The organism is Planomonospora sp. ID67723, from assembly GCF_015711605.1.
Lineage (GTDB): Bacteria > Actinomycetota > Actinomycetes > Streptosporangiales > Streptosporangiaceae > Planomonospora_A.
Genome location: NZ_JABTEZ010000001.1, coordinates 679,186 through 793,267, shown reverse-complemented (window position 1 = coordinate 793,267; position 114,082 = coordinate 679,186). Strand labels below are relative to the sequence as shown.

Below are 114,082 nucleotides of genomic sequence, written 5' to 3'. Positions count from 1 at the left end.
ACCGGGCTCCGGCGGGTGGCGGTCGCGGGCTTGGCGGCGGGCCTGCCCGCCAGGGCCGCGGTGACCTTCTCCTTGATCAGGTCGTAGTCGGGGTCATTGGTGTCGATCATCGGCGGGACGAACTGGAGGCTCTCGATCTCCGCGCCCCTCACCTTGCCCGCCAGGCCGACCAGCGCGGGCAGCAGCTCCTGCGGGATGTCGGTGGAGACCGCGTTCGCCGTCGCGGTGGCCAGCCGCTCGAAGCTCCTGATCACCCTCACCGGATCGGCCTGCTTGGCGAGTGCGTTCATCAGGCACTTCTGACGGCTCATCCGGACGTAGTCGCTGCTGTAGGTGCGGGACCTGCCGTACCAGAGCGCCTCCTCGCCGGAGAGCGTGCGCGTGCCGGCCTGGATCAGGCCCTCGTTGCGCCTGCCGTACACGATGGGCTCCCGGACGGTGATCCGCACGCCGCCCAGCGCGTCCACGATCCTGGCGAAGCCCCGCATGTCGACCATCGCGTAGTGGGCGACGTCGAGTCCGAGGATGCCGCCGACCGTCTTCTTCAGCAGCGCGGGACCGCGCTCGCCCGTGACGACACCCGGGACGATCTCGGGGTGGTCCTCGGCGTACTGCCAGACCTCGTTGAGGATCGCCGGGGTGAGCGGAGGCTCGCCCCCGAATCCGTAGGGGAAGCGGTCGCGCGCCGGGCCGATCGGCATCGGGACGCGCTGCAGGTTCCGGGGCAGGCCGAACAGGAGGGTCTTCCCGGTGCGGGTGTCCACGCTCGCCACGGTGATGCTGTCGGTGCGCACCCCGGCGCGGCTGGGGGCCGCGTCGCCGCCGATCAGCAGGATGTTGATCCGCTCCCGTCCCCGCCACGGGTCCGCGGGGACGGGGGTGGAGCTGGTGCCGAAGACCGAGGCCATCACGTTCTGGGAGACGTAGGCGAGCCGGGCGGCGTAGGCCATCGGGGTGACCACCAGCACGCACAGCAGGCCGACCGCGGCGGTGGAGAGGTAGTGGGCGGCCCCGGTCAGCGGCCTGGGCCGGACGAGCTGGTAGGAGCGGATGACCACGGCCACGGTGGCGAGCGCGAACAGCAGCGCGACGGCGCTGAAGACCGTGAGCCAGCCGGGTTGCACGGCCAGGCCGAGCAGGAAGGGCCTGGCCGTGAGGAGCGCGGTCACGCCCGCGGTGACCAGCGTCAGGTCGGCCGCCATCAGCAGGGCGCCCGTCCGGCGGCGGCCGGTGCACAGATGGGCCAGGCCCCACAGCACCGCCGAACCGAACGTGAGCGCCAGACCCGATCCGACTCCAGGACGACCTCCGCTACCTGCCATCTCTCCTACATTCCCCGGCCGCCGAATCGACCGTCACAGGCTAGTAACGGTTTCTGCCTGGTCGTGCCATATGGCTCGTCCGGCGCGCTGCGCGGTCAGGCCGGACGTCGGCGGGTACGGCGGCCGGAGCCCCCTCCCGGTGCGGCGGCCGGGGCTCCGGCGACCGAGGCGGAGGCGGTCACCAGCCCGCCGCGCCCGCGAACGAGGTCGCCCCGGGCCGGTAGCCGAGCCTCTCCCGGGCGGCGGTGATGTCCAACGTGCGCTCGACCGCCAGGTGACCGGCGGCGTACCGGGTGAGCCGGGGCGGGTCCGTCCGCCGGAGCAGTCCGAAGACCGCCTCCGCGGCGGCGGCGGCGGGTTCCACCAGCCTCAGCGGCAGGTAGTACGGCTCCGCGTCGATCCTTCTCTCCTTGAGGATCGCGCGCAGGGCGTCGTCCAGGAGGACCGGCTCGGCGTCGGTCACGTTGAAGACGCGGTGACTCACATCGAGGACGCCGCGACCCTCGCCGAAGACACCGGAACCCCCGCCGCGTCCCTCACCGGGACCCGCGCCGTCTTCGCCGGGGACCACGTCGAGGAGGCCGTCGAGAGACGCCGTGGCGGCGAGCAGGCATGCCCCGGCCAGGTTGCCGACCGAGGTCAGGCTGATCCGCTGCCTGCCGTCGCCCACCGCGAGGAGCCTCCGTCCCCTGACCGCCCCGAGGACCCGGGGGAGCAGGGTCGTGTCCCCGGGGCCGTAGATCGCGTGCGGCCGGAGGACGACCGCCCGCCCCCGCGCCGCGTGCGCCGCGGCCCGCTCCGCCGCGGCCTTGGACGCGCCGTAGGCGTTGACGTACCGCGCCACCGGGGCCTGGTCCTCGCGGGCCAGCACGGTCGGCCGCAGCGGGTCGTAGACGCTGGCCGTGCTCACGTGCACGAACCGGGCGCCGGGGAACGCCTCCGCCGCGTTCCGGGTGCCGGTCACGTTGGCCGCCCAGATCTCCTGCGGCGGCCCCCAGTCGGTGACGCTCCCCGCGCAGTGGACGACGGCGTCCACCTCGGGCAGCGCGGGCCGTTCGGAGAGCAGGTCCCACGAGGTGTACGGCGCGCCGCCGACGTGGTCGGGCTCCACCCGCCCGCGCCGCCCGAACGCGTGCACCCGCCAGCCCCTGGCCCGGGCCGCCCGGCAGACGGCCCCGCCCACGAACCCCGAGGCGCCCGTCACCGCGAGCCTCATCGCGCCACCCGGGAGCGGAGGGCGGCGCGGTCGAGCTTGTCGGCGCGGCCCGAACGGGGGAAGGCGTCGAGGGCGACGATCCGGTCGGGAAGGGCGGCGGCGTCCACGAGGTCCGGCAGCACCTTGCGCAGGAGGGTCTCGTCGTAGTCGCCGGTGGGAACGATCGCGAGCACGACCTCCTCGTCCCCGGTCGCCGGGTCGGCCAGGCCGACGATCGCGGCCTCGGCGACGCCGGGCAGCGCGGTGATCGCCGGCTCGTAGAGGCCGGGATAGATGTTGAACCCGTCGCGGAGGATCATGTCCTTCTTCCGGCCGAGCAGCACCAGGCGGCCGTCCTCGATCCGGACCAGGTCACCGGTGGCGACCTCGCGCAGCGGGTCCTCGCCGAGGTAGCGCGGGGCGACGTGCGGCCCGGAGACGAACAGCTCGCCGTCGCCGGCGACCCGGACGCCCACTCCGGGCAGGGGCGCGCCGAGCAGGTCCCCCGAGGCGTGGGCGAGCTTCTCCTCCGCCGAGGCGATCGCGATGGGCAGCGCCTCGGTCATCGCGTAGACCGAGAGCACCTCGGGCCCGGCCTCGACCGCCCGGCGCAGCACCCCGGCCGGCGCGGGAGCCGAGCCGAGCAGCAGGTGACGCAGCGTCCCGGGCAATCTGGGCGTACGGCGGAGCAGCCGGTCGAGCTGCACCGGGACGGCGAACGTGTGGGTGGCCCGCCGTGCCGCCAGCTCCTCCACCACAGGCCCGCGACCCGGGAGCGACCAGGCGGCCCCGGCCATCAGCGCGGGCAGGCCGAGCATCAGCTGGTCGGTGTGGACGACGTCGCCCGGCTCCAGCGGGAACGCACCTCTGAACAGCTCCAGCCCCGCGGCCAGTGATCCCCTGGTGTGCACCACTCCGCGCGGGCTGGCCGTGGTCCCCGACGTGAAGATCACTGCCGCGGGCCGGTCCTCCTGCGGGGGCGCGGAGGCGTGGCCGGCCGGAGCACCGGGGAGGCGGTCCAGCCGCAGCGCGCCGCGCGGGACCCCCGGCAGCCACGGGCCGGTGCGGAGGTGGCGGACGGGGTGGCCGGGCAGGGGGTCGCGGAGGTGGGGCAGGAGCAGGCCGCGCCGGCGGGCCAGGCCCTTCAGCGGGCCGCTCAGGGTGTACAGCAGGGACTCCGCCACCACCCACCCCGGCCGGGTGGCGGCCATCCGGGCGGCCAGCACGCCGGGGGCCAGCCCCGGATCGGCGAGCACGAGCATCCCGCCCGCCGCCACCGCCCCCAGCGCCGCCACGACCGCCTCCACGCCGGGCCGTACCGCGAACAGCACCCCGTCCCCCGGTCGCAGACCGTCCATGGCGGCGCGGACGGCGTCCACCCGGCGGGCCAGCTCGCGGTAGGCGAGCTCGTGGCCCCGGCCGTCGACGATCGCGGTCCGGCCTGGCTCCCGGCCGGCGGTCGCCATGATCCCGGTGATGATGTCGTTCATGCGAGGAAGTCCAGTCCGCAGGGGTCGGGGGTCAGGAGGCGGTGATCCAGAGGTGCTCGTAGGTGGGGATGAGGACCCCCCTGGCCGCGCGGCGCCGTACGACCCGGACGCGGTGGGAGAGCAGTACGGACGCCACCGCGCGGATCTCGGCCAGGGCGAGGGGGTAACCGATGCAGAAGTGCGGGCCGGCGCCGAACCAGAGCCGGCGCAGCTCGGGCGGGTGCGGCCGGGACGGGTCGAAGGGGCCGTGGGCGCGGGCGCAGTTGTGGGTGACGATCAGCACCCGGTCACCGGGCCGTACCGCCACCTCACGGATCTTCGCGGCGCCGCTCCCCTCATCGGCCGCGCGGACCTCCCCGTCTGCCCGGATCTCGCCGTTCCCGCGGATCAGCGCGGGGGCCGCCACCGAGCGCAGCATCACCGGCGTCGGGGTGGTGACCCGCATGGCCTCGTCGATCACCCGGTCCAGGTCGTCCACGGCCGTGCCGTGGTCGTGGATCAGCGCGACCAGACGGGGGACGAAGGTGGCGACCGTCTCGGTGCCGGTCAGGAAGAACGCGCCCGCCGCGCCCCTCGCCTCGGCCGCGGACAGGCCCAGCCCCCGCATCCGGCCCATGATCGTGGACTCGTCCCCGGCCTCGTAGGCGGCCTGGGCGATGTCCCCGATCCGGTCGAGCACCCGCCGGGCGACCGCCACCTGCCGGTCCGAGAGCCGCCGGGACCGCAGCGAGACCATCGAGACGACCCGTTCCCCCTCGGCGAACAGCTCCCTGGCCCGCTCCTCGGAGACGCCGCCCGATCCGGGACCCGATCCGCCGCCCAGCCCGATCGTCCGGCAGATCACCGCCCCGGCCATCACCCGCATGACGTCCACCAGGTCGACGGTCTCGCCGCGCGCCAGCCGCGCGTCCAGCGCCGCCAGCGGCTCTCGCAGCACTTCCGCCACCAGGTCCGCGACGTGGCCGGGGGTGAACAGCGGCATCAGCTTCCTGCGCAGCGCCAGGTGCCCGGGGCCCTCCATGTTGAGCAGCACCGACGGTCCCAGCACCGGTGTCCACAGGTCGCCGGGCGAGCCCGGGCCGTCCTTGCGGAACCGCTCGTCGGTCAGTACGGCGCGCGCCACGGCGGCGTCGTTGACCACCACGCCCATGCCGGGCACCCGTACCACCGGGCCGAGCCGGGCCAGCAGCCGCATCAGCGGGTAGGCGAACGGATGCGCGGCCAGGTAGAGCCGGGCCTCGTGGTCCAGCGCGGGGAAGGTCATCGGACGTCGATCACGTCGGGGCGGTAGCGGTGGTCGGCGTACCAGGCCAGGGTGCCCGCCAGGCCGTACGCCCGCAGCCGTCGCACGGAGCCGAAGACGACCACGTCGCGGCGGGAGCCGTACGAGGAGGTGATCTTACGGACCCGGTTGACGAGCGCGCGGTCCTCGTGGACCTCCTCGATCGCGGTCCTCGGGAAGCCTCCGGCGCGCTCGTAGAGGTCCGCGGTGATCGCCAGCGTGCAGCCGGGCATCATCACGTAAGGGCCCTTGTAGAGCGGGTCGCGGTTCCCCGGCCGGAAGCGGCCGAAGGTCGCGGCCACCTGGACCACGGCCGGGATGAACCTGCGCTCCCAGAACTTCAGCGGGAACTCGTCGGTCCGGGGCCGCAGCCGTCCGCCCACCATCTCTAGGCCGTCGCCGAAGGCGCGGCGGATGTTGCGCACCCAGTCGGGGCGGGGCAGGCAGTCGGCGTCGGTCCTGGCGATGTGGGTCGCGCCGTTCGCGATGGCGTACCGCACGCCGGTGTCGGCGGCGGCGCCGGTGCCCTTGCGGGGCTCCGAGATCACCGTGACGCCGTGCTCCCGGACGACCTCGGCGGTGCCGTCGGTGCTCGCGTTGTCCACCACGACCAGCGTGAAGTCGCGGTCGTCCTGCGCCGCCAGGGCCCGCAGCGTCGCGGCGACGCTCGCGGCCTCGTTGTAGGCGGGAATGATCACCCAGAGGTCCATCACATCTCCGCCAGCATCACGCCCATGCTGATCCCGCCGCCCAGACCGAGCAGGGCCACCCGGTCGCCGGGCCGCCAGGCGCCCAGCGCGAGCTGGAGCGGGAGCGTGGCCGAGGCGCAGTTGCCGTGCTCGGGGAGGCTGACCACCAGCTTCTCCTCCGGGATGTCCAGCACCTCGGCCAGGAAGCGCAGGTACGGCAGGGCCACCTGGTGTACCGCCACCACCGCGAAGTCGTCCCAGCTCAGCCCGGTGTGCTTGAGGGCGTTGAGGAAGATGTCGGGGCCGATCCGCTCGAAGGCCTCCTTCAGCCGCCGCCCGTCCCCCTGGAAGTAGGAGTACTCGGGGTCGCGCGGGTGCGCGGAACCGCCGCCCGGCAGGGTGCCGATCGCCCAGGCGGTGGAGTCGGCGGAGAAGTCCCGGTAGAAGATCCCACGCTCGTCGTCCGCGGTGACCAGGACGGCCGCCCCGCTGTCGGAGAGCGTGTATCCGGCGAAGGAGTCGACGAACTGCGCCCGGTCCCTGACCTGCCACCGGATCGCCCGCGACGGGGTCTCGCCGGAGCAGACCAGCACCTTGCGGTGCGCGCCGGAGAGGATCAGCGCCTCTGCGACCTGGATGCCGTTGAGCATGCTGTTGCAGGCGTTCTTGACGTCGAACACCGGGCACGACAGACCGAGCTTGGCCGCCACGATGTGCGCGGTGGCGGGTTCGACCATGTCCTGCGAGGCCGAGGCGAAGATCAGCAGGTCGGCGTCGGCGTAGCCCCCGGCTTCGCCGCCGCGACCGCCCGAGCCCATGCCGTCCCGGCCCGCACCGTCCCGGTCGTCGCGGTCCAGCCGGCGCACCGCCGCCACCGCCAAGTCCGACGCCTGCTGGCCGTCACGCGCCACGTGCCGCCGGCGGATCCCCGTCATCCGCTCGACGATTCCCCGGTGGGGGACGTATCCCTCGATCCGGTGCTCCACCTCTGCGCTGGTCAGCGTCCGCTCGGGCAGATACGTCGCGACGCCCGTGATACGGGCCTTCATCGCGCCCCCTAGATGTGTCCGGCTAAAGCCGGAGAAGTCTCTTCATGCTCGCGCAATGTACCCAAAGGTAGGGCATTTGTCCTAGTCAGCGCGGAGAAGATCTCAAGGGCCGGCAGCGACACGAGGGGGACCGCCACGCCGGCGGTCCTGCGGAGCCGGCTGCGGGACGGACGGCGCACGCCGGGAGCGTCCCGGATCGGATGGGAGGGGAGGAGGCGGTGAGACGCGTGGAAGACGGCCGAGCGGTCACATCCGGGACGGTCAGGCGCTCGCGCAGGAGTCGTTGGTGGCGTCGAAGCTCTCCAGGCCGCCGTTCCCGCCGGCCCGCACCTCCTTGAGCCCCTGCCAGTCGTCGCCGATCGTCAGCACCAGCCGCCCGGTCGTCGCCCCGGGCAGCAGGCGGCCCCTGGAGACCAGCAGGTCGCGGGAGAGGGTCGGCGCCTTGGTCGCGCCCTTCGGCGAGTAGGCGATCGTGGTCTTCGGGTACGGCTTGCGCGCGGTGTCGCCGATCTTGGCGATGTGGTAGCCCTGCTCCTCAAGCTTGGCCGCGACCAGGGTGGCCAGGCCGGAGCGCCAGGTGCCGTTGCGCACCTCGATGTGGATCTTCGAGCGCGCGATCCGGGTCTGCCCGCCCTTGATTCCGGCGTCGGAGATCGGCTTGTCGCCGGCGACGACGGCGAACAGCTTCTTGCTCTGCGGCTCGACCCACTCCACCTTCCCCGGGTGGGTGAGCGAGTAGCGCCACGGGGTCGTGATGAAGTGGATCTGGCCGGCGGCCAGGCCCTCGGCGCTGACCGCGAGGTCCTTGATGACCCCGGGGGTCAGGCCGGGGTCGGTGGTGACCGATTTGGTGGCCGCGTCGAGGAACCCGAAGAGCCTGGTCGGGTCGGTCAGCGTCTCGCCGCTCATCACCTTCTTGACCATCGAGGCGATGAACATCTGCTGTCGCTGGATGCGCCCGATGTCGGAGCCGTCGCCGAGGCTGTAGCGGGCGCGGACGTAGCCCAGGGCCTGCTCGCCCTTGAGGGTCTGCCGTCCGGCGGGCAGGTGGAGCAGCGCCTTGGTGTCGTTGATCGGCTCGGGTATGCAGACCTCGACCCCGCCGACCGCGTCGACCATGCCCTTGAAGCCGGTGAAGTCGACCTTCACGAAGTGGTCGATGTGGATGCCGGTGAGCGTTTCGAGGGTCTTCCAGGTGCAGGCGATGCCGCCGGAGTTGAACGACTCGTTGATCATGCCGGTGTGCGGCTGCTGGCCGGGGAAGCCCTGCCGGGCGCGGCAGGCGGGGAGCTCGACCATCGAGTCGCGCGGGAAGCTGATGACCATCGCGTTGTCCCGCTTCGGCGAGATGTGCGCGAGCATGATCGTGTCGGTCCGCTCCCCGGCGAACCGGCCGTATCTCGCGTTCTTGCCGTCACGCTGGTCGGAGCCGACGACCAGGACGTTCATCGCCTTGGTCGCCACCTTGGCCGGTCGGGCCCCCAGGTCCTCCGCGCCGACCTCGATGTGTTTGACGTTCCCGGCCAGCTTGACGTAGGCGCCGACCGCCGTCGCGGTCAGCGCGACCACCAAGAGCATGGCCGCCGCCACCAGCCACCACATCCATCGGCGTTGCCGGCGCGGCCTCGCTCGGTGGGCGGGCTTGGCGGATCTGACGGTCAGGCGGCTGCTCACGTGACTCCAGACAAGGACGGGCCAGGACGTGCTCCCGTGTCAGGTGAGCTGTATAACGGCCGTGACTGAGTGTACTAATCCCTGATAAGGGTCGGATAAGAACTCCAGCAGAGTTTTATCGGTGTCGCGTGAGAGGAATGTGGTCCTGTTACGATCCGCCGGTGATTATCCGTAATGGTGGAATCGGCGATGTTCAGGCCGTTCTGAGGATGTTCGACAGCGCGGTGGAGTGGCTGACGGCGCAGGGCCGTACCGGCCAGTGGGGCAGCGAGCCGTTCTCCGCCGATCCCACCCGCGTCGAGCGGATCACCGGGTGGGCGGCCTCCGGGGGCATGCGGATCGCCGAGTCGGACGGCGAGCCCGCCGGGTGCATCGTCCTCGGTCCTCCGATGCCCTACGTCCCGCCCGCTCCCGAGCCCGAGCTCTACGTCCAGGCCCTCGTCATCGACCGGCGCTTCCACGGCCGCGGCGTCGGATCGGCCCTGCTGGCGCTCGCCCCCGCCGAGGCGGCCGAGCGGGGGGTCGCGCTGGTGAGGGTCGACTGCTACGCCGGTGACGACGGCCGGCTGGTGAGGTACTACGAGAGCCAGGGCTTCACCAGGACCGAGCCGTTCACGGTCGGGGAGTGGCCGGGCCAGATCCTGGAGATGCGCCTCGGGCGGGCCGCTCAGGAGGACCCCATCGGGTAGATGCGCAGCCAGTCCACCTCCATCCACGCCTCTCCCGCGCTGCCCCTGCCTGGGAACCAGTCCAGTTGCAGGCAGGCCGACATCGGGCTGTGCGCGGCGTTGGCCGAGCGGAACCACTCCCGTCCGTCGATGTAGCCGACGACCCCGTCCCGGCTGTTCTCCACGGCGTAGGTGTGCCAGGTGGTCATGTCCACCTCGGCATGGGCCTGCTCCTGCCCCTGCGGGGTGTGCAGGAAGAACGCCGGCCGCTGCCGCTCGGGGTCGTCGATGACCTCCAGGAAGTCGATCTCCTCGCCGGTGGAGCTGCGCACGTTCCCCCCGCCCTGCTGGGGCCAGAGCAGGGCGACCGGGTGGTAGGAGCCCGCGCCCGGGTAGAGCCGGATGCGGGTTTCCCACCGGCCGTACGTCTGGACGTGCTGGCTGGCCAGCCCGGCGGTGGTCCCGTCCGCGCGGCCGTACAGGTAGAGCGTGCCGTCGCCCAGGTAGAGCTGGCCGGACGAGCGGCGGCCGTTGCCCGCGTGCCCGGGCGAGTCGTAGAACACCCAGTCGGACGGCTGCAGGTAGTCGTCGAACTCGGCGCACCAGGCCGGCGCACCCCAGCCGTGGGCCTCGGCGGCGCTGGAGCCGTCCGGTACGGCGGGGCAGGCCGGGGCGGTCTCTCCCCGGGCGGCGGTGAGCGTGCTCAGGGCCAGCGCCGCCACCATGCTGAGCACGCCTGTCCGCAGGTGGGAACGGGAGACCACGGCTACCGCCCCCCGGATCTGGCGCAGAGCGAGGGCGGGCTGAAGGCCCAGCACCCCGATGGCCCCTGGAGCGCGCGTCCGGCAGGGCGCGCAGCCGCCACCGGTGTGGGTGCCAGGACGGAGGGCGGGGCGAAGACCCACCGGGGCGTGGCCGGCCGCTGCCGCTTCGGGCTCTCCCGCTCCTGCGGCCCGGCCGGAACCGAGTCGCTCGGGGAGGCGGCGGGAGAGGCGCCGGTGGTACGGCCGTGCCAGGGCGCCAGGCCCCAGCACGTGGAGGCGTCGGAGGACGCGCAGCTCACGGTGGAGGGCATCGCGAGCGGCGGAAGCGGCACGACCCGCGGAGCCATCGCGAGCAGTGACGCCCTCGTGGGCGGAGCGGGCGCCGGTTCGGCGGCGGTGACGGAGGAGGCCGGACCCGGTACGGCCGGTCGGCTCGGCGGAACCGGTTGCGGCGTGGGCTTCGGCGTGGGCCGCTGAGCCGTGACGGAGGGAGCGGGCTTGGCGGTGGACGTCGGTTTGGCGGTGGGTTTGACGGTGGGTTTGGCGGTGGCGGACGGTTTCGGCGCGGGCGTCTTCGTCTTCTTCGGCGTCTCCTTCTTCGGGCTCCCGGTCGGGCTCGGCTTGGCGCCGGGATCCGGGGTGGCCGGTTTCCCGGTCGTGGGAGCCGGGGTGGCCGACGGCGTGGAGGCGGTCGCGGAGGGGCTCGGCGTCGGCTTCACCGTCGGGCTGGAGGTCGCCGTGGCCGAGGACGACTGCGACGGTGCGGAGGGGCTCGGCGTCGGGCTGGAGGTCGCCGTGGCCGAGGACGACTGCGACGGTGCGGGCGCGGGGGTGCGCCGGGGCCTGCGGGTGGGGACCGGGTCCGCGGTGGTCTCGGAAGGGGACGGGGTGACGCCGTCCTGGTCCTCCGACGGGACCGGGACCGGAGCCGGGGACCTCGCGGGGTCGTCCGGGTCATCCTCGGGGTCGGGCACGGGCAGGGCGTGCAGAGGGGGAGGGGCGTCGGGGGAGGAGAGATCGGGCATGGGCATGGGCACGGGGTCGGCGGCGGCGGCCCAGGGCTGGGCGATGACCGCGCCGGCCGTCGCGGAGATGCCCGCCATGAGCAGGCCGGAGACGAGGGTGACGCGCCGGGAAGGGGTGCGTGGGGGCATGAGATCTTCCGCTGTCTATGAGGAGAGGGCTATGAGGAGGGACGGGCGACGGGTCTCCACCCGGCCGCCGTGAACTCGGGAGTGCCGGGAGCCGCGACCTCGGGTACGACGGCGGGCAGGGGGTCGGGTGCGTTGACCCAGTCCCCGGTCCCCTCCCGGACGGCGGGGCTCCAGACCATGAGCACGCTCATGGCGAACGGGCTGGAGTAGGCGGGGCCGGTCTCCTCGGTGCCCTTGACGGCGTTCACCCGGACCAGGAGGGAGACCTGCACCTGGTCCTCGGCCCGTCTGTGCCACTGCACGCCGACCGTCTCGGTCCGCAGGGCGGCTCCCTCGGGCAGCTCGCCGTCCTCCGGCAGCCCGAGGGTCTTCCGCCATCCGCGGACGGTGGCGTCCGCGCCGTCGCGCGCGGCCTCACGCTGCTCCGGCAGGGCGTACAGCACCGCGGCCTGCTCGGCCTGGCCGGAGTCCAGCGTCCAGGCGGCCTCCAGCGCCGCGGCCGCCGCGGAGACCGCTCCCAGCTCGGTCCGGGGAAACCCGACGGGGTACCCGGCGTCACCGTGGTGGGCGGAGGGAGCGGCGAGGACGACCTCGGAGGAGGGGGTCGGCGCAGGCGGGGACGCCGCCGGACCGGCCGCGGCACGCGGGAGCAGCCATGCCGTCAGCGCCGCCGCGGCCACCCCGGCGACCGCGAGAACCGCCAGCGCCCGCCGCCGGGACGCGCGCCCGGGAGGGCCGAGGTCGACGTCGAGCACGGACTCCTCCACGGTCGGCGGCATCAGCGGCTCCGGGCGGGGTGCAGGCCGAACGACTGGCCGGCGGCCGCGGCCAGCCGCAGGTAGGCGCCTCGCGTGGTGGGCCGCAGGCGGGTCAGGTCCACCTCCGCGCCCTCTTTGAGATGGGGGTCGTACGGCACGCGGATCACCGCGCGGCAGCGGGAGGTGAAGTGGTGTTCCAGCAGCTCCAGGTCCACGTCGCCCTTGGGTTCCACCGCGTTCAGCACGACGATCGCGTTCTTCGCCAGCGCGGCGTGCCCGTGGGCGTTGAGCCAGTCCAGGGTGGCCGCGGCCGAGTTCGCCCCGTCCACGGCGACCAGGCTGACCAGCACGATCTGGTCGGCCAGCTCCAGGGTCGCGCCCATGGCGCCGTGCAGCAGACCGGTTCCGCAGTCGGTGATGCAGATCGAGTAGTAGCGCTCGATCAACCCGGCGACCGTGCGGTAGTCCTCCGCGTCGAAGGCCTCACTGACGGCGGGGTCGGTGTCGGAGGCCAGGATCTCCAGCCGTGCGGGGGACTGCGAGGTGAAGGCGCGGGCGTCGGCGTAGCGGAGGATGTGGGGAGCTTCGGCGAGCATGGTGCGGATGGTCGCGGCCGTCTCGGACTTGACCTTCAGCCCGAGGGTCCCCCGGTCGGGGTTGGCGTCGATCGCGATCACCCGGTCCCCCCGGAGGGAGGCCAGCGTGTTGCCCAGTGCGGCGGTCGTGGTGGTCTTGCCGACCCCGCCCTTGAGGCTCATGACCGCGATCCGGTGGTGCCCGCTCGCCACGGGGGTCTGGGCGTGGGCGATCAGGGTGCGCCGCTCGATCTCCGCCGCCGACTCGGAGGGGATGTACCTCCTGCCGGAGAGCTGCCAGACGAGCCGCCGCCAGCCTCCCGAGGGCTCGGGCCGCCGATTGGTGAGCAGGTGTTCCGCGGTGAGGGGGACCGTCTCCGGCCGGGGATCGGACCCGTTCTCCGGGGCGGTCCCGGGCGGCTCCTCGGAGGCCGTGTCCGGCCGGGTTCCGGACGCCGGCTCGGCGTGTGCCGCGGGGTGCGCCGTGGTGTGCGTCGCGGGTGAGGACATCGGCTGGGACTCGGGAGGGGCGGGTGGGACGGGATGGGTCCGGGAAGGGGTCTCTGCCATGGCCGGGGTCCTTTCGCGGGACGGTGTGAGACGGGAGGCGGTCAGCAGGTGCGCCAGCGCACCGTCGCGGAGATCGAGTCGTCGGGTCCGTGGAGGGTCAGCGGGGCGGTGACGGGAGCGGGGGCGCCGCACCAGTAGCGGACGCGCAGGGCACGCAGGGTTATCACGACCGTGTCTCCCCGCTTCAGCGTGCCGCTGGAGGGGTTCACGGCCAGGCCGGGAGCGGACACGCGCCATTGCAGCACGTCCTCCGACAGGGAGGTGAGGGTCGCGCCGCCCCTGCCGTACTCGTCCAGGGCGATCTCGGACGGCATGCGCAGCCGCGCCGAGAGCTCGCCTCTGTCCGCGGTGGGGGGTGCGGCGGTCGCGGCGGTCGTGGCGGCCTGGGGCAGTGAGGAGGGCAGGGACCGCGCCGGGGTCCCGTCGCCGAGGGCGGGACCGAGGAGGTTCATCCCGGTCAGGGTTCCCGCGGCGCCCGCGACGACGATGATGACGATCTTGACCGTCGTGGCGCGGACCCGGGCCCCGGCCCACAGGAGCGCCTCGGCCAGCCGGCGCCGCTCCGGCCCGCGGTCCCTGCCCGCGGGCGCGGCGCGGGATCCGGCGGAGGGCCGGGTCGCAGACCGTAGGGCGGGTGCCGGGATGGACGCGGAGACGTCGAGCCGGGCTCGTCCCGCGAGAGGCGCGCCGCCGGTGCGGGCCAGGATCTCGCGAGCCCAGACCTGGGAGAGCAGCGCGTCGTAGAGCGGGGTGTCCCGCCCCGGTTCCGGCAGGGCCGGGGAGGGCCGCGAGCGCGGGACCGCCGGGAGGGACGGCAGCGTCTCCTCTCCGGGAGGGAGCCGGTGCGGGACCGCGGGGAGGGAGGGGAGCGTCTCCTCCTCCCGCCGTCCGGGGGTCGCCGGGGGCGGCGGGAGAGGTTTCGGACGCGCCGGTTTCGCCGGGCCCCGGCCCGCCGCGTACGGAGCGGTGCCGCGCCGGACGGGCAGGTTCGGCACCGTCGGCGGGGCCGCGGCACCGGGAGGGTCGGCGGGGGAGCCCGTGGGCCGGACCGGGGCCGCGGGGAGGGACGGGGGCGCGGAGAGCGGGACCGCCGGCGGCAGGGCGTCCAGGAAGCGCCTGCCGGCCTCGGCGGTGAGGGGCGGGATCGGCGGATGGGAGATCATCTGCGGGACCGTGTAGCGGATGCTGATCGGCCGTGTGCACACCGGGCACCGGACCATGTGGGACAGCAGCTCCGCGCGCGCGTCCCCGGAGCCGCCGGCCTGCCGCCACGGCTCGCCGGGGAACGCGGAGTCCACCAGCGGGCGCAGCGCCGCACAGGGGGCACGTCCGTGGGCGAGGCCGTCCAGCGCGCTGACGAGGGTTTCGATGATGTCCTGGGTCCTGGTCGCGAGCCTGCCGATCTCGTCCGCGGGCAGGGCCAGCACGTGGCAGAGGTCCTCGAGGGTCAGCTCGTGGCGGAACATCAGCCGGAGGCTCTCCGCGCCCAGCGGGTCGACCAGTCCCCATGCCCGCTCCATCAGCAGGGCGCCGGGCATGCCCGGTCCCGTGCCCGGGACGTATCCCGGGCGGTGGCCGGGCGCGCGGGAGCAGTCACGGCGGAGCGCGGCCAGCAGCCGCGCCCGCACCGAGACGCCCTCCGGACCCGCCGCCGCGCCGCACGAGGCGACGGCGGCGGCCGCGGCGGCCGTCGCCCCCTCCGCTCCCAGGTGGTATCCGGCGTAGTCCAGCAGGTGGGCGCCGTGCTCGTTCACCCACGCCGCCCACTGGCCGGGGCCGAGCACGGTGTTCCCGGTGCCGGTGGACGCGTTCACGGGCCCGTGTACTCGCCGGAGTACGGCGGCATCTCGCCGGAGTCCGGCCGGTCGGTGTCGTGGCCGCCGGGACTGGAGCGGCCGGTGTCGTGACCGTCGGTACCGGCGTGGTCCGGGCGGTAGACGCCGGGCCTGTCGGGGCCCGGCCGGTGGAGGCCGGGCTGGTCGGCTTCCGGCTGGTGGAGGCCGGGCTGGTCGGTTTCCGGCTGGTCCTGCTCCTGGTCGGGCCGGGCGTCGGGACCGGAAGGCTCGGGGCTCGGCCGCGCGGCGGGGAAGTCCGTCACCACGAGTTCCAGGTCGCGCTCGGGGAGGCCGGTGAACTTGGTCCAGTTGCTGACCTCACCGGGGGCCGGATCCGCGAACAGCCAGCGGATGAAGGCGGGCCACTGGCACGAGTCGCGGGGGATGACCCCTTCGGGCAGGGCCGTGCCGTCCTGGGCCGAGCGCAGCGAGCGGAGCTCGGCGGCGGTGTAGTTCCTGCACGGCGGGGTGCCGGGCGGGGCGATGTTGAGGTCCCACACGCCGTTGGCGTCCGTGTACCGCATGTTCCTGTCCAGCCCCAGAGCCTCGTAGGCACGCCGCAGGAGCTCCGGATCCTGGAAGACCGGCAGGGAGGGGTCACCGTGGACGGAGTCGCCGGTGGAGGAAGACGGGCTGGTCTGCGGCTCGGCGTCCGTGCCGCCGGTCTCCGGCTGCTGCGGCCCGGAGGACCGGGCGGACGGCGGGCTCTGGGCGCTGTCGTCCGGACCGGGGGTACGCGGGCCGGGGGAGGTCGCCGGGGCGTTCCGGGGCGGCAACGCCGGTCGGAGCGTCTCCACGGAGGGTGGCGCGATGCGGGCACCGGCGGACGGCGTGCGGACGGGAGTCGCCGGAGCGGCGGACCCGCCGGGGCTCGACTGCGGGCCGGGCCCGCCGGCCGTCGGCGGGGCGGAACCCCTGGCGCTCGTCCGCGGGGATGGGTTCGCGGTGGTCCTGGGAGGCTCGGCGCTCCGGGAGGGCTGCTCGATGACGGCGATCTTGGGCGCGTGGACGGAGACCTCGCTTCCCTCCAGATTGCCGGTGACCTTCTGCGTGAGCTTCGGGTCGGGGGTGGGGGCGGACTTCTTGGTCGCCGGGGGACGCACCGGAGCGGGCTGCGCCGGCGGCTTCCTGGGCGGGTTCGAGGGGGGCGGCTTCGGCGGGTCGGACGTTTTCCTGGGCGGGTTCGAGGCGGAGGGTTTCGGCGGGTCGGACGGCTTCTTGGTGGGCTTGACCGGATCGGCGCTGGGGTTGCCTGGGCTGAGGGCGGTGAGGCCGCCGCCGATCGAGGGAAGGGCGAGGCAGCCGGCGCCTCCGGCGTCCACCGCCTGGCCGCCGGTGGTGAGGGAGAGGCAGACCCGCGGGTCCCCGCTCGCGGCCCTGACCGCGCTGCCCTCGCCGGCGCCCGAGAGCAGCGTGTCGTTCCCTCCCTGCGCCGCGGTCCACGTCCTGGTCTCGGCGTTCAGCAGGTAGGTGCCCGCGGCGAGCCGTACGGTCTCCACCTGGGCGGGCCCGGAATTCGCGGATATGACGGTCCCCAGCCCCGCACCCGCCCCGAACACCCCGATCGCGACCCCCGCGGTGATGACCGTCGCGCGCGAGGGCTTACGTGATGGTGCCGTCATGAACGTTCCTCTCCTTCCGGTGGGGACGTCAGGTGCCGTGGCTCTCCAGGACTTCGGACCACTCGCCGAGCACGCGGACCCGTTCGCTGGAACCCGCTGGGGGGATGTAGGCCGCGTACATGCGGCCGTATGTCACGCTCGCCGACCGGGCGAACGACTTGCCTGCGGTGCGGACCGCGGCCGCACCCTTCAACGTGACCGTCGCGCCTGCCCGCCGGGCCTCGCGGAGGTCGGTGGAGCGGGCGCCGTACCAGACCAGCGCGCCCCCGTCGCGGGTCATCAGTGAGCGCACCGGACCCTCCCGCAGGTAGGAGAGCGAGAGCCTCCACCCCGCCCGCTCCAACTGGGCGCGTTCCTGCTGCCAGAACCGCACGGCCTCGCTGGTCCAGGGACCGTCGGCGAAGATCGGGTCCGGCGTGGTGCTCTCCATGCTCGCCAGGTGGGCCTCGGCGATCCGGCGCGGGGTCGCCAGCAGCCCGGAGGCGTTCTCCGGCAGGCTGGTGGCGTATCCCTCGGCGTCGGCCGCGATGCCGGGCAGCGGTTCCGGAGGGTTTCGCGCGTCGGCGGTGAACGCCGTCAGCCGCCATCCGGCCGAGGTGCGGGTCAGCACTTTGCTCACCCTGGCGACCCCCGGCTGGTGGGAGACGGCCAGGAACCAGTCGGTGGTGCCGTTGGTGTCGCGGGGAACCCATACCTTCGGTTCGGGCCATGGCCCTGCCGGCACTTTCGCGTCCTGCATGCGTGCGGTCTCGAAGCTCGCTCGTGACATCTCCAGCGCGAGTCCCTGCTCCAGCTTCCCCATCGCCCGGCTGTCCATCGAGAACTGGGTCATGGAGAGGTCCCGCGCGTAGCGTTCGTGCACGCGCCGCGCCTCCCTGACGCTGAGCCGTGACGGCCGCGAATCCACCGGGGACGTCACCGAGGACTCCGGCGAGGGTTTCACCGGGGAGTCCTCCGGCGGTTTCGCGGAGGCCGCCGGAGGATCCGTCTTCTCGGTCTCTCCGGCGGCGGTGGCCGGGGGCCTGCGGGACGGTTGCCGCGTGTCGTCGGGTGCCGGCGGCGGCACGGCGGCCTCCCAGCCGCTCCGGTCGGGCGCCGGCGTGGAGTTGACGAGCACGGCCCCGGACTCGGGGGAACGGGAGGCGACGGCCCAGGCTCCCGCACCGCCCAGGGCGGCCAGGGCCACCCCCGCCAGGGCGAGCCTGCGCCACCCGGATGTCCCCAGCCGCTCGGGCTCCCAGTCCTCGCCGTCCTCGAAGCCGCTTCCGGCGGCGGTGTCGGCGTGCCCAGATGGCCAGACGCGTTTGTCTGGGGGATCTGATGCATGCCGCGACATAGATCCCGATATTAGACTGACAATGATCCTCGGGGAAGGTAAAGGAGGGAGGTTATTCATAATTAAGACTTATGTCACTTGAATAGCATAAGATTTCGGATAGGGGCTATCCGAAATCCCGGTTTAAGTGGTTCTGATAAGAGTCGCACCGTGCTAACCTGGCCTTCTCTAGAGATTTCGCCCGGTGGTCGCCCGACGGCGAATCCGCTTCGGGGGTGACCGCAGGACTCCTCGCGTCGCGCGCCTGCCAATGATCATGCAATCTTTCCCGGTTTGACATGAATAGTTCTCATATGCGCGAGCCGGTCGATTCCGTTCGGACAGCGGCGAGCCTTGACCCGGCTCCGGAAGAAGAGTCTTCTCGTGGTGGAACCGGTGGGCCGCCGGGGAAAGGGGTGTGGTGACAGATGCCTTCGGAACCGCTGTCCTCGGGGCCGCGTACCGGACGCCGATTCTCGGCACGGCAGGCCGTCTCCGTGGTGACGGCGACACTCCTCGTCGCCTACCTGGTCCTGGTGCCGCTCGGCCTGATCGGCCAGGACCGGCGCCTTTCGACCCCGGAGATCCTGGTCGCGGTGGCGGTCCTCGTGCTCTCGCAGTACTCGGTCGAGGACCTCACTTTCGACGCGGGCGGGGCGAGCCGGATCCGGCTGCGCCGGGTCGAGGATCGCCAGCGGGTCATCGAGTCCGACATCCACGTCCTGCAGGTGGCGCTCTCGGGCATCGTGACCAAGCACGAGCTCAGGCATCTGAGGGGTCTGGCCTCCGACGGGCCGTTCGACGTGCAGTACTCCAACCACATGGTCCGCGAGCTGGAACGGCTGGACGCCATGCGCTTCGTGGTCCCGATCAGGGAGGCGGGGATCAACGCCATCCGCATCGACCACCAGGGACCCGACGACAGGTTCGACCTCCAGTCCTACGTCGCGATCACCAACCGCGGCCGCGAGTACCTCAAGCTCCTCGACAGCCTCGCGGCCCAGGAGCACGGGACCCTGCTGGACGACGCGGCGCCGCCGGCGGGCGGCTGACCGGGGACGGGCGGCGCGGGATGTGAGACGGCTGTGACTTCCACCGGAGAATCCCGATAATCCATGCGTGACCGGATATTCCAGGCGATCCCTTCTCCGGCTCGGCGGTGCCGTCGCGGTCGGAGCGCTGGTCCCGCCGCATGCCGTGCACATGAAGGAGGGCCCGCGCGCGGCCGACCCGGGAGACGCGGCTTTCGCCCTGCTGCGCCGCCGGTGGCGGGAGGTGACGGCGGGGCCGGGGTTCGACGCGACGGCTGAGCCGTACCGGACCCGGCTGGCCGAGCTGGGCGTGAGAGCGGCCGGATACCGGGACGCCATGGCACCGGCCGGCACGAGGCTCTGGCCCGGCCTGCCGTTCCCCTCGCTCGTCGCCACCCCCGCCCGGCTGCAGGCCATGGCCCGCGCGTACGCCCTGCCCGGGACCGGCCTGGCCGGTGACGCGGACCTGGCCGCCGCCGTGGCCGCCGGCATCGACCACTATCGGCGGCTGGTGTACGCCGCGGGCGCGGATCCGGCCGGAAACTGGTGGCACTGGGAGATCGGCGCGCCCAGGAAGCTCCTCGACGCGGCCCTGCTGATCGGCCCCCCCCTGACGGACCGGCAGAGCGCGGCGCTGCGGGACGCGGTGGACCACTTCGTCCCGGAGTGCCGCCTGGACGACTACAGCGGCACCAGCACCGGGGCCAACCGGGTGGACCTGTGCACGGTGACGCTGCTGCGCGCCGTCCTCGGCTGCGACCCGGACAGGGCGGCCCTGGCGGTCTCGGCGCTCTCCCCGGTCTTCCGCCACGTCTCCGAGGGCGACGGGTTCTACCGGGACGGCTCGTTCGTCCAGCACACCTTCGTCCCCTACCAGGGCACGTACGGAGCGTCGCTGCTGTCCGGCCTGGCGACCCTGTTCGCGGTCGTGAGCGGCTCGCCGTGGGAGGTCGCCGACCCGGCCCGGCAGATCGTCTTCGACATGGTCGAGAGGTCGTTCGCGCCGGTCGTCCACGACGGCTTCTGCATGGACCTCTTCAGCGGTCGCGCGGTCGGCAGGGAGCCGTACGGCGACCACCGCAGGGGGCACGCGATCGCCGCGGCGATCCTGCTGCTGGGGGAGGCGGCCTCCACCGCCGAGCGGGCCCGCTGGCAGGGCATGGTCAAAGGGTGGGCGCTGCGGGAGACCTCCGTGCCCATGCTGGAGGCGGCCGAGCGCAACGACCTGGGGTTCCACGCCCGCCTCGCCGCGATCCTGGACGACGACGCGATCCCGGCGGCCGCCGAGCCCGACGGGCACCGGTTGCTGGCGATGAGCGCCCGCGCCGTCCACCGCAGGCCGTCCTGGTGCGCGGGGCTCAGCATGGCCTCCCACCGGATCGGCCACTACGAGCACGGCAACGGTGAGAACCTGCGCGGCTGGCACACCGGGTCGGGAATGCTCTACTGGTGGGCCGACGGCCACGGCGACCAGTACTCCGACTCCTTCTGGCCCACCGTCGACCCCTACCGCCTGCCGGGCACGACCGTCTCCACCCGGCGGCTGGCGGACGGCGCCGGCACCGCGTGGGGCGACACCTGCCCGCCGTGGCGCTGGGTGGGCGGTGCCACCGACGGCGTGTACGCGGCGGTCGGCCAGCACCTGAGCGGCTTGGAGAGCACGCTGGAGGCCTTCAAGTCGTGGTTCTTCCTCGACGACGCGGTGGTCTGCCTGGGTGCCGGGATCACCGCCGAGGACGGCGTGCCGGTCGAGACCGTCGTGGACAACCGCAGGACCGGCGCGACGCTCACCGTGGACGGTGATACGGACGGTGACACGCGCGGCGGCCCGGACGGGCCGGTGGGCTGGGCGCACATCGAGGGGCACGGCGGCTACGTCCTGCCCGGCGGCGCCCGCCTGCGCACGCTGCGTGAGCGGCGCACCGGCGGTTCGGAACCGGTGACCCGGAGCTACGTGACCCTCTGGCTCGACCACGGCGTCGACCCCGTCGCGGCCGGGTACGTCTACCTGCTCCTGCCGGGGGCGAGCCTGGCCGAGACCCGGGCCCGCGCCGCCGCCCCCGGATGGGTGTGCGTGCTCGCCAACAGCGACCGCCGGCAGGGCGTCCGGATCCCGTCGCTCGGGATCACCGCGGTCAACTTCTGGAACGGCGGAGCCGCCGGCGACGTGGCCGCCTCCGCCCCGTGCTCCGTCCTCGTCAGGGAGCGAGGCGACGGTACGGCGACGCTGACCGTCTCGGATCCCCGGCGCGACCTGGACGAGCTGACCGTGGTCTGGGACCGGCCGGTGGCCCGCCTGATCCGCGGGCACCCGCTGCTGGCGGGTGCCGCGACCGGTGCGAGGCTCATCCTCAGGTTCGGGCGGCTGTCGGACCGCGGCGGCGCCTCGAAGACGGTCACCGTACGGCTCGGCTGAGATCCCGGCCGGCAGCCGGCGACCAGATCGGGCCCGCGCCGCCCGCCGCCCGGGCGGCTATCGCGCCGAAGCCGTTCACCCGCCCAGCGCCTCCCGCTGGATCCGCTCGGACTGGGCGCCCATCGCCTCGGCGAGCGCGTTGGCCCCCGACAGGGGCCGGACCATGACCGTGAGGTCGTCGATCAGGCCGTTCTCGTCGAAGTGCAGGAAGTCGCAGCCGTTGACCTCCTTGCCGTTCACCTTCGCCTCGAAGACCAGCACGTGGTCCCGGCCGTCGGCACTGGCGATCTCCCGGACGTAGCGGAAGTCCTCGAAGACGCGCAGGGCGCCCCGCAGGACCGCCGCCGTGATCGCCTTGCCCGGGTACGGCTTGAACGCGATCGGGCTGTTGAAAACGACGTCCTCAGCCAGCAGCGCCTCGACGGCCTCCAGGTCTCCGGCTTCCACGGCCTTGCGGAACGGGTTCATCCCCTGAACTCCTACTGAATTAATTGAGTAAGTGCTTGGGACGATAACCGCGTGGGTGATCGCTGTCCATGATTAGTTGCAAAATTGACTATTCAACTTCGTGATAGCGTGGCCGCATGGCACTGCGTAACGCGGTCATGGCCGCCCTGCTGGAAGGCGAGGCGTCCGGATACGACCTGGCCAAGGGCTTCGACGCCTCGGTGGCCAACTTCTGGATGGCCACGCCCCAGCAGCTCTACCGGGAGCTGGAGAAGATGGAGGCCGACGGCCTCGTCGAGGCCCGTGTCGTCCAGCAGGAGCGCAGGCCCAACAAGCGCCTGTTCTCGCTGACGGAGGCCGGGCGCCGGGCGCTGAGCGAGTTCACCTCCGAGCCGTCCAGGCCGGGCGCGATCCGCGACGAGCTCCTGGTGAAGGTCCAGGCCGTCGACGCCGGCGACGTCACCGCCGTCCGGGCGGCGATCGGCGAGCGCATGGAGTGGGCCAGGGCGAAGGTCGCCCGCTACGAGCGGCTGCGCGCCCGGCTCCTCGGCGGCCGCACCGAGGAGGAGTACCTCGCCCACGCCGAGCGCGTCGGCCCCTACCTGACCCTCATGCGCGGGCTGAGCTTCGAGCAGGAGAACATCCGCTGGGCCGAACGGGCCACGGCCGTCCTGGAGCGGCGGCTCCTCGCGCGGGACCGGTGACGCCGTCCCCCGTGCCGGGTCCCGGCGCCCGGTCCCGTCTCTCCGGGGCCGGGCCCGAGGAGCCGCCGGCGGCTCGCGCTAGGGGGTGAGAACGCGATCGACGAAGCCGGCCACCTCTGCGAGCACCTCGTCCTTGTTGGTCTCGTTGAAGACCTCGTGCCGGGCTCCGGGGTAGACGCGCTCGGTGAGGTTCGTGCCGCGGATGCCGTCGATGCCGACGCGGCTGCCGTCGAGCGGGATGAGCTGGTCGTCCTCGCCGTGGATCCACAGGGTGGGCAGGTCGCCGAGCGAGCCGGCCGCGGCGATGGCCTCCATGGTCCGGGCGAAGGCGTCGACGGTGGGCTTCTTGAACGGGCCGTGCCAGACCAGCGGGTCGGCTGCGTAGGCCTCGCCCACGGTGAGGTCGCGCGAGAGGGTGGCCGGATCGATGGGGATGTCGGGGATCTCCTCCAGCGCGGCCAGCACCTCCAGCGCCGCCCACTTGCCGATCAGCGGCCCGGACAGTACCAGCGCGGCCGGCTCCGATCCGTGGCGCTGGGCGTAGCGGGTGGCGATCATGCCGCCCATGGAGTGGCCGACGACCACCACGGGGACGCCGGGGTGGTCGGCCCTGGCCTGCTCCACCACGGTGTGCACGTCGGTGACGACGTCCTCGAAGTCCTCGATCAGCGCCCGCTCGCCCGAGGACCTGCCGTGCCCGAGGTGGTCGGGGCCGTAGACGGCGGCACCGTGCCGCACGAGTGCGGCGGCGACGTGCTCGTAGCGGCCGATGTGCTCGCCGTACCCGTGCACCAGGATCGCGACGTAGCGGGGGCGCTCATGCGGCCACACCTGAACGGCGATCTCACCACGCGTGCCGGTGAAGTTCATGTCTGCTCCAACAGGGGTCGGATGGGTGCGGCGAGCGTACGCCCATCCCTAAAGTTCGACAATATCGAACGCTGACATCGTTATCCGAACCGATCGCGAAACCCTGGGCGAGCGGCTCGTGCGGTTCCGCGGTCGCGGCCGGCCGGCACACGGGGGCCGGGCCAAGGCGCGGCACCGAGAAGGGCCGCCCGGGGTGTCAGGCGTCCGGGTGGCGACCGGCTTCCGGAGCGTCCCTGGTGGCGGATCGTAAGCGTCGATCCGCGCCCGGACCGGATCACCCGCCCGCCTGACCTGCGCCTACGGTCCCGATTCGACGGGGCGGCGTCGGACGCGACCGGTTGACATGCGCCGAGAGCCGAATTACATTCCAGTATTGTTCGGCAATGTCGAACAGTAGGAAAAGAGGAACCCTGTGCCTCGACAGCACTACGTCGCCGCGATCGACCAGGGCACCACGTCAAGCCGGTGCATGGTGTTCGACCGGGACGGCAACATCGTCTCCGTCGCCCAGCGCGAGCACCGGCAGATCTTCCCCCGGCCGGGCTGGGTGGAACACGACGCCGAGGAGATCTGGCGCAACGTGCGGGCCGTGCTCGCCGAGGCCACCAAGGGCCTGGAGATCGCCGCACTGGGCGTCGCCAACCAGCGGGAGACGACCGTCCTGTGGGACAGGCGCACCGGCCGGCCCGTCTGCAACGCGGTCGTCTGGCAGGACACCAGGACCGACGCGCTGGTGCGCGACCTGGCCGGTCACGAGCCGCTGTTTCGCGGGCGTGCGGGCCTGCCGCCGGCCACCTACTTCTCCGGGCCGAAGATCCGCTGGCTGCTGGATGAGACGCCGGGCCTGCGCGAGCGCGCCGAGCGCGGCGACGTCTTGTTCGGGACCATGGACAGCTGGCTGATCTGGAACCTCACCGGCCGCCACGTCACCGATGTGACCAACGCCAGCCGTACGCTCCTGATGGACCTGCGCAGCCTGCGGTGGGACGAGGAGCTGCTCGAGGCCGTCGGCGTGCCGCGGGCGATGCTCCCGGAGATCCGTCCCTCCTCCGAGGTGTACGGATACTTCGGTGAGATCCCGGTGTCTGCGGCGTTGGGTGACCAGCAGGCGGCGCTGTTCGGCCAGACCTGTTTCTCCCCCGGGGAGACCAAGTCCACCTACGGCTCGGGCAGCTTCCTGCTGATGAACACCGGCGCCGAGCCGGTCGCCTCCCACCACGGCCTGCTCACCACCGTCGCCTACCAGATCGGTGAGGCCCCGGCCGCCTACGCGCTGGAGGGCGCGATCGCGGTGACCGGCTCGCTGGTGCAGTGGCTGCGCGACAACCTCGGCCTGATCTCCAGCGCCGCGGAGATCGAGACGCTGGCCAAAACCGTGCACGACAACGGCGGCTGCTACTTCGTCCCCGCCTTCTCCGGCCTGTTCGCCCCCTATTGGCGCAGCGACGCGCGGGGTGTGATCGCCGGGTTGACCGGTTACATCACCAAGGGCCACATCGCCCGGGCGGCGCTGGAGGCCACGGCTTTCCAGACCCGCGAGGTCGTGGACGCGATGAACGCCGATTGCGGGTTGCCGCTGACGGTGCTCAGGGCCGATGGCGGTATGACGGCCGACAACCTGCTCATGCAGACCCTGGCCGATGTGCTCGCGGTCCCGGTGGTGCGGCCGATGGTCGCCGAGACCACCTGTCTGGGGGCGGCGTACGCGGCGGGGCTGGCGGTCGGTTACTGGCCGGACATCGCCGGTCTGCGCGGCAACTGGCACAAGGCCGCCGAGTGGCGGCCGCAGATCGGCCAGGCGGTCCGGGAACGGGAGTACCGGAACTGGAAGAAAGCCGTGCAGCGCACGCTGGACTGGGCCGAGCCGTAACCCTGCCGCCGGGACAGCGCAGAGGAAGCGCCGGGGAAGCCGGCACCTCCATGACCAGACAGAGAGCCCGCGCCGATCTGCCGATCCCGGCCGGCCTCGTTCCGCTCTCCGCGGCGGTACGGCGCAGCCGTGCGGACAGCCGTACGGACAGAGCCGTTGAAGAACCCGCCCCCGTCCAAGGAGTGACCCCATGACCACCACCACCTTCTCCAGCCGTGCCCAGACCCGGGAAGAGCTGTCGCGCACCACCTTCGACCTGCTCGTCATCGGCGGCGGCATCCTGGGCACCTCGGTGGCCTGGATGGCCGCGCAGGCCGGGCTGCGGGTGGCGATGGTCGACGCGGGCGATTTCGCCGGCGCGACCTCCAGCGCCTCCTCCAAGCTGGTCCACGGCGGGCTGCGCTACCTGCAGACCGGCAACCTCAAGCTGGTCGCAGAGAACCACCGTGAGCGCCGCGCGCTGGCCGCCGACATCGCTCCGCACCTGGTCAAGCCGCTGGACTTCGTGGTCCCGATCTACAAGGACGGCCCGCACGGCGCGGCGAAGATGGGCGCGGGGGTGTTCCTGTACTCGGCGCTGTCGGCCTTCGGCGACGGTGTGGGCCGGGTCGTCACCCCGCGTCAGGCACTGGCCAGGGTGCCCTCCCTCCGGCGCGAGGGACTGCGGGCCGCCGCCGTCTACGGCGATCACCAGATGAACGACAGCCGGGTCGCGATCATGACCGTGCGCGCGGCCGTCGAGGCGGGCGCGGTCGTGCTCAACCACGCCGAGGTCGTCGGCCTGCGCTTTGACCGGGGCCTGGTCTGCGGCGCAGACCTGCGGGCCGACGGTGCCGAGTTCGGGGTGAACGCCCGGCTGGTGCTCAACGCCACCGGACCGTGGGTGGACGTGCTGCGCCGGATGGAGGACGCCGGGGCCGCGCCCAGCATCCGGCTGTCCAAGGGCGCGCACGTGGTCATGCGCCGCCCCGACCACTGGAAGGCCGCACTGACCACGCCGATCGACAGGTACCGGGTCTCCTTCGCCATCCCGTGGGAGGACCACCTGCTGCTGGGCACCACCGACGAGGAGTACACCGGCGACCCTGCCGCCGTGCGCGCCACCGACGCGGACGTGACGCAGATCCTGGACGAGGCGGGCATGGCCGTCGAGGGGCTGCGCCGCGAGGACGTCACCTACACCTTCGCCGGGCTGCGCGTGCTGCCCGGCGGTCCCGGCCAGGTCACCGCGGCCAAGCGGGAGACCGTCGTCACCCGCGGCAAGGGCGGGATGTTGTCGGTCGCGGGGGGCAAGTGGACGACCTACCGGCACATCGGCAAGGTCGTCCTGCGGACGCTGGGCCGCCTGCTCGGCGGCGACGACCTGGCCGCGATCCTGCCCGCCGTACCGCTTCCCGGCCTGGCCAGCCCGGACGCGGTCGCCATGCGGCTGTGGACCGACCGCGAGCCGGGCGTCCGGATGGATCCGCTGGTCGCCCGCCACCTGGCCACGCACTACGGGGCGATCGCCTTCGACCTCGCGCGGCTGATCCGCGAGGACCCCGCGCTGGGCGAGCGCATCCACCCCGGCGGCCCCGACATCTGGGCCCAGGTCGTCTACGCCCGCGACCACGAGTGGGCCGTCACGGTCGACGACGTCGTACGGCGCCGCACCACCCTCACCGTCCGCGGCCTGGACACCTCCGAGATCCGGACCCGGATCGGAGAGGAGCTCCACGAGACCGCCTGACGGCCCGGGGACGTGCTCTCCCTGCTCTCCGGATCGGCCCCTGCGGAGCGGCGCTTGCCGGGACGGACCGGCCTCTAGGACTCCCGCACCGGCAGGAGCAGCGGGCGCTTGGCCACGCGGCCGTCACCCGACGAACGGCCCCGCAGCCGCCGCATCAGCCACGGCGCCAGGAATGTCCCGACCCAGGCCAGTTCGGTCTGCACGAGCCGCCATCGTGTCCGGGGCGGCAGCGGAGGCGCCAGCGGGTCGGTCCAGGAGGTGTCACTGCCGGGAAGTCCCAGGACGCAGGCGGCGGCGGCCGCGATCCGGGCATGGCCGAGCGGTGTGGCGTGGATGCGGTCGGGGCTCCACAGCCGGGCGTCGACCGTGACCTCGTAGGGGAAGCTGTCCACCACCAGCACGCCGTACCGGTCCGCCGCCGCCCGGATCCGCTCGTTGAAGTCCAGCAGCCGCGGCCGCAGATGCCGCACGAGCGGAGCGATCCGCGCGACGTCGGGAAAGGTGAAGGTGATCACCGTCGCGCCGGAGGCGGTGAACGCCCGGAACATCGCCTCCAGGTCCGCCGCCACCGCCTCGGCGTCGAAGCCCGGCCGGACCAGGTCGTTCATCCCGGCCATGACCGTCACCAGATCCGGCTCCAGGGCGAGCGCCGCTTCGAGCTGGCCGGCCCGGACCTGCCCGGCGAGGTGGCCGCGCACCGCGAGGTTGGCGTAGAGGAGGCCCGGACTCTGCTCGGCCAGCAGCTCGGCCAGCCGATCCGCCCAGCCGCGGTAGCCCGCCAGCTCGTCGCCGTCGTTCATGCCCTCGGTCTGGCTGTCGCCGACCGCCACGTATCTCAGGTAACCCATCGGCACTCCTCCGCCAGTACCTATTCAACTATGCGAATAGTAGCTTAGGCGATTAAACGGCTGGGCTCCCTGCCCGGCACCGCCGGCCCGCGCATACCATTCAGCGGTGGAGGTTTTGGAGCCGGAGGCGTGGCGGGAGCGGGAGGAGACCCACCAGCGACGGGTCGAGGCGTGGACGGCGCCGTACCTCGCGCGCAGGGCGCGAGGCGAGGCCCATCCCGTCGAGGACTTCCTGTTCACCTACTACGAGCACCGGCCCGCGCGGCTGCGGCAGTGGCACCCGGGCGCCGGGGTCGTCCTGAAGGGGGCGCGCGACTTCGGCCGCGACTACCTCGACACCTCCGAAGGAGCCGTTCTCGACACCGCGGCGCTGTCGGACAGACGAAGGCCCACCGTCGAGTGGATCGCGCGGCTGCTGGCCGCCACCGCTGCACGGCCGGCATACCTGGGCTGCTTCGGCCTGCACGAGTGGGCGATGGTCTACAGGGCCGCGGAGGTACGGCACGGCTCCTGGCCGATGCGGCTCAGCGGGGAGGAGATCGCGGAGGTCGTGGAGCAGCGGGGCGTGCGGTGCGGTCACTTCGACGCGTTCCGCTTCTTCACCCCTGAGGCGCGCCCGCTCAACGCGCTGCAGCCGACGCGGCAGCAGCAGCCGGAGCTGGAGCAGCCGGGCTGCCTGCACGCCAACATGGACCTGTACAAGTGGGCGTACAAGCTGTCACCGCTGGTGAACAGTGAGCTGGTCGCCGACTGCTTCGCGCTGGCCCGGGACATCCGCGCCGTGGACATGCGGGCCAGCCCGTACGACCTGAGCTCGCTGGGGTATCGGGCGATCCGGATCGAGACGCCCGAGGGGCGGGCCGAGTACGCCGCCGAGCAGCGGGGGTTCGCCGAGCGGGCGCGGCCGCAGCGGCAGCGCCTGCTCGACGCCTGCGAGCGGCTGCTCGCAGGCGCCGCCCGCTGAGTGATCACTCGTCTGCGACGGATCAACCGGCGTATCATTCGCTTTCGCGTCTCGACGATCACCGGTTCGGCGGGCGGCGGCTCTGGTCATGCGACCAATGGCGGGGTGCGGGATCTTCTCGGCCCCGTCAGGGCGTTTCCGCCGGCTTCGCCGGCTGGGGTCCCTCGGGTTCGGCGGCGTTGTCCGCCCGTGCCGGTAGGAGCAGGGCGGTGACGACCACGACCACGGACAGCACCGCGCCGATGATGAAGGCCAGCCGCATGCCGTCGAGGTCGGCGAGCGCCTCGGTGACTCCCGCGGACTTCAGGGCATCGGCACGCGCGCCCATCACAGTGATCACGAGCGCGGTGCCGATGGCCGCGGAGACCTGCTGCAGCGTGCTCAGGATCGAGCTGCCGTGGGAGTAGAGCTGCGGGGGAACCGCTCCGAGCCCGAGGGTGAACACCGGCGTGAAGGTCGCGGCCAGACTCACCATCAGCAGTGCGTGCAGGCCGAGGAGCTGCCAGTACGGCATGGTCATCGTGACCTGGGTGAACCCAGCGAGCGCGATCATGCTCCCGATCGCGCCGGGGATGACCAGGACCCGGCCGCCGAACCGGTCGAACAGACGGCCGACGGTGGGACCGAGCAGCCCCATCGCGAGGCCGCCCGGCATCACGAGGAGCCCGGTCTCCAGGGGGCTGAGTTCGCGGACGTTCTGCAGGTACAGCGGCAGCAGGATCATCGAGCCGAGCATCGCCATGAAGGACACCGACATCAGGATCAGCGCGACCGTGTAGGTGCGGTGGCGCAGGGTGCGCAGGTCCATCAGCGGCGCGCCGCGCTTCTGCAGCGACAGCTGGCGGAAGACGAAGACGGCGATGATGGCCAGGCCGGCCGCCACGATCGCGGCGGCGACGCGGACGTCACCGCCCTCGAACCGGCTGAGCCCGTAGACCAGGCCGCCGAAGCCGACGGCGGCGGTCACCACGCTGAACCAGTCGACGGTGCTGAACTGGGGCTCGCCGATGTTCTTGAGCTGCTTCAGACCGCTCCAGGTGATCACGGCGGCGATGGGGAGCACCACGGCGAACAGCAGGCGCCAGGACCCGAAGTGAAGGATCACCCCCGAGATCGCCGGGCCCATCGCGGGCGCGACCGAGATGGCCAGCGTGACGTTGCCCATCACCCGGCCCCGGTCCGACTCGGGCACCACCTGCATCAGCGTGGTCATCAGCAGCGGCATCATCACGGCCGTCCCGGACGCCTGGATGATGCGTGCGCCCAGCAGCAGCTCGAACGACGGCGCGACGGTGGCCAGCGCCGTGCCGAGCAGGAACAAACCCATCGCGGTGGCGTACGCGCGGCGGGTGGACACCCGCTGCAGGAACCACCCGGTGATCGGGATGACCGCGGCCATGGTCAGCATGAAGGCGGTCGAGAGCCACTGCGCGGTCTGCTCGGTGATGTTCAACGCGCCCATCAACCGCGGGATCGCGTTGATCAGGATCGTCTCGTTGAGGATGACCACGAACGTGGCGAGCACCAGCAGCCGGATCACGGCCGGCGTGCGGCCGGGGACGGCGGCCGCGGATTTGGCGGGTGGGTCGAGCAGTCGGCTGGACACGGTACCTCGATCTGGGTTGTCGGACATGACATGGTCACGGCTGGCGTCCCAGCCTTCGGTCTCACAAGAAGTTGCGGTCCTGCAAAGCTTGCCGGGTCCCACCGACAAAACTCGTCGACCGTGCTCAACCCTCCGGCAAGTGACGCGAAATGTCATCCGATTTTCACCGGCCCGTGGGGCTCGCCACCGTGGAAGCCAACCCCCGAAGCTCGTGGTGTGCGAGGCGCCCGTCCAGGCCATGCGGCTGGGGGGAGCGAGGCGTGCGCTCCTTGCACGACCAGACGATCGCCGTCCAGGGCGGGGGCGAACGAAAGCGATCAGAAGGCGGTCGCGTACACCGGCCCGGCGGCCGCCGCCACCCGCCGGGACGACGGGGCGATCCTCATGGCCGTCGATCCCCATGGCCGAGGAGGGGGTCGCCGGACCCGCGCTGGAAATCTTCGAGGGCTTTCAGCGCCCGGCTTGCAAACGGCTCGGAGAGGCCGTGGGCGACGCGGTCAAGAAGGCCGCCGCCGACGGCAAGGCCAGAGCGGTCTTCCGGCCCTTCCGGCTCTTCAGGGCTCTTCAGGGCTCCCGCGTTGTCCGAGCCGATTCCGTCGGCGTCCCGACGCGGAGCGAACGCGGTCCTCTGCGCTCCCGCCGGCAAGCGGGCCTCGTACACGAAGACGCCGTTCACCTATCGGCCGATCGAGGGAAAGAACGGATTCGAGAACAAGGAGCTTCTCAACTGGGCCCGGGATCCCGGCTTCTGCAGTCCCGGGTTCGACAAGTGCGTGATGAGCATCGAGAAGGCTGCGGACATCGAGAAGGCTGCGGACATCGAGAAGGCTGCGGACATCGAGAAGGCTGCGGACATCGAGAAGGCGGCGGACATCGAGAAGGCGGCGAAGTACCCCGAGGAGCGGAAGGCGGCCTCCACGCCTACTGTGAGACTCAACGGAAAAGCTCCCAGCCGGGAACAGGCGGAGCAGATATTCTCTGACCCATCGGGGCTGGACGAGATCCTCTCCGTAGCCGCCTCATAGCTTTTCGACTCAGAGGACTGCTTCCGCTGATCGTCGGCGCGGTTCGCGCTGAACCGGCGCGAACCGCGCGACCCCATGTATCCATATTTCTACCTGATGTGCTTCGCTGGAGCCCCGACCGGGCCGGGCGAGGTCTCCCGGAGAAAGCAGTCGGGCGGGCGCCGTCAATGGGCGGCTTCGTATTGCTCCACGATCGACGAGGCGATCCGGCCACGCTCGCTGACGTTCAGGCCCTGCGCCTTTGCCCATTCGCGAACCCTGGCGCTCTTCTCGCGGTCCATGGTACGGCTGCCGGCCGCGCTCCCTCTGCGGCCGCGTCCGATCCGCTCTTGACGGACCGGGCGGGCGGCGTTGATGAAGGGGGCCAAGGCCTTGCGCAGCTTGTCGGCGTTCTCGTCGCTCAGGTCGATCTCGTAGGCGGCTCCTTCGAGGGTGAAGGAAACGGTGCCCGAGGCCTCGCCGCCGTCGAGGTCGTCGATGAAAGTCTCCACGACCTTCTTAGCCATGTCATGCTCCAAAATATGTTGTGGTGAGGCGTACCTTATCGGTTCGCGGCAATTCTTCAAGTCAAAGGTTCGGGGTGGCGCGGCCCTTGGAGCCTCCGGTAAGAGCGGCTACCAGAAGCGCCGCGGCCGCCATACCCGGACTCATGATCATATTTGGACGTCGCCGAAGCCGGTCGCCCTCACGCCTTCTTTTCATGGTATGCCGTCATGGCTCCGTGGAGATTGGGAAGAAACCGAGCTTTCCCGCGCTCGCGGTTCCCGGTCTTGCGGATGGCGAACCGAACGCCCTCTCCTGACGCCGTGGCTGGAGATTGAGGATCGCCGAGGCCGTCGGACCGGAGGGAGGGACGGCGGGGGTTCCACGGGGCGCGGAGAAGACCCGGCCTTCGGTATGTCGACCGGGAGGGCGCCGCTGTCCAGTGACCCGAGGCCGGGGCGGAGGGGAAGCGCCGCTGGCGGAGATTCCTCGCCGATGCTGGAGCGGTCGCTCACCTTTTGTGGATTAATCGGCATACCCTTCGCTTTCATGTCTCGACGATCACTGGCCCTGTGGGCCGCGGCCCTGGCGGCGGCTCTGGCTCCGGATCTGTACTTCTGGGTGAGCGCGCTCCTGGGTGGAGACGGGGGAGAACGGGTCTTCGCGTGGATGTCGTCGGGATGGTGCGCCGGTTATGAGATCAACCGCGAGGTGCGGGGTGTTCTCGGCCTCGCCCGGGGGTTTCCGCTGTTCTGGTTCGGGTTCGCGCCGCTGGTCGGCCTGGCCTTCACCGGCTGGCTGCTGAGCATCCGGGCCGGACGGCCCCGGCTCGGCCGGCTCGCCGCCCTCGCCTCCGCCGGGATCATGGTCGTCGTCTCGCTGCCCGCGCCGGTGCTGCTCACGGTCGACGCGGCCCTCGACCGGGACTGCCTGGGTGTGTGGGGTCCGCCGGGGCTGGTGAACTCGATCCTCCTGGACGGTTTCTCAACTCTCGTTCCCGTGGTCCTGACGGCGCTCGCGGCCCGCCCGCCGGTCAGGACGCGGCCGGTACGGCGCAGCCGCCCGGCCCGGGTGGCGGTCACGGTGCCGGTCGTGGCCGCGCTGCTGTTCGCCGCGGCGGGTGACGGCCGGCCGGACCGGGTGAGCGACTCCGGCGACCTCGACTGCGCCGGGTTCGGCGACGTCCGGCCGTACGGCAGATGATGGGCGAGATGGCGGGCCGCTGACCGGGGCCCTGGCGGGGATGTGCCCGGCGGTGGACAGGGTGCTGCAGGCCGAGGGCGAGCGGCGGCAGGCGGAGGAGAAGGCGTTCTACGTCGCCGCGGAGCGCGCCTGCGCCGCCCACCCCCGCCATCGCCCGAAGACCAGGCCGGTGCGGCAGGCCCGCGCCACCATGTGGACGGAGTTCTGGACCATCGGAGCCTGGGACGAGGGGCAGGAGGGCGCGGAGGTCTCCGACCGGGTCGCGGACCTGGTCGGAGGCGGGGACGGGGTGCTGGAGGTCTGGGCCGCCGACGACATCGACGCGCCCGACGGCACCGTCCAGCTTCTGATCATGGTGTTCCCGGGAGGGGAGCGGAAACCGGTGATCTACAGATGACGGCCCCTGCGACGATGCCCCGGCCGGTTCGCGGGAATGGGACTGCGGGCCGGCGCCGATCCGGAAAGACGAAAGGTGCGGGTCTCAGTGGACCTCGCACCTTCCAACACGTCCCATCGGGGAACCAAGTGTGTCCGAGGGGGGACTTGAACCCCCACGCCCCGCAAAGGGCACTAGCACCTCAAGCTAGCGCGTCTGCCATTCCGCCACCCGGACTTGGTGCCTGCACGGAGGACCGTCATCCCTCGTCGGCGGACCTAGGTTAGCAAACCTTTGAGCCCACGTCATATCGGTAACCGCCGAGGTCCAGCGGAGATGCCGCGACGGCTCGCCGGCGGCAGGATGGAGAGCGCAAGCCGTACCAAACCGAAGGAGTCGACATGACCGCGCTCAATGGTGAGGACGAGGTCGTCGAGCTGTGCCGTGACCTGATCCGGATCGACTCGATCAACCCGGGTGACAACACGGGCCCCGGCGAGCGGGCCGCGGCCGAGTACGTCGCGGAGAAGCTGGCCGAGGTCGGCCTGGAGCCGCAGATCCTGGAGTCGGACGACCGCCGGGCGAACGTGGTCGCGCGCATCGCGGGGGAGGACTCCTCCCGCGACGCCCTACTCCTTCACGGACACCTCGACGTCGTCCCCTTCAACGCCGCCGACTGGACCCACCACCCGCTCAGCGGGGAGATCGCCGACGGCTGCGTCTGGGGACGCGGCGCGGTCGACATGAAGAACATGGACGCGATGATCCTCGCGGTCGTCCGCCAGCGGCTCAGCCAGGGGCGCCGCCCGCCGCGGGACGTCGTGCTGGCGTTCACCGCCGACGAGGAGGCCGGCGGCGCGTACGGCGCGCAGTGGCTGTCCGACAAGCATCCCGAGCTGTTCGAGGGCTGCACCGAAGCGATCGGCGAGGTCGGCGGGTTCAGCGTCTCCATCGACGAGGCGCGCAGGCTCTATCTCATCGAGACGGCCGAGAAGGGCATCGCCTGGATGCGGCTGACGGCCCACGGCCGCGCCGGGCACGGCTCCATGCTCAACACCGAGAACGCGGTCACGGAACTGGCCGAGGCGGTCGGCAGGATCGGGCGCTACGAGTGGCCGGTACGGCTGACGCAGACCGTGAAGACCTTCCTCGCCGAGGTCTCCGGGATCCTGGACCTGGAACTCGACCCCGACGACGTCGAGGCGACCGTGGCCAAGCTCGGCCCGCTGGCCCGGATGATCGGCGCCACGCTCCGCAACACCGCCAACCCCACCATGCTGGCGGGCGGGTACAAGGCCAACGTCATCCCGCAGACCGCGACCGCGCACGTGGACGGCCGGTTCCTGCCCGGGTACGAGGAGGAGTTCTTCGAGACGATCGACGAGCTCCTCGGGCCCAACGTGACCAGGGAGTTCGTCTACCACGACATCGCGGTCGAGACCGGGTTCGACGGGCCGCTGGTGCGGGCGATGGCCGACGCGCTCGTCGCCGAGGATCCGGGCGCGCTGGCGGTGCCGTACACGCTCTCGGGCGGGACGGACCTGAAGGCATTCAGCCAGCTGGGCATGCGCGGGTTCGGGTTCGCGCCGCTGCGGCTCCCCGCCGACTTGGACTTCTCCGGCATGTTCCATGGGGTGGACGAGCGGGTGCCGGTCGATTCGCTCCAGTTCGGGGTCCGGGTTCTTGACCGCTTCCTGGACGGCTGCTGAGGCGTTCTCCGGAAAGTCATTGCACTGACGCGATGTAGTGCTAACGTAACTCTCCGTCGAGAGGCTGGGCCGCGTTCGCACGGCCCGCCAGGAGCTTCGGGAGGTCACGTGGCACGCATGCCGCACGGACGGTTGAGGGCTTTCGAGCCCGCCGCCGTCCGGCGCGTGCCCGTGACCGCCTCCGTCGACGGCGCGACCTTCGTTCGGGGCGATCGGATGGCGCGGTTCGCGGCCGGCGCCCGACGGATCGTCAGGCGGGTTCTCGCGATCGGCGGCATGATGGCCGCCGGATGGCTGCTCGCCGTCGTCTTCGGATTCATCGGCGCCGCTCCGGCGACCGCGGGAACCACCGCGGTGGCGGGATCGGCCCACTCCGGCACCCTCGACGAGACCGCCTCCGAGCCGGCCTTCCAGGTCGGCGGTTTCCCCACGGAGAGCGGTGAGCTGTCGGCGACAGGAAACGCCGAAGCAATGGCCGGGCGTGGTGTCGACGGGCTCACCAGCCAGTCGGCCCCTGATTTCCCGGTTCCCTCCACCGCTGACCACAGTGCTGGCGCCAATGGATTCGTGCCCCAGACCGGCGGTGGAACCGGCCCCTTCGGGCCGGGCGTGGGAGATGTCGCACGCTTCGTCTATGACCCGCAGCTGAGGGCGCAGTGCGCCCCGCGGGCGTGTGTGCTCCCTCCCGTCGTCCGCACAGCGGCGGACGACCCTTCTTTCTCTCCTGACTGATCCCGTCCTGTCGACCGGCCCGTTCCCACGCCGAACCAGCCGGTCACGCGGAGCGTGCCGTGGGCCTTCCGCCCACCGGGTGCCGTTCCGCGGTGCGGGTGAGGAGTAACCCCCCCTTTCTCGTGACGGCCTCGGGGCGTCCGCTGTGCGGCCTCCCGCCGAGACCTCGCATGCCCTCGCACGCCGTGCACGAGATGTCAGGTCCCCCCAAAAGCTACAAGGAGCACGAAACTATGCGTACGTGGGTTAAGAACGCCAGTCCCGCGGCACTGCTCGCCCTGGGCGTCATGTCCCTGGGCTCCGGTACGGCCTTCGCCGACACCGATGGCGGCCACTCGATCGGCGGCGGCAACCAGGCCAACCTCCCGATCACCCTGCCGATCGACATCAGCGGCAACGGGCTCGCGGTCCTGGGCGAGGCCGACGCGAGCTCCCAGGGCGGCGCCTCGGTCGAGAACGGCGGCGGGAGCGGCGCAGGCGGGAACACCACCTCGGGTCGCTCCTCCATCCTGGGCGGCAACCAGGTGGTCGCTCCCATCACCGCTCCGGTCAACGCCTGCGGCAACGCGGTCGCGATCTTCGGTGAGGCCGACGCGGGCTGCAAGGGCGGCGCCTCGGTCAAGAACTCCGGCAAGGGCGGTGCGGGCGGGAACACCACCTCGGGTCGCTCCTCCATCCTGGGCGGCAACCAGCTGGTGGCCCCGATCACCGCTCCGGTCAACGCCTGCGGCAACGCCGTGTCCCTGTTCGGCGACTCCGAAGCCGGTTGCAAGGGCGGCGCCTCGGTCAAGAACTCCGGCAAGGGCAAGGGCAAGGGTGCGGGCGGCAACCGCACCGACGGCCGCTTCAGCATCGGCGGCGGCAACCAGGTGGTCGCCCCGATCACCGCTCCGCTGAACATCTGCGGGAACGCGGTCGCCGTCCTCGGCGAGGCGTTCGCGGGCTGCAAGGGCGGTGCCTCGGTCACCGACGGCGGCAAGCACGGTGGCAAGCACGGCGGCAAGCCGGGTCACGGCTACCACGGCGGGCACGGCGGCCACGGCTGGGGCTCCGGCTCCGGGGCGGGCGGCAACCGCACCGACGGCCGCTTCAGCATCCTGGGCGGCAACCAGGTGGTCGCCCCGATCACCGCTCCGATCAACGTGTGCGGCAACGCGGTCGGCAACGCCGAGGCGAGCTGCAAGGGCGGCGCCTCCGTCAGCAACGGCGGCTCCGGTGCGGGCGGCAACCGCACCGACGGCCGCTTCAGCATCCTGGGCGGCAACCAGGTGGTCGCCCCGATCACCGCTCCGATCAACGTGTGCGGCAACGCCGTGGCCATCCTGGGCGACTCCGCGGCGGGCTGCCTCGGCGGTGCGCACGTCGGCGGCTCCGGTCACGGGCACGGCCACGGCCACTGGGGCAAGAAGGCCGGCAAGCACAAGACCAGCGGCATGCTTCCCGCCCTGCCCGTCGTCCCGGCGCTGAACGGTGCCCCGCAGGCGCACGGCCCGAGCCTGCCCGTCGTCGGCGACGTGCAGAGCCTCACCCAGCTGCCCGTCGTCCCGGCCCGCGGCCAGTCGCCCCAGCAGGACGCCTCCCCGCTGGCACCCGCGGCCGGTCTGCTCTCCTCCACCCCGGTCGGCGCCCTGCCCGTCGGTGACATCGGCCTGATGAGCGCCGCCCAGCCCGCGGGCGTGACCGGGATGAACTCCGGCTCGCTGCTCGCCCTGGTGTTCGGCGGGCTGGCTGCGGCCTCCGCCACGATGTTCGCGCTCACCCGCCGGGTCCGCTTCGGCAAGCGGTAACACGCCGTAGCCATCAGCTGAACCCGCTACAGATCAGGTCCCGTGCCGGACGGGCCTGGCGACAGCCAGTCGCCAGGCCCGGCGCGGGACCTTCCCCCGGTTCTGCCGGGGGAAGGCACAGACGCTCTGCCCGTTCCGGGGGCGCGGCCCGGGGCGGGCAGAGCCGTACCCGGAACCGGGCGGAACTCGGGGGAGGGTGACATGTCCGGGATCGGACGGGAGTGATGTGTCCGGGATCGGACAGGGACACTCGGGGTCACATCGTCTTGACCGCACGTATGATCTTCCGACGCAGCCGGACGTCTCGGCGGCCGTCCGGATACAGTCGCAGACGGTCGAGTTCCCAGCCGCCGTACTCTGCGTGTTCGGTCAGCAGTTGCCGGGCCGCGTCTCTGGAGGTGCCACGCGGAAGATGGATAACCAAGTAGGAGTAGTCGAGCACAGCGATTAGTCTCCGAGGGGTGGGGCTGGGGGACGTCGACACTCATTGGGCTTTATTCTGCGTCCTTGCGGCTTTCCTTGGGAGTGTCCCCGATCCAGATCGGGTAGCCCTGAGGGAAAGTTAACGGGGAACGAATGCGAACAGCGAGGTAGGAAGCAGCGTGCCAGCCAAGAACGGCAACGCCGGCGGAACCCGCCTGGTGATCGTCGAGTCGCCTTCCAAGGCCAAGACCATCGCCGGGTACCTCGGCCGCGGCTACGTCGTGGAGTCCAGCATCGGGCATATTCGCGACCTCCCTCAGAAGGCCGACGACATCCCCGACAAGGACAGGGCCAAGCCGTGGGCCCGCCTGGGCGTCAACGTCGACAGCAACTTCGAGCCGCTCTACGTCGTCAACGCCGACAAGAGAGCGCAGGTCAACAAGCTCAAGCAGTTGCTGAAGGAAGCCGACGAGCTTTATCTCGCCACCGACGAGGATCGGGAGGGCGAGGCGATCGCCTGGCACCTGCGCGAGGTGCTCAAGCCCAAGGTGCCCGTGCATCGCATGGTGTTCCACGAGATCACGCCCCGGGCGATCCAGGACGCGGTGGCCAACCCGCGCGACCTGAACCTGAGGCTGGTCGACGCCCAGGAGACCCGGCGCATCCTCGACCGCCTCTACGGCTACGAGGTCAGCCCGGTCCTGTGGAAGAAGGTCAAGCCGAGGCTGTCCGCCGGACGCGTGCAGTCGGTGGCGACCCGGCTGGTCGTGGAGCGCGAGCGCGAGCGCCTGGCGTTCACCAGCGCGAGCTACTGGGACCTGCAGGCGTTGTTCGACACCGGCCGCGACGAGCTCCCGCGCGAGTTCACCGCCATGCTGACCGGTGTGGACGGCAGGCGCGTCGCCCAGGGCCGCGACTTCGCCAGTGACGGCACGCTGAAGAACGCCGACGTGCTCCACCTGGACGAGCAGGCCGCCCGCGCCCTCGCGGGCCGGCTGGCCGGCACGGCGTACGCGATCGTCTCCGTCGAGCGCAAGCCGTACACCCGCAAGCCGTATGCGCCGTTCCGGACGACCACGCTGCAGCAGGAGGCCAGCCGGAAGCTGGGCTTCTCCGCGAAGTCGACCATGCAGGTCGCCCAGCGCCTCTACGAGAACGGCTTCATCACCTACATGCGCACCGACAGCATCACGCTGTCGGACACCGCCGTCGCCGCCGCCCGCAACCAGGCCATCAAGCTGTACGGCGCGGCGTACGTGACCGACAAGCCGCGCGTCTACACCAGCAAGGTGAAGAACGCGCAGGAGGCGCACGAGGCGATCCGTCCTTCGGGTGAGGAGTTCCGCACGCCCGGGGAGACCGGGCTGACCGGTGACATGTTCCGGCTGTACGAGCTGATCTGGCAGCGGACCGTGGCCTCCCAGATGAAGGACGCGGTCGGCGAGTCGATCACCGTGAAGGTGGGCGGCGAGTCCAGCGCGGGCGAGCGCGTCGAGTTCAGCGCCTCCGGCCGGACGATCACCTTCCACGGCTTCCTCAAGGCCTACGTCGAGGGCGCGGACGACCCGTCCACCGACCGCGACGACTCCGAGAAGCGCCTGCCCGCCCTGGCCGAGGGCGACCGGCTCACCGCGGCCGAGCTCTCCGCGCTCTCGCACGCGACCAAGCCGCCCGCCCGGTACACCGAGGCTTCGCTCATCAAGGAGCTGGAGGACCGGGAGATCGGCCGTCCGTCGACCTACGCCTCGATCATCGGCACGATCCTCGACCGCGGGTACGTCTTCAAGAAGGGCACCGCGCTGGTCCCGTCCTTCCTGGCGTTCGCGGTGGTCAACCTGCTGGAGCAGCACTTCAGCCACCTCGTCGACTACGACTTCACCGCCGACATGGAGAAGGTCCTCGACGACATCGCCAACGACCGGGCGGAGCGGGTGCCGGAGCTCCGCCGCTTCTACTTCGGCGAGGAGGGTGACGAGGGCCTGAAGGAGCTGGTCACCGACCTCGGCGAGATCGACGCCAAGGAGATCAGCTCCTTCCCGATCCGGGGCACCGACATCATGATCCGGGTCGGCCGCTACGGCCCCTACCTGGACCGGGACGGCGCCCGGGTGAACATCCCGGAGGACCTGGCTCCGGACGAGCTGACCGCCGAGATGGCCGAGGAGCTGTTCTCGCGCCCGACCGGTGACCGCGAGCTGGGCCGCGACCCGGTGACCGGGCACCTGATCGTGGCCAAGGACGGCCGCTACGGGCCGTACGTCACGGAGATCCTCCCCGAGGAGGCTCCGCCCGCCGAGGGCGCGAAGAAGCGGACGAAGAAGGCCGACGCGCCCAAGCCGAGGATCGAGTCGCTGTTCAAGACGATGTCCCTGGACACGGTGACGCTCGACGACGCCCTGCGTCTGCTCTCACTGCCCCGGCTGGTGGGGGAGATCGACGGTGAGGAGGTCAGGGCGCACAACGGCAAGTTCGGTCCCTACATCAAGAAGGGCACGGACTCACGGTCGCTGACCTCCGAGGAGGACCTGTTCACGGTCACTCTGGAGCAGGCGAAGGCGCTGTTCGCCCAGCCCAAGGCCCGTGGCCGCCGCGCGGCCGTGCCCCCGCTGCGCGAGCTGGGGCAGGACCCGGTCTCCGGCAAGCCGATCGTGGTCAAGGAAGGCCGGTTCGGGCCGTACGTGACCGACGGCGAGACCAACGCCTCCCTGCGCAAGGACGACGAGGTCGAGCAGATCACCACCGAGCGGGCCGCCGAACTCCTGGCCGACCGCCGTGCCCGCGGTCCGGCACCCAAGAAGGCCCGTACCACCACCCGTGCCAAGAGCACGACCACGAAGAGCACCACCGCCAAGGGCACCACCACCAAGAGCACCAAGGCCAAAGCCTGAGAACCCTCTCAGGGCCTGCGGGAACGCATCCGCCGCTCCCGGCGTTCTGTCCAGACGCGCCGGGTACGGCCGGCGCGGTTTCTTCCGGAAAGCGCCGGACGCGGCAGGCGTCGCGACAGAGGTGAGTGGTGGCGGTCGTGGGGTTCGTGGCACTGGTCTTCGGCGTGACGCTGCTGATCCACTATTACCTGTGGCGCCGCCTGGTCCGGGCCACCACGCTTCCCGGCCGGAGCCGCCGGGTGCTGACCCGGGTCCTGGTCGGCCTGGGCGCCCTCGTCCCGGTGACCCTCATCGGCTCCCGCACCGAATGGGGCCACTTCCTGGCCTGGCCGGGGTTCTTCTGGCTCGCGACCATGTTCTACCTGCTGGTGTTCCTGGTGGCCCTGGAGATCCCCCGAGCCCTGGCCCTGCTCGCCCTGCGCCGCTCGGACCGCCGCGGGTCGGCCGACCGGCAGGCCCGGAGCCTGGCCGGCGACCGCGGTTCCCGCGCTCCCGACCGGGTCCCCGCCTCCACCGTGTCCGACCCGATGTCCGATCCGATGTCCGACCCGGCGCCCGCCGCGTCCGCCGCCCCGGCGGAGGCCGCGGTCTCCGGGGACGAGGGGGATGAAGGGGACCAGCCCGGCCGGGCGGGTTCCGGGACGCCGGGGCGGGACGGCACCCCGGAGATGATCGGGCGCAGGCTGTTCATCGCCCGTACGGCCGCCGCCATCGCCGGGGCCGGAGCTCTGGCCACGGTCGGCTCCGGTGTCCGGACGGCTCTCGGCGACCCGGTGATCGAGCGGGTCGGGGTCGCCCTGCCCAGGCTCGACCCGCGCCTGTCCGGCCTGCGCTTCGCGGTGGTCAGCGACATCCACCTCGGCCCGCTCACCGGTCGCGGGCACACCGAGCGCATCGTCCGGATGATCAACGCACTGGAGGCCGACGTGGTGGCGATCGTCGGCGACCTGGTCGACGGCACGGTGGCCGAGCTCGGCCCCCTCGCCCGCCCGCTGGCGAGTCTCGAATCCCGCTACGGCGCCTACTTCGTCACCGGCAACCACGAGTACTACACCGCCAACGGCCCCGGGGAGTGGATCGAGGAGCTCCGCGAGCTCGGCGTCCGCCCCCTGGCGAACGAACGCGTCGAGATCGCCCATGCGGGAGCCGTACTCGACCTCGCGGGGGTCAACGACCTCACCGGCACCACCGTCGACGAGGGACCCGACTTCGAGCGGGCGCTCGGCGGGCGGGACCGCTCCCGCTCCACGGTCCTGCTCGCCCACCAGCCGCTCCAGGCCCGCGAGGCGGCCCGGCACGGCGTGGACCTCCAGCTGTCCGGGCACACCCACGGCGGGCAGATGGTCCCGTTCAACCTGGTCGTCCCGTTGCAGCAGCCGGTCGTCGCCGGCCTCGGCGAGGTGGACGGCACCCGGGTCTACGTCACCCGCGGTGCGGGCTTCTGGGGTCCCCCGGTCCGGGTCGGCGCTCCCCCGGAGATCACTCTTCTCGAACTGCGCACCTGACGACCCCCGGACATCAGGGGATTCATTCCGGGCGGCCTGCCTGCGGGGACAAGCGGGTCGTACTACTCTCAGCGACGAGCAGCCGGACATATCAGTCCGGCTCATGTATTCCCAAGTCCGGCGAGCACCTGGATACGCTGACATCATGACCTCCCCTGGCCGGAGCACCGCGCGCCGCAAGCCTCCTCACGTGCTGGCCAACGCCCCGTTCCGCAAGCTGTGGACGGCCATGGCGGTGTGCAGCCTGGGTGACTGGCTGAACCTCCTGGCGCTGACCGCTCTCGCGGGCAACCTCACCGCCGGGGAGGGCTACCAGTACCAGAGCCTGGCCATCGGCGGCGTCTTCGTGGTGAAGATGCTCCCGGCCATCCTGCTGGGCCCCCTCGCGGGCGCGTTCGCCGACCGGTTCGACCGGCGGCTGACGATGTTCACCGCCGACCTGCTGCGCTTCGCGCTGGTGCTGTCGATCCCGCTGGCGGACGCCAACTACCAGTGGCTGCTCGTCGCCACGTTCCTGGTGGAGTGCGTCAACCTGTTCTGGGTGCCGGCCAAGGACGCCACGGTGCCGAACCTGGTGCCCAAGGAGCGGCTGGAGGAGGCCAACCAGCTCAACCTGCTGGTCACGTACGGCACCGCCCCGGTCGCCGCGCTGCTGTTCGCCGTGCTCTCGGTCGCCGACGACGCCCTGGGCAGGCTGGTGCCGTACCTCGCCGAGCGCGACACCTACCTCGCCCTGGTCATCAACGCCTTCGCGTACCTGATCTCGGCGTTCCTCATCTTCACGCTCAGGGACATCCCGGGCAGAGGCGCCGCCGCGGCCGTCGCGCCGTCGATACTGCGGCAGATCGTCGAGGGCTGGCGGTTCGTCGGCGGCAACCGGCTGATCCGGGGTCTGGTCATCGGCATGCTCGGCGCGTTCGCCGCCGGAGGCGCGGTGGTCGGCGTGGCCAAGATCTACGTGCAGGAGCTGGACGGCGGCGACGCGGCCTACGGCGTGGTGTTCGGGGCGGTCTTCGTCGGCATGGCGTCCGGCATGTTCTTCGGGCCCAGGCTCCTGCGGGAGCTGTCGCGGCGGCGGCTGTTCGGACTGTCGATCATCGCGGCCGGGCTGGTGCTCGCCGCGGCCGCGCTCGTCCACAACCTGGTCATCGTCGTCCTGCTGACGGTGATGCTCGGCGCGTTCGCCGGGATCTCCTGGATCATCGGCTACACCATGATCGGGCTGGAGGTGGACGACAGCCTGCGGGGCCGTACGTTCGCCTTCCTGCAGTCGCTCGCCCGGGTCACCCTGCTGCTGGTGGTCGCGGTCGCGCCGGTGCTGGCCGGTCTCTTCGGCGAGCGCGAGATCAGGATCGCCCGGGAGCCGGTCTACGAGTTCGACGGCTCGAACCTGGTGCTGCTGGTCGGCGCGCTGCTGGCGATCGGCGTCGGCCTGCTCGCGCTGCGGCAGATGGACGACCGCAAGGGCGTCTCGATCGTCGCCGACCTGATCGCCGCGGTCCGGGGGGTACGGCCGGTGCACGAGGGCGCCGAGCCGCCGCGCGGGGTCTTCGTCGCCTTCGAGGGCGGAGAGGGGTCGGGGAAGACCACCCAGTCGCGGTTGCTCGCGATCTGGCTCCGCGACCAGGGCTTCGACGTGGTGCAGACCCGCGAGCCCGGCTCGACCAAGGTGGGCATGCGGCTGCGGGCGATCCTGCTGGACGCCGTGCACCAGGGCCTTTCCGCGCGGTCCGAGGCGCTGCTGTACGCCGCCGACCGGGCCGAGCACGTGGAGAAGGTCATCCTCCCGGCACTCCACCGGGGGGCGATGGTGATCTCCGACCGGTACGTCGACTCCTCGCTCGCCTACCAGGGAGCGGGCCGGGCGCTGGAGCAGGAGGACGTGGCGAGGATCAACGCCTGGGCCACCGGCGGGCTGGTGCCCGACCTGACCATACTCATCGACACCCCGCCCTCGGTCGGCCTGGCCCGGCTGGGCGGGGCCGCCGACCGGATCGAGTCCGAGCCGCTGGAGTTCCACGAGCGGGTGCGCCGCGAGTTCCGCGCGCTGGCCGCCGCCGACCCCGGCCGCTACGCGGTCGTCGACGGGACCCTGGCCCAGGAGGAGATCTCCCGCCTCATCCACGACCGGGTCCGGGAGATCCTGCCCGACCCGGTGCCGCAGGAGGCCGAGGACATCACCGGGACCATGCCCGCCATCCGCGACTGACCGCGGCGGCTGCGACGGTAGGTTGGACGCCGTGGGAGTCTTCGATGACCTGGTGGGCCAGGAACGCGCGGTGGAGACGCTCCGCCGGGCCGCCGCCGGAGCGGCGGAGATGCTGTCCGGGGGGTCCGGGACGGGGATGACCCACGCGTGGCTGTTCACCGGGCCGCTCGGGTCCGGCAGGGAGGAGGCGGCGCGGGCGTTCGCCGCCGCGCTGTTCTGCCCCGACCGGGGCTGCGGCCACTGCGACATGTGCCACCAGGTGATGGTCGGCTCCCACCCGGACCTGGAGACCGTCCGCCCGCAGGGGCTCTCCTACGGCATCAAGGACACCCGGCAGCTCATCCTCCGCGCGGCGGGGGCTCCGACGCTGGGCCGCTGGCGGGTGGTCCTGTTCGAGGACGCCGACCGGGCCACCGAGGGGGCCTCCAACGCGCTGCTCAAGGCGATCGAGGAGCCGCCGCCGCGGACGGTCTGGCTGCTCTGCGCGCCCTCCCCGGACGACATGATGATCACCATCAGGTCCCGGTGCCGGGTGGTCACCCTCGTCACCCCGCCGACCTCCGCGGTCGCCCACGTGCTGGCCACCCGCGAGAACGTCCTGCCGGACCTGGCGGAGTTCGCCGCCAGGGCGGCGCAGGGCCACCTCGACCGGGCCCGCAGGCTGGCCCTGGACGCCGAGGCGCGCGGTCGGCGTGAGGCGGTGCTGTCCATCCCCGCCGCGCTCACCGGGGTGGGCGAGTGCGTGACGGCCGCGGAGCGGCTGGTGAAGACCGCCGAGGACGAGGCCGCCGCGGTCACCTCGGCGCTGAACGAGTCGGAGATCACCGAGCTGCGCAAGATCTACGGCGAGGGGTCCACCGGCAAGGGGCTCAACCGGGGGCTGATCCGCGGCGGGGCCGGGGCGCTCAAGGACCTGGAGGACCGGCAGAAGTCCCGGGCCACCCGGACCAAGCGCGATGTCATCGACGCGGCCCTGCTCGACCTGGTGGCGTTCTACCGCGACGTGCTGGCCGTGCAGTTCGGCGCGCAGGTGGAACTGGCCAGCGAGGACCGCCGGGCCGACCTCGACGCGCTGGCCCGCTCGTCCACGCCGGAGGAGACGCTGCGCAGGATCGACGCGATCATGCAGTGCCGCAGGCGGCTGGCGGCCAACGTCAACCCGCAGATGGCCGTCGAGGCCATGACCCTCTCCCTGCGCAGGCCCTGATCTCCGACTACTCGATCACCAGGTTGACGGGGATGTTGCCGCGGGTGGCGTTGGAGTAGGGGCACACCTGGTGGGCGGCGTCGACGAGCTCGCGGCCGGCCTCCGGGGACAGACCGTCGGGCAGTTCCACCCGCAGGGTGACGTCGAGCTGGAAGCCGCCCGCGCCGTTGGAGCCGAGGCCGACCTCGGCGGTGACCGAAGCGTCCGAGACATCGATCTTCTTCTTGCCCGCCACCAGCTGGAGGGCGCTGGCGAAGCAGGAGGCGTAACCGGCGGCGAAGAGCTGCTCGGGGTTGGTGCCGTCGCCGTCACCGCCGAACTCCTTCTGCAGGGCCAGCTTGACGTCCAGCACGCCGTCGGAGGAGACCGCGCGGCCGTCACGTCCGGCGGCGGTGGCGATGGCGGTGTAGAGGCTCATGTCCTGCCCTTCGTTGTAGACAGACCTGTCTGTCTAGGTGATGGTACGGAGACTAGACAGAGTTGTCTGGTAGCGTCAAGGGGTGAGCGCAGAAACGATGGAACGCCGCCGCGAGAGCCCCGCCCGCGCGCGCATCCTCGACACCGCCACGCGCCTGTTCTACGCCGAGGGCGTCCACACGGTCGGCATCGACCGGATCATCGCCGAGGCCGGCGTTGCCAAGGCGACCTTCTACCACCACTTCCCGGCCAAGGACGAGCTCGTCCGCGCCTACCTGGAGGCGGAGCACCGGCGCCAGCGGGCCGCGGCCGAGACGGTGCGCGCGGTTTCGGCGGGACCTCGTGAGATGCTGCTGGCGATCTTCGACTACCTGGGTGACAACGGTGCCGCCCCCCTGTTCCGCGGCTGCCCCTTCACCAACGCCGCGGCCGAGTACCCCGATCCCGCGCATCCGGTGCGCCGGGCCGTCGCCGACTACCGCCGCTGGAACCGCGAGCTCTTCCGCGACCTGCTGGCCGGTGCCGGCCACCCCGACCCGGAGCGGACCGCCACCATCCTCATGGTGATCCGCGACGGCATCGTCGTGGGCAGCGATCTCGACGACCCGGACGTGCTGCGCCCGCTCATCCGCGATGCCGTGACCCGGGTCCTGGACGCCCCGGTCCCGCGCGCCTGACCGCGCCGCGCGATCCCGCCCGCGAAACACCGGACGCCCGGCCGCGTCATCCCGGCCCCTCCCCGCGCGGGCCCGGTGGATCCGGCGCAGCTCATGGGGGGTATCGGGACGGACTCACCGGCGGCCAGGAGGAGTGGCCCTCCGGAGCCGGGCCGTCAGGGAAGCTGGAGAGGACCGTTCGTGATCGAGCGGTCCTTTTCCGTATTTTCTCGATCAATGGAACCAAACCGCCTTGATTCCCCTCAAAGCTCACGGGTAGATCGTTAGAATTTCACAGCGAAATTAGGCCGATTCGTTACATATGAGCTAAGTGTGCTTTGCGCTACGGGGATGAGCGGAGAGGGCCGGGGGTCTGTTGATCAATGTGGGAGCGGTGCCGCCAGGGGCCAGGCGGGCCGTCACGAGCCGAGTGGACGACGACGACACACTGAGGATCGAGTGGCCGGAGCCGGATGACGGGAAGATCGTCCTGCGGCACGCGGAGACGGGCCGGGAGCACGAAGGCACCGATCTCACCGGGCTCACGGCCGGAACCTGGACGGTGTGGAAGCACGGCGAGCCCGTCGCCACCGACGATCCGGGGTTCTCGCTGGACGGCCTGCTCGCCTACGCGGGCAGGTCGCGGGGCCGGGAGGTGCGGTCGGTGCGGACCGCGGAGGGAACCCTCGCCGTGCTGGTTCGCGAGGTCGAGCCGTACGTGGAAGTGATCAAGGTCCGCCCGGAGGACGGGGTGATCGCGGTCGAGGGCCTGATCGCGTACGGCGAGCCGCTCGGCGGCGAGCACCCGGCCGGACTGGTGGCCGCGGCCAGGAAGGGGCCCGAGACGACCGGCGCCGGGACCGTGACGGGACGCCGGTTCGCCGGGAGCGTCGCGATCGAGCCGATGGTCGCGGGCCAGGCGCGGCGGCGGGTCTTCTGGGACCTGTTCGCCGAGATCCGCGGGGTGCGGCTGCCGCTGGCCGCCCGGCTCGACGACGTCACGGACAAGAAGAGCAGGGTGAGGTTCCCCGCGCAGCGCGTGGGGCACGTGCGGGTGCGGCCGTACTTCACCGACAGCGACAGCCTGGCGGTCGCGTGCACGATCGAGGAGGAGAACGCGTGAAGATCTCCTTTCTGATCCTCAACGCCTACGGCATGGGCGGAACGATCCGGGCGACCTTCGACCTGGCCACCGAGCTGTCCGCCCGGCACGACGTCGAGGTGGTCAGCGTCTTCCAGCACACCGACCGGCCCTTCCTCCCGCTGGGCGCGAAGGTGCGGCTCCGCTCGCTGGTGGACCTGCGGGAGGGGGCCAGGGTCCGCTGGCCGTACACGAAGAGGGCCGAGCGGCTGAGCAAGGAGCCGAGCGCGCTGATCCACCCGGAGGAGCGCGCCTACGCCTCCTTCAGCGCATGGAGCGACGAGGTGCTCCAGAGGGAGCTGCGCCGGCTCCGTACCGACGTGCTGGTGACCACGCGGGCCGGGCTCAACATCATGGCCGCCCGCTTCGCGCGCAGGCGGGTCGTCACGATCGCCCAGGAGCACCTGCACTTCGAGGCCCACAAGCCGGGGCTCTTCGAGGAGATCAGGCAGTGGTATCCGAAGCTGGACGCGGTCGTCACCCTCACCGAGGCCGACGAACGGGACTACCGCGGCATGCTCGACCGCACGCGGACCGAGGTGTTCACCATCGGCAACGGCCTGCCCGGAGGGGCGCGCCCGGTCTCCCGGCAGGAGAACCGGATCGTGCTGGCCGCCGGGCGGCTGGTGCCGGTCAAGGGCTACGACCGGCTGCTGAAGGCCTTCGCCAGGGTCGTCGAGGTCCGGCCGGACTGGCGGCTGCGGATCTACGGCGAGGGCCGGGTCAGTGACAAGCTGGTCCGGCTGGCCGTCAAGCTCCGCCTGCACAACAACGTCGTGTTCATGGGCCCGACCGGGGACATCGAGGGCGAGCTGGCCAAGGCCTCGATCCACGCGGTCAGCTCCCGGTTCGAGGGCTTCGGCATGACCATCATCGAGGCGTTCGCCTGCGGGGTCCCGGTGGTCAGCTTCGACTGCCCGCGCGGCCCGAGGGAGATCATCACCCCGGGGCACGACGGGCTGCTCGTCCCGCCGGACGACGTCGACGCCCTCGCCGAGGGGCTGCTCAGGATGATCGACGACGAGGAGGGCCGCCGCCGGATGGCCGCCAACGCGCTGCGGACGGCCCGCGAGTACGACATCTCGGCGATCGCCGGCCGCTGGGAGAACGCCCTGGCGGAGCTCGCCCGCTGAGCCGGGCGGAGGAATTCCGGCGCGGGGAGCAGCAGGCGGGCCGGTACGGCGTCTCTGTGACGTGACCATGTCATGGACGGGGACCACCCCGGAACCCGAGATCGAGCTGCTCTCCCACGGGGAGCCGCTGGCCAGGGACCGCGTGGACGTCGCGACGCTGTTCGCCGAGCACCAGCTCGGGCTCGTACGGCTGGCGTTGCTCATGGTGGGCGACCAGGCCACGGCCGAGGACGTCGTCCAGAAGGCGTTCGCCCGGACCCACGCCGGGCGGCGCCGCCTGCGCGATCCGGGCAAGGCGCTGACCTACGTGCGATCGGCGGTGCTGAACGGGGCCCGCTCGGTGCTGCGCCGCCGGGCGGCCGCAGCGGTGGCCGCGGTGGCCGTGGTCGCTTTCGTGGTCGTACGGCCGGCACCGGGCTCCTCGTCCCGGAGCTGACGAAGGAGCACATCATGGCCATGGCCGGGGCCGCCCCGGACCAGGCGGACTCCGCCGATGTCGCGATCTTCCTCTGCAAGAGGAACGATCCCTTCCCGGAGTGCGTGGAGGGCGAGGCGACGGAGGAACGGAGAGCGGAGATCCGGCGCACGCTCGGCGCCTTGGCGGAGGTGGTGTCCGTCGGCTTCGAGAACAGCCAGGAGGCCTACGAGAAGTTCGAAGCGGAATACAGGGAGAACACGGTGCTGATGAGCGCGATCCGGGTGGAGGACATGCCGGAGTCCTTCCGCGTCCGTGTCGCGGACCCCGCCGACCGCCGGATGTCCGGGAGGGTGAAGGAGGCCGTGGAAGGGCTTCCCGGTGTCTCGCACGTCGCCGACCAGTTCTGCCTGCTCCACAAGGAAGAGTGCTGATCCGGGACGGCGGCCGGCCGGGGTGGTCGTCCACAGCCTGTGGACGGCCGCCCCGGCTGCGAACGCGCTATCCCGTCGGGAGGGCAACGGCGCGTAGGGTGGGCGTGAGCCGTACCCCTAGCTTGGTCTGGGAGCCGCATGAGCATGATCATGGCCGTGAGCTTCACCCGCTACGGCAGGCTGTACTACCTCGACCCCGGCGAGCACAGCCCCAAGATCGGCGACAAGGTCCTCGTCCCCACCGAGGCCGGGCCCGAGGTGGCCGAGTGCGTGTGGGCGCCGCAGTGGACGAGCGAGGAGATCGGCGGGCTGCCGGTCTGCGCGGGCATCGCCACCGAGGAGCATCTGGCCCGCGACGAGAGCAACAAACGCCGCCGCGCGGAGATCAGGAGTGTCTCCAAGCGGCTGATCAGGCGGCACGCGCTGCCCATGAAGGTCGTCGGCGTCGACTACCTCGACGCCGACAACGTCTACACGGTCTACTTCTCCGCCCCGCACCGCGTCGACTTCCGCGCCCTCGTCCGCGACCTGGCCCGCAACCTCCGCGCCCGGGTCGAGCTGCGCCAGATCGGTCCCCGTGACGAGGCCCGCCTCCAGGGCGGCATCGGTCCCTGCGGGCGCGACCTGTGCTGCGCGACCTTCCTCAAGGACTTCGAGCCGGTCTCCGTCCGCATGGCCAAGGACCAGGACCTCCCGGTCAACCCGATGCGCATCGCGGGCGCCTGCGGGCGGCTGATGTGCTGCCTGAAGTACGAGCACCCGCTCTACGTCGAGGCGAACAGCAGGATGCCGCGTGCCGGCCTGAAGGTGGACACCCCCGAGGGCCCGGGAACCGTGATCGGCCGCAATGTCCCCTCCGACTCCGTCGTGGTCCGCCTGGAGGACGGCGGCCGGCGCTGCGCGTGCCCCTCGGCCTCGGTCTGCTCCCCGCGCAAGCAGCACGACGAGATGTACGGCGAGGCGGCGACCACCGGGAGCAGCGGCCCGGCGGAGTGAGCAGGCGGAAAATCCGGTTGTAGGCCGAGAGCGCGGTTCGTCATCATCGGTGAATGAGATTTGCGGCCATCGGCGACATCCACGCCGACTTCACCCTGGCCGACGCGATGATCCGGCGGCACGCCGATCCCGTCGACGTCATCTTCAGCGTCGGGGACGCCGAGCCGAACCGCGACGAGGCCGAGAGCTTCGGCGTGGGCGGCCCCGCCAAATACCGCAAGGTGGGCGACTTTCCCCGGTTCGTCGCCGGCCTGCAGACCATGAGCGCGCCCGTGCACTTCATCGGCGGCAACCATGAGCCGTGGCCCGCGCTCGACGCGCACGGCCCGGGGGAGTGGGCGCCGGGCTTCCACTTCCTGGGACGATCGGGCGTGACGGAGGTCGCCGGGCTCCGGGTCGCGTTCCTGTCCGGGATCTACTCGCGCTACTTCAGCGAGCCCGACAAGCCTCCCGCGGTCACGCCGGAGCGGCTGAAGGAGTACGGCTACTTCACCAAGCCGCACGTCGACCGCCTGCTCAGCCAGGCACGCGGGAAGACGATCGACCTGCTGATCACCCATGACTGGCCCGCCGGCCTGTCCTACCGGCACCACGGCAAGCTCGCCGTGGGATGCGACCGGATCCGCATGCTGACCGAGACCCTCAGGCCGCAGGTGCACATCTGCGGTCACATGCACGTGCCCTTCCGGGAGCGGATCGGATCGACAGAGGTGATCTGCCTGTCGCAGGTGAGGCACGGCGTCTCCCCGGCCGATGCGGTCGCCGTGCTCGAACTCACCCCGGACGGCGCTCTGAGGGAGGCCTCCCCGACCGGGAGGGTCTTCGCGTGATCGCCGGGTCTGTCTTCGCCGGGTGACCCCGTACCTCGGCGAAGACGGACCCGCTGGGCGGTGCCTCAGTTGACGAACGGCTTCGTCAGCCCGGTGCGCCGACGGGCGCCGTTACGCCACTCCCCGCCGTTCTGGCGACTCAGCTCCTCGGCCCGTTCCTTGATCATTTCCTCGATCGCGGCCCGTGCCTCGGCGTCGGCCGCCTTGCTCTCGACGTCGACCAGTTGGCGCCGTCTGCGGCGGTCCTCGGAGTCCCGGTACGCCTGGAGTTCGAGTTCGCCCAGTTGCACGTCGGCCTTGCAGTGCAGCGCCCTCTCGTGGACCCTTTCCCGGATGCGGTTCTCCTGCTCGACCATGCGGTCGTAGGTGGTCGATCCGCCCATGAGCTTGACGAGGATGGGCAGGCAGTCAACGATGATCAAGAAGAGCCGGAACAGCCAGCTGGCTCCGAACAGATAGCCGTTCTCCGCAGTGACCTCGTGCAGGGCGCGCATTCGCTCCAGGAGACCGACGGGGTCCTCCGGGCCGGGCATCACGGCCACCCGCTTGTCGATCTCGGCTTTGACCCACTGGCCGTAACCGTCCTGCTTGGCGGCAAGCGGCCCGCGCAGCTCGGAGATCTGGTTCTCCATCTCCCGGAGCTCCCTCCGGTTCGCCACCAGGTTGCGATCGGTTTCGAGCTTCCTCACCTTGTCGTCGAGACGCTTGCAGAGCGGACCGTCGCCCCTCTTGCCGCTCGTTCCCCTGGTGGCCCTGCCCGCGCATTCGTCGTTCGCCTGCTGGAGCAGCTTTCTGTGGTCCCTCTCGTCCGTCCTGATCCGGGCCCGCAGTACCGTGGCGTCGGCCTCCAGCTTGTCCAGCCTGGTCTGGTCCGCCGCGGCGGTAGAGGCCAGGAGCTGCGCGTTCCGGCAATCGCGTTGCGGCGGAGTGGCGGACGGCGTCGTCGGATTACAGGCCACCAGCCGGTCCCGCTCGGCGTTCTGCGCCACCTGACGCTCATCGACGACGTGCTGCACGATGGCCGTCTCGAACACGCGCAGGACCAGCGGCTCGGCGATGATGAAGCCCAGCACCACGGCCACGAGCAGACGAGGGAAGAGCATGAGGAGCCTGCGCTGCCACATCCCGGTGACGGTCGAGACCAGCCAGCGGTCGAGGTTGAGCACGATCAACGCCCAGATCACCGTGGGAACGAGCATCGCGATGTGGGCGCCGCCCAGGACCTGGCTCAGCGCGAACCACATGGAGGCCCCGGCCACGACCGCCGTCCCCAGCACCACGCCGCCGAGGCCGACGTAGCGGGTGCGCTCCAGCGGCACCTGGGCCAGGATGTCCTCGTCGACGCCGGCGAGGACCCGCAGCCGCCTGCCGAGGTCGAACCGCCTGCCGGTGGACGGCATACGCGGGTGCCTGTGTGTGGATGCCAGGTGCTCGGGAGGGCTCTCAGTCATCGAGCTCCTCCAGCCCGATCATCCGCGGGTGGCCGTCGTCTCCGGTCCGGGACGGCCGGCCCTCGACGGCCCTCGGCTGCTCGACGCCGCGCGCGTCCTCCATGAAGGGCTCGACCCCGGCGACCGACTTCATGGCCTTGTTGATGAGCGCGTGGGTGTCGACGGGCAGGAAGTCCAGAGATCCTTCGGGAAGGCCCTCGATCAGCTCCGCCAGGTACTTCATCCGGCTCACCTCGGCCTCGCGGGTGATGCTCACCGCGTCGCCCATCATCAGCTGGTCGCGACTGACACCGAGCGCCACGGCGGCCTCGGCGCCCCGCTTGAAGATCTCCTCGATCCGCGCGACGTCCTGATTCTCGATCACCCACTCCATCTGCTTGCGCTCCGTCTCCCACTTGAGCTGCTTGATCTGCTGGCCGTGGGTGAGGATGTCCGCGGGCGGGAGAACGGTGATGTTGGCCAGGCTCACCTCGATCCCGGGAATGCGCGCCGGGTAGAACTCCAGATACGCCCGGATCCTGCCGGAGACTTCAGAGGAGAGCCGGTGCGTCTCCTCGACCGGCCACGCCACGCCGAGCCGCATCAGCTCCGGATCATTGCGGAGATGGTGGTCCAGGATCACCGTGGCGTTCTCCACTCCGGAGGCCACCACCGCTTCGGGGTCGGTCACCCTGCACTCGAAGGTCGTCCTGACGAGGAAGTGGTAACCCATGTCCCCGGAAGGGATCTCGACGTCGACCATGACCCGGCGGCTGCGGACATAGACGACGCTCACGGAGCGTGCCTCCACGACGGCGTCCTCGGACCCCCGGAGGTGACCGCTGTCGGGGTAGACCTTGTAACCCCCGTTCACGGCGAAGACGAGAACCGTTCCGGTCGGGGCTTCCGGAAGCTCGCCGGGGTCGCGACGGGCGAACAGCCCCAGGCGTCGCCGGGGCGGACGCAGGGTGCGCTCTTCCACAATCGGATATCCGGTGTGCGGAGGCATCGGTGGCTCCTTGGAGTCATGACTGGCTTCGCGGGATGCCCGCGTTGAGGAGGGTGAGGACGATCTCTCTGGCGGGCCGGTGCCGTGGATGCGCCGGGCCGTCGGCGGCCTGGCCGATCGCACGCCTGACCAGTGCGGTCACGCCGTCGGGCAGCACGGACCACACCGCGCGGCCCAGCGCTTCCGCGGCGGCCATCGCACCGTCCTGGCCGCTCAGCCCGTCGAGAGTCCGGCAGAGGGCCCGGACCGCTCGAGCGCGGTGGTGGGCGTTGTGCAGTGCCCAGGCCCACAGCACGCCGATCGGCTCGGCACTCTCCGGTTGTGCGAGGAGGAGCGAGGCCATGAGCGGTTGCCTGCTCTCCGGCCCGTCGCCGTTCGGCCACTCGCCGCTCAACCGGTCGGCATCGAGTACGCCGAGCACGGTGGAGAGCGCCCGCCGCGCCAGCAGCGGCTCCATCCCCTCGGTGAGGTCGCGGTCAACGTGCCGGGAGAGCAGCTGCAGTTCCGTCAAAGCGTCGCCGTCCCTCTCGGCCGCTCCCTGGAACACCAGGACGAGGGCGCGCTGCGCCACGGTGCTCACCCGGATCCCGCGCAGGGACAAGTACCACAGCCAGCTCACGGCCTGGGCGGGATAACGGATCGAGAGGCCACCGGCGAAGGCGAGCGCCGCGGTCATGGCCTGCGGCTGCCCGGCGTTCTCCACCCAGCCGAGGGTGGCGGCGAGGGCCGCGGCCGCGGTGGCGTCGTCGGTGCACATCAGGGAGAGGGTGCTGGCGGTGGTGAGCCGTTCCTGCACGGTTCCCCCGGCCCAGGTCTCCAGGAACGACTCCTGGACCTCCTCAGGGTTGATCCGGGAGAGAAGGGCCAGTCCCGCTGCGACCTGGACCTGGATCTCCGGCCGGTCCGTGGCCAGCCCGCGGATCCATGCGCGCAGCGGCTCCCACAGCCGGTAGTCGTAGCGGCGGTGCAGCTGATTGATCACGTGCTCGCGGTGACGGACGCCGCAGAAGACCACCCGGCGCTCGCCCGGCCCGTTCGACGTCCCGATCAGCGGATGCCGGTTGTTCCACAACATTCGCGCCTGGGGTAGATCATCCTCGATCGGCCGCCGTTCACGTTCGGCCCCCTGGCACTCGATCTCGTCCGCGATGTTCCTCAGCTCCACCACGAGACGCTCGAAGACGCGTTCAGGCAGGCCGTACGCGAAGGCCAAGGCCGCGACCGTCAGCGCATCAGAACGCTTCGGCAGGCCGTCGAACCACTGGGAGACGGTGCCACCGCTCAGGTCGGCGAGGATCTCCTCGGCCGGCCGCGTGCCGTCGCGCAGCTGCCCGGCCAGCTCGACGACCTGCCGCGGTGTGCGCAGCCCGGCCACGTGATCATGAATCTGGGTGATCTCCTCGGCCGGACGGGCTTGGCCGAGACAGGCGGCGAACAGCGTCGATGGATCGGGCGGGCCCCACGGAATCTCGAACGGGGCGAGCTCGGAACGGGCCTCCGACCGGTTGAGAGTGATCACCAGATAGGAGTTCGCCTCCACGAGTTCGGTGCTCAGCGCCTTGAAGGTGAAGCGGCGCACGCTCGTCGCAGTGCCCTCCTCGATCCAGTCGTGGATGAAGTAGGTGCGGTTCCTCCTGGTGGAGACGGAGGAGACCAGGTCGTCGAGCCTGTGGTTGGGAGCGAGGACGACGACCTTGTCCGTGGCGGCCTTGGCGGCGTCGAGGAGTGCGATCCCGCTCGTCCACTTGCCGATGCCCTCCGCTCCGACGAGAACGGCCAGGTGTCGCTCGCGCAGCACCTCCAATGCCTTCGGGAAGTCGGCGGGTTCGACGAACCCCCGGAGCGCGCGCTCGATGTCCTCCCGGTCCAGCCGGCCCGAGATCGCCCGAGTGGCCGTGCTGCCCGCCATCCCGAAGACGGCTCCCTGGGCCTGGACCCCGGCGAAGAAGTTGTTGATCACGGTGGCGGTCTGACCGAGGGCGTTCTCGTCGAGGTCGTCACCGGCGCTCTCGGAGGTCTGCTCGCCGGTTGCGGAGGGCTCCTGCCCCTGCGACTGCTGCCCGGGTTCGGGCTCGGGTTCTGTCGGAACCTCGGGCTGCCGTCCGTCGCCCTGGGCGCTTTCCTCTCCGGTCATTTCCGGTTGATCCCGAAGACCGCTCCGCGGGCGTCGACCGCCCCGCTCACATTGTTGATGACTTCGGCCCGTTGGAACGGGGTCTCTGTCGCCTGGTGCGACTTCCCGTTCATTTCCGCGGTGTCGAGGACGCGGTCCATATCTTTCGCGTCGAGCTCGGGGGCCCAGACCCAGGCGCTACCGGAGAACTCCTTCACCCTGATCGAGGCGTGGCGGAAGTCGCTTTCCCGGTAGGAGGTGTGTCCCTGGCGCACCACATCGTTGAAGAGTCGGTCGGAGAGGAGGAGGACGATATTCGCTTCGTCTTTCTTGCCGAACAGCTGCTTGAGCGGGTCCCAGTCGACCAGCCGGCTCGCCTCGACGACTGCCTGGCCGGCATACCCGTTGACGGACGGATAGGCGGTGCCGAAGGCGAGCGCCACCCTGAGGCGGAGCCGGTCGGATGGGGGCAGGTCTCTGTTGCGCGCGGCGAGCTCGCGATGAAGTGCGCGTACGTACCGGTCGACGACGGCGGGTTCGTGCTCGCCCGGTGGCAGGACCGCGAGCTCGCCGTCGCCCGCGGGCTGGATCGCCCATGTCGCGCGGTCGATCCCGACCTCCGCCGCCGCAGCCCGGTGGACCTCGATGAAGCCGCGTTGCATGACCTCATGCCGTTTGTCGCTACCGCCTCCGTAGCCCTTCAGATCGCTCGACATGACGAGGGCGCGCCCGAAATTACCATTTTCCATGAAGTACCTCTGGTTCTCCATCCTCGTCGCCTGTGTCTGCATGGCCTACCAGTATGGAGCGGTCCGGAGGCGGACATCCCCTACCGATAGGGGATGTGGCCCCATCGAACGTTAGAGAAGACAGTAAGACGTATTAATACATACTCAGACCACTCCTTGTGTCCTTCTCTGGGGTTGATGCGAGAGAAGGGGTGTAAATCAGTGCGGTGGATCGGACAGAAGTCTCATAAGACAACAAAAGAGGATCTGAGTGATGCGCTGGCGGTAGCCGCCTCATTTCAGAACTACGTTCAGCATGCCGACGGGAAGGTGAGCATCCTCGTCGTCCTGCACGCCGGTGCTGCGGCGATCGTCGCCGCCCAGTCCAGCGCGGGCGCCAGGCTCGGCGGCGCGGGCGCCCTCATCGGATATGGCTTGCTGGGCCTGTTCCTACTGGGTTTCCTGGTCTCCGGCTACCACATACTCCAGACCATCAGGCCCACCCTGCGGCCGCCGGCCGTACGGAGTCGGTACGGCATCACCGGGGTTACGCGCTTCCCCTCCCCGCCGGCGGCCGACGACCTGCCGGCCAGGACCGCCGAGGCGCGGGCGATGGCGGAGCTCCTCGCACGGATCGCCGAACGCAAGTACCGCCACGTGTTCAGGGCCGTGCCATGGGCGGGGCTGATGCTGATCTCCGTCATCTCCTGGACGGTGCTCGTCGCAGCCTGGCGTTGAACGGACGGTGCACCCCGCGGCGCGCGGTGCCGGACACCGCCGCGGGATGCCTCGGCCGCCCCGCGGCGGCGAGCACGGGTTCCCGGTGGAGGCTTTTCGCCGGGTGGCGGCGGGCCTCAGCTCTCGGAACCGAAGGCGCGGAGTCCTTCGGGATCGGTGACGACCAGCCGTCTTCCCCGCATTATCAGCAACCCGTTCTTCTTGAGCAGCCGGACCGCGTTGTTCACCGCCGCCTCCCTGGCCCCGATCAGCCGCCCCAGCTCCGGCTGCGACAGTCCGACGCCGAGATCGGTCCCCTCCTCGACCGGGAACCCGTGACATGCCGCCAGGTCGCTGAGAACCCGTGCCAGTCGCACCGGGACGGAGAAGGCGGCGAAGTCGAGCCTGCGGTGATTCGCCCAATCCAGTCGGTTCGCGACCATAGAGGCCAGCGCGGACCACAGTCGTGGACGCTCGTTGAGATAGGCGATGAAAACGGCCGAGGGGATCTGGAAGGCCAGCGTCGGCGTACACGCTGTGACCGTCGCGGAGCGATCCGTCCCCCTGAGCACCGCCATCTCGCCCACCAGATCACCGCTCACCCGCACTCCGAGCAGTACCTCGGCGCCGTTGCCGAGAGCCGCCGTGACTTTGGCGCACGCGTATGTCCCCGGCCGGGCGGAGCGCAGCAGTAGGACATGGTCGCAGCGGGAGTCGCCCTGCCGGATCAGGACCGCTCCGGGTCCGTGGGACTGCGGCTTGCCCAGGGCTAGAAGCTCTCCGCGTGCGTCTTCGTCGAGCATGGAGAGCAAGGTTCCTGCAGGCCAGGCCGGTCCGTTCCTGGAATGACCCGCTCTGCCGGACACGAGACCTCCTCGCTGGGCGGCATATGTACCGTCTACTTGCAGATCGTAATGTCCGGGTGGGGGAGTCGCAGGAGAACCTTCTTCCGAGGCCGAGGCGATGTCCGGGCCGGCCCCGGCCGAGGACACATGCCTTCTTCCGGGCGTACAGGTGTCCCCGCCAGAGCCGATGAACATCCGCGCGTAGGATGCGACGGGTGCCGACCTGGTCAGATGTCCTCCGTACGGCTGCCGCCACGGCGCTGGCCCTGTCCGTGACGTCCTGTGCCGGGGCGGGCCGTACCGCCTCCGGGCTCGAATGGGCCGACTGCGGTGACGGCTTCGAGTGCGCGGAGCTCGCGGTCCCCCTCGACCATGACAGGCCGGACGGGGAGAAGATCGGGATCAGCGTGATCCGGCTCCCGGCGTCGGGCGAGCGGATCGGCTCCCTCCTGGTCAACCCCGGCGGCCCCGGCTCCTCCGGGGTGGAGTACGCCCGCAGCGCCCGCTCCGCGGTCAGCGAGGCGGTGCGGGACCGTTTCGACGTGGTCGGGTTCGACCCGCGCGGGGTCGGCGGCTCCGCGCCGGTCCGGTGCCTGCCCGCCGAGTCGCTGGACGCCTTCATCGGCCTGGACGGATCACCCGACTCACCCGGTGAGGTCACCGCGCTGGAGGAGGGTGCACGGCGGTTCGCCGCCGGCTGCCAGGCCCGCTCGGGCAGGCTCCTGCCGTACGTCGGCACCGCCGACGCCGCGCGGGACATGGACCTGCTGCGCGCCGCCCTCGGCGACGACCGCCTCACCTACCTCGGCAAGTCGTACGGCACGCAGCTCGGCGCGGTCTACGCCGACCTGTTCCCGGGCCGGGTCCGCGCCCTCGTCCTGGACGGGGCCGTGGACCTCTCGCTGTCCCCGCTGGAGATGGGGGCCGCCCAGGCACGGGGCTTCGAACTCGCCCTCGACGCGTTCCTCGCCGACTGCGTGAAAGCCGAGGACTGCCCGTTCGAGGGCTCGGCCGCCTCCGCCAGGGAGGAGGTCGCCGCCCTGCTCCGGCGAGCCGACCGCGAGCCCCTGAAGAACGCTCTCGGCGACGGCCGTGCGATCGGCGAGGCCTGGACCACCCTGGGGATCATCACCCCCCTCTACGACCGGGAGAGCTGGCCGGTCCTGCGGTCGGCGCTGGCCGAGGCGCTGAAGGGCGACGGGACCACCCTCCTGCGCCTGGCCGACATCCTGCTCGACCGCCGGGAGGACGGCACCTACGGCAACCAGACCGAGGCGAGCCTGGCCGTCACCTGCGTGGACTCCCCCTTCCCCGCCGACTCCCGGGCCTATGCGGCGGCGGCCCGCGCGTCCACCGCGGATGCGCCGCTGTTCGGCGCCTTCGTCGCCTGGGGATCGTTGCCGTGCGCCTCCTGGCCGGTGGCAGGCGGTGCCGGGGAGAAGATCGATGCCCTGGGAGCTCCGCCCATCATGGTCGTCGGCACGACCCGCGACCCCGCCACGCCGTACGAATGGTCCGAGGCGCTGGCGGACCAGCTCTCCTCCGGTGTCCTGGTGGGGTTCGAGGGCGACGGGCACACCGCGTACCTGACGGGCTCCCCGTGTGTGGACCGCCTGGTCGACGAATACCTGATCACCCTCGCCGTCCCCGAGGACGGCACCCGGTGTCCCGAGATCGAGTGATCCGGCGGCGCGAACAAGGGCCGGGACCCTGTAGACTGCCATCAGTCATGCGAACCATGCGTGGCACGCCGCCTTAGCTCAGTCGGCCAGAGCACTTCACTCGTAATGAAGGGGTCTGGGGTTCGATTCCCCAAGGCGGCTCCGCAGGTGAAAGGCCCTCCGGGATGATCCCGGAGGGCCTTTTTCGATCTTGTACAGCAGCGAAATACAGCAACGGCATCAGCCGTCTTCGAAGCTCTTGTTCAGCCGGTCGAGTGCCTTGCGGGTCTCCGGCGAAGGAACCTGGGTGTAGACGTTCATGGTCACCGAGATCTGTGAGTGCCGCAGGACGCGCATCGCGACGCGGGGATGGACGTCGAGGGCCGCCAGGAGCGAGGCGCAGGTGTGCCGGGTGTCGTGGACACGGATACGGGGGACACCGGCCTTCTCGCAGTAGCGCTCAAAGGACCGGTAGAAGTTGCGCGGCTCGACCGGAGTCCCGTTCTTCGTGGTGAAGACGAGATCGGAGTTCTTCCACTTTTCTCCGGCGTCCTCGCGTGCCTCCTCCTGGATCCGCTGGCGCTCCCGGAGAGCCGAGATGCAGAGCCCGAGCAGCGGAAGGGAATCCGTCGAGTCCTCTGTCTTGGTCCTGTCCCGGTGGAGGAGCTGACCGCGCACCCGGTTGAGCTGATGGGAGACCCAGAGCTCTTCGCCGTCGAGATCAACGGAGTCCCAGGTGAGGCCGAGCACCTCGCCCCGTCGCAGACCGAGAATCAGGATCAGGACGTACGCGGCATAGAGCGGCTCCTTTGCTTCACGCAGATGCTCAAGGAACTTCCGTGCTTCATCGACGTTCCACACGCCGTGGTTCCGTGTCTTCTTGGTCTTGCTCGCGTTGGGCAGGACCGTCAGCGCGGCCACGTTCTTGGAGATCAGTTCCTCCCGGATGGCATTGCCGAGGGCCGATCGCAGGACACGGCGGATGCTGGCGATCGTGCTCCGGGATGGGTAGTCCTTGCAGCACTCCCCCTTGGAACAGCACTTCCGCTTGCCCTCCGGCCGCCGGTGGTCCTTCTTCTGGTCACAGCAGGTGCAGAGCGTCGGCAGCGTGTTGAGCCAGGTCTGAACGTCCCGCACGGTGAGCTTGTCGAGCCGCTTCTTGCCCAGGCCGGGAATCATGTAGAGCCGGACGAGCGGCTCGTAACCGGCGTAGGTCGTCGGCTCCCGGTTGGGCTCCACAACCTCGGCGAGCCAGCGCGTCAGGTACGTGGCAATCGTGGGGTTCTTGGTCGGCACCGGCCCTTTGCTCGCCAGCTCGTGGAGCTTGAGCCACTTCTCGTGGGTCTCCTCGCGGGTCTTGCCGTAGGCCCATTTACGGGTCTTCTTGCCCTCCGGCGTGGTGACCCAGACATAGCCCGCCCAGCCGTCCCGATAGGGGAAGACCGAGCCTTCGCCGTTCGCGCGCTTACCCATCAGGCAGCCTCCTCACAGAGCCGGGTCACGTAGTCGTTGAGTGCGGATTCCGGGATGCGGCGGCAGCGGACGTTGACCATGACCGAGTCGAGTTCGCCGGAGCGGATGAGCTGGTAGAGGGTCCACCGGCTGACCTGGAGAGCGGCCATGGCCTGGGGGACCGTGAGCAACTTGGGACTACTCATGAGTGCCTCCCGGGCCGGAGAGGCGGTTTCCGGTAAGGGCTCTTACCAGAAGCGCGTCACCGGCTGAGTAGCCCTGTCCGGCGTACTCCCAGCGAGCGATCACGAGGACGGTGTCCTCCTCGAAGAGGGGAAGTCGTCCGGTGGTGATGGCTTCTGCGTGCCGGTGCTCGGCACGGGCCGCGCGTAGCTTGCCGAGGGTGGTGGAGTAGCGGCGGGACTTGGTGGAGAAGTGGCCGCGGAAGCCGAGCATGTGCGCCCACTGGGTCAGCCGGAGTTCGGCCAGCTCTTCCAGCGCCCCCAGGCGCAGGCACTCGGCGATGAGCCGCCGGGCGTGCTCTCGGATCGGTAGCGCGGACAGGTCTTCCACGGGACTGATGCGCCGGTCGAGGGTGCCGACGCATTCGGCGGCCTTGGTGGCGTACTTGGCGATGTAGCCGGCCACGGCCTGATCGGTCAGCTCTCCGCCCATGGTGATGGGCCGGACGTCGAGTTGGGCGCCCCAGCGCAGTACCCGCGCGGGTTCCCCGGCCGCCGCGGGGGAGGTGACCGCCACGGCCGCGCAGGCATGCCGTACGGCGTCCGTCAGAGCATCGGCGGTGGCCCAGGCCGGGGGAGCGGAGTTCGGCCCATCGGGGCCGTCGAGGCGGATGACGGAGTGGAAGTGCACCAGGCCGCGCCGCTGGTACTCGGCGACCTTGGCGAAGGAGACCGTGGCCTGTTCGCGTAGCTCCCGCAGGGTCAGGCCGGCGGTCTTGGCCAGTCGCCGGCGCAGGGCCAGGGTGAAGCGCCGCCACAGCTCCGGGGACAGGGCGTTGAACAGCACGCTTCCCGTGTAGTCGTAGCAGTCGCCGCACAGCGGCTCGCCGAGGCATCCCTCGTCGGCGCCGTGCCGGGCGGTGCAGGACATGACCCGCCCATGCGGGCAGGTGGCTGCGTCCCGTCGGGCGTGGCACGGCAGTACTGCGCCGTTCTTCTCCCGCCGGGTGTGGACGATGCCGAAGGAGGGCGCGGTCAAGGTGACGAACAGGCACGGGTGAGTGCTCACCGATTCGGGGACGCCCTTGCCGCCGACCAGGCCCGCGCGGATGAGCTGGTAGGTGTCGGCCCGGTAGGTCTCGGCGCAGGTCGGGCAGCGTGAGGCCCGCCGGGTCTTGCACGGCAGGCGCAGGATGCCGTCCGGTTCGGTGGCGGTGGTGTAGGTGTGCAGCCGCCCTCCGGTGGCGGGGTCGACGTGCTGGACGTGGCCGCGCAGGTGGATGGGCTGTCGGCAGCCGCCCGTCCGGCGGATCTGCGAGGCCCAGCGGGCGTATTGGGGGTCGTGGAGCCGGGCGATCATCCCGGCTACCGCGTAGGTGCTTGGCATGATGGGGGCTGTCCCTTCCGGGCTGTGGATGTTCGGTTCGGGATGGCCCCCGACGTGACGGACGTCTTGGCGGATGTGTGGTCACGTCGGGGGCGCTGAAGGTCTCAGCAGAAGCCGAGGCCCTCGCAGTGCAGGCAGCTCTCTGCGTAGCTGTCGACGCCGGTTCCGCCGCAGTGGCAGCACAGCCAGCGCTTCGGGGCGGGGTCGACGGGCGGGGCGAGGTTGTCGGGGTCGTCGGTCACGTGATCCACCTCCCTCCGTCCCGCTTGGGCGCGGTATCGATGAACACGCGCCAGGTGTGAGGCCGTTCATGGAGCGGGAAGATCGGCGTGACCGAGCCGACCGGCAGGATCGTGCGGATCTTGTTGATGGCGTAGGCGAGTTCGGCGTAGGTGCCGTCGATGCGGATCTTCATGGCGGTGTTCCTCTCGGTTCAGGCGGGTTCGGGACTGTCGCGCAGGACGCGCAGCAGGTCGGAGGCGAGTTGGCTGGACACTCCGAGCCGGGTGCGCAGCGTGTCGCGGGTGATGGGCGTGCCGTGCCGGGCGTGGTGTTCGTCGGCGACGCGGCGGGCGTAGTCGATGAGCGCGGCGGCCGGGCCGGTCTCGCTCTTGTCGGGGACGGCCCCGCCGGACGGCGCAGCGAGCGCGGCCGGTTCGGAGGCGGCCTGCGGTACGGCCTCCGCCGCGGGGACGGGTGCCGGGGGCGATTCCAGGCGGGGGCCGGATGCGCGCCGTTCCAGCATGGAGACCGCGATCAGGAACGCACCGGCCGGAGTCGCGGCGCAGATCCACCCCCAGGCGGACGGTTCGGCTTGGGCCAGGTTCGCCGCCAGCGACAGGGCCACTCCGCCGGCCAGGACGAGGGTGGGCCAAGAGATCGGCCCAGTCCGCTCGCGGCCGGTCTTCCTGTCGCGCTGCCGTTCCCGGGCGGCCATGACGCAGGTGAGGTCGACGCAGACCGCCACCGCCCACGCCATCGGCCCGGATTGGCCGTGTTCAGTGGCGGTGTCGCGGATGTGGGTGAAGCTTCCCGCCCCGGCGATCAAGGCGAGGATCAGCACCGGGGCCGAGTCGGCCAGCCGTACGGCCAGGCGGGGCGCGCTCGTGGTCATCGCAGGTTCCTCCCTTCCATCAGTCAGTGGTCAGCGGTTCAGGCGGCGATCTCGGGATTGGCGTCGTAGGGCAGTTCGTGACCGAGACCGGAGGCGGCCACCTGAGCCCACGAGGGGGTGAGATCGGCGAAGGTCTGGGCGGCCCGTTCGGCGGCCGTGGTGGAGACGTAGCCCGAGCGCGCCCGCGACCAGCGACCGTCCGAACCGGTGATCACCGCCACGCCGGGCAGCTCCGGCGCGATGGAACGGGCGGCCACCAGCGCCTCAGGGTCAAGGTCGCCGAGGGTCATCACCGCGGTTTCCGGGTCGTTGACCCGGTGGCAGACGCGCCCGCCGATCTGGGCACGCAGCGCGGTCACGCCGGGGCCGAGATCGGAGCCGATCCGCTGACCGGACAGCACCAGGTGAATGCCGAGCGCGCGGCCGAGCTGGGCGATGCGCAGCAGCGCGGTCGCCGTCCGGGTCACCTGGTCCTTCTCGGCCTTGTCTGCGGTCAGGAACAGCTCGGCCAGCTCATCGACCAGGACCACGACCGGGATGGGACGGCAGGCGTCGGGCAGTTGCCAGATGTCGCGCACCCTGTAGCGGCGGCAGGCCAGCATGCGCGCCCCCATCACGGCGATCAGGTCACTGAGCAGGTCGAGGCATTCGGCGCGGGTGGTGGCCAGCGCTGAGAGCCGCGGCGCGTAGGCCGACAGCTCCATGCCGCCCTTGAGGTCGAAGCCGATCAGGGCGACCGGCTGCGGCGCCAGCCCGACCAGGAGCGCGTTGATCAGGTTGGACTTGCCGGACTGGGTGGCGCCGGCGTTCATCCAGTGCGGGATGAGCCGGAAATCCATCCGCCAGGCCGCGCCGGTCTCCAGCACCCCGACGACCGGCCGCAGCAGGTCCTCGGTGCGCCAGCCGCCGGACGGCTCAGATGGAGAGGCGGCGGGCGCGACGTGCGTTAAAGGGTCGTAGGTGATCCCTTGGAGGGTGACGCGGCCGGGCCGGGAGCCCACGACGCGGACCGCTTCGATGCGCCAGGCGTGCGCGAGGCGCTCGCACACCTTGGCGTAGTCGTCGGGCACCTGGCCGTCCAGCAGGTGGAAGGTGATGCGGAAGCCGCTGCGGGTGGGCCGGGGCAGGCCCATCCACGGCTTGGTGTCGACCTCCACCCGCTGAAAGCGCCGCTTGACCCGCACGACGCCGGTCGAGGCGATCAGGCCGGGAACGGTGGTGAACCACCAGCGGTGGCGCTTCTTGGTCAGCCCGCAGCCCGAAGCGACATGCCGCCAGGTCCAGCGCAGCCACAGTGCTTTGCGCGGGAAGACCAGGACGTACCAGTAGGAGATGGGAGCCCAGCGCCGCCAGGCGATCAACACCAGCACGACGGCCAGGACCTTGACCAGGGGGTGGCTGAGGTCGATCACAGCTCGGCCCCCGTCCTGACCGCAGCGGCCGGAGCGAAGGAGCGCGCCCGGTAGGAGATGCCCCACCGGCCGTTCTGCTCCCAGACGTAGCCGACCAGGCCGACCGGGACGACCTCCTCACCGGCGATCACCGGCGGTTCGGGTGAGGTGGAGACCTTGACCAGCTCCATGCGGTTGAACTCGTCCTCGATCAACAGCGTGAGCTCGTACATGACGTTGCCGTCCTTGTCGCGCTTGATCTCGCCGGTGTCCTTGTTGACCACGCGCGGCTTGGGCGGCTTGACGCAGGTGATGTTGAGCTTGGTGACGTCGACGGGGATGGGGATGGTGCGCATGATCGTTTCCTTTGCTTGATGGAACGCCTAGAACTCATAGAACACTTGGAATTCTAAGCTGTCAATGAGTGCTTTGGCTTCCTGGTTGGTTTCTTTACCGGGGTGTGCTGAACTGGAGATCAGACGCAGTTGATGCGTCTGGCGCGTCAGACGCGACATGAGGCGACGCAACGAGACGAGATGAACCCAGATGGTGGAGAAGACCGGCCGACCGGCCTACCTGCAGATCGTCGACGAGCTGAGCGAGCAGATCCGCACCGGCTCACTCGCACCCGGTACGGCGCTGCCGTCCATCGCCCAGCTCTGCGAGCGATTCGACGTCTCCGCCAGCGTGGTCAAGGCCGCGATCAGTGTCCTGCGTACCCAGGGCCTGGTGATCGGTCAGCAGGGCAAGGGCGTGTTCGTCCACCAGAGCCCCGCCGCACTCTCCGAGCCGCCGGCCGCCGGAGAGACCGGTGAGATCCTCAGCCAGCTCGCCGCGATGCGCCAGGGCCTCAAGGATCTCGGGGACCGGCTTGCCGTGCTGGAGGCGGCGGTGTTTCCAGAGCCGAAGTGATCTCACCGATCCGGCAGGCCAACTCCTCCAGCTCTGCCCGGATCGAGGACAGTTCCCAGATGATCCGCTGCTTGTCCGGCTTCATGGCCATCTCCCCTGCTCTGTGGTTCTTTTCGCCTTTCGAGATGGCTCAAGTTCACCGTGAGCTGGGGGTTTCCGGTATCACGCGGATCTAGTTAAGCTTCTTCAGCCCGTCTCAACGACCTTTTACACATGCGTTTTCACATGCACGACCGCACACCGCGCACGACCCCTCGAAGCGTGAAGGCGAAGGTATGCAATGAAGACGACCCAGCGACCCGGCTGGACCCCCTCCCGCCTGCGAGAACACCGTGAAGCCCACGGATTGACCCTGGAGGCCGCAGGCGAACGGCTCCGCCAGGCGGCCAGCCGGCACGGCCTGAGCGTCCCGGCGGCCAACTTCCAAACCCTGTGGGGACACGAACAGGGAACGGTGTTCCCCGGACCGCACTACCGGCGCGCTTACTGCCTGCTTTACCAGGCCACCGAACCCGACCTCGGCTTTCGCCCTCCTTTGCCCGGTGAATCACAGAAAGCGGAAATTGTGATTTCCGATTTGCCCGCGCCCAGCGATCCCGCCGCTGACAACGCCGCCGCCGAGGTCATCAAGGAAGCGTTCACCAAGGTCTCCATCGGCGGCGTCCCCTCCGACGGCTCCCCCCAAGCGCTCATCCGCAAGCGGGTGGTCGACGCCTGGTGCCGGCGCCACGGCGGAGGCAGCCCCAAACCCATCCTCGTCCTGGTCGGCGGGTACGCCGGATCGGGCAAGACCGAGTTCTCCCGCTTCCTGTCCGACATCACCGGCTGGGCCTTCCTGGACAAAGACTCCCTGACCCGGTGCATCGTCGAACGGCTGCTCGTCTCCCTGGGCGGCGACCCCAACGACCGCCACACCGACCTGTACCTCAAAGAGGTCCGGCCGCTGGAGTACCGGTGCCTGATGGAGACCGCCTGGGACAACCTCCATGTGGGCACCTCCACCATCTTGTCCGCGCCGTTCATCTCCGAGATGAAGGACACTGCGTGGTTCACCCGCCTGGAGAACCGGTGCGCGGCCAAAGGCATCGACGTGGCCGCGATCTGGGTCCGCTGCGACGCCGAGTCCATGCGCGAGTACATCGAGTTCCGCGGCGCCGCCCGTGACTCCTGGAAGCTGGAGAACTGGGAGCACTACGTCGACGGCCTGGCCGTCGAGGTCAGCCCACCCACCGCCCACGTCACGATCGACAACCGGCTCGGCGCAGCGATCAGTCTGGCCGACCAGACCCGCGAAGCACTCAAGCGGATCCTGACATGAGCGTGCGCGGAATCGTCCTGTACGGCCCGCCCGCCAGCGGCAAGGACACCCTCACCACCGCCCTTGCCCACGCCGATTCCCGGTTCGTCCGGCTGCCCAAGCTCAAGGTCGGCACCGGCCGGCCGGACGGCTATGAGTTCGTCTCGGCCGAGCACCTGGCCACACTCCGGGATGCGGGTCGCCTGCTGGCCGAGACCCACCGGTACGGCAACGTCTACGCCGTCGACCGGCAGGCCATCGAGGACCATCACGCCGCCGGTCATGTGCCCATCGTGCATATGGGCAACATCCCCGACCTGCGTAAGCTGATCGGCCGGGAGCCGGATTCCTGGCTGCGCGTGCTGCTGTGGGTCCCGCGCGAGGTCACCGCCCAGCGATCGGCCGACCGTGGTGACGCCGACACGGAACCTGTCAAATGATCTTAGGTTGTTAGCTTCAGTTAATTCTGTGCCCGGTTATCTGTTTCGGGCTCTGGTCGGGGTTTGTTGATCCACGCGGGTCCGGGCAGGGCCGGTGGAGTGGGCGGGCCGTGGGGGAAACGCTCGGGACGGGCCGCGTGCGCGGCGGCCAGGACCGCGGCACGCTGGTCGCGCACGGCCGCGGCGCGGCCGTAGTGCACATCGACGGGATGCTGGTACTTGATCCCGGAATGGTAGTGATCATGGTTGTACCAGCGGTAGAACCCGGCGCAGAACTGGCGGGCATGCTCTTTGGAGCCGAACCGGCCCGGGAACTCTGGACAGTACTTCAGGGTCTTGAAACTCGCCTCGATGTACGGGTTGTCGTTGCTGGTGCGCGGACGGGAGTGGGACTTGGCCACGCCCAGGTCGATGAGCAACTCGGCGACGGTCTTGGACCTCATCGAGCTGCCCCGGTCGGCGTGCAGCGTCAAAGTGCCCTCGTCGATGCCCTGGGCGCGGGCGGTGGCCGTGATCAGGCGCCTGGCCAGGGTCGCGGACTCACGGGTGGCGACCATCCAGCCCACGACGTAGCGGCTGTGGATGTCGATGATCGTGTACAGGTGGTACCAGATGCCCTTGTCCGGGCCGCGCAGCTTGGTGATGTCCCAGGCCCACACCCGGTTGGGCGCATCGGCGAACAGGTGCGGGACCGAGGCGTTCGCAGGCGTGGCCTGGCGGCGGCGATCGCGGCCGACCTCGCCATGGCGCCGCAGAATCCGGTAGAACGTCGACTCCGAGGCCAGGTAGAGCCCTTCATCCAGCAGCATGTAGTAGACCGACGTCGGCGAGCGGTCCCAGAATCGCTCGCTGTTGAGCAGGCCGCGGATGTGCTCGCATTCGGCCGGGCTGAGGGTGGCCGGGTGCGGTCGGCGCGCTCGGGCGGGCCGCTCGGGCAGCGGGCTCTTGCGGTGGCGGCGGTACCAGGTGGCCTGCGCGACACCGTACGCGGCCAGCGCCTGCTTGCGGCCGATGACCGGCTCCAGTTCGGTGACCGCCGCGTACTGGGCCTGCTCGATCAGGCGGGCCGCCTCTACTTCTCGCCCCGATCCGGTGTCTCGCTGCTGGTGGCGAGCTGATCCAGCAGTGCGAAGAGTTTTCCCTGCACCTCGATCACCTGGCGGGTCGTGCCGAGTTCGGCGCGCAGCCGTTCGATCTCCCCTTCCAGGGCCTCGATCTTCTTGTCCCTCGGGTCGGCCTTCGGGCGTCCGACCGGCCGGGCCAGCGCTTGGGCCGCGCCGTGGTCGCGGGCCGTTCTCCAGCCGGAGATCAGCGAGGAGTACAGGCCCTCGCGGCGCATCAGCGCGCCCTTGCCGGCCTTGTCGAGCTGCTCGTACTCGGCCAGGATCCGGGCCTTGTAGGCCGCGCTGTAGCGACGGGCCACGGGCCGTTCGCGTACCTCAGGGTCGGGAACCTCGTGCTCTGGTTGCTGTGCGTCCACGAGGGGATGTCTCCTTCCCCGCCCTCACGACAGAGTTTCGTGCTTGTTTTCCACCTCTACCCATTTTGACAGGAAGGGACACCGAAAAGCGCCTGAGCGCGTGGGATGAGACGCTCACCGACCTGGAGGCCCACACCGACGCCGGGTTCTTTCACCTGCGCCTGCACACCGACCACCTGAACCCGGACGCGGCGGCACGCGAGATCATCACGGCCTACGATCGTCTGCGGGCGGCCGGATGCCCTCACGAGGAGGGATGCCCCCGCTGAGCCGGGCGGCGACGGCGTCCGGGATCAGGTCGAGTCGCCACCAGGTGCCACACGATCGGCAGCGCGCCCCGTCCGGCAGGGGACGCTGATAGGTCCACTCGACATCCTCGTGTTCGCACGCGACCCCGCCCCCATCACCGCCGCGGGCACAGCGCTCCGCCGTGATCGATGACTCATCCACCGTCACGATCACCGGCGCATCCCCGGGGCCACGCCCGCAGAACGGGCACACCAACGGGCGCCGTAGCTCATCGTTGATCCGGCGCTGTTCCTCGGCCAGCCGCACCAGCTCCGCTGCTGTGTCCGCGACCAGGTGACGCACCAGCCCGCAGGCCACCTCATGCGGGGTCAGCGGCCGTTCGGGATCGCGGCGCGCGTAGAAGACACCCCACCCGCTCAACTCGGTACGCCACCCCTCGATCACGGGAGTGTCGGTCGCGGTGTTCACGGCGCTCGCAGTCGGCGCGGCCGGAAGAGCCTGAGCGATCCATCCGGGCATGCTGGACATGGGTTGCTCTCCGTTCTCGATGCCCCTGCCGGGGGAGTGGTCAACGAGCGAGCCCCTGAAGGATCGCCGTCCACAACCGTTCGCCTTCCGTCGTGCGCAGCCACTCGCTCTCCCGCACGGTGATCACGCCGTCTTTGCGGTGTTATCGTCGGATGAAGACCACCCCCGCCGCCGCACACAGTTCGTAGACCACCGTGCGGCACTCGCAGGTGTGCTCAATGACTCGGACCCGATCCGCCCGAGGGACGCTCTTACGCCACTCCACCCGCTCATGACCGGCCCGAGCGGGGACAGGATGCGTACTGTGATACGGCGCGATGTCGAAGCTCGGCCCGGACATGATGTCACCTCGCAGACTCGCCGATCAGGAACAGGGCGGCGATGCCAGGGAGGCGGAGGCATCACCGCAGGTCGTACGGATCGGACAACGGGTTGCTAATCGCTCTGCCATCGTCGCTATGTCCGCATCATAAGCTCGCAATACCGTAGTACACCATAGAACACCGCAGTATGTTCCGCTGGAGTGCCCTGCACTATCGGCTTCTACCGTGTGGTCATGACCGAGCTGCGCGACGATCTGCCCAGGTGGCGACAGGTGCGAGACATCATCGTTGAGCGCATCGAGGATGGTCAGTACAGGCCCGGTCAGCGAATCCCCTCGGTCATCGACCTGACCCAAGAGTTCGGCATCGCCACCCAAACCGCGCAGAAGGTCATGAACGCCCTCCGCAAGGATCGATGGATCCGCACCGAACGCGGCATGGGCAGCTTCGTCACCACCGAAGAAGAGCGCGCAGCCGAAGCCGGTGAAGCAGCCGAGTAGGCGCTACCACCTGAGATCAGCAGAGCTGATCGGAACGCACCGGCTAGGAACGGTTGGTCTCAAGAGTTCTGAGCAACACGAGGGGGACTGATCCAGGCTCAAGCTCCGCCGGTAGATAACCCTCTAGATCATGCGCATACCCGGGGGGTACGTCAGCCCCCGCCAGAGACAGCAACTGCACCGCCAGACCCCGCAGCCCAGCCGAGTCGCCCTCGATAGTCACATAGCCGTCGCTGCTCAGGACCTAAAGGAAGTACTCAGCCGGCCACAGACGCGGTAGCCCCCTATCCGCGGAGTACCTCGGTACCTCAAGCGTGACCGGTTCTGTGTCCACCTTGCCCACGCCCCCACAATGCCGGACTGCTCCCCAACGAGCACGCCTCACCCGCCGGAACAGGTTTGACCGCTATCGGAGACAGCCCATCAGGTGTCAAGTATCACCTGAGACCTCACAGCCGAAGCGCAGCTAGAACCATCCAGGTCAGGAGCATGATCCCGAATCGGGTGAGAACTTTCTCTACGTCTTTAAAGGCGGTCCGCTCCGCGGCCCGCCGCGCGTCGGGCGGTCGCCGGCCGCGCTGCGGCTCTTCGGCCGGTCGCGGCCGCGCCGCCCACGCGCTTCCAGCCGTCAAGTTCGCAACGTTAGTAGCATCTGCGGTTAAACCCTAAGCCGTGCAGGCGAATCCTGGTGCCGCTAAGCTCTGATTGTGGTCGAGCCGTCGGACGAGCTGCATGTTCTGATACAAGGTAGCTCCCAGCTCCCCGAGCAGACGCGCAAAGCTTTGTGCGAGGCCCTTGCTGAACATGGCCAGGAGGTCCTCACCGAGGCTTCGCGAGTCGCCGCTGGCCAGCATCTTGGAAGCGGTGATCCCATGATCACCCCAGGAATGGTAGTAAACATGGCGTACTGGGTGCGGAATGGATACGTGCGCCGGAGTCCAGATAAGAAACAGGTAATTGCTGCAGTCGTTGGTGGGTCCTCAACGTTTGTTGGTGGTGTTTTCGTTAACAATATCACCACACCTTGGGGTGCCATAGGGTTTGTTGTATGTGCGGTTCTTCTGCTGCTAAGCATACATTGGGGCTCAAGATGACCGATAATGATATACGCGAACCGTCATCAGGAGACCCGGCTATGACTAGAGAAGCTGAGGAGCTTCTCGATCAGTCGGTAGCTGAGTTCCGTAGCAGTCTCATAGAGATTGCACGTAAAGAGCAGGCCTCTCGCGTCACATCATCTAAAGAAATCACATTGCAAGAGATAATTTCAGCTTTGGATCAAATTGGATTCGCGATCAACCAAGAGGCGGCGGCGAGTCAGGTTAGAATCAATCGTCATCGATTTCAAAGAACCGCTATTGCAATATCAGCGGCTGCGTTGGCGGTACTAGTTCTTGCTGCAACTGTTCTTATAGCAGTTAATCGTGGATTTAGCGAGGCCGATCAACTCGCATCGTCTCTGGGAATCCTTGTTTCGCTTGCCGCGACAGCGACCGCGATATTCTCTGTGCGTGCTGCAACTTCGAGTTATCGCGCCAGGGAAAAGGCTTCAAATGCAGTCGAGCTAGCAGCACTCTCCGGAATGCAAGCTCAGCTAATCTTCGGGTGGGCTCACCTGGAAAAGATGCTTCTTGATCGATACGGAAGCCAGTCTAAGGATTCACGCAGATATATCGGGGTTGGCCAGCTGATTCAAACATACTCAAAGCAGGCGAGCTTGAGTGAGCAAGAAGTCGCGGAACTGCGAGAGATTCTGCAAATGCGCAACAATGTAGCGCATGGATTTAGAGGAAGAGTTGATCGAGCCGAGCTGGAAAGAATAATTTCACTGATTCGACTTCACATTTCACGGCTTGAGGGGCGTTAAAAATGGCATGTTCGGACGATGGCCGGGCTGGGCACCGCTATCGCTGGGGGGCTTCGCAGCCCCCAGACCCCTGCGCGCCGGAGCAACCCCCGGCGCGCCCGCTGTCGTGTCCACTACTCGCCGTTCGCGCCGGCGATCGCTCCGGACCGGGTTAACGCGCCCCGCCCATCGTATATCCCGGACCTGGGCCCTGCAATAAAGGACGCATTGCCGGAGAATAAATGAGTGCGCTATCGAGGGGGTTAATTTGTTAGCGGCCCGCCTTGGAAGCGGACCGCATCGCAAACTTTGAAATCGCGATCTTGGTTTCGCCTTGGACTGTATGGCGACAGGAAGATCGTATTTACTGGGCTTGGCGACTCCCGAAGCTGCCGCGGGTAGGCATAGGAATTATCTGGGCTCCGCTAGGCGGTGTGACCTTTGGTTTTCCTGTAAACCGGGCGCGCGCTGGAGCAGATCTCTGTTCAGCAATGACCTCAGAGAGTAGATCCGAAGGCCAGATCTCAGAGGTGTGGGAAACTATCTCCGGGATTGTGCTGCCTACCGTATGGCTTAACCATGCGGCTATCAGCCTGGGCCTTTCGGGAACGCGTGCATCCCATCCTGGTTCCGTCACCCCGTAAGAACGACCTGTTTCGGGATTTCTGCGCGTATATAGTTGCGCGTAAAGAGTTTGCTTTCGCTGGTCGCTAATCACCTTATTGTGGTGCAAGTGGCGAATAAGAGCAGAAATAGAGATGCCCCACTTCATTTTCGCCTTTGCGAGTGCAGCGAGAGTGATTGTTCTCGGTAGATCATTTGTAACTGACTCGATGGGTGCAAGGAATTCGTTAGCAAATTGGCTAGCTTCTTCCTCTGCCGTTTCATTTACGGGCATGCGGCCAGCATGAAGCACGATGTGGCCGAGTTCATGACTAAGAACCCATCGTGTTTTTTCCCAGGTGTCTACCGCACGCATCATGATTAGAGGTCGTTCCCGGAACTCTCCCACCCATGTCGAGCATCCTTCATGGCGCTCGCGCGGTCCAGGGGAGTCGTCAGCATCCATGGAAGCTTCGCTGATCTTCCGGCGCCGCACTGCAACGACGACGCCAGCGCGTTCAATCGGATGCGTTAAATAGTCGATTGGCTCGTTGATGCTAAGGCCGATGCTCTTGCGAACCTCTCTTGCTATCTCTTCCATGGAGGTAGAGTCTGCTCGCTGTGGTCGAATCACCACGGGTGGGAGAGGGCGCCGGTTGTCCAGCCAACCTATAATCTCCGAGATGAAGTGCATGAATTCCCGAAGGAAATCTTTCTCTCTCTTGGAAGTACTCTTAGGTGCTTTGAATAGGAGGTCCGTATCCGTGATGGGGGCGCTGGGAGGATATGTAAAGAACTCAGACGGGAATCGTAGGTGGCTCACTAGAAGAGCGAGCTTATCGGGAGGCATGTAGAACCTCTCAGCCCGCTCCCACTTCGATAGAGTGGAAGGGCTGCATGAGAGGACGCCGGCTATATCGCCAACCTTTTCCTGTCGAAGGATCCGCGCTTGACGAATTCGGTCTCCATAAATCATAGACATAATTATATATTACTCACAGTATCTGGAAGGGTGCGCTGGGTAGGCGCACCCTGTTTTACGGTTAGGCCGGGTTGGGGCCGAAATCTTCCTCCTGGTCGCCCAGGAATTCGTTGAAGTCATCGGTGGGACCGAAGCCGGCAGGCTGCGGGTCGGCAGGCTGCCCGCCCTCCTCGCCCCCTCTGTCGTCACCGGCCGAAAGGGCCGGGATCTCCTCTTCGGCGTAGATGAACACGGGTCCGTTGTCGTCGATGCCGAAGTCCACGGCTGCGAGGGTGGCCGCGCCCAAGGTTGCGGTACGGAAGTCGATTGACCACAACACTGCTATCTCGTACAGGGCAGGGGAAACCACGTTGCCGAACAAATCCATCTGGGGTGAGGCGTCGGTGACGGGAAGGGGTGCACCGGTCTTGGGGCTGCGTGGGCGAGTCTTCACCCTCATGCGCCTACCGGCCGAGTCGTCGTGCAGCAGGAGGCCGTTGTTGAAGCGGACCTCCAAGTCGAGAGTGTCTTTCGGGGAGCGAGCCCAGCAAGCACTGACGTACTGGCGGATGTCGCTCGCCCTGGCGCAGGCGTCCATCTCCCGGAACCTGGGGATCTTGTCTTCCCACTGAGCTGCCGTGTACTGGATGCCCTCATCGAGAAGGTGTCGTGCCTTCCCGAGCGTGTTGAGGTGCCGCTTCAAGATCTCTTGGACGACGTCACGGGGGTGTAGGTTCACCCGGGAAATATTTCCATGCCTTACCTACACTTGCAACTCGCTTTGGAAGCACCTTGCCGACTTCGCCTCTAGCTGCCTAGGGCGCAACGAGGGCACACGAGAGTGTGAGACGGTGGGAAACACCGGGAACTGATGAGATGCTGAACCGCAGGTCAGGGGCCATCCCACGACGTCGGCCCAGGTCTCAGCCGCCGCCCTTGCTGAAGTGCTGGTAGTCCTCAGTTTGTAGCGCGGGTGATCCATCGGAAGACGTGCACGTAGGGTATTGGCGTGCAGCGGCTCGCGCTCTTCGATCTGGACAACACGCTCATCAATCTGGATGAGGCATTCCAGATGTGGGCTGCGGAGTTCATTGACGAGCATGGCCTCGGGCACGAGGCGATCGACTGGCTGATCGCTCTCGACCAGGCCGGCTATCCGCATCGTGAGGTCTTCTTCGGCAAGGTCCGTGAGCGTTTCGCTCTCACCGGCACCGTTGAGGAGCTGTGGGGCCGTTACCGCAGGCGCATGCCGTATCTGGTGCGCTGCCGGCCTGAGGTGATGGACGGGCTGGCGCGGCTGCATGCGTCCGGGTGGAAGGTGGCCATCGTCACCAACGGAACGGTGGACAACCAGCTCGGCAAGATCCAGAGGACAGGCCTGGCCGCGGCCGTCGACGCTTATGCGCTCTCCGGAGCCGAAGGCATCCGCAAGCCCGATGTCGGCCTGTTCGAGATCGCCGCTCGGCGGTGCGGCATGAGTCTGGCCGATGGCGGGTGGATGGTCGGTGATCATCCCGTCAAGGACATCGGCGGGGGACGAGCCGCCGGCCTCCGCACCGTCTGGATCGACCGGGGAACGCGGCCGGTCCAGGAGCACGAGGCCGACCACGTCGTCACCGACGTAATCCAGGCGATGGAGATCCTGCACAGCGAGCGCTGACCGGGAGATCACCCCGCAGCTCACGGGAAGTGCTGTACAGCAGCGCCGTACAGCAACACCGCCTTACACGATCACACCCCACCGGCCCGTACCTACCGTCCGGCCAGGGCGCGAGCCCGCCGACCTGGGCACCGCCTCTCACTCGTAATGAAGGGGTCTGGGGTTCGATTCCCCAAGGCGGCTCCGCAGGTGAAAGGCCCTCCGGGATGATCCCGGAGGGCCTTTTCCGATTCCTGAGTCTGGACCGCGCAGTTGGGCGGGCGTGGACGACAACGACGGTCCCGTAGAGACCTGGGGTGACTACGGTCGCGCCTGTGCCGTTGAGGGCTACATCGGCCTCATCGCCGTCGGTACGCAACAGGCCCTCGTCCTCGGCGACGAACCGGCCATGACGACCTACCTGACGACTGAACGCCTCTTCGTGCGCTGGGCCGCCGCATACTCCGAAACCGAGTCGGTCGCGGCGGCCAAGCGAGCCCTCACCGGGCAACCGGACTGGGACGGTGAAGAAGACCTGATCTGGCAGGTACAGGAGGCGGTCGTGCCCTTCGACTCCACGATTCCCGGCGCCGAGCTGGAGGCTGCCGACCGGCTCACCATCGATCTCGAACCCGGCCGGTACAGGGTCCGCGCCACCTACAGGCAAGACGAGGACAACCGGATGATCCTCGTCCACCTCCAGCCGACACCCTGAACCCCTGGGCACGCTGCACGCCGGTACCCCGCCATACGGACCAAGCGGTCAGGTGTCGTAGGACCCGTCCCAGGGCTCGTAGAAGCCGATGCCCTCCGGATAGAGCTCGGCGTGCTGGTCGCCTTCGAAGGTCTCGATGACGAGGCCGAACAGCACGCCGTCGAACTCGTACCGGAAGGGTCGGATGGCGATGTCGCCGAAGCGGTGGCCGGGGAGCGCATCGAGCCACCGCTTCACCAGGTCCTGGGCGGTGTCGGCGGACGCCCGATGGTCGGCTTCGGTTCCGGTGCGCTCGATGCGGGAGCCGAGATGGTGGCCGGAGGCGTCGAAGGTGTGCAGAACGGCGTACCAGCGTTCGTGCGCCGGCCAGTCGTCGGTGTGGGTGTAGCCCTCGGGGAAGGCGGTCACGACGGAGCCGAGGAACTGTCCGCCGTCCCAGTGGCCGATCGTGTCGGTGTGATAGTCGGGTTCGTATGCGATGGGGATGAGCTCGGGTACTGCCACGCTCGGGAGGGTACCCACCGGGCACGACAACGCTTCCTCCTGCAGGATCGGGACGTGCCGGTCTGCCCGGATGACGCCGCACAAGCCGGGGGACATCTCGTGCGGCTCGCCGCGGCGGTTGATCGAGTCAGGACGGATCACGCTAGCGTGCGTCTATGCAGGACGACGCCACCCCGCCCGCGAGCCGACCGGCCGGTGCCGTCGGTGGAGGCGGACGGGTGGCCGGCAAGGAGATCTGCCGGTGCTTCGACCAGCACAGGGTCCGCCGACGGCCGCGCGTGGTGCGCTTCCACGCCGAACGTCAGGACACGGCGTCTGCTGCGTGGCACCGCCTGCTCGATCTCGTGGAGGAAGCGGCGGCCGACGGCCGGGAGGAGTTCCGGCCCCTGGCCGAGCTCAGCCCGGACGAACGGCGCCAGATCATCACCCTGCCTCCGACCATCGCCAAACTCACCGAGGTCAAACACCTGGTGCTCTACGGCAGCAACCTGGTGCGCATCCCGCCGGAGATCGGCTCCATGACCGGCCTGCGGCAGTTCACCCCCTACACCTCGCACCGCCTGCACTGGTTCCCCTACGAGCTGACCCGGTGCCCGCAGCTGAGGGGTAGCACGGTCAGCACCCGCTCGCTGTACGGCAACGTCAAGATCCGTCCGCCGTTCCCTCCCCTCCAGCCGGGCAGGGAATCGACCCGCGACCTCGACACCAGCGATCTCGACCCCAGGGTGTGGGGTACCGACGCGATCGGGGCGTGCAGCGTCTGCGACCGGTCGATCGCAGCGGCCGGGCTCCACCAGGTCTGGATCTCCTTGCGGGTCGGCACCGATGTGCTGCCTCTCCTGGTCAACGCCTGCTCACCCGCCTGCATCGATGCTCTTCCGGCTCCCGCGGAGGGCTATGTGCCGACGCCGCACACGGGCGGGCCCGGCATCGTCCAGCCGCGCGCCGACTACGCGTGAGCGAGATGGGAGATGACCTGGATCTCCGCGGGCAGGGCACAACGAGGACACACGAGAGTGTGAGACGGCCGGAGACATTGAGAATTGACGAGAGGTCGGACCGCAGGCCGGGTATCACCCTGCGATGTCGGCCCCGGTCTCAGCCGCCGCCCTTGCCGAAGTGCGGGTAGTCCTCGCTCCATAGCGCGGATGATCCATCGGAAGGTGTGCACGTAGGGTGTTGGCGTGCAACGGTTGGCGCTCTTCGACCTGGACAACACGCTCGTGAACCTGGGCGAGGCGTTCCGGGTGTGGACTGCTGGGTTCGTCGAGGAGCACGGTCTTGAGCCGGGTGCGGTTGACTGGCTGCTCGCTCTCGACCAGGCGGGTTACCCGCATCGTGAGGTCTTCTTCGGCAAGGTTCGCGAGCACTTCGCCCTCTCCGAGTCGGTTGAGGAGCTGTGGAGCCGCTACCGCAAGCGTATGCCGTCTCTTGTCCGCTGCCGATCCGAGGTGAGGGAAGGGCTGGAGAGGCTTCGCGCGGCCGGATGGAAGGTGGCCATCGTCACCAACGGGACGGCGGACAACCAGCTCGGGAAGATTCAGCGGACGGGCCTGGCCGAGGCCGTCGACGCCTACGCGCTCTCCGGGCTCGAAGGCATCCGCAAGCCCGATGCCGGTCTGTTCGAGATCGCCGCCAAGCGGTGCGGGATGAGCCTTGCCGATGGAGGATGGATGATCGGTGACCACCTGGTCGCCGACATCGGCGGGGGACGAGCCGCCGGCCTGCGTACGGTCTGGGTCGACCGGGGAACGTGGCCGGATCAGGAGCACAGGGCGGACCACGTTGTCACGGACGTGCTCCAAGCGATGGAGATCCTGCACAGCGGGCGCTGACCAAGAGACCATGCCGCCTCCTATGGAGGAGTGCTGTACAGCAGCGCCGTGAAAACTGACTTCCAGACGACGCGCGGGCTCTGGTGTTTGCCGCAACACACCTGATCATGATGGGCGTGTTGATGGCTGTTCGCGAACCCAAGCGGTGACTCGAGCTCGAGTCGGAGTACTGGCGGCTGATCCTTTCCGGGGTAGGAACGGTGAAGGCGTGCAAACAGGTCGGTATCGGCCGCAAGACCGGATGCCGATGGCGAGCGGAGAACGGCGGGCTTCCACCGACCCGCCTGGCCGAGTCGGCACGCTTCGATCGCTACCTGTCGCTGCTGGAACGCCAGCGCATCGCCACACTGCGCGGAGAGCTTGGGCATCACGGGCACCGCTGGTGTCGACGGCTGCCGGCCGGTCCTGGTCTCCCGCATGGGCCCGGCATCGGTGATGGGGTGATCTTCGACGCCGAGAGCCAGGAGATGCGGCTCTCGGTGTCTCTCCGATCTCAGCGAACAGCCGAGAGGATTGCACACGGCACCGTCTCCGGGGAGCACTAGACGAGTCATTCCGAATGATCGTAGGCGATCAGTGATCGAGTGACCGGCTGGACGGCCCTGTGGTTGTGCCAGCGCCGTCCTGCGGGTGGTAGAGCCCTTGGGCGCGGGCCAGGTCGAAAGGCCTGTCCTGGTGCAGGTTCAAGAAGAAGTCCACCTGCCACGCCTGCGCACTGCCGGCCTGGCGGTTCGTGGTGATCACCCAGGGCGGGTAGACACGGAAGGCGCGTTTCCCACCGGAACCGTTTGCTGATACGACGCCGTGTTCGCGGAGCGCGTCCACGGGAAAGACGAACTGACCGAAGTGGTGATGGTCGCGGATACTGATGACGAAGAGGTCGACGGGGTCCGTGGCGTCGAAGGGCTGGATGGGGCCGGCCGGGGACCTCTTCCAGACGGTGACGAACTGGCCGACCTTGGTGGGGGTCGTCTTGGCTGCGCGGAACCGGATGGATAGGCCGTCAAGGGTGAACTCGTGGGCGGCGTAGGCGGCACCCTCGGCTTCGGGCACCGGCTGCGAGCACGTGAACCCGCAGGGGTCGTAGATGAGCGCCTTCGCCGCAATGAGATCTCCGTGGGCCGAGGCGGTGTCCAACCACGGTTCGAGATCGGATGAGCACTCGCGGTTCGTCGTCATCCGTCCACCCTGCCACGGGTAGGTGGAGGCAGTCGGCTCGACTCGAGGGCCGCGTTCTCGTCGCGGTGATGCGAATGCTGACGGTGTGTCCGGGAACACGCCCAGGGTATCCAAGATCGTTATGTGGCGAACAGCCTGGACGCCCCGCTGACAGCGCTTTACGTGAAGATCGACGACGAGATCGGAGGGGATCGATGGCTGGGGCCGTCCACCACGGTTGACGGATGCCGAGCTGGTCACGCTTGCCGTTGCCCGGGCCATGCTAGGTTTCACCTCCGAGTCGCGGTGGCTGCGGTTTGTGGACTCCCGCCTGGGCGGGATGTTCCCGTACGTGCCAAGGCAACCGGGCTGGAACAAGCGGCTGAGGGCTGCGTTACCGCTGGTCAAGAAGGCCGTACGACTGCTGGCCATCGGCACCGGCTTCTGGTTCGACAGCCGCTGGATCGTCGACTCCACCCCGGTGGAATGCGGTCGCTCGCGCCCGACGGTGAAACGCTCGGACATGGCCAGCTGGGCCGGCGGGTACGATACTGCGCCAGCCACAGCCGGTTCTTCTGGGGCCTTCGCCTGCTCCTGGTATGCACCCCGACCGGAATGCCGATCCTGTGGGCTCTGGCGAACCCCAAGCTCGACGAGCGCGAAAGTGATGTGCTCCGCTGATGTTCCCCGCCTTCCACCAGACCCGGCGCGGTTCACCGGTGTGCTTCTGGGAGGACGAGCATGACACCGACGAGGTCCGTGGTGGTCCCAACGATGAGCTGAGCCTCGCCCGGGGACGGCGTAACTCCGCCAGGTTCGGCGCGAGCAGTAAGCGGTCCATCACCAAGGTGCGTGACCTTCTCCCACACGAGCACCCAATCAAGTGATCTTGCTAAGAAGAGCTCTGGACGACCGTGGCCTGAGGAACCCTGTAGACCCCACTCGACCAGGACCGGAAGACGGCCGTGGACGGTCCTGGACGATCGTGTCCCCGCTCGTGATGAATGGGGTCCGGGGTTCGATTCCCCGGGGCGGCTCCGGGTCGGAAGACCCCCACCGGTGGGGCCTTCTCGTCGGCGCTCCCGCCGGCGGTGTCAGCCGCACCGGGCTTCCCGGAGTCTTCCTCACAGATCGACCTCGCCGCCGATGCAGGTGACCGTGCCGCCGCCGACCCAGACCGTGCCGTCCCGGTCACATGAGACGTGCACCCGCCCGGCCCGCCCCAGCGCGGTCCCCTGAGCGGCCACGTACGGCGCTTCGGCCCGCCCCGTGCCGATGAGCCACTGCGCGAGCGAGGCGTTCAGGCTCCCCGTCACCGGATCCTCGACCGTGCAACCGTTATGGGGAAAGAACGCCCGCACCTCGAAGGCCTCGGGCGACCCCGGGGGATGGGGTCCCACCACGCCCACGTCGCAGCTGACGAGGCCCGGCGTCAGAGCGAGGACCGCTTCGGCGCTCTCCAGCAGCACGCCCACCCACCCGGGCCCGTTGTCGACCCACCGGGCATCTGCGATCTCACCGCGCGAGATGCCCAGCATCTGCGCGACGCGCTCCACCAGCGACTCCTCGACCGGCCCCGAACGCAGCAGCGGCGGTGCGGCGAAGGCCAGTCCCTCACCGCCGCGTCGGATCGGCACCAGTCCGGCTCCGCACTCCTGCACGATCACCTCGGGGTCGTGCGGCGTGCCGCCCGCCGCCAGCCAGGCATGGCAGGTGCCCAGCGTCGGGTGGCCCGCGAACGACAGTTCCGAGTCGGGTGTGAAGATCCGTACCCGGTAGTCCGCACCCGGCTCGCCGGGCGGCAGCACGAAGGTGGTCTCCGACAGGTTCGTCCAGTTCGCGAACCTCTGCATCTCCTCGGTCGTCAGGCCCCGGCCGTCGAGCACGACGGCCAGGGGATTGCCCCGGTAGGGGGTGGTGGTGAAGACGTCGACCTGCTGGAAGGGGCGCACCATGACGCCGAGTATGCATCTCCTCCGCACAGGCCGCGCGTGATCTCCGCCGTTGTGCGGGCGGAGTCCCGTCCGCGCGGTGCGCCCGTCCCGGGACGCGATCCCGGCCCCTGAGCCCTTCCGGATCCGCGGGCGGGTTCTACTGCGTCCAGATCTCCGTCTACGAAGGCGGGGCCGTCCAGGGGATCGACGAGCGCGTGCGGGAGTACCGCGACGAGGGGGAGGGGGAGGAGGCGACCGTCGGCGACCGGAGCGGTTACCTGGTCAGGCAGTGGGTCGGCTGAACCCGCTCGTCACCGGACGGCCGGTCGATGCGAGCTGGGGCCATATGTAAATCCATATAAATCCACTATCGATATCGATATTGGACATCAGCCGGTGAAGCTGCTTTGCTCCTCCCTGCTGAGGGACGAGAACGGGGGCACGGCATGCGGCGTGGGCTTATGCCCGGACGGGATGAGAGCCGATCGGGGGTCGCAACGAAGATCATGCGTCTTGCCGCCGTGGGGACGGCGGCGGGCGCGCTGATCGCGGGGATCGCTCTGCCGGCCCTGGGCGGCGCGGGTCTGGGCTTCATGACGGCGGTCGACGAACTGAATCTCAGGCCCATGGACCTCCCCGAGCCCCCTCCGGCGGAGGTGACGACCGTGCTGGACGCCAGGGGGAACGAGATCGTGCAGTTCTACGAGCAGTACCGCGAGGCCGTCGGGCTGGATCGGGTCGCCGAGATCATGAAAACGGCGATCATCTCGATCGAGGACTACCGGTTCTACCAGCACGGCGCGATCGACATCGAGGGCACGATCCGCGCGCTCGCCAAGAACCTGCAGGCGGGCGGGGTGAGCCAGGGGGGATCGACCATCACCCAGCAGTACGTCAAGCAGGTGCTGTTCAACTCCGCCGAGACCGACGCCGAGAAGGGCAAGGCGCTGGAGGCCAGCTACGCGCGCAAGCTCAACGAACTGCGCTACGCGATGGGGGTGGAGGCGAAGTACTCCAAGGACGAGATCCTGGAGAAGTATCTGAACATCGCCTACTTCGGTGCGAGCGCCTACGGCGTCGAGGCGGCGGCCAAGCGGTTCTTCGGCGTCGGGGCGGACGAGCTCACCCTGCCGCAGGCGGCGACGCTGGCGGGTGCCGTACAGAACCCCAATGCCACCGACCCCCGCCTGGGCAGGGAGCACCGCGAGCGGTTGCTGGAGCGGCGCAACGTCGTGCTGGACCGGATGGCCGAGCTGGGCGCGATCACCGAAGCCGAGGCGGCGAAGGCGAAGGCGGCCAAGCTCGGCTACAAGGGGATGAAGTTCCCCGGTGGCTGCGAGACCAGCGACCATCCGTACTTCTGCCTCTACGTCCGCAGCGAGATCCTGAACAACCCGGACTTCGGCCCCACGGCCGGAGCCCGCCTGAAGCTCCTCAACCGCGGCGGCCTGACGATCAGGACGACGATCGACCCGGTGATGCAGGCGGCTGCGGAGCGGGCGATCAGGAAGTGGGTGCACCCCTCGGACAACCCGGCGGCGGCCGAGGCCCTGGTCCAGCCAGGAACGGGGGCGATCAAGGCCATGGCCGCCAGCCGGGTGTACGGCACGGACGAGACTCGCAACGAGGTCTCCTACAACCTCGTCGCGGACGCCGTGCACGGGGGTGGGACCGGCTTCCAGGCCGGTTCCACCTTCAAGACGTTCACGCTGATCAACGCGCTGCAGAAGGGCATGAAGCTCGACGACGGCATCAACGCCGGAGCCGGTTACCGGGCCCCGGGCTACTCGGCGTTCAAGACCTGCAAGGGCGAGCCCATCGGCGACCCGAACCACACCGTCACCAACGACGAGGGCAGCCCCGGCTGGAAGACCCTGCAGACCGGCACGTGGGGCTCGGTGAACACGTTCTTCATGGAACTGGAGCAGCGGGTCGGGCTCTGCGACACCGTCAAGATCGCCAAGTCGCTGGGCATCCACCGTTCCGACGGGGCGAGGCTCCAGGAGTTCGAGACGTTCACGCTCGGCATCAACGAGATGGACCCGGTGACCGTGGCCAACGCCTACGCCGCCATCGGCGCGCGCGGAAAGTACTGCGCGCCGATGGCGATCACCCGGATCACCGATCGCGACGGCAAGGTCACGAACTATCGGCCCAAGTGCCGCCAGGCGCTCGACCCGGAGGTCGCCGACGCGGCGGCCGACGTGCTGTCCGGGGTGTTCACCGAGGGAACGATGCGGTCCGTGGGCGGCATCGGCCGCGACGCGGCCGGCAAGACCGGCACCACCGACAGCTATGCCACCGCGTGGTTCGCCGGATTCACCCCGGACCTGGCCGGCGCGGTCAGCATCGGCGACCCGCGCGGCTCGCAGGACCACAAGCTGATCGGCGTCACGATCGGCGGCCGGTACTACGGCTCGGTGTTCGGCGCCAGCATCCCTGGCCCGATCTGGAGGGACACGATGCTGGCGGCGCTGAAGAACGTCGAGCCGACGCCGTTCACCCCGGTCGACCCCGCCCGGTTCGGCGGCTGCGGCCGGAGCTGCCGGCCCGCGCCGCCCCCGCCGGACACCGGCACCGGGGACGAAGCTGAGGGCTCGGCCGAGGACGGTGGCGACCGCGGCGGCCAGGACGTCCTCCTCGGCCGGGGCGACGACTGACGTGAGGGCCGCCTGCGCCGGCCCGGCTGCCCCGAGGACCGGTGCCGGTCCCCTCGCAGGAGCCCGGGGCCGGCGTCAGGCGGGGGTCAGCCCGTGGGCGTCGGCCAGCAGTTCGATGGAGCGCAGCCAGGCCTTCCTGCCGGGGGCCGCGGAGACGACGATCAGCTCGTCGGCCTGGGCGTGCCCGGCGAACCGGCCGAGGTAGTCCTCCACCTCGGCCGGGGTGCCGACGGCGGAGTACGTGGTCATCCGCAGGATCTGCTGCCCGGCCGGGGACGCGAGGATCGCGTCCGCCTCCTCGGGCGTGAACGTCCGGCCCCGCCCGAGGAACAGGCTCACCCGCTTGCGCTTGGCGGTCAGGAACTGCTCCTGCGCCTCCTGCTCGGTGTCGGCCGCGATGACGTTGACCCCGGCGATGACGTACGGCCGGTCCAGTTGCGCGGACGGCTTGAACTCGCGCCGGTAGACGGCGACGGCGTCCTGGAGGGCGTCCGGGGCGAAGTGGGAGGCGAAGGCGTACGGAAGTCCGAGCGCGGCGGCGAGCCTGGCCCCGAACAGCGAGGAGCCGAGGATGTACAGCGGCACGTCGGTGCCCTTGCCCGGGGTCGCGTCGACGCCCGGGATCCGGGACCGGCCGGTCAGGTAGCCCTGCAGCTCCAGGACGTCCTGCGGGAAGTCGTCCGCGGCCGCCGGCGCGCGGCGCAGGGCGCGCATGGTCTGCTGGTCGCTGCCCGGCGCCCGGCCGAGACCCAGGTCGATGCGGCCCGGGTGCAGTGTCTCGAGGGTCCCGAACTGCTCGGCGATGGTCAGCGGGGCGTGGTTGGGGAGCATGATCCCGCCGGCCCCCAGGCGGATCGTCCGCGTGTGCGCGGCGACGTGGGCGATGAGCACGCTGGTCGCCGAGGACGCGATGGTCGGCATGTTGTGGTGCTCGGCGTACCAGATCCGCCGGTAGCCCAGCTCTTCGGCGCGCCGGGCCATGTCCACGCTCGCGCTCAGGCTGTCGCTCGCCGTCTCCCCCTTGCCGATGTGCGCCAGGTCGAGGATGGAGAGCGGGAGAACCATGGGGGAGGGACCTTTCACGCGGAAAGACGAACACGCGCCCGGACCGCCGTGGTCCCGATGCACGCTGTGCAACAGCGGTGGTGCCGAGGTTATTTCGGGGCGATTCCGGCGCCCGCACCCGGCCGCCGCCCCAGGCCGGTGCCGACGTGCGCGGCACGGCGGGAGGCTCGAGATTCTAACGGCAAAAATCATATTGACCCGTTAGAAGCATGCCGGATATAACCGATGCATCGTCGAGTGAAGGATGTGCGTGAGATGACTGTGCCGCACGTTGCCCACCGGTTCGCGGACGTGGACGGGGTGCGCGTCTTCTACCGGGAGGCCGGTCCCCGCGACGCCCCCACGCTGCTCCTGCTGCACGGCTTCCCCTCCGGGTCGCACCAGTTCACGCGGCTGATCGACGCCCTCGGGACCCGCTACCACCTGGTCGCTCCCGACTACCCGGGGTTCGGCCGCACCGAGGTCCCGGCGGGGTTCCGCTACTCCTTCGACCGGCTGGCCGACGTGGTCGAGGGGTTCGTGGATCGGCTCGGCCTGGACCGGCTCGCGATCTACGTGTTCGACTTCGGGGCGCCGGTCGGGCTCCGGCTGGCCGTACGGCGCCCGGAGCGGATCACCGGGCTGGTCGTGCAGAACGGCAACGCCTACGAGGAGGGGCTCAGCGAGGCGGCCCGGGAGTTCATCGCCATCCGGCCGGGAGAGGAGGAGAAGATCCTGCCGATCCTGACCCTCGAAGCCACGCGAGGGCAGTACGAAGGCGGCGCGGACGACCCCGCTCTGATCGCTCCCGACGGCTGGACCCTCGACCAGCACTTCCTCGACCTGCCCGGTCGCAAGGAGGCCCAGATCAGCCTCGCACTCGACTACCGGGACAACGTCGCACGCTATCCCGAATGGCAGGCCTGGCTCCGGGAGCACCGGCCGCCGACGCTGATCGTCTGGGGTCGCCGCGACCCCTTCTTCGTGGAGGAGGGCGCCCGGGCCTTCCTGCGGGACGTGCCCGAGGCCGAACTGCACCTGTTCGACACGGGGCACTTCGCCCTGGAGGAGAGGCTTCCCGAGATCGCTCCGCTCATCGCGCGCTTCCTCGCCCGTCTCGGGGGCCCGTCAGGCCATGGAAAGACGGGCCCGTTTTGACCTGATTCTCCTTGTTTGTGCTTTCGGGTGGGCGTGGAGTCGATAGTGACGACCACAAGAAGGAGAGTCTCATGAGCTTCGTTCAGGTCATCGAGTTCGACACCGAGCGCGAGCAGGACGTCCAGCAGCTGATGGACGAGTGGCGGGAGTCGACGGCGGGGGAGGCCACGGCCACGCACACGACGCTCGCCCGCGACCACGGCCGCACCGGCCACTACGTGGCCATCGTGCAGTTCCCGTCCTACGAGGAGGCGATGCGCAACAGCAGGCTGCCCGAGACCGACGCGCTGTCCCGCCGGATGCAGGACCTGTGCGACGGGCCGCCCCGCTTCCTCGACCTCGACGTCATCCGCGACGAGGATCTCTGACGGAGGGGACGAGCCGTACGGCGGTCACCCGGCGGATGCCGGCCGGGGCACGCTGATGCTCCGCGGTCCCCGCAGATTGACGTGCTCGCGGTACGGCGGGTCCCGCAGCAGGGCCGGTTCCGGCAGGCGCTGAGCGAGCCGGGTCAGCGCCAGCCGAGCCTCCAGGCGTGCCAGCGGCGCGCCCAGGCAGAAGTGGGGGCCGAGTCCGAAGGCCAGATGCCTGATCTCGGAACGGCGCGGGTCGAAGAGGTCCGGGTTCCCGGCCGCCTCCGGATCGCGGTGCGCTGCGGCCAGCAGGAGGACCACGGGGGCGCCCCGCCGGAGCCGTACGCCGGAGAGCTCCATGTCCTCCGTGGTCACCCGGGCGGTGATCTGCACGGGCGGGTCGTACCGGAGCGTCTCCTCCACCACCGCGGCGGCAAGCTCCGGACTCCCGCGCAGCGCGGCGAAGTGGTCCGGATGGCGCAGCAGCGCCAGCGCGCCGTTGGCGATGAGGTTCACAGTCGTCTCGTGCCCCGCCACCAGGAGCAGGGCGACGATGGACACCAGCTCGTCGTGGCTGAGGGAGTCGCCGTCCTCGCGCACCGCGATCAACGCGGAGACCAGGTCGTCGCCCGGGTCGGCCTGACGGCTCCCGACCAGCTCGTTCAGGTAGACGTTCAGGGCGAGCAGCCCCTGCAGCGACTCTTCGGAGGGCGTCGCGCCGAAGCCGTCGATCAGCCGGGTCAGCCGGGAGGACCACTCGCGCACCTGCTCCTGGTCGGCCTCCGGCACGCCGAGCATCTCGCAGATCACCGTCATGGGCAGCGGGTACGCGAGACCTTCGACGACGTCGAACTCCCCCTCCCGCTCCGCGGCCCGGTCCAGCAGCCCGTCCACCAGCTCCGAGATCCGCCCCGCGAGCTGTCCGACCCGCCGGGCGGTGAACGCCGCCGACACCAGCCGCCGCAGTCGCGTGTGGTCCGGCGGGTCGAGCGAGAGGAACCACCGCTGCCCCACCGAGGACGGCGCGTCGGCCGGCAGCAGGTCGGACAGCCGCCGGTTGCGGCTGCGCTGGCTGCTCATCCGCGGATCCCGCAGCACCGCCTCGCACTCCCGGTAGGAGGAGAGCACGACGCCCGGGACCTCCTCGCCGCCCAGGTCCAGCACCGCCGGCCCGAGCTCCCGGATGCGGGCGTAGAGCGGATAGGGGTCGGGCCGTGCCGCAGGATCGACCAGCATGCCGATCAGCTCCAGGACGGTGGGGGTTCCCGCGGTCGCCGTCATGCCAACTCCAGCCGGAAGACGTCGAGTCCTCCTCATAGTGGGGCGGATTCGGGCGGAGCTCAAGATTCCAGATCACTGCTGTGGCCGATCGCGTGACAGGGGGGCGGCCGGATCCGTCCCGGTGCCGGCCGACCTGGCTGGAGCCGTACTCCGATATCCGGGTGCCTGCGGGGGAAACCGGCATGCACCCTGCGCGAGGACTTGAGAGTGGGGGAAGCGCTGTGGGACACGTCGAGGTCGCTCAGCCCACGTGCAGGATATGACCCCCTGTGAACCGCGATTTCTGGGTGCACGATGGTGGACCTGCCGCGTATCCCCGATCAGTCGTGCGGAACTGAACGGGGAAACCTGACAGAGAGAACCAGCCTCGTGTGATCATTAAGGCGGGCTGGGAGTGGACGGGCCGGAGCGATTGCAAGGACGCCGGGAGCCTTCATGGGAGCGTGGGAAGTCGCGCTGTTCTCCGACGATACGGCGTGCGATGCAAGGGACGCCTACCGCGAGCTGATCGAATGCTTCAGTACGGGCTCATCTGGTCCAGCACCTTGGCGGCGAGAGCTATGAACTGCTCGGCTTTCTCCATGTCCTGCATGACGTCGTCGGAGGTGATCTCCGGAGTCTCGGGACGAGGATATTCAGCGCTGTTGCGGCGGCGGCGCATCCGGTCGAAGGAACGGAGCGCCTGACCCAGCGGGGGATCCAGCTGAGCCGTGACCGCGTCCAGCACCGCGAGATGCCCGCCTCTGCTGGTGACGCGCAGTCCCTGGTTCTCCAGAATCGATGCAAGAGCTTTTCTGGAGGCGTCGTAGACGAGCTGGTAGGCCCCTGTGGGGTCTGTCCCGATGCCGCTGCGGGCGATGTGCGATATGCCGCTCGGCCTGGACGAGCATGGTGTCGGCGTGCTCCCGGCTCGGCGGTACCCGCTCCAACTGGCCGGCGGTCAGCATCGCGTCGATCCGGTCGCGTCCTTGCATCCATCTCACGTTGTGCTCCGGTTCTGGATCAGGGGGTGGAGGGGCTTGCTCCGCAGGGACGTCACGAACGGGTCTTCCAGGTCGGTGGCCCACGACGCGGAAGAGATCCGACTGATGTTCACCTCGCGGCCCAGGATCCGTTCGGCTTCTCGCGCCGCATCGTAGAGTTCGTCCTCATCGGCTGATCCCACGACAAGGACATCGACGTCCCGGGGGATCGGCCCGGGACGGTTCGCATGCCGGGCAGCCCAGGAGCCGTAGATGTACGCCTCCTCGATGCCGGGAATCGGCTGGAGGAGGGGCGGCAGGACGGCTGCCGGACCGAAGGTCACCGCCAACAGATCGGTGAGCGGCTTGGCGACGATCGTGTCGGTGTCCGCGCGGATGAGACGGAGGTTGCCGTGCCGTCTCTCCTTGGTCAGCCCGGCCGCGGCGAACCGGTCGGCTTCGCGGCTCACGGTCGGCTGGGACGCACCCGTCCGCCGGGCGAGATCGGTCGTCGAATATTCATTCTCCGGGTGGAGGTACAGCCAGGCGAGCAACTCGCCGACAGCGTTGGATCGGAGCAGGGGAAGCAGCAGAGGCGGAAGTTCCCTCATAGATGAATAGTACTATGCATCCATAGCATGCTTGCTACTTGGAGTGGTCAACCTGATTCACAGCGCTCACGTTTTCAGAAGTGTGATCGCTGCTGCGGGGTGATATCGAGAACCCTGCTGCGTCGTACCTGTGGAAAATCCGGATGCCGGTGCACGAAACCGCATGTACCCTGCGCGAGGACCTGAGAGTAGGGGAAGTGCTGTGGGACACGTCGAGGTCGGGCATCTGACATATGTGCTGCCGGACGGCAGGCCGTTGCTGGACGATGTGTCCTTCCGGGTCGGTGAGGGTGTGAAGGCGGCGCTCGTCGGGCCCAACGGGGCGGGCAAGACGACGCTGATGCGGCTGATCGCGGGAGACCTCCAGCCGATCGAGGGGAGCGTCGCGAGCTCCGGCGGGCTCGGGATCATGCGGCAGTTCGTCGGCGGCATCCGCGACGGACGGAGCGTGCACGACCTGCTGGTCAGCGTGGCCCCCGAGCGCGTACGGCAGGCCGCCGAGCGGCTGGAGGCCGCCGAGCTCGTGATGATGGAGCGCGAGGACGAGAAGGCGCAGATGCGCTACGCGCAGGCCATCACCGACTACACCGACGCGGGCGGCTACGACATCGAGGTGCTCTGGGACACCTGCACCATGGCGGCCCTCGGCATGCCGTACGACCGGTGCAAATACCGCGAGGTCAACACGTTGTCGGGCGGCGAGCAGAAGCGGCTGGTGCTGGAGGCGCTGCTGCGCGGCCCCGACCAGACGCTGCTGCTGGACGAGCCGGACAACTACCTCGACGTGCCCGGCAAGATCTGGCTGGAGCAGGCGCTGCGGGAGACGCCCAAGACGGTGGTGCTGGTCAGCCACGACCGGGAGCTGCTGGCCAACGCGGCCGACCGGATCGTCACCGTCGAGTCGGGGAACGTCTGGGTCCACGGCGGCGGCTTCCGCACCTACGCGCAGGCGCGGAGGGAGCGCAACGAGCGCCTCGACGAGCTGAAGAAGCGCTGGGACGAGGAGCACGCCAAGCTGAAGCGCCTGGTGAACATGCTCAAGCAGAAGGCCAAGTACATGGACACCATGGCCGCCGCCTACCACTCGGCCCAGACCCGGCTGCGCAGGTTCGAGGAGGCGGGGCCGCCCGAGGCCGCAGCCAGAGACCAGTTCATCAGCATGAGGCTCAAGGGCGGCCGGACCGCCAAGCGGGCGGTGATCTGCGAGGGGCTGGAGCTCACCGGCCTGATGAAGCCGTTCGACCTGGAGATCTGGTACGGCGAGCGGGTCGCGGTGCTGGGCTCCAACGGCTCCGGCAAGTCGCACTTCCTGCGGCTGCTCGCCGGGGAGGAGATCCGGCACAACGGGGTCGCCAGGCTCGGCGCGCGGGTCGTCCCCGGCCACTTCGCCCAGACCCACGCCCGTCCCGAGCTGCTCGGTCGGACGCCGTGCGAGATCGTCATGACCGAGCACGCCAGGCTGAAGAACGAGGCGATGAAGGCGCTGGCCCGCTACGAGCTGGCCGGAACCATCGCCGAGCAGCGCTTCGAGACGCTCTCGGGCGGGCAGCAGGCGCGGTTGCAGATCCTGCTGCTGGAGCTGTCCGGGACCACGCTGCTGCTGCTGGACGAGCCGACTGACAACCTGGACCTGGCCAGCGCGGAGGCGCTGCAGGAGGGACTGGACGCCTTCGACGGGACCGTGGTGGCGGTCACCCACGACCGCTGGTTCGCCGACGACTTCGACCGTTACCTGGTCTTCGGCTCCGACGGGCGGGTCTACGAGTCGCCGGAGCCGGTCTGGGACGAGACCCGGGTGGTCCGACAGCGCTGAGGCCCCGCCCGGTGAGCGGGAATCGGTCCCGGGCGGCCGGCTTGATCATGTCGCCTTCCGATATGTGATTGTCTGAGTAAAGTCTGCCTTTTGAGCTCGCGGTCTGCGGGGACCGCTTCATCGGCAGGGGCGCATCAATGGGAAAACACGACCGGGTCTCCCGGTTCTACGGGCTGCCGATCCCGGTGCGGACGCAGGCCGCGGCGGACGAGAACCTGACCGACCCGTCCGTCGACGACCTCGTCGAGGCGCACCTCGGCATCAACTACTCGTATTTCGGGGCGATCGACAAGACCCTCGCGGGGTTCTTCGTCCTGGACGACGAGGGCGACGACTACACGGTGCTGGACATGCGCGGGGACGGGCGGGTGTGGTGGCAGGACCACGAGACCCGCGACCTCTGCCCGCGCTTCGACTCCCTCGACGACTGGCTCGCCTTCAGCCGGGAGGTGGCCGACGGCGCCGGCGGGCGGGACCTGCTCGACGCCTACCGCACCCGGGAGCCGCAGCGGGACGAACCGGCCAGGACCCCGGACACCGCCTCCCTGGCCAGGCGGTACCGGTGGCTGGTCTGGCTGCTGGCGCAGCCGCTGCGCGACCGCGCGGGCAGAGTGGTGCAGAGCGACGACGACCTGGTGCGATACGCCGTCGGGGCCCTGCGCGCGGCGTGGCCGACGGACGAGGACGCGAAGGAGGCGCTGGCGGCCGAGCTGCCTCTGCTGGCGGACGACCCGCACCTGTCGATCTACTGGCTGCTGCACACCTCGCTGCTGGCGATGGACGACCACCGGTCGAGCGTGCTGGCGGCGATCGGCCGGGCCGGCGGGCGCACGCCCCTGGTCGAGGCGTTCGTGTCGGCCTTCGGGGCGCTGCCGCTGGGCGGCGACGTGCCCGTCGTGCCGGGTTTCCGGGCGCGCCGATCGCTGATGCTGATGTACGCGGGCGGCGATGCGCCGGAGGAGGACCTGCCGCGCATCGCGCTGACCGCCATGGAGATCGCCCCCTCGGCCCGGCCGCTGCTGAAGTTCGCCCACGTGCACGGCGGCCTGAAGGCCGGGACGCTGACCGAGGGCGAGGTCGCCGCCGCGGTCGCCCGGATGGACCCCGGGCCGGGGACGTCCGCGCTGGCCGCGCTGCTCGCCGCGCGCGCGGGGCTGCCGGAGAGCGCGCACGCCGACGACTTCGCGCGCTCGGCGCTGCAGGGCGACGACGAGTGGCCCTGGCTGCTCAGCGCGCTCTGGCCGGTCCACCGCCTGGCGCGGGAGGTCGAGCCGCTGGCCGCCGCGGTGGGACACCTGCTCGGCAGAGACCCCTATCTGCGGCGGGTGCTCGTCATGGCCGAGCGCGTCCAGGAGCTGGCCGGGCAGGAGCTTCTCATGCCGGCCGACGAGCTGGAGAGGCGCAAGGCCGCAGCCGGGGCGTCCGGCCCGATCCTGATGAAGCTGATCGACAGCCCGCAGGACCACGCCGAGGTCGTCGCGGGGATCGACGACCCGGAGCTGGTCCGGGTGGTCGCGCGCCGGGTGCTGCACCGCGCCGACGTGGACAAGTATGCGGCCGAGGTCGGCTCGTGGGCCGTCCGCGCCGTGCTCGCCGACGCCGACGGCGCCGCGCTGGCCGCCAGGGGCCTGCAGTCGCTGCCGCTCTCCTCCCGCGAGGAGGTCCTGGCCGACATGGCGGACGAGCTCGATTCGGCCGACCATCCCCTGGTGGGCGTGCTGCTGTGGGTGCTGGAGCACACGGCCGATCCGGACGACGGAGACTTCGTGGCCACCTGCCACGTCGAGGAGCTGAAGGAGACGGCGCTCAAGGCGCTCGCCCCGTTCGCGCACGAACCGCGGGTGTTCGACGGGCTCATGCGCCTGGCGGAGCTGCCCGCGGGCCATACGACCGTCTGTCCGCTGTGGAACGAACTGTTCTGCCCTTTCGAGCCGGAGACGTACGTCCTGCCGCGTCTCACCGGTGAGCAGGCGGTGCGGGCCGCCGGGGCGATGATCGGCAACAAGCTCGCCCACCCCTCCGCCCACGCCCGCCACGCCGCCGGTCACCAGCTCTACCGCTTCGGCCACGTGGGCGCGCAGGAGTACGTGATCGGGGCGCTGGAGGAGTACGGCCGGCGCTACGCCGAACCGGTGGGCGGGGGCGGACGGGTCGTCGACGATGACGAGACCGAGGACGACATCCTCGAGGACCTCGTGGCCGACCTCTACTCCGCGGTCTCCAATATGAAGACGCCCAGGTCGCGCACGGCGCTGGTCGATCGGCTGTTCACCGAGCGGCGGTCGTACTGGCGGATGGGCAACGCGATCGGCGACGTCTTCGGCGACGACCTGCACCGCGAGGTGATGGAGAAGCTGCGTGACCGGCGCGACGGGATGGCCGCGGGCTGCTACGCCTACGCCCTGGCCGGCTTCGTGAAGCAGGACCCGCCGAAGCTCGACCTGCTTGAGGAGATCGTCGGCTGGCCGGTGCCGCGCGGGCGGCTCGCCCGCCGGTTCTTCAAGTACGCCCTCGTGATCGGGATCGAAGCCGCCCTGGCGGCCCAGGCGTACGACCTGGTCAGGGCCGCCCACAAGCTCGCTTCCGGCATCGCCGAGCCGCCGCTGGAGCCCGACCGGCATGCGCGCGGGCGGCGGTGGGACAACCCGCTGGAGGACGGGGAAACGGCCAGGGAGCTGGCCGCGGTGCTGTCCGGAGCGGCCGACGAACGGCGCCGCCGCCTGGTCGAGAAGGGCGTGGCGGCCCGCGCCGCGGGCAGGCCGCGCCGGAAGATCTCCGACAGGAGCCTCGGTGTGCTCGCCGGGGTGACCGTCTCCCGGCGGCTCCTGCACGACACGGCCGGCGGTGAGGTCTGGTTCCTCGACACCGGCGGCGGGGTGCACGTCTTCGACGGGTACGAGCTCACCGAGCCGCCGTTCCAGGTCCGGCCGGCAGGGGCCGGCCGGATGCGGGACTTCCTGGCGGGGGTCGTGGAACTGTCGGAACGGGCGCTGTTCTGGGACCGCCGGGCGGACGAGTACATCGAGCTCGTCCGCTACGGCGACCGCCTCACCTACACCTGGTCCAGGAACAACGACCCCCGCATCGGGAGTCTCGGCCTGGTCTTCCCGGATGCGGTGGCCGCCGCCTCGGCCCTGACACGGCTGAGGAGCGGCATCGGGGCGAGCGGCATGTCCGAGTCGAGCCCCTGGTACGTACCGGGCAGGGGCGCGATCACGCGGACCTTCGACATCCCCGCCGCACACCGTCCCGGTGACCACCGGGACGACCGCCTGTCGGTGTTCGGCAACCGCGTCGAACACAACGGTCACCGCTACGCCACGGAGGCGGAGGCGGTCGCCGAGCACCAGCGCCGGGAGCTGGAGTGGCAGCGCGACCGCAACGCCGGCCTCAGCCGCCTGGAGTGGCAGGACGGACACCGCCGGTCCGAGGACATGACCGTGCGGGAGTGGATCGGAGGCCGGATCCGCGACGACTCCGCCGACGCCGTGTGGCACGTCCGGGCGCTCACCGAGATCGTCGGCTACCTGACCGCGCACGGGTACGGCGAGCTGATCGGCGGGATCGAGGTGGAGCTCGGTACGGGGGTGGGCGACGAGGAGATCGCCGCCTTCGAGGCCGGACGGCGGCACCCGGTCCCGGACGCGCTCCGCGCGTTCTGGCGAGAGATCGGATACGCGCGCTGGTCCAGCGGCGGAGCCGGGCTGCGTGTGCTGTCCCCGGCGCAGCTTCTGGCACGCCGTCCCGCCGCCCGGGAACTGGGCGAGACGTACCTGCGTGCGATGCCGCCCGGCCTCGCCGAGACCGCCCGTCCCGCCCTCGAAACGCTCGATGTGCTGGTCGAGTCGCTCGACGGGACGGTCGTCCGCACCGTCCTGGCGGATCGCGAAGACGACGAGGGCCGGATCTTCACCCACGCGCCCGAGGGCTCCCACGACTTCTGGTGGGAGGAGTCGCTGCCGTGGATGCTGGCCACCCGGTTCCTCGCCGGGTTCGCCGACGCGGTCGAGGCGGCGGCGCCGGTGGTCGCGCAGCTCTACCACGGTCAGCCGCTGAACCCCGGCGCCGACCGCCGTTACTTCGAGCTGCGGCCGCCGGGCAAGGCCCGGCGCTACTGGGAACTCTTCCACGACCGGGACCTGGGCGTCGTCTCCACCCGCACGGGCAAGGTCGGCGCGGTGGGCACCGTACGCACCCGGCGCTACGACGACCCGGCGCGCGCCGCCCGCAAGGCGGCCAAGCTGATCGCCGCCAAGGAGGAGGAGGGTTACCGCGAAACCGTGCGCGCCGGCCGCTGAGGGGCGCTGAGGGGTACGGAGGGGGTTGAGGGGTACGGGCCCCGACCGCCCGGCGCTCCGCGCGCCGCGGCGGGCGCGCGGTGGGACGGGCCCCGGGGACGCGAGGCGGAGCGGATCCCTAAAGAGTTCACCTCGACGCGGCGCGTCCGGGGGAAGAGGCTCGCGGGCAGGCGTTATGACGGCTGGGTGACGCACAGCACTCGGACCGCAGCAGCCTTCGCCGCGCTCCTGCTCGCCGCGTTCTCGAGCGCGGGATGCTCGGGCGGGGACCGGCAGGACGTCCCGGAGCTCAAGCCGCTCGCGGTGAAGGAACAGGTCTCCTCCGTCCTCAAGGGCGGTGACAGGTACGACGGGTACGTCGTGAACTGGGCGGGGGTGCTGAGCAACCCCAACCCGTGGCACTTCGGCGAGCACGTGGTCGCCACGGTGGTCGGGAAGGACGCCAAGGGCAACGAGGTGGTCCGGATGGACCAGCCGCTGGACGCCGTGCCTCCGTCGGGCTCGCTCTCCTTCACCGGGCAGGCGCTCGCGGAGAGGAAACCCGTCGAGGTGACCATCGAGTACCGCTCGGCCGAGTGGCGCCCGGCGGGCCGGATCGTCTCGGAGTTCAGGCCGTTCCCGATCTCGGGGGTGCAGAGCGCGCGCAACGACGACGGCTCCTACGTGGTCACCGGATACGTCGGCACGCCGTACCGGCTCCCGGCCGGCACTCTGGCGGTCACCGCGCTCCTGCGCGACTCCGCGGGCAAGCTGCTGGGCGGCGGGAGCACGTTCGTGGACGACGTCCAGGAGGACGGCAGGCGCCGGTTCATCCTTGACATCGAGAGCGTCGCCGACACCAAGAAGATCGCCAAGGCCGAGCTGGCCGCACGGACCTGGGGGTCGAGCAGCCGTCCCTACGAGGAATTGGCGCTGGGCGGTGCGGTCCCGCTCCACACGGTCAAACCGACCACTTCCCCGTTCACGGAGGACCGGGGCCGGCAGACGGCGCCCGGAGACGAGGCCCAGCCGCGGCCGTGAATTCCGGCAAATGGCCATTCATTGATATTTATCAGAAAAGGCCGGGCGAGACTTTTTGCCAAGGCAGCTAACATTCTGAATACGACGCGCGCCACTGTCGGCGAAGCGGTGGAACTTGTAGTTACCAGACCATTACCTTCAGTTATATGAACGACAGCGTCCTGGTCGAAGCCCTCCGCGCGCGCGATCCGGGCGCGCTCGCGACCCTCTACGACTCCCGTGCCGAGAACCTCTACCGATACTGCCTGGCCATGCTGGACGACCCCGACAGCGCCCAGGTGGCCCTCCGGGACACCCTGATCACGGCCGAGGCGCACATCCACTCGCTCGCCGACCCCGACCGGCTGACGGTCTGGCTGTACACCCTCGCCCGGCAGGAGTGCGTACGGCGCCGCCCGGCCGGAGGGCGCGGCGCGGTCTCCGGCGAGCCGCCGGTCGCCGGGGCCGGTGAGGCCGACCTGCGGGTGATCGCCTGGAACGCCGTCCTGAGCCTGCCGCCGGACGACCGGGAAATCCTCGACCTGCTCACCCGGCACGGGCTGTCCCTGCAGGACGCCGCCACGGTGCTCGGGGTGCCGATCAGGATCGCCGAGACGATGCTCGAGGCGGCCAGGGAGCGGTTGCGCGACGCGGTGACCGCCGAGGTCCTCACGCGAAAGGGCCCCTACGACTGCGCGGGCCGGGCGCGGATCCTGACCGGGTTCTCCGGGGAGCTCACGCCCTCGATGCGTGAGAGGGTGATCCGGCACATCGCCGGCTGCGACACCTGCGTGCCGCACCGGTCCCGTCAGGTCTCCGAGGGGAAGGTCTTCGACCTGCTGCCGGAGGCGACCGCCCCGGAGACGCTCCGCGTCCGGGTGATGAGCTGCTTCACCGACCCCGAGCTCGTCCCCTACCGCCGCTACGCCGCTCGCCGGGTCGGCCTCCTCGACGCCGCCGGATTTCCCGTCGAGGGGGTTCGCCGGGGCCGTCGCTGGACTCATGCGATGGCCGGTACGGCGGCTGCGGTCGTCGCGGCGGCGACCATAACGATGATCTTCACTGTCTTCGGGGAGCGGCCCGGCCAGCCGGGCGCCGGCATCGCCGCCGGCGCCCGGCCCGCGACCGGCGAACCGGCGGGCGTCGGTCTGCCGTGGGATCCCGAACCCGGGCACGGCCCGATGACGCTGGAGCTCATCCCCCGCAAACCGGCCGTCCGGCCGGGAACGGGGCCGGCCGAGCCGATCACCGCCGTGCGGACGGAGTCGTTGCCCGAGCGGCAGCGGTCCAGGGCCGCCGACCCCGGGAGACCGGGCTCGCCCTCCCGGCCCGGTCCGACGGGAGGGGCCGCACCGCTCCCGTCGTCGACGGTCCAGCCACCGCGCGACCACCAGGGCGGACGTCCGAACCCCACGCCCTGCCCGGTCCCGTCCAGGACGGTGCCGAAGCCGGCCCCTTCCGCTTCCACGCCCGCTCCGGCCACGTCCAAGCCCGCGACGCCCGCGCCGTCCGCCTCGCCGTCGTCGACGGCCGGATCCCCCGTCCCGACTCCGACCCCGACTCCGTCGACGCCGTCCGCCGACCCGAAGGCGGGTGCCTGACCCGTCGCCGCAGGAGGCACCTCTTCCGGGCTCCGCCGTGCGCGACGCCTCCGCCCTCGGGCCGCAGTGCCCCTCGTCGGGGTAACCGGAACCTCCGCCGCTGGACAAGAGACCCTTTCCACCCGTGTTGATTACCGAGTGTATGCATCGTGTGTGCCTAGAGTCACCGCAGGGAATCTTGAACCCGTCGCCTGTCGCACGGGGACACGTGGCGGTTCAGGAGGGGGATGCATGCACTCCGGCGAAAGAGGGCGCCGCGGCGCCGCGGTGGTGACGGGTCTCGCTTGGGCTCTGGTCATGGGAACGTGCGTTCCTGTCGACGCCGTGCAGTTCAGGCCCGGCCCGTCGGCCGACGAGGTCGCCGACGCCAGGACGGAGGCACGCGAACGAAGCATGCGGCTCGGAACCGCGACGGCCCGGCTCGCCACGGCCCAGGCCGAGCTGGAGAGACTGACCGTCCAGGCGGAGAAGCTGGTCGAGGCCTACAACGGAGAGCGGGTCAGGACGGCGCGCGCCGAGGAGCTCCACAGGGAGGCGAGCGAGCGGGCCCGCGCGGCCGGCGTCCAGGTCGAGGCGGCGCGCGAGACGGTGCTCGCGATCACCGCCCAGGGCTACGGCGAGATGGACCCGATGATGGCGATGATGGCCGACCTCAGCAACGTGACGGACCAGGGCTACCTGCAGCGGGCGAGCATCCTCGCCCACATGAAGAGCGAGCAGACCGAGACGCTGAGGCAGCTGACCGGCGCGCAGGAGACCTACGTCATTCTCCGGGACCAGGTGGCCGACTCCTATGTCGAGCAGCGGGAGGCCGCCGAGCGGGTGGCCGCCGCGAAGGCGGCGGCCGAACAGGCCGTGGCCAGGCAGATCGCCGAGACCCGCAGGCTGAGGGCGGTGCAGGCGGTGCTGGAGCGGGAGGCGGACGCGGCGCGCGGGAACGCCGAGCGGCTGGCCCGGGCGCGGCAGGCGGTGCTGCGGAGGGCCCGGCTCGCCCGCCAGGCCCGGACCGCGGTGGACCGGAGGGAGGGCGCGCGGATCTCCGCCGCCTCCGGAACACTCGCTCCCCGCTGGGCGTTCGACCACGGCTCCTCTTCGAGCCGGGGCGACCTCGCCGCGGACTGGGCCCTCGGCCAGCTCGGCAAGCCGTACGTCTGGGCGGCGGCCGGGCCGGACAGCTACGACTGCTCGGGGCTGACCCTGCGGGCGTGGGAGCAGGCCGGTGTCAGGCTCGACCACTGGACCGGGACCCAGTGGACCTCGGGACCGCACGTGCCGCTCGACCGGCTCAGCCGGGGCGACCTGGTGTTCTTCGGCCGGATCACCGAGAACCCCGGCGACATCCACCACGTGGGGATGTACATCGGCAGAGGGATGATGATCCACGCCCCGCAGACCGGGGACGTGGTCCGGATCGCGCCGATCTGGCGCGGTGACCTCGTCGGCGCGACCCGTCCGGTCTGAGGTCAGTGCTCGACGTGCTCCTGCTCCTCGGCCCGCTTGATCGAGCGGGCGATCTCCTCCTCGGCCTCCACCCGGCCGACCCAGTTGGCGCCCTCGACGGACTTGCCGGGCTCCAGGTCCTTGTAGACCTCGAAGAAGTGCTGGATCTCCAGGCGGTCGAACTCCGGCACGTGGTGGATGTCGCGGATGTGCTCCATCCGGGGGTCGGTGGCGGGCACGCACAGGACCTTGTCGTCGCCGCCCTTCTCGTCGGTCATGCGGAACATGCCGACCGCGCGGCACTGGATCAGGCAGCCGGGGAAGGTCGGCTCCTGCAGCAGGACCAGGGCGTCGAGGGGGTCGCCGTCCTCGCCCAGGGTGCCCTCGATGAAGCCGTAGTCGGCGGGGTACTGCGTGGAGGTGAAGAGCATCCGGTCGAGCCTCATGCGTCCGGTCTTGTGGTCCACCTCGTACTTGTTCCGCTGTCCCTTGGGAATCTCAACGAGAACGTCGAACTCCACCGCGGTTCCTCCGCTCAAGCCCCCGGGCACCCCCGGCTGGGCGTTAATGTCTCGTAGGCGTTAGTTACCCGAATCAATGAGAGGTCGGCGACGTGATGCAGCGTGATCGGTGGGTGGCCTTGGTCACTCTCGTCATGCTGCAGCTGTTCGTCGTCGCGGCCGGGGCCCACCTGCTCGTCAGCGACACGCTGACGGACAAGAAGCCCGAACCGGTCGCTTCGCCCGAGCCGCCTCCCGTCCCGGTCGTCACCGCGGGTCCGGTGCTGGCCGCGGGCGGGAACGGACCTCTCCCTCCCAAGGGTACTTTGGCCCGGCGGCTCGTCGAGGCGCTGGGGGACCCCGCCCTGGGTGAGCGGGTGGGCGCGGCGGTCATCGACGCCGAGAGCGGGGCCCCGCTGTTCGGCAGCGACGAGAACGTCGGCATCACCCCCGCCTCCACGACCAAAATCGTCACCGCTGTCGCCGCCCTGGCCTCGCTGGGGCCCGACACCCGCCTGAGCACCCGGGTGGTGCGCGGGTCCTCGCCGAGCTCGATCATCCTGGTCGGAGGCGGGGACCCGACGCTGGCGAGCGGCAAGGCGGACTCCGACGTCTATCCCGTACAGGCCTCGCTGGCCACCCTCGCCCTGCGTACGGCGAAGGCGCTCAAAGCGGCCGGGATCAGCAGGGTGACCGTGGCCTACGACGACGCCCTCTACACGGGACCGCGCACCGCCGCCAGCTGGAAGCCCGGCTACGTGCCGGAGGGCAGCGTCGCCCCGGTGACGGCGCTCATGGTCGACTCGGGCAAGGTCGCCCCGGACGACCGCCGGCGAGTCTCCGACCCGCCGGTGGCCGCGCACCGGGCATTCGTCTCGCTGCTGGGAAAGAACGGCATCAAGGTCGCGAACAAGGCGGCCAAGCGGGTCAGGGCCATCACGGGCGCCGAGGAGCTCGCCAGGGTGGAGTCCGCCCCCGTCTACGCGCTGGTCGAGCGGGCATTGACGCTCAGCGACAACGACCTGTCGGAGGCGCTGGCCAGGCACGTGGCCGTCAACGAGGGCAAGCCCGCCTCCTTCGACGGCGGCGCGGCGGCCGTCCACGCGGTGCTGGCCCGGCTGGAGGCCGCCGACGGCGTCCGGGTCTTCGACGGCAGCGGGCTCTCGCCGAAGAACCGGATCACTCCCGCGGCCCTGGCCCGCCTGGTCGCGGTGGCCGCCTCTCCGGCCAACCCGCGCCTGCACCCGGTGATCAGCGGGATGCCGGTCGCCGGGTTCACCGGCACGCTGGGGCACCGGTTCGGCGAGAGCGACTCCGCCTACGGCCTGGTCCGCGCGAAGACGGGCACCCTCGACGGGGTCAGCACGCTCGCCGGGGCGACCACCACCGAGGACGGCCGGCTGGTCGCGTTCGCGTTCATGGCCGACGACGTCCCGCCGGGATGGGGCAAGGCCGAGGCCGCCCTCGACCGGCTGGCGGCCGCGGTGGCGGGCTGAGGGCTAATCCGCGCGGCACGGGAGGAGAGCACGTACGGTGGACGGTATGCAGGTGATCGACTGGGACCTGGCCGTAGCGACCGGAACGCGCCTGGTGCGCCCCGGGCCGCAGGTGAGCCGAGAGGAGGCCAGGCAGGCGGTCGCCGAACTACGGCGGCTCTCCCGCGAGGCCGAGGGACACGTCCGCGAGTTCACACGGATAGCCGCCGACGCCGCGCCACAGCCCGCCACGATCGTCGACCGGTCCGGCTGGATCAAGGCCAACATCGAGGGCTTCCGCGTGGTGCTGGAGCCGCTGACCGAGCGGATGGCCGCCCGGAAGGACCAGGCCCCGGCGATCGTGACCGCCGTGGGCTCCCGCATCACCGGGGTCGAGGTCGGCGCGGTGCTGGCCTTCCTCGCCTCCCGGGTGCTGGGGCAGTACGAGCTCTTCCTCCCGCCGGACCCCTCGGGGCAGGCGCCCGTCGGCCGGCTCACCCTGGTCGCGCCCAACATCGTCCACGCCGAGCGCGAGCTCGGCGTGCATTCGCGCGACTTCCGCCTCTGGGTCTGCCTGCACGAGGAGACCCACCGGGTCCAGTTCACCGGCGTGCCCTGGCTGCGGGAGTACGTCCGGTCCCAGATGACCGAGTTCCTGCTCGCCTCCGACCTCGATCTGCCCACCCTCCTCGACCGGCTCCGCTCCGCCGCCGACGCGGTCGCCGACGTCGTCCGGGGCGGTGAGGGGAGCCTGATCGACGCGATCCAGACCCCCGAGCAGAAAGAGATCCTCGACCGCCTCACCGCGGTGATGACGCTGGTGGAGGGGCACGGAGACTACGTCATGGACGCCGTCGGCCCCACCGTGGTCCCCTCGGTGGCCGACATCCGCGCGAAGTTCCACCACCGCCGCGAGGGCGGCTCCCGCCTCGACCGCACGGTCCGCAAGCTGCTCGGCCTCGACCTCAAGATGAAGCAGTACGCCGAGGGCTCCGCCTTCGTGCGCACCGTCGTCGCCAGCGCCGGCATGGACGGCTTCAACAAGGTCTGGACCTCGCCGGAGACCCTCCCCAGCCAGGACGAGATCGCCCGGCCCGAGCGATGGATCGCCCGCGTCCTCGGTTCCCCCGCCCTCCCCCAGGCGAACGGTGCCGCCCCCGAGGCCGAGTGAAGACTCGCCCCGCAGCGTCGCCATAGACAGGCCGTGGGTCCCCATCCCGCCGTCGCCGACGTCCGCCGCGCCGTACGGCTCTCGCTGGCCGACCTGGAGCCCGGTGACCTCGTGCTGGTCGCCTGCAGCGGCGGCGCCGACTCTCTGGCGCTGGCCGCCGCGCTGGCGTTCACCGCGCCCCGGGCCGGGCTGCGGGCCGGGCTGCTCACGGTCGACCACGGTCTCCAGGAGGGCTCGGCGCGGCAGGCCGGCGAGGTGGTACGGCTCCCGCTCGGTCTCGATCCGGCCGAGGTGCTGACGGTCTCGGTGGGGACCTCGGGAGGGCCGGAGAACGCCGCTCGGGAGGCCCGGTACGCCGCGCTGTCGGAGGCGGCGGGCAGGCTCGGTGCGGTGGCCGTGCTCCTCGGCCACACCAGGGACGACCAGGCCGAGACGGTGCTGCTCCGGCTGGCCAGGGGGAGCGGGACGCGCTCGCTCGCGGGGATGCCCTCGCGCGCGGGCGTCTACCGCAGGCCGCTGCTGGAGCTCGGTCGTGCCACGACCGTGGCGGCCTGCGCGGCGCTCGGGCTGGAGCCGTGGGAGGACCCGCACAACCGCGACGGCCGCTACACGCGTGTCCGCGTCCGGGAGCGGCTGCTGCCGGCGTTGGAGGAGGAGCTCGGTCCCGGGGTCGCCGAGGCGCTCGCCCGCACCGCGAGCCTGTGCCGGGACGACGCCGACGCACTGGACGCGTGGGCGGAGGCGGCCTACGACCGGGCGGTCGTCTCCGGCGGGGAGTGCGGGGGAGGGGCCGTTCCGGTGGCGGAGCCCGGGGAGGGGGCCGCGGAGGATTCCGCTTTAAGCGATATTCCGAGGGTGGCGCTGGCCGTCCCGGAGCTGGAGGCCCTGCCGGCGGCGGTCCGCCGGCGCGTGCTGCGGCGCGCGGCCGTCGAGGCGGGAGCGCCGCCGGGGACGCTCTCGGCCGGGCACCTCCTTCAGGTGGACCGTCTGGTCACCGACTGGCGGGGGCAGCGGCGCGTGGATGTGCCGGGAGGGGTTGGAGCGGTCCGCCGGTATGGCACCCTGATATTCGCCGTGGCGCGCCAGCGTCACGGCCGGTCCGACGACGCGCCGGCGTCATGACCGGTCCGATGACGCGCCAGCGTCACGGCCGGCCCACGAGCCGCGGCGCGCGGGCGTCGCGATCGGCCACAGCACGCCTCGTCTCGTAAGGAAACCCCAGGTGGACGCAGCCGACATGGGCAAGGACCTCGAGAAGGTCCTCATCCCGGAGGAAGAGCTCCAGGCCAAGATCAAGGAGCTCGCGGGCCAGATCGACGCGGACTACGACGGCAAGGACCTGCTGATCGTCGGCGTGCTCAAGGGCGCGGTCATGGCCATGGCCGACCTGGCCAGGGCGCTGAGCCTGCCGATCCAGATGGACTGGATGGCCGTGTCGTCCTACGGCGCGGGCACCAAGTCGTCGGGCGTGGTCCGCGTCCTGAAGGACCTGGACACCGACATCGCCGGCCGTCACGTGCTGGTCGTCGAGGACATCATCGACTCCGGCCTCACGCTGTCGTGGCTGATGCAGAACCTGAAGTCCCGCAACCCGGCCTCCGTCGAGATCTGCACCGTGCTGCGCAAGCCGGAAGCGATCAAGGTTCCGATCGACGTGAAGTATGTCGGGTTCGACATCCCGAACGAGTTCGTCATCGGTTACGGCCTCGACTACGCGGAGCGGTACCGCAATCTTCCCTTTATCGGGACGCTCGCCCCGCATGTGTATGGAGCGAGCTGAAAAATACGCTCTGCGCGAAGCGGTCCCCTCGATTTAACCCGGAAAACGACATTAGTCATAGTGCCGGGGAACACGCATGCCCCTGACGTACGTTGGTAAGGCAGAGCCGGTGTCGCCCGGGCGGTTACCCTGCGCGGCGCACCGGTGTACCTTCGGACGCCAAGAGGTGGCTTCGCGCCGTCTTTGGGTAGTCAGTTGGAGCGGTTAGGGATGCCGCGAGCCTCGGGCGCCGCCCGGGGTTGCCAGGCCTTGGTCAGGAAGGGACGGGCCCGCCGGGGTTCCGCATCGGATGGATCTCAAGCGATTTACACGTGGGCCACTGCTGTGGATCCTGGGCATCGTCGTGCTGCTCACACTCGTCACCACGCTGTGGGGCGGCGACGGCAACTTCGAGAAGACCGACACGTCCAAGATCGTTGGCTGGATCGAGGACGGCAAGGTCTCCAACGCGAAGGTCATCGACAAGGAACAGCGCATCGAGGTCACTCTGACCGACGGCAAGCGCTACTACTCCTCATGGGTGACCGGGCAGGGCGTCCAGCTCACCGACAAGCTGCAGTCGGCGGAGGCGGCCAACAAGCTGCCCAAGGGCTACACGGTCGATGTGCCGAAGGAGAACTTCCTCCTCGGCCTGCTGGTGAGCTTCCTGCCGATCGTCATCATCGTGCTGATCTTCCTGTTCATCATGAACCAGATGCAGGGCGGCGGCTCCAAGGTGATGAGCTTCGGCAAGTCGAAGGCCAAGCTCATCAGCAAGGACACTCCCAAGACCACCTTCTCCGACGTCGCGGGCGCCGACGAGGCCATCGAGGAGCTCCAGGAGATCAAGGAGTTCCTGCAGGCCCCGGCCAAGTTCCAGGCGATCGGTGCGAAGATCCCCAAGGGTGTGCTGCTGTACGGCCCGCCCGGAACCGGCAAGACCCTGCTGGCCAGGGCCGTCGCCGGTGAGGCCGGGGTGCCGTTCTACTCCATCTCCGGTTCGGACTTCGTCGAGATGTTCGTCGGCGTCGGCGCCTCGCGCGTGCGCGACCTGTTCGAGCAGGCCAAGGCGAACGCCCCGGCGATCATCTTCATCGACGAGATCGACGCGGTGGGCCGCCACCGCGGCGCCGGTCTCGGCGGCGGCCACGACGAGCGCGAACAGACGCTGAACCAGCTCCTCGTCGAGATGGACGGCTTCGACGTCAAGGGCGGCGTGATCCTCATCGCCGCGACCAACCGTCCCGACATCCTCGACCCGGCGCTGCTGCGCCCGGGCCGCTTCGACCGCCAGGTCACCGTCGACCGCCCCGACCTCGAGGGCCGCAAGGGCATCCTGAAGGTGCACGGCCGCGGCAAGCCGTTCGCCGAGGGCGTCGACCTCGACATCATCGCCCGCCGGACGCCCGGGTTCACCGGCGCCGACCTGGCCAACGTGATCAACGAGGCCGCGCTGCTCACCGCGCGCGCCGACCAGAAGCTGATCACGATGGAGCTCCTGGAGGAGTCCATCGACCGCGTCATGGCCGGTCCCGAGCGCAAGACCCGCGTCATGTCGGACCAGGAAAAGAAGATCATCGCGTACCACGAGGGTGGTCACGCCCTGGTCGCGCACGCGCTGCCCAAGTCCGACCCGGTCCACAAGATCACGATCCTGTCCCGCGGCCGCGCCCTCGGCTACACGATGACGCTGCCGATGGAGGACAAGTTCCTCGCGACCCGCTCGGAGATGATGGACCAGCTCGCCATGCTGCTGGGCGGCCGGACCGCGGAGGAGCTCGTCTTCCACGAGCCCACCACGGGTGCCTCCAACGACATCGAGAAGGCCACCTCCATCGCCCGCCGCATGGTCACCGAGTACGGCATGAGCGAGCAGCTCGGCGCCCGCAAGTTCGGCAGCGGCCAGGCCGAGGTCTTCCTCGGCCGCGAGATGGGCCACGAGCGCGACTACTCCGAGAAGATCGCCTCCACGATCGACGAGGAGGTCCGCCGCCTCATCGAGACCGCGCACGACCAGGCCTGGGAGATCCTCGTCGAATATCGCGACGTGCTCGACAACCTGGTGCTGGAGCTGATGGAGAAGGAGACCCTCTCCCGCGACCAGGTGCTGCAGATCTTCGCCCCGGTCGTGGTCAGGGAGCACCGCCCGTCCTACTCCGGCTACGGCAAGCGGCTGCCCTCCAACCGCCCGCCGATCCTGACCCCGAAGGAGCAGGCCGGCAACGGCGCGCTCCCGACGGGCAGCCACGCGGAATCCCCCTCCGCGGACGGAAACTGACGTGGATGCAGAGCCTCTCCAGGCCGACGAGATCGGGCAGCGGCCGCGCCAGGTCGACCACGCCCGGATCGAGAAGGCCGTCCGCGAGATCCTGATCGCGATCGGCGAGGACCCGGACCGCGACGGTCTCCAGGACACCCCGGGCCGCGTCGCCCGCGCCTACGCGGAGCAGTTCGCCGGCCTGGGGCAGATCCCGGAGGACGTGCTGACCAAGGTCTTCGACGTCGACCACGACGAGATGATCCTGGTGCGGGACATCGAGGTCTACTCCACCTGTGAGCACCACCTGGTCCCCTTCCACGGGGTCGCCCACGTCGGCTACATCCCGAACGAGAAGGGCCAGGTGACGGGTCTGTCCAAGCTGGCCCGCCTGGTCGACGTCTATGCCCGGCGGCCCCAGGTCCAGGAGCGGATGACCTCGCAGATCGCCGACGCGCTCATGCGCGTCCTGGAGCCGCGCGGGGTCATCGTGGTGATCGAGTGCGAGCACCTGTGCATGACCATGCGCGGGGTCCGCAAGCCCGGTGCCAAGACCACCACCTCGGCCGTCCGCGGGATCTTCCGCGACAGCGACAAGACCCGCGCCGAGGCGATGGCCCTGATCCTCCGCTGATCACGTGAGGCTGCTGATTCGTTATCGGCAAGCCGGACCCGCGCGCCGGTTCGCCCGGCGCGAGCGCCTAGGCTTGACCACATGACGACCTCTGGGGCCCCGCAAGAGGGGGCGCCGGTGAACCGACCGGAGCACGCTCGCAGCCCGCTCGGGGGTGCCGGTTACCAGCCCCCGAGCCGCGGCGCGTCAGCGTCGCCATCAGCACCGCGAGGGGGCGCCGGTGAACCAACGGAGGAACGCCCGCAGCGAGGGACGAGCGAGGACGTGACGAGGGCGGGAGCCGGTTACCAGCGCCCGAGCCGCGGCGCGTCAGCGTCGCCATCAGCACAGCGCTGCCTGGTGATGGGCGTGGTCAACGTGACCCCCGACTCGTTCTCCGACGGCGGCCGCTGGTTCGACCCGGCGGACGCCGTACGGCACGGCCTGGAGCTGGTCGAGCAGGGGGCCGACATCGTCGACGTGGGCGGGGAGTCCACCAGGCCCGGCGCGGCGCGGGTGTCGCTGGAGGAGGAACTGGCCAGGGTGGAGCCGGTCATCCGGGGGCTGAGCCGCCAGGGCGTCACGGTCAGCGTGGACACCATGCGGGCCGAGGTCGCGCGGGTCGCGGTGGGCGCCGGGGCGAGCCTGGTCAACGACGTCAGCGGCGGCCTGGCCGATCCCGACATGCCGAGAGTGGTGGCGGCCTCCGGCGTGCGGTACGTGGTGATGCACTGGCGGGGGCACAGCCACACGATGGACAGCCGGGCGGTCTACGGAGACGTCGTGGCCGAAGTACGCGAGGAGCTGACCAAGCGGGTCGCCTCCGTGATGGCCGAGGGGGTCGCGGAGAGCCAGATCGTGCTCGACCCGGGGCTGGGCTTCTCCAAGAATCCCGAGCACAACTGGGCCCTGCTGGCGCGGATGGACGAGCTCGCGCAGCTCGGTTACCCGCTGCTCATCGGAGCCTCCAGGAAGCGCTTCCTCGGCCGCCTGCTGGCCGGTCCGGACGGCACTCCCCGCCCGTTCAGCGGCAGCGACGACGCCACGCTCGCCGTGACCGCCCTGGTCGCGCGGGCCGGGGCGTGGTGCGTGCGGGTGCATGACGTACGCCCGAACGCGGACGCCGTCCGCGTGGCCGCCGCAGTCCAGGGAGCGAGAGCATGAGCGTCGACACCGCGGCCGTGGAGACGGTCAACCAGGAGTTCTACACCGCCATCGAGAACGCCGACCTGGACCGGATGACCGAGATCTGGGCCGAGGAGACCGGCGGCGCGCAGGTGGGCTGCGTGCACCCGGGCTGGCCGATCGTGAGCGGCAGGGCCGAGGTGCTGCGCTCCTGGGCTCTCATCATGGCCAACACGCCCTACATCCAGTTCGTGCTGACCGACGTGCGCGTCATGATCCTCGGCGACGTCGCGGTCCTGACGTGCGAGGAGAACATCCTCACCGCGGGTGACGAGGGCGATGCCAGCTTCGCCGCGGGCAAGGTCGTGGCGAGCAACACCTTCGTCAGGACGCCGGAGGGCTGGCGGCTCTGGCTGCACCACGGTTCCCCGGTGCTGCAGGGCGAGGACGAGGACGAAGAGGGGGAGGAGGAGACGTCGTGACCGAGCGGAGCGAGGGCGCCGGCGGGGGAGGCCCCGTGAAGGACCGGATCAGCCTCAGGGGGCTGCGGGCCCGGGGAAGGCACGGTGTGCTGGCGGCGGAGCGGGAACTCGGCCAGGAGTTCATCGTCGACGTCACGCTTTTTCTCGACACGGCTCCTGCGGCGGCCGGAGACGACCTGACGAAGACGGTGCACTACGGCGAGCTCGCCGAGGACCTGGTGAAGGTCGTGGAGGGCGAGCCGGTCGACCTGATCGAGACCCTCGCCCAGCGGCTGGCCGAGGTCTGCCTGGTCCGGGAGCCGGTCGAGGCGGCCGAGGTGAGCGTGCACAAGCCCGCCGCCCCGATCCCGCTGCCGTTCGACGACGTGGTCGTGACGATCACCCGGAGCCGGTCGTGAGGGCCGTGCTGGCGCTCGGCAGCAACCTGGGCGACCGATTCGACACGCTGCAGGGCGCGATCGACTCGCTGTTCGACGCCCCGGGCCTGGAGTTCGTCGCGGTCTCGCCGGTCTACGAGACCGACCCGTTCGGCGGTCCCGAGCAGGGGCCGTACCTCAACGCGGTCGTGATCGCGGAGACCTCCCTGGAACCCCGGACGCTCCTCGATCGTGCACAGGGTGTGGAGAACGCCTTCGGCCGGGTCAGGACCGAGCGCTGGGGCCCGCGCACCCTGGACGTCGACCTCATCGCCCTGCGCGGCGCGGCGGGCGACGTCGTCTCCGACGACCCGCTCCTCACCCTTCCCCACCCGCGCGCGCACGAGCGCGCGTTCGTGCTCGTCCCCTGGCAGCAGGCCGACCCCGGCGCGGTGCTCCTCGGGCGGCCCGTCGCCGACCTGCTGGCCGGCCTCGACAAGGACTACGTACGGCTCCGCGCCGACCTGACGCTGCAGGCGCCCGCGTGAAGCCGAGCCATCCCGGAGTCCTCGTCGGGATCTTCGTCGCCGTGTCCCTGCTCACCTGGGCGGTGCTGCAGCCGCTCTACGTCTCCATCCCCACCGTGCCGTGGACCGCGATCCCGACGGTCCTGGTGCTGGCGGTCGGCGAGGCCTACACCGGCTGGATGACCAGGGCGAGGATCCAGCGCAAGCCCGACACCAAGCCGGTGGAGCCGCTGGCCGTGGCCCGCCTCGTCGCCCTGGCCAAGGCCTCGGCGTACGGCGGGGCGATCTTCGCGGGTGTCTTCGCCGGGTTCGCCCTCTACACGGCCGACCTGCTCGACCAGGGCACGCCCCGGCGCGACTTCTTCATCACCGGCGGCTCGTTCGTCGCCTGCGTGCTGCTGGTGTGCGCCGCCCTCTACCTGGAGCACTGCTGCAAGGTGCCGAAGGACCCGGGAGCCGGCTCCCCCCGGTGACGGGTTCGCCGGGCGCCGTCACCGGCGGGCTCGCTCATCGGTGCCGGCGGCGGTCTCATTTGTCGATGTCACCGACGACGAAGAACATCGAGCCGAGGATGGCGACCATGTCGGCGACCAGGTGGCCGGGGAGCATCTCGCGCAGCACCTGGACGTTGTTGAAGGAGGCCGAGCGGAGCTTCAGCCGCCAGGGCGTCTTCTCGCCGCGTGAGACCAGGTAGTAGCCGTTGATGCCGAGCGGGTTCTCCGTCCAGGCGTAGGTGTGGCCCTCCGGGACCTTGAGCACCTTGGGCAGCCGCTGGTTGACCGGGCCCGGGGGCAGCTCGCGCAGCCGTTCCAGGCAGGCGTCGGCCAGGTCGAGGGAGACCCTCACCTGCTCCAGCAGCACCTCGAACCGGGCGTGGCAGTCTCCCGCCGACCGGGTGACGACCTTCACCGGCAGCTCGCCGTAGGCGAGGTAGGGGTCGTCGCGCCGGAGGTCGAGGTCCACCCCGGAGGCGCGGGCGATCGGGCCGCTGACGCCGTACTGCATGACCTGCTCCCGGGAGAGCACGCCCACGCCGCGCGTGCGGGCCAGGAAGATCTCGTTCCCGGCGATCAGGTTCTCGATGTCGGGCAGCCGGCGCCGCACGTCGGCGACGGCCTGGGCCACCCGGCCGGTCCAGCCCTCGGGGATCTCCTCCTTCAGGCCGCCGACCCGGTTGAACATGAAGTGCATGCGCCCGCCGGAGATCTCCTCCATGACGGCCTGGAGCGTCTCGCGCTCCCGGAACGCGTAGAAGACAGGGGTGATGGCGCCGAGCTCCAGCGGGTAGGAGCCGAGGAACATCAGGTGGCTGAGCACCCGGTTGAGCTCGGCCATCAGGGTCCTCGTCCACACGGCCCTGACCGGGACCTCCATGCCCAGCATGCGCTCGGCCGCCAGGACCACGCCCAGCTCGTTGGCGAAGGCCGACAGCCAGTCGTGCCGGTTGGCCAGCACGATGATCTGCCGGTAGTCCCGGACCTCGAACAGCTTCTCCGCCCCGCGGTGCATGTAGCCCACGATCGGCTCGGCCGCGCTGATCCGCTCCCCGTCCAGGGTGAGCCGGAGCCGCAGCACCCCGTGCGTGGACGGGTGCTGCGGACCGATGTTGAGGATCATGTCCTCGGTCGCGAGCTCCTTGCCGCCGACCGCGTCCGCGCCCGCACCGATCCCCACGACCCGTTCCGTCATAGGGACATGCTGCCACGCTCCCGTCGCCCCGCCCATACGGCAGACCGCCTCCCCGCCCGATGGAGGCGGGTCCGGGGCGTACGAGGGCGGGGCGAGGGCGGCACGGCTAGCGGGAGGTCAGCTCCCGCAGCGCGGTGACCAGGCGGTCGACATGCTCGTCGGTGGTGCCGATGCCGATCGAGGCGCGTACGGCGGAGGCGGTGACAGCGTCGTCGGGGTCGCAGCCACTGCTGTCTACGGCCCCCAGGAGGTGACGGACGAAGGGGTGGGCGCAGAACTTGCCGTCGCGGACGCCGATGCCGTACTCGGTGGAGAGCGCCTCGGCGACCTCCCGGGCGGTGTAGCCGTCCACCACGAAGGAGACGATGCCGACACGGGGGTGGTCAGGACCCCACAGGGAGAGCTCGTGGACGCCCTCGACGCCGTCGAGCCCGGCGCGCAGGCGGGCGATCAGCCGCTCCTCCTCGCGGACCAGCGCGCTCCAGCCGGTGGCAGTCAAGGCGTCGCAGGCGGCGGCCAGGGCGACGGCGCCCAGCACGTTGGGAGTGCCGGCCTCGTGGCGTGCCTCGGGGTGGTCGTGCCACTCGACCCCCGGCGCGCCCGGGTCCGGCGCAGTTCTCGGCGCGCCCGGGTCCGGCGCAGTTCTCGGCGCGCCCGGGTCCGGCGCGATGGCCCCGCCGTTCACCGCCTTCGCCGCGCCGCCGCCCCGCAGGTACGGCTCCGCCTGCGCCAGCCAGTCGGCGCGGCCGACGAGCACGCCCGTGCCGAACGGCGCGTAGAGCTTGTGCCCGGAGAACGCCACATAGTCGAGGTCGAGCGCGGTGAGGTTGAGACGGCGGTGCGGGACGAGCTGGGCGGCGTCGACGAGGATGCGGGCGCCGTGGCGGTGGGCGACGTGCGCCAGGGCGGCGATCGGCCACAGTTCGCCGGTCACGTTGG

At 70.2% G+C, this 114,082-nt stretch carries 103 protein-coding genes, 3 tRNA genes and 4 pseudogenes (2 of these 110 running past the window's edge); 61 read left to right on the top strand and 49 right to left on the bottom strand.

Translation table 11 applies throughout. The features are described from left to right. The 7 genes from HS041_RS03670 to HS041_RS03640 all read right to left on the bottom strand — a co-directional run. Positions 1-1,322 carry the 5' portion of an LCP family protein gene (locus HS041_RS03670; RefSeq protein WP_196439097.1) on the bottom strand. It extends 79 nt beyond the left edge of the window, so only the first 1,322 of its 1,401 coding nucleotides appear in the window; it begins with the start codon at positions 1,320-1,322; the stop codon falls past the left edge of the window. Between the two features lie 178 nt (positions 1,323-1,500). Then, the gene (locus HS041_RS03665) at positions 1,501-2,538 is read right to left on the bottom strand and encodes an NAD-dependent epimerase/dehydratase family protein (RefSeq protein ID WP_196439096.1); all 1,038 of its coding nucleotides are present in this window, start codon (positions 2,536-2,538) and stop codon (positions 1,501-1,503) included. Next, on the bottom strand, positions 2,535-4,007 hold the full coding sequence (locus HS041_RS03660; protein ID WP_196439095.1) for a class I adenylate-forming enzyme family protein: 1,473 nt from the start codon (positions 4,005-4,007) through the stop codon (positions 2,535-2,537). Before HS041_RS03660 ends, HS041_RS03665 begins: the two co-directional genes overlap by 4 nt. A 31-nt stretch (positions 4,008-4,038) precedes the next feature. Further along, positions 4,039-5,271, bottom strand: coding sequence for a cytochrome P450 (locus tag HS041_RS03655; protein WP_230878402.1), 1,233 nt, complete (start codon positions 5,269-5,271; stop codon positions 4,039-4,041). Next, positions 5,268-5,999, bottom strand: coding sequence for a glycosyltransferase family 2 protein (locus HS041_RS03650; protein WP_196439094.1), 732 nt, complete (start codon positions 5,997-5,999; stop codon positions 5,268-5,270). Before HS041_RS03650 ends, HS041_RS03655 begins: the two co-directional genes overlap by 4 nt. Next, the gene (locus HS041_RS03645; RefSeq protein WP_196439093.1) at positions 5,999-7,027 is read right to left on the bottom strand and encodes a 3-oxoacyl-ACP synthase III family protein; all 1,029 of its coding nucleotides are present in this window, start codon (positions 7,025-7,027) and stop codon (positions 5,999-6,001) included. The genes HS041_RS03650 and HS041_RS03645 overlap by 1 nt, the downstream gene beginning before the upstream one ends. 261 nt (positions 7,028-7,288) lie before the next feature. Next, positions 7,289-8,701 (bottom strand): LCP family protein, encoded by a 1,413-nt coding sequence (locus HS041_RS03640; RefSeq protein ID WP_307845158.1) that lies wholly within the window; start codon positions 8,699-8,701, stop codon positions 7,289-7,291. Between the two features lie 209 nt (positions 8,702-8,910). On the opposite strand from HS041_RS03640, the gene HS041_RS03635 reads away from it, so the two are divergent. Further along, positions 8,911-9,390, top strand: coding sequence for a GNAT family N-acetyltransferase (locus HS041_RS03635; protein WP_230878401.1), 480 nt, complete (start codon positions 8,911-8,913; stop codon positions 9,388-9,390). Here HS041_RS03635 and HS041_RS03630 read toward each other — a convergent pair. After that, positions 9,369-10,187 carry a glycoside hydrolase family 16 protein gene (locus HS041_RS03630; RefSeq protein WP_196439091.1) on the bottom strand — a complete coding sequence of 273 codons (819 nt, stop codon included), beginning with the start codon at positions 10,185-10,187 and terminating at the stop codon, positions 9,369-9,371. The genes HS041_RS03635 and HS041_RS03630 overlap by 22 nt on opposite strands. A 51-nt stretch (positions 10,188-10,238) precedes the next feature. Here HS041_RS03630 and HS041_RS39720 point away from each other — a divergent pair, with 51 nt between their 5' ends. After that, on the top strand, positions 10,239-10,610 hold the full coding sequence (locus tag HS041_RS39720) for a hypothetical protein (protein WP_196439090.1): 372 nt from the start codon (positions 10,239-10,241) through the stop codon (positions 10,608-10,610). A gap of 57 nt (positions 10,611-10,667) precedes the next feature. Next, positions 10,668-11,360, top strand: a complete 693-nt coding sequence (locus tag HS041_RS03620) for a hypothetical protein (protein WP_196439089.1) — start codon at positions 10,668-10,670, stop codon at positions 11,358-11,360. Here the strand turns inward: HS041_RS03620 and HS041_RS03615 are convergent. From HS041_RS03615 to HS041_RS03595, 5 genes are read right to left on the bottom strand one after another with little or no spacing between them, the layout of a single operon-like run. Beyond that, a complete protein-coding gene (locus tag HS041_RS03615; RefSeq protein ID WP_196439088.1) occupies positions 11,317-12,066 on the bottom strand; it encodes a hypothetical protein in 750 nt (249 codons plus the stop codon). The genes HS041_RS03620 and HS041_RS03615 overlap by 44 nt on opposite strands. After that, positions 12,066-13,190, bottom strand: coding sequence for a MinD/ParA family ATP-binding protein (locus HS041_RS03610; RefSeq protein WP_307845157.1), 1,125 nt, complete (start codon positions 13,188-13,190; stop codon positions 12,066-12,068). Before HS041_RS03610 ends, HS041_RS03615 begins: the two co-directional genes overlap by 1 nt. Before the next feature lie 41 nt (positions 13,191-13,231). After that, positions 13,232-15,004, bottom strand: a complete 1,773-nt coding sequence (locus HS041_RS03605) for a hypothetical protein (RefSeq protein ID WP_196439087.1) — start codon at positions 15,002-15,004, stop codon at positions 13,232-13,234. Then, the gene (locus tag HS041_RS03600; protein ID WP_196439086.1) at positions 15,001-16,647 is read right to left on the bottom strand and encodes a hypothetical protein; all 1,647 of its coding nucleotides are present in this window, start codon (positions 16,645-16,647) and stop codon (positions 15,001-15,003) included. Before HS041_RS03600 ends, HS041_RS03605 begins: the two co-directional genes overlap by 4 nt. A gap of 28 nt (positions 16,648-16,675) precedes the next feature. After that, the gene (locus tag HS041_RS03595) at positions 16,676-17,983 is read right to left on the bottom strand and encodes a DUF8094 domain-containing protein (RefSeq protein ID WP_196439085.1); all 1,308 of its coding nucleotides are present in this window, start codon (positions 17,981-17,983) and stop codon (positions 16,676-16,678) included. A 479-nt stretch (positions 17,984-18,462) separates the two neighbouring features. Here HS041_RS03595 and HS041_RS03590 point away from each other — a divergent pair, with 479 nt between their 5' ends. Both HS041_RS03590 and HS041_RS03585 read left to right on the top strand, forming a co-directional pair. Continuing rightward, complete coding sequence (locus tag HS041_RS03590; protein WP_196439084.1) at positions 18,463-19,014, top strand: hypothetical protein; 552 nt, start codon at positions 18,463-18,465, stop codon at positions 19,012-19,014. Positions 19,015-19,081: 67 nt separating this feature from the next. After that, on the top strand, positions 19,082-21,409 hold the full coding sequence (locus HS041_RS03585) for a polysaccharide lyase 8 family protein (protein ID WP_196439083.1): 2,328 nt from the start codon (positions 19,082-19,084) through the stop codon (positions 21,407-21,409). Between the two features lie 75 nt (positions 21,410-21,484). On the opposite strand, the gene HS041_RS03580 is transcribed toward HS041_RS03585, so the two are convergent. After that, complete coding sequence (locus HS041_RS03580; protein WP_196439082.1) at positions 21,485-21,877, bottom strand: nuclear transport factor 2 family protein; 393 nt, start codon at positions 21,875-21,877, stop codon at positions 21,485-21,487. Positions 21,878-21,993: 116 nt separating this feature from the next. Between HS041_RS03580 and HS041_RS03575 the strand changes: the two genes are divergently transcribed. After that, complete coding sequence (locus tag HS041_RS03575; protein ID WP_196439081.1) at positions 21,994-22,560, top strand: PadR family transcriptional regulator; 567 nt, start codon at positions 21,994-21,996, stop codon at positions 22,558-22,560. Positions 22,561-22,638: 78 nt separating this feature from the next. Here HS041_RS03575 and HS041_RS03570 read toward each other — a convergent pair whose 3' ends face one another. Next, a complete protein-coding gene (locus HS041_RS03570) occupies positions 22,639-23,430 on the bottom strand; it encodes an alpha/beta fold hydrolase (RefSeq protein WP_196439080.1) in 792 nt (263 codons plus the stop codon). A 412-nt stretch (positions 23,431-23,842) separates the two neighbouring features. On the opposite strand from HS041_RS03570, the gene glpK reads away from it, so the two are divergent. Together glpK and HS041_RS03560 are read left to right on the top strand one after the other, a co-directional pair. Continuing rightward, the gene (glpK, locus tag HS041_RS03565) at positions 23,843-25,300 is read left to right on the top strand and encodes a glycerol kinase GlpK (protein ID WP_196439079.1); all 1,458 of its coding nucleotides are present in this window, start codon (positions 23,843-23,845) and stop codon (positions 25,298-25,300) included. Between the two features lie 190 nt (positions 25,301-25,490). Next, entirely contained in the window at positions 25,491-27,029 is a 1,539-nt protein-coding gene (locus HS041_RS03560; protein WP_196439078.1) for a glycerol-3-phosphate dehydrogenase/oxidase, read from the top strand. 74 nt (positions 27,030-27,103) lie between these two features. On the opposite strand, the gene HS041_RS03555 is transcribed toward HS041_RS03560, so the two are convergent. Then, complete coding sequence (locus tag HS041_RS03555) at positions 27,104-27,877, bottom strand: SGNH/GDSL hydrolase family protein (RefSeq protein WP_196439077.1); 774 nt, start codon at positions 27,875-27,877, stop codon at positions 27,104-27,106. A 106-nt stretch (positions 27,878-27,983) separates the two neighbouring features. Between HS041_RS03555 and HS041_RS03550 the strand changes: the two genes are divergently transcribed. Then, positions 27,984-28,841: a 3-methyladenine DNA glycosylase gene (locus HS041_RS03550; RefSeq protein ID WP_196439076.1), complete on the top strand. Its 858-nt coding sequence runs from the start codon at positions 27,984-27,986 to the stop codon at positions 28,839-28,841. 127 nt (positions 28,842-28,968) lie between these two features. Here the strand turns inward: HS041_RS03550 and HS041_RS03545 are convergent, their stop codons facing one another. Continuing rightward, positions 28,969-30,447 (bottom strand): MDR family MFS transporter, encoded by a 1,479-nt coding sequence (locus HS041_RS03545; protein WP_307845156.1) that lies wholly within the window; start codon positions 30,445-30,447, stop codon positions 28,969-28,971. 578 nt (positions 30,448-31,025) lie between these two features. Between HS041_RS03545 and HS041_RS03540 the strand changes: the two genes are divergently transcribed. Further along, on the top strand, positions 31,026-31,472 hold the full coding sequence (locus HS041_RS03540) for a DsbA family protein (protein WP_196439075.1): 447 nt from the start codon (positions 31,026-31,028) through the stop codon (positions 31,470-31,472). 164 nt (positions 31,473-31,636) lie between these two features. Here HS041_RS03540 and HS041_RS03535 read toward each other — a convergent pair whose 3' ends face one another. Further along, on the bottom strand, positions 31,637-31,978 hold the full coding sequence (locus tag HS041_RS03535; protein ID WP_196439074.1) for a histone-like nucleoid-structuring protein Lsr2: 342 nt from the start codon (positions 31,976-31,978) through the stop codon (positions 31,637-31,639). A 526-nt stretch (positions 31,979-32,504) separates the two neighbouring features. On the opposite strand from HS041_RS03535, the gene HS041_RS03530 reads away from it, so the two are divergent. Then, the gene (locus tag HS041_RS03530; RefSeq protein ID WP_196439073.1) at positions 32,505-33,158 is read left to right on the top strand and encodes a hypothetical protein; all 654 of its coding nucleotides are present in this window, start codon (positions 32,505-32,507) and stop codon (positions 33,156-33,158) included. 52 nt (positions 33,159-33,210) lie between these two features. Beyond that, positions 33,211-33,555: a hypothetical protein gene (locus HS041_RS03525; RefSeq protein WP_196439072.1), complete on the top strand. Its 345-nt coding sequence runs from the start codon at positions 33,211-33,213 to the stop codon at positions 33,553-33,555. A gap of 131 nt (positions 33,556-33,686) precedes the next feature. On the opposite strand, the gene HS041_RS03520 is transcribed toward HS041_RS03525, so the two are convergent. Next, positions 33,687-33,771: transfer RNA gene (locus tag HS041_RS03520), tRNA-Leu, on the bottom strand. A 164-nt stretch (positions 33,772-33,935) separates the two neighbouring features. On the opposite strand from HS041_RS03520, the gene HS041_RS03515 reads away from it, so the two are divergent. The 3 genes from HS041_RS03515 (at position 33,936) to HS041_RS38050 (ending at position 37,762) form a co-directional block, all read left to right on the top strand. Further along, positions 33,936-35,243: a M20/M25/M40 family metallo-hydrolase gene (locus tag HS041_RS03515; protein ID WP_196439071.1), complete on the top strand. Its 1,308-nt coding sequence runs from the start codon at positions 33,936-33,938 to the stop codon at positions 35,241-35,243. A 117-nt stretch (positions 35,244-35,360) separates the two neighbouring features. After that, positions 35,361-35,975 carry a hypothetical protein gene (locus HS041_RS03510; RefSeq protein ID WP_230878680.1) on the top strand — a complete coding sequence of 205 codons (615 nt, stop codon included), beginning with the start codon at positions 35,361-35,363 and terminating at the stop codon, positions 35,973-35,975. A gap of 233 nt (positions 35,976-36,208) precedes the next feature. Continuing rightward, positions 36,209-37,762, top strand: a complete 1,554-nt coding sequence (locus tag HS041_RS38050) for a chaplin family protein (protein ID WP_230878400.1) — start codon at positions 36,209-36,211, stop codon at positions 37,760-37,762. 256 nt (positions 37,763-38,018) lie between these two features. Here the strand turns inward: HS041_RS38050 and HS041_RS03490 are convergent, their stop codons facing one another. Then, on the bottom strand, positions 38,019-38,204 hold the full coding sequence (locus tag HS041_RS03490) for a DUF5703 family protein (protein WP_196439069.1): 186 nt from the start codon (positions 38,202-38,204) through the stop codon (positions 38,019-38,021). A 160-nt stretch (positions 38,205-38,364) separates the two neighbouring features. Here HS041_RS03490 and topA point away from each other — a divergent pair, with 160 nt between their 5' ends. The 4 genes from topA to HS041_RS03470 all read left to right on the top strand — a co-directional run bounded on the left by topA (position 38,365) and on the right by HS041_RS03470 (position 45,994). Continuing rightward, positions 38,365-41,073 carry a type I DNA topoisomerase gene (topA, locus tag HS041_RS03485; RefSeq protein WP_196439068.1) on the top strand — a complete coding sequence of 903 codons (2,709 nt, stop codon included), beginning with the start codon at positions 38,365-38,367 and terminating at the stop codon, positions 41,071-41,073. 128 nt (positions 41,074-41,201) lie between these two features. Further along, positions 41,202-42,578, top strand: coding sequence for a metallophosphoesterase (locus HS041_RS03480; RefSeq protein ID WP_196439067.1), 1,377 nt, complete (start codon positions 41,202-41,204; stop codon positions 42,576-42,578). Between the two features lie 145 nt (positions 42,579-42,723). Next, on the top strand, positions 42,724-44,787 hold the full coding sequence (tmk, locus tag HS041_RS03475) for a dTMP kinase (protein ID WP_196439066.1): 2,064 nt from the start codon (positions 42,724-42,726) through the stop codon (positions 44,785-44,787). Positions 44,788-44,818: 31 nt separating this feature from the next. After that, the gene (locus tag HS041_RS03470; protein ID WP_196439065.1) at positions 44,819-45,994 is read left to right on the top strand and encodes a DNA polymerase III subunit delta'; all 1,176 of its coding nucleotides are present in this window, start codon (positions 44,819-44,821) and stop codon (positions 45,992-45,994) included. Between the two features lie 7 nt (positions 45,995-46,001). On the opposite strand, the gene HS041_RS03465 is transcribed toward HS041_RS03470, so the two are convergent. Continuing rightward, positions 46,002-46,412, bottom strand: a complete 411-nt coding sequence (locus HS041_RS03465) for an organic hydroperoxide resistance protein (protein ID WP_196439064.1) — start codon at positions 46,410-46,412, stop codon at positions 46,002-46,004. 82 nt (positions 46,413-46,494) lie between these two features. On the opposite strand from HS041_RS03465, the gene HS041_RS03460 reads away from it, so the two are divergent. The 7 genes and pseudogenes from HS041_RS03460 to HS041_RS03430 all read left to right on the top strand — a co-directional run bounded on the left by HS041_RS03460 (position 46,495) and on the right by HS041_RS03430 (position 52,016). Next, complete coding sequence (locus tag HS041_RS03460) at positions 46,495-47,088, top strand: TetR/AcrR family transcriptional regulator (RefSeq protein ID WP_196439063.1); 594 nt, start codon at positions 46,495-46,497, stop codon at positions 47,086-47,088. 409 nt (positions 47,089-47,497) lie between these two features. Then, positions 47,498-48,190 carry a hypothetical protein gene (locus HS041_RS03455; RefSeq protein ID WP_196439062.1) on the top strand — a complete coding sequence of 231 codons (693 nt, stop codon included), beginning with the start codon at positions 47,498-47,500 and terminating at the stop codon, positions 48,188-48,190. Next, entirely contained in the window at positions 48,187-49,341 is a 1,155-nt protein-coding gene (locus tag HS041_RS03450; protein ID WP_196439061.1) for a glycosyltransferase family 4 protein, read from the top strand. The genes HS041_RS03455 and HS041_RS03450 overlap by 4 nt, the downstream gene beginning before the upstream one ends. Positions 49,342-49,408: 67 nt before the next feature. Continuing rightward, positions 49,409-49,699, top strand: a pseudogene (locus tag HS041_RS39130) (sigma factor); the annotation flags it as partial. Positions 49,700-49,791: 92 nt separating this feature from the next. Continuing rightward, positions 49,792-50,190 (top strand): permease-like cell division protein FtsX, encoded by a 399-nt coding sequence (locus HS041_RS03440; RefSeq protein WP_196439060.1) that lies wholly within the window; start codon positions 49,792-49,794, stop codon positions 50,188-50,190. Between the two features lie 144 nt (positions 50,191-50,334). Further along, positions 50,335-51,186, top strand: a complete 852-nt coding sequence (locus tag HS041_RS03435) for a PSP1 domain-containing protein (RefSeq protein WP_196440751.1) — start codon at positions 50,335-50,337, stop codon at positions 51,184-51,186. 53 nt (positions 51,187-51,239) lie between these two features. Then, a complete protein-coding gene (locus tag HS041_RS03430) occupies positions 51,240-52,016 on the top strand; it encodes a metallophosphoesterase family protein (RefSeq protein WP_196439059.1) in 777 nt (258 codons plus the stop codon). 65 nt (positions 52,017-52,081) lie between these two features. Here the strand turns inward: HS041_RS03430 and HS041_RS03425 are convergent, their stop codons facing one another. The 4 genes from HS041_RS03425 to HS041_RS03410 are packed head-to-tail and all read right to left on the bottom strand — an operon-like array spanning position 52,082 to position 57,359. Then, complete coding sequence (locus HS041_RS03425) at positions 52,082-53,467, bottom strand: DUF4407 domain-containing protein (RefSeq protein WP_196439058.1); 1,386 nt, start codon at positions 53,465-53,467, stop codon at positions 52,082-52,084. Further along, positions 53,460-54,455: a hypothetical protein gene (locus HS041_RS03420; protein ID WP_196439057.1), complete on the bottom strand. Its 996-nt coding sequence runs from the start codon at positions 54,453-54,455 to the stop codon at positions 53,460-53,462. The genes HS041_RS03425 and HS041_RS03420 overlap by 8 nt, the downstream gene beginning before the upstream one ends. A 16-nt stretch (positions 54,456-54,471) precedes the next feature. Further along, positions 54,472-56,589 (bottom strand): hypothetical protein, encoded by a 2,118-nt coding sequence (locus HS041_RS03415; RefSeq protein WP_196439056.1) that lies wholly within the window; start codon positions 56,587-56,589, stop codon positions 54,472-54,474. Continuing rightward, entirely contained in the window at positions 56,586-57,359 is a 774-nt protein-coding gene (locus HS041_RS03410) for a hypothetical protein (RefSeq protein WP_196439055.1), read from the bottom strand. Before HS041_RS03410 ends, HS041_RS03415 begins: the two co-directional genes overlap by 4 nt. 51 nt (positions 57,360-57,410) lie before the next feature. Between HS041_RS03410 and HS041_RS03405 the strand changes: the two genes are divergently transcribed. Continuing rightward, on the top strand, positions 57,411-58,034 hold the full coding sequence (locus HS041_RS03405) for a Pycsar system effector family protein (RefSeq protein ID WP_501224822.1): 624 nt from the start codon (positions 57,411-57,413) through the stop codon (positions 58,032-58,034). 116 nt (positions 58,035-58,150) lie between these two features. On the opposite strand, the gene HS041_RS03400 is transcribed toward HS041_RS03405, so the two are convergent. Continuing rightward, complete coding sequence (locus tag HS041_RS03400; RefSeq protein WP_196439053.1) at positions 58,151-58,816, bottom strand: Crp/Fnr family transcriptional regulator; 666 nt, start codon at positions 58,814-58,816, stop codon at positions 58,151-58,153. A gap of 257 nt (positions 58,817-59,073) precedes the next feature. Between HS041_RS03400 and HS041_RS03395 the strand changes: the two genes are divergently transcribed. Together HS041_RS03395 and HS041_RS03390 are read left to right on the top strand one after the other, a co-directional pair. Further along, complete coding sequence (locus HS041_RS03395) at positions 59,074-60,540, top strand: alpha/beta hydrolase (protein ID WP_307845155.1); 1,467 nt, start codon at positions 59,074-59,076, stop codon at positions 60,538-60,540. Positions 60,541-60,607: 67 nt separating this feature from the next. Continuing rightward, positions 60,608-60,681 (top strand) — tRNA-Thr (locus HS041_RS03390). 78 nt (positions 60,682-60,759) lie between these two features. Here HS041_RS03390 and HS041_RS03385 read toward each other — a convergent pair. The 8 genes from HS041_RS03385 to HS041_RS03350 all read right to left on the bottom strand — a co-directional run bounded on the left by HS041_RS03385 (position 60,760) and on the right by HS041_RS03350 (position 66,401). Then, a complete protein-coding gene (locus HS041_RS03385) occupies positions 60,760-61,992 on the bottom strand; it encodes a site-specific integrase (RefSeq protein ID WP_196439051.1) in 1,233 nt (410 codons plus the stop codon). Beyond that, on the bottom strand, positions 61,992-62,177 hold the full coding sequence (locus HS041_RS03380) for a helix-turn-helix domain-containing protein (RefSeq protein WP_196439050.1): 186 nt from the start codon (positions 62,175-62,177) through the stop codon (positions 61,992-61,994). Before HS041_RS03380 ends, HS041_RS03385 begins: the two co-directional genes overlap by 1 nt. After that, positions 62,170-63,540, bottom strand: coding sequence for a replication initiator (locus HS041_RS03375; RefSeq protein ID WP_196439049.1), 1,371 nt, complete (start codon positions 63,538-63,540; stop codon positions 62,170-62,172). The genes HS041_RS03380 and HS041_RS03375 overlap by 8 nt, the downstream gene beginning before the upstream one ends. Before the next feature lie 104 nt (positions 63,541-63,644). Further along, the gene (locus HS041_RS03370; protein WP_196439048.1) at positions 63,645-63,782 is read right to left on the bottom strand and encodes a hypothetical protein; all 138 of its coding nucleotides are present in this window, start codon (positions 63,780-63,782) and stop codon (positions 63,645-63,647) included. Beyond that, positions 63,779-63,955: a hypothetical protein gene (locus HS041_RS03365; RefSeq protein WP_196439047.1), complete on the bottom strand. Its 177-nt coding sequence runs from the start codon at positions 63,953-63,955 to the stop codon at positions 63,779-63,781. The genes HS041_RS03370 and HS041_RS03365 overlap by 4 nt, the downstream gene beginning before the upstream one ends. Positions 63,956-63,973: 18 nt before the next feature. Next, positions 63,974-64,654 carry a DUF2637 domain-containing protein gene (locus HS041_RS03360; RefSeq protein ID WP_196439046.1) on the bottom strand — a complete coding sequence of 227 codons (681 nt, stop codon included), beginning with the start codon at positions 64,652-64,654 and terminating at the stop codon, positions 63,974-63,976. Positions 64,655-64,692: 38 nt separating this feature from the next. Beyond that, positions 64,693-66,066 (bottom strand): FtsK/SpoIIIE domain-containing protein, encoded by a 1,374-nt coding sequence (locus tag HS041_RS03355; protein WP_196439045.1) that lies wholly within the window; start codon positions 66,064-66,066, stop codon positions 64,693-64,695. Next, positions 66,063-66,401 carry an SCO3933 family regulatory protein gene (locus HS041_RS03350; protein WP_196439044.1) on the bottom strand — a complete coding sequence of 113 codons (339 nt, stop codon included), beginning with the start codon at positions 66,399-66,401 and terminating at the stop codon, positions 66,063-66,065. The genes HS041_RS03355 and HS041_RS03350 overlap by 4 nt, the downstream gene beginning before the upstream one ends. Positions 66,402-66,591: 190 nt before the next feature. On the opposite strand from HS041_RS03350, the gene HS041_RS03345 reads away from it, so the two are divergent. The 3 genes from HS041_RS03345 (at position 66,592) to HS041_RS03335 (ending at position 68,694) form a co-directional block, all read left to right on the top strand. Beyond that, a complete protein-coding gene (locus HS041_RS03345; RefSeq protein ID WP_196439043.1) occupies positions 66,592-66,957 on the top strand; it encodes a winged helix-turn-helix domain-containing protein in 366 nt (121 codons plus the stop codon). Positions 66,958-67,534: 577 nt separating this feature from the next. Then, positions 67,535-68,275, top strand: coding sequence for a P-loop nucleotide/nucleoside kinase family protein (locus tag HS041_RS03340; protein ID WP_230878398.1), 741 nt, complete (start codon positions 67,535-67,537; stop codon positions 68,273-68,275). Then, positions 68,272-68,694 carry a hypothetical protein gene (locus tag HS041_RS03335; RefSeq protein ID WP_196439041.1) on the top strand — a complete coding sequence of 141 codons (423 nt, stop codon included), beginning with the start codon at positions 68,272-68,274 and terminating at the stop codon, positions 68,692-68,694. The genes HS041_RS03340 and HS041_RS03335 overlap by 4 nt, the downstream gene beginning before the upstream one ends. A 20-nt stretch (positions 68,695-68,714) precedes the next feature. Here the strand turns inward: HS041_RS03335 and HS041_RS03330 are convergent. Both HS041_RS03330 and HS041_RS03320 read right to left on the bottom strand, forming a co-directional pair. Next, positions 68,715-70,174 (bottom strand): IS3 family transposase gene (locus HS041_RS03330; protein ID WP_374058819.1). Its coding sequence is split into 2 segments (ribosomal slippage): positions 68,715-69,835 and positions 69,835-70,174, totalling 1,461 coding nucleotides; the frame shifts between segments, so codons are not numbered across the junction. Between the two features lie 207 nt (positions 70,175-70,381). Beyond that, complete coding sequence (locus HS041_RS03320) at positions 70,382-70,951, bottom strand: hypothetical protein (protein ID WP_230878397.1); 570 nt, start codon at positions 70,949-70,951, stop codon at positions 70,382-70,384. 556 nt (positions 70,952-71,507) lie between these two features. Here HS041_RS03320 and HS041_RS03315 point away from each other — a divergent pair. Beyond that, positions 71,508-71,774, top strand: a complete 267-nt coding sequence (locus HS041_RS03315; protein WP_196439038.1) for a GntR family transcriptional regulator — start codon at positions 71,508-71,510, stop codon at positions 71,772-71,774. 43 nt (positions 71,775-71,817) lie between these two features. On the opposite strand, the gene HS041_RS40585 is transcribed toward HS041_RS03315, so the two are convergent. Beyond that, on the bottom strand, positions 71,818-71,997 hold the full coding sequence (locus HS041_RS40585) for an Imm32 family immunity protein (RefSeq protein WP_501224821.1): 180 nt from the start codon (positions 71,995-71,997) through the stop codon (positions 71,818-71,820). 825 nt (positions 71,998-72,822) lie between these two features. Here HS041_RS40585 and HS041_RS03310 point away from each other — a divergent pair. Further along, complete coding sequence (locus HS041_RS03310) at positions 72,823-73,641, top strand: hypothetical protein (protein WP_196439037.1); 819 nt, start codon at positions 72,823-72,825, stop codon at positions 73,639-73,641. Between the two features lie 343 nt (positions 73,642-73,984). Here the strand turns inward: HS041_RS03310 and HS041_RS03305 are convergent, their stop codons facing one another. Next, on the bottom strand, positions 73,985-74,824 hold the full coding sequence (locus tag HS041_RS03305; protein ID WP_196439036.1) for an ImmA/IrrE family metallo-endopeptidase: 840 nt from the start codon (positions 74,822-74,824) through the stop codon (positions 73,985-73,987). Positions 74,825-75,266: 442 nt separating this feature from the next. After that, positions 75,267-75,923, bottom strand: coding sequence for a hypothetical protein (locus HS041_RS03300; protein ID WP_196439035.1), 657 nt, complete (start codon positions 75,921-75,923; stop codon positions 75,267-75,269). A gap of 270 nt (positions 75,924-76,193) precedes the next feature. Between HS041_RS03300 and HS041_RS03295 the strand changes: the two genes are divergently transcribed. From HS041_RS03295 to HS041_RS03285, 3 genes and pseudogenes are all read left to right on the top strand, one after another. Beyond that, entirely contained in the window at positions 76,194-76,844 is a 651-nt protein-coding gene (locus HS041_RS03295) for an HAD family hydrolase (protein WP_196439034.1), read from the top strand. Positions 76,845-76,958: 114 nt separating this feature from the next. Then, positions 76,959-77,027: transfer RNA gene (locus HS041_RS03290), tRNA-Thr, on the top strand. Between the two features lie 43 nt (positions 77,028-77,070). After that, positions 77,071-77,538: pseudogene (locus tag HS041_RS03285) on the top strand (Imm21 family immunity protein); the annotation flags it as partial. A gap of 48 nt (positions 77,539-77,586) precedes the next feature. Here HS041_RS03285 and HS041_RS03280 read toward each other — a convergent pair. Next, positions 77,587-78,042, bottom strand: a complete 456-nt coding sequence (locus HS041_RS03280; RefSeq protein WP_196439033.1) for a hypothetical protein — start codon at positions 78,040-78,042, stop codon at positions 77,587-77,589. Between the two features lie 155 nt (positions 78,043-78,197). On the opposite strand from HS041_RS03280, the gene HS041_RS03275 reads away from it, so the two are divergent. From HS041_RS03275 to HS041_RS40580, 3 genes and pseudogenes are all read left to right on the top strand, one after another. After that, positions 78,198-79,001, top strand: coding sequence for a hypothetical protein (locus HS041_RS03275; protein ID WP_196439032.1), 804 nt, complete (start codon positions 78,198-78,200; stop codon positions 78,999-79,001). A gap of 225 nt (positions 79,002-79,226) precedes the next feature. Beyond that, entirely contained in the window at positions 79,227-79,877 is a 651-nt protein-coding gene (locus HS041_RS03270; protein ID WP_196439031.1) for an HAD family hydrolase, read from the top strand. A gap of 107 nt (positions 79,878-79,984) precedes the next feature. Continuing rightward, a pseudogene (locus HS041_RS40580) lies at positions 79,985-80,284 on the top strand (IS30 family transposase); the annotation flags it as partial. A 166-nt stretch (positions 80,285-80,450) separates the two neighbouring features. Here the strand turns inward: HS041_RS40580 and HS041_RS03265 are convergent. Beyond that, the gene (locus HS041_RS03265; protein ID WP_196439030.1) at positions 80,451-81,056 is read right to left on the bottom strand and encodes a MepB family protein; all 606 of its coding nucleotides are present in this window, start codon (positions 81,054-81,056) and stop codon (positions 80,451-80,453) included. A 123-nt stretch (positions 81,057-81,179) separates the two neighbouring features. On the opposite strand from HS041_RS03265, the pseudogene HS041_RS40575 reads away from it, so the two are divergent. Together HS041_RS40575 and HS041_RS40365 are read left to right on the top strand one after the other, a co-directional pair. Further along, positions 81,180-81,698, top strand: a pseudogene (locus HS041_RS40575) (transposase family protein); the annotation flags it as partial. A 17-nt stretch (positions 81,699-81,715) separates the two neighbouring features. Next, positions 81,716-81,922: a CPCC family cysteine-rich protein gene (locus tag HS041_RS40365; protein WP_196439029.1), complete on the top strand. Its 207-nt coding sequence runs from the start codon at positions 81,716-81,718 to the stop codon at positions 81,920-81,922. A 237-nt stretch (positions 81,923-82,159) separates the two neighbouring features. On the opposite strand, the gene HS041_RS03255 is transcribed toward HS041_RS40365, so the two are convergent. Then, complete coding sequence (locus tag HS041_RS03255) at positions 82,160-82,990, bottom strand: PhzF family phenazine biosynthesis protein (protein WP_196439028.1); 831 nt, start codon at positions 82,988-82,990, stop codon at positions 82,160-82,162. A gap of 485 nt (positions 82,991-83,475) precedes the next feature. On the opposite strand from HS041_RS03255, the gene HS041_RS03250 reads away from it, so the two are divergent. Continuing rightward, positions 83,476-85,629 (top strand): transglycosylase domain-containing protein, encoded by a 2,154-nt coding sequence (locus HS041_RS03250; protein WP_230878396.1) that lies wholly within the window; start codon positions 83,476-83,478, stop codon positions 85,627-85,629. Positions 85,630-85,704: 75 nt separating this feature from the next. Here HS041_RS03250 and HS041_RS03245 read toward each other — a convergent pair whose 3' ends face one another. Beyond that, positions 85,705-86,694, bottom strand: a complete 990-nt coding sequence (locus HS041_RS03245; protein WP_196439026.1) for an LLM class flavin-dependent oxidoreductase — start codon at positions 86,692-86,694, stop codon at positions 85,705-85,707. A 255-nt stretch (positions 86,695-86,949) separates the two neighbouring features. On the opposite strand from HS041_RS03245, the gene HS041_RS03240 reads away from it, so the two are divergent. After that, positions 86,950-87,831, top strand: coding sequence for an alpha/beta fold hydrolase (locus HS041_RS03240; protein WP_196439025.1), 882 nt, complete (start codon positions 86,950-86,952; stop codon positions 87,829-87,831). 71 nt (positions 87,832-87,902) lie between these two features. After that, entirely contained in the window at positions 87,903-88,199 is a 297-nt protein-coding gene (locus tag HS041_RS03235) for a hypothetical protein (RefSeq protein ID WP_196439024.1), read from the top strand. 24 nt (positions 88,200-88,223) lie between these two features. Here HS041_RS03235 and HS041_RS03230 read toward each other — a convergent pair whose 3' ends face one another. The 3 genes from HS041_RS03230 to HS041_RS03220 form a co-directional block, all read right to left on the bottom strand. After that, positions 88,224-89,465: a cytochrome P450 gene (locus HS041_RS03230; RefSeq protein WP_196439023.1), complete on the bottom strand. Its 1,242-nt coding sequence runs from the start codon at positions 89,463-89,465 to the stop codon at positions 88,224-88,226. A 517-nt stretch (positions 89,466-89,982) separates the two neighbouring features. Continuing rightward, entirely contained in the window at positions 89,983-90,192 is a 210-nt protein-coding gene (locus tag HS041_RS03225; RefSeq protein ID WP_196439022.1) for a hypothetical protein, read from the bottom strand. Between the two features lie 252 nt (positions 90,193-90,444). After that, entirely contained in the window at positions 90,445-91,038 is a 594-nt protein-coding gene (locus HS041_RS03220) for a MarR family transcriptional regulator (protein ID WP_196439021.1), read from the bottom strand. 202 nt (positions 91,039-91,240) lie between these two features. On the opposite strand from HS041_RS03220, the gene HS041_RS03215 reads away from it, so the two are divergent. The 5 genes from HS041_RS03215 (at position 91,241) to HS041_RS03195 (ending at position 101,210) form a co-directional block, all read left to right on the top strand. Next, positions 91,241-92,851, top strand: a complete 1,611-nt coding sequence (locus tag HS041_RS03215; protein ID WP_196439020.1) for an ABC-F family ATP-binding cassette domain-containing protein — start codon at positions 91,241-91,243, stop codon at positions 92,849-92,851. A gap of 137 nt (positions 92,852-92,988) precedes the next feature. Beyond that, positions 92,989-97,149 (top strand): WGR domain-containing protein, encoded by a 4,161-nt coding sequence (locus tag HS041_RS03210; protein ID WP_196439019.1) that lies wholly within the window; start codon positions 92,989-92,991, stop codon positions 97,147-97,149. Positions 97,150-97,335: 186 nt separating this feature from the next. After that, positions 97,336-98,169 carry a hypothetical protein gene (locus HS041_RS03205; RefSeq protein ID WP_196439018.1) on the top strand — a complete coding sequence of 278 codons (834 nt, stop codon included), beginning with the start codon at positions 97,336-97,338 and terminating at the stop codon, positions 98,167-98,169. A 146-nt stretch (positions 98,170-98,315) separates the two neighbouring features. Beyond that, complete coding sequence (locus HS041_RS03200; RefSeq protein WP_196439017.1) at positions 98,316-99,749, top strand: sigma factor-like helix-turn-helix DNA-binding protein; 1,434 nt, start codon at positions 98,316-98,318, stop codon at positions 99,747-99,749. A gap of 324 nt (positions 99,750-100,073) precedes the next feature. Next, positions 100,074-101,210: a C40 family peptidase gene (locus tag HS041_RS03195; protein ID WP_307845154.1), complete on the top strand. Its 1,137-nt coding sequence runs from the start codon at positions 100,074-100,076 to the stop codon at positions 101,208-101,210. A gap of 2 nt (positions 101,211-101,212) precedes the next feature. On the opposite strand, the gene HS041_RS03190 is transcribed toward HS041_RS03195, so the two are convergent. Beyond that, the gene (locus tag HS041_RS03190; RefSeq protein ID WP_196439016.1) at positions 101,213-101,710 is read right to left on the bottom strand and encodes an inorganic diphosphatase; all 498 of its coding nucleotides are present in this window, start codon (positions 101,708-101,710) and stop codon (positions 101,213-101,215) included. 113 nt (positions 101,711-101,823) lie between these two features. Between HS041_RS03190 and dacB the strand changes: the two genes are divergently transcribed. The 11 genes from dacB to HS041_RS03135 all read left to right on the top strand — a co-directional run bounded on the left by dacB (position 101,824) and on the right by HS041_RS03135 (position 111,927). Then, a complete protein-coding gene (dacB, locus tag HS041_RS03185) occupies positions 101,824-103,185 on the top strand; it encodes a D-alanyl-D-alanine carboxypeptidase/D-alanyl-D-alanine endopeptidase (RefSeq protein ID WP_307845153.1) in 1,362 nt (453 codons plus the stop codon). Positions 103,186-103,231: 46 nt separating this feature from the next. Next, a complete protein-coding gene (locus HS041_RS03180; protein WP_196440746.1) occupies positions 103,232-104,335 on the top strand; it encodes a zinc-dependent metalloprotease in 1,104 nt (367 codons plus the stop codon). A 33-nt stretch (positions 104,336-104,368) separates the two neighbouring features. Then, on the top strand, positions 104,369-105,457 hold the full coding sequence (gene tilS, locus HS041_RS03175) for a tRNA lysidine(34) synthetase TilS (RefSeq protein ID WP_196439015.1): 1,089 nt from the start codon (positions 104,369-104,371) through the stop codon (positions 105,455-105,457). Positions 105,458-105,557: 100 nt separating this feature from the next. Further along, positions 105,558-106,115, top strand: coding sequence for a hypoxanthine phosphoribosyltransferase (gene hpt, locus HS041_RS03170; protein ID WP_307845152.1), 558 nt, complete (start codon positions 105,558-105,560; stop codon positions 106,113-106,115). 289 nt (positions 106,116-106,404) lie between these two features. Then, complete coding sequence (gene ftsH / locus HS041_RS03165; protein ID WP_196439014.1) at positions 106,405-108,372, top strand: ATP-dependent zinc metalloprotease FtsH; 1,968 nt, start codon at positions 106,405-106,407, stop codon at positions 108,370-108,372. 1 nt (position 108,373) lies between these two features. After that, complete coding sequence (gene folE, locus HS041_RS03160) at positions 108,374-108,985, top strand: GTP cyclohydrolase I FolE (protein WP_307845151.1); 612 nt, start codon at positions 108,374-108,376, stop codon at positions 108,983-108,985. A 342-nt stretch (positions 108,986-109,327) separates the two neighbouring features. Further along, positions 109,328-110,128, top strand: a complete 801-nt coding sequence (folP, locus tag HS041_RS03155) for a dihydropteroate synthase (RefSeq protein WP_196440743.1) — start codon at positions 109,328-109,330, stop codon at positions 110,126-110,128. After that, the gene (locus HS041_RS03150; protein WP_196439013.1) at positions 110,125-110,571 is read left to right on the top strand and encodes a nuclear transport factor 2 family protein; all 447 of its coding nucleotides are present in this window, start codon (positions 110,125-110,127) and stop codon (positions 110,569-110,571) included. The genes folP and HS041_RS03150 overlap by 4 nt, the downstream gene beginning before the upstream one ends. A 35-nt stretch (positions 110,572-110,606) precedes the next feature. After that, entirely contained in the window at positions 110,607-110,969 is a 363-nt protein-coding gene (gene folB, locus HS041_RS03145; protein WP_196440742.1) for a dihydroneopterin aldolase, read from the top strand. Further along, positions 110,966-111,475, top strand: coding sequence for a 2-amino-4-hydroxy-6-hydroxymethyldihydropteridine diphosphokinase (gene folK / locus HS041_RS03140; protein WP_196439012.1), 510 nt, complete (start codon positions 110,966-110,968; stop codon positions 111,473-111,475). Before folB ends, folK begins: the two co-directional genes overlap by 4 nt. After that, positions 111,472-111,927, top strand: coding sequence for a DUF3180 domain-containing protein (locus tag HS041_RS03135; protein WP_196439011.1), 456 nt, complete (start codon positions 111,472-111,474; stop codon positions 111,925-111,927). The genes folK and HS041_RS03135 overlap by 4 nt, the downstream gene beginning before the upstream one ends. Before the next feature lie 55 nt (positions 111,928-111,982). Here the strand turns inward: HS041_RS03135 and HS041_RS03130 are convergent, their stop codons facing one another. Next, positions 111,983-113,143: an NADH-quinone oxidoreductase subunit D gene (locus tag HS041_RS03130; RefSeq protein WP_196439010.1), complete on the bottom strand. Its 1,161-nt coding sequence runs from the start codon at positions 113,141-113,143 to the stop codon at positions 111,983-111,985. 106 nt (positions 113,144-113,249) lie between these two features. Further along, on the bottom strand, positions 113,250-114,082 hold the 3' portion of the coding sequence (locus tag HS041_RS03125; RefSeq protein WP_196439009.1) for an aminotransferase class V-fold PLP-dependent enzyme. The gene runs 604 nt beyond the window's last position; the window shows 833 of its 1,437 coding nt (coding positions 605-1,437); the start codon falls outside the window, past its right edge; its stop codon occupies positions 113,250-113,252.

Excerpts from the sequence above, each read along its gene's own strand:
- HS041_RS03665 (WP_196439096.1), bottom strand. The coding sequence starts at position 2,538 with ATGAGGCTCGCGGTGACGGGCGCCTCGGGGTTCGTGGGCGGGGCCGTC.
- HS041_RS03660 (WP_196439095.1), bottom strand. The coding sequence starts at position 4,007 with ATGAACGACATCATCACCGGGATCATGGCGACCGCCGGCCGGGAGCCA.
- HS041_RS03655 (WP_230878402.1), bottom strand. The coding sequence starts at position 5,271 with ATGACCTTCCCCGCGCTGGACCACGAGGCCCGGCTCTACCTGGCCGCG.
- HS041_RS03650 (WP_196439094.1), bottom strand. The coding sequence starts at position 5,999 with ATGGACCTCTGGGTGATCATTCCCGCCTACAACGAGGCCGCGAGCGTC.
- HS041_RS03645 (WP_196439093.1), bottom strand. The coding sequence starts at position 7,027 with ATGAAGGCCCGTATCACGGGCGTCGCGACGTATCTGCCCGAGCGGACG.
- HS041_RS03635 (WP_230878401.1), top strand. The coding sequence starts at position 8,911 with ATGTTCGACAGCGCGGTGGAGTGGCTGACGGCGCAGGGCCGTACCGGC.
- HS041_RS03615 (WP_196439088.1), bottom strand. The coding sequence starts at position 12,066 with ATGCCGCCGACCGTGGAGGAGTCCGTGCTCGACGTCGACCTCGGCCCT.
- HS041_RS03610 (WP_307845157.1), bottom strand. The coding sequence starts at position 13,190 with ATGGCAGAGACCCCTTCCCGGACCCATCCCGTCCCACCCGCCCCTCCC.
- HS041_RS03600 (WP_196439086.1), bottom strand. The coding sequence starts at position 16,647 with ATGACGGCACCATCACGTAAGCCCTCGCGCGCGACGGTCATCACCGCG.
- HS041_RS03595 (WP_196439085.1), bottom strand. The coding sequence starts at position 17,983 with ATGTCGCGGCATGCATCAGATCCCCCAGACAAACGCGTCTGGCCATCT.
- HS041_RS03580 (WP_196439082.1), bottom strand. The coding sequence starts at position 21,877 with ATGAACCCGTTCCGCAAGGCCGTGGAAGCCGGAGACCTGGAGGCCGTC.
- HS041_RS03575 (WP_196439081.1), top strand. The coding sequence starts at position 21,994 with ATGGCACTGCGTAACGCGGTCATGGCCGCCCTGCTGGAAGGCGAGGCG.
- HS041_RS03570 (WP_196439080.1), bottom strand. The coding sequence starts at position 23,430 with ATGAACTTCACCGGCACGCGTGGTGAGATCGCCGTTCAGGTGTGGCCG.
- HS041_RS03560 (WP_196439078.1), top strand. The coding sequence starts at position 25,491 with ATGACCACCACCACCTTCTCCAGCCGTGCCCAGACCCGGGAAGAGCTG.
- HS041_RS03555 (WP_196439077.1), bottom strand. The coding sequence starts at position 27,877 with ATGGGTTACCTGAGATACGTGGCGGTCGGCGACAGCCAGACCGAGGGC.
- HS041_RS03535 (WP_196439074.1), bottom strand. The coding sequence starts at position 31,978 with ATGGCTAAGAAGGTCGTGGAGACTTTCATCGACGACCTCGACGGCGGC.
- HS041_RS03530 (WP_196439073.1), top strand. The coding sequence starts at position 32,505 with ATGTCTCGACGATCACTGGCCCTGTGGGCCGCGGCCCTGGCGGCGGCT.
- HS041_RS03515 (WP_196439071.1), top strand. The coding sequence starts at position 33,936 with ATGACCGCGCTCAATGGTGAGGACGAGGTCGTCGAGCTGTGCCGTGAC.
- HS041_RS03510 (WP_230878680.1), top strand. The coding sequence starts at position 35,361 with ATGCCGCACGGACGGTTGAGGGCTTTCGAGCCCGCCGCCGTCCGGCGC.
- HS041_RS38050 (WP_230878400.1), top strand. The coding sequence starts at position 36,209 with ATGCGTACGTGGGTTAAGAACGCCAGTCCCGCGGCACTGCTCGCCCTG.
- tmk (WP_196439066.1), top strand. The coding sequence starts at position 42,724 with ATGACCTCCCCTGGCCGGAGCACCGCGCGCCGCAAGCCTCCTCACGTG.
- HS041_RS03465 (WP_196439064.1), bottom strand. The coding sequence starts at position 46,412 with ATGAGCCTCTACACCGCCATCGCCACCGCCGCCGGACGTGACGGCCGC.
- HS041_RS03440 (WP_196439060.1), top strand. The coding sequence starts at position 49,792 with ATGGCCATGGCCGGGGCCGCCCCGGACCAGGCGGACTCCGCCGATGTC.
- HS041_RS03435 (WP_196440751.1), top strand. The coding sequence starts at position 50,335 with ATGATCATGGCCGTGAGCTTCACCCGCTACGGCAGGCTGTACTACCTC.
- HS041_RS03430 (WP_196439059.1), top strand. The coding sequence starts at position 51,240 with ATGAGATTTGCGGCCATCGGCGACATCCACGCCGACTTCACCCTGGCC.
- HS041_RS03425 (WP_196439058.1), bottom strand. The coding sequence starts at position 53,467 with ATGACTGAGAGCCCTCCCGAGCACCTGGCATCCACACACAGGCACCCG.
- HS041_RS03420 (WP_196439057.1), bottom strand. The coding sequence starts at position 54,455 with ATGCCTCCGCACACCGGATATCCGATTGTGGAAGAGCGCACCCTGCGT.
- HS041_RS03415 (WP_196439056.1), bottom strand. The coding sequence starts at position 56,589 with ATGACCGGAGAGGAAAGCGCCCAGGGCGACGGACGGCAGCCCGAGGTT.
- HS041_RS03410 (WP_196439055.1), bottom strand. The coding sequence starts at position 57,359 with ATGCAGACACAGGCGACGAGGATGGAGAACCAGAGGTACTTCATGGAA.
- HS041_RS03405 (WP_501224822.1), top strand. The coding sequence starts at position 57,411 with ATGTGGCCCCATCGAACGTTAGAGAAGACAGTAAGACGTATTAATACA.
- HS041_RS03400 (WP_196439053.1), bottom strand. The coding sequence starts at position 58,816 with ATGCTCGACGAAGACGCACGCGGAGAGCTTCTAGCCCTGGGCAAGCCG.
- HS041_RS03385 (WP_196439051.1), bottom strand. The coding sequence starts at position 61,992 with ATGGGTAAGCGCGCGAACGGCGAAGGCTCGGTCTTCCCCTATCGGGAC.
- HS041_RS03380 (WP_196439050.1), bottom strand. The coding sequence starts at position 62,177 with ATGAGTAGTCCCAAGTTGCTCACGGTCCCCCAGGCCATGGCCGCTCTC.
- HS041_RS03375 (WP_196439049.1), bottom strand. The coding sequence starts at position 63,540 with ATGCCAAGCACCTACGCGGTAGCCGGGATGATCGCCCGGCTCCACGAC.
- HS041_RS03365 (WP_196439047.1), bottom strand. The coding sequence starts at position 63,955 with ATGAAGATCCGCATCGACGGCACCTACGCCGAACTCGCCTACGCCATC.
- HS041_RS03360 (WP_196439046.1), bottom strand. The coding sequence starts at position 64,654 with ATGACCACGAGCGCGCCCCGCCTGGCCGTACGGCTGGCCGACTCGGCC.
- HS041_RS03350 (WP_196439044.1), bottom strand. The coding sequence starts at position 66,401 with ATGCGCACCATCCCCATCCCCGTCGACGTCACCAAGCTCAACATCACC.
- HS041_RS03345 (WP_196439043.1), top strand. The coding sequence starts at position 66,592 with ATGGTGGAGAAGACCGGCCGACCGGCCTACCTGCAGATCGTCGACGAG.
- HS041_RS03335 (WP_196439041.1), top strand. The coding sequence starts at position 68,272 with ATGAGCGTGCGCGGAATCGTCCTGTACGGCCCGCCCGCCAGCGGCAAG.
- HS041_RS03320 (WP_230878397.1), bottom strand. The coding sequence starts at position 70,951 with ATGTCCAGCATGCCCGGATGGATCGCTCAGGCTCTTCCGGCCGCGCCG.
- HS041_RS03315 (WP_196439038.1), top strand. The coding sequence starts at position 71,508 with ATGACCGAGCTGCGCGACGATCTGCCCAGGTGGCGACAGGTGCGAGAC.
- HS041_RS03310 (WP_196439037.1), top strand. The coding sequence starts at position 72,823 with ATGTGCGGTTCTTCTGCTGCTAAGCATACATTGGGGCTCAAGATGACC.
- HS041_RS03305 (WP_196439036.1), bottom strand. The coding sequence starts at position 74,824 with ATGGAAGAGATAGCAAGAGAGGTTCGCAAGAGCATCGGCCTTAGCATC.
- HS041_RS03275 (WP_196439032.1), top strand. The coding sequence starts at position 78,198 with ATGCAGGACGACGCCACCCCGCCCGCGAGCCGACCGGCCGGTGCCGTC.
- HS041_RS03265 (WP_196439030.1), bottom strand. The coding sequence starts at position 81,056 with ATGACGACGAACCGCGAGTGCTCATCCGATCTCGAACCGTGGTTGGAC.
- HS041_RS40365 (WP_196439029.1), top strand. The coding sequence starts at position 81,716 with ATGTTCCCCGCCTTCCACCAGACCCGGCGCGGTTCACCGGTGTGCTTC.
- HS041_RS03255 (WP_196439028.1), bottom strand. The coding sequence starts at position 82,990 with ATGGTGCGCCCCTTCCAGCAGGTCGACGTCTTCACCACCACCCCCTAC.
- HS041_RS03250 (WP_230878396.1), top strand. The coding sequence starts at position 83,476 with ATGCGTCTTGCCGCCGTGGGGACGGCGGCGGGCGCGCTGATCGCGGGG.
- HS041_RS03245 (WP_196439026.1), bottom strand. The coding sequence starts at position 86,694 with ATGGTTCTCCCGCTCTCCATCCTCGACCTGGCGCACATCGGCAAGGGG.
- HS041_RS03240 (WP_196439025.1), top strand. The coding sequence starts at position 86,950 with ATGACTGTGCCGCACGTTGCCCACCGGTTCGCGGACGTGGACGGGGTG.
- HS041_RS03235 (WP_196439024.1), top strand. The coding sequence starts at position 87,903 with ATGAGCTTCGTTCAGGTCATCGAGTTCGACACCGAGCGCGAGCAGGAC.
- HS041_RS03230 (WP_196439023.1), bottom strand. The coding sequence starts at position 89,465 with ATGACGGCGACCGCGGGAACCCCCACCGTCCTGGAGCTGATCGGCATG.
- HS041_RS03220 (WP_196439021.1), bottom strand. The coding sequence starts at position 91,038 with ATGAGGGAACTTCCGCCTCTGCTGCTTCCCCTGCTCCGATCCAACGCT.
- HS041_RS03210 (WP_196439019.1), top strand. The coding sequence starts at position 92,989 with ATGGGAAAACACGACCGGGTCTCCCGGTTCTACGGGCTGCCGATCCCG.
- HS041_RS03200 (WP_196439017.1), top strand. The coding sequence starts at position 98,316 with ATGAACGACAGCGTCCTGGTCGAAGCCCTCCGCGCGCGCGATCCGGGC.
- HS041_RS03180 (WP_196440746.1), top strand. The coding sequence starts at position 103,232 with ATGCAGGTGATCGACTGGGACCTGGCCGTAGCGACCGGAACGCGCCTG.
- ftsH (WP_196439014.1), top strand. The coding sequence starts at position 106,405 with ATGGATCTCAAGCGATTTACACGTGGGCCACTGCTGTGGATCCTGGGC.
- folP (WP_196440743.1), top strand. The coding sequence starts at position 109,328 with ATGGGCGTGGTCAACGTGACCCCCGACTCGTTCTCCGACGGCGGCCGC.
- HS041_RS03150 (WP_196439013.1), top strand. The coding sequence starts at position 110,125 with ATGAGCGTCGACACCGCGGCCGTGGAGACGGTCAACCAGGAGTTCTAC.
- HS041_RS03130 (WP_196439010.1), bottom strand. The coding sequence starts at position 113,143 with ATGACGGAACGGGTCGTGGGGATCGGTGCGGGCGCGGACGCGGTCGGC.